Here is a 115,343-nt window from a genome sequence, read left to right as displayed (position 1 = left end):
AGATCGCCTCTATGTAGTTGTTTTGAGTAATATCTCTGTTATTGAGCAGCTGTCGCATCGACGATATGTAAAACATCGATAGCACGTCTGTGCTGTCTGCCGCTTTGCTGGTATTGATGTCTATCTCGTTTCCAATGAAGGAGAATTCCCTGAAGGTTAATGTATCAATGGCGGTGTAAAGTGAAGCAACTGAAGAGATGTTCTTGTTGAAACCAGCTTCAATTTGCGTCCCTTTAGCTATGTAAAAGTCTTTGACGAAAAGGTCAGTCAGCGGGTTTATATCCCTGAGTGTCGCATTAACACGTATTTTGTATGGAGATATTTCTTTTGTGGGCTTGCTGGCGTAGTAGCTTTCAATGTCGTCGCTATTATTCCTGAATGCCAGCTCATATTCATTAAATGTTTCCGATAAATCCGCAAACAGGGTTGTGTAATCAAAGTTGCCTTCAGCGCTTAAACTCAGATGCTCTGACAGAATATTAAACGAACGTTGTGTTTGGCTTCTTTGTGAAGTGGCGAGGATACTGTCCGCCTTGAACTGTTTTCCGTCAACTTCAAGTAGTAGGTTGTGTATAGCGGCACTGCCCGTAATACTATCAATTTCAAGTCCCTGAAAGTCAAGGTCGACTTGCCCCCTGAGAAACACATCGTTGGAAGTAAGCTGCAGAGGGTAGAGAAAGAGTGTGTCAAGCGATGCGTTCGCTTTAAACATATTGATCTGATTTCTGAAGTCAAACGAGCCTTCGACTTGAAGCTTTACGTTGGGGTCGTCGATACTGAGCTTTCCTTCAAAAAAGCTTGCGGCTAGTCGTGCATCAGTTTTGATGTTCACGTAGTCGTAGCCCTTGAGTCCGAGCTTTTGTACGTTGCCTTTCAGGTAAAAATCCGCAGACGAGGGTGTGAGGCCTTTGCCAGAGATACTTCCGGAAAAACTTACTTTCTGGAGAAGTTCGGAGTCACCTGCCAAAGTGCCCAGGTTGAGGTTTCTGACTGTAAGAGAGCCACTGTAAACTGCCTCTTCCGGCGTGCTCGGGAGCTTCAGGTTGACATCGGATTTGGCACTTCCGAGCCTGGAATCAAAATTTCCGTTGGCCACAAAGTCGGTGGAAAAACCAATGAACCTGCCATCGAACCTAATGAAACCGAGGCGATTCAATATGTAATAGTCTTCACTATCCATGTAGATGCCAAGGTCGTTGGCCAGTAGCGTCGATTTATCAAGTCGGAGGTCAATAAAGGTTTCCATAAAGTTGGGCAAGCCGTTGAAGCTTGCATTGCCAAAGAGCTGACTATTATCTCCGAAAAACAGACTAAAGTTCTTCAAGCTAAAATTGGTAACTCCTCCGCTGAAGTCGCCTGATATGGAATAGGTATCATCGTACTTTTCGAGGTAGGGCGAAAAGTGTCGCAGGTCCCGGTTGCTTATTGTCGTGCTGTCGAAATGAGCAACGATGTTGACGCTATCAACAAAATAGGTGAGATTGGAAGGGTTGGAAAACTCAAACTTGACATAGTCCCGTAAATGGCTGTGTTGGGTATGCAGGTCTAAGTCAGAGAGCTCCATTGTTTGATAGGTGAGCAGAAAGTTGGTTTGTAGGCTATTAACTTTAAGCTTTTTACTTCTCTCACCGGCAGCCAGCTTGTCTACCCTGAATTTGACAGTATCCAGCCGTTGGTAGAAGTTGCTAAGGTCGCTGAATATGCTGTCGATGGTAAACTGGTAGTAGTTGAAGCCTACCTCAATGCTATCCTTTCTCATGTCATTGAGAGAGAACCGGCTTTTCTCCAGTTTGATCCGGCTCACACTTATCGGACGTGGCAGCGAAGTTCGGGCAGTAGTGTCTTTGGGCCGTAATTGGCTGATGAGAAAGGAGATGTTGTCGAGTTGGTTGTCGGCGAACTTTACCAGCCGTACATCGGCTCCCGTTATTCGGGCGGCGTCAAAATGTAGCTGACTGGGACGTAGTAAATCAAGAAGGCTAAAATCGACCAACAACCTATTTATGGTAATCATGCTGGTATCCTGGAGATCCTTTACTTCCAGGCTATCAAGGGTAATTTCATCAAACCAGTTGACATCCACTTTTGCAATGGTAACTTTGTGCCCTGTTTGTTCATAGAAGGATTTGGAGGCGTAGGAAACCAGCCATGTTTGAACAGCCGATGATTGCAGCGTGATAAACAAGCCAATCAGCAAAAGTAAAATGGTAAGTGAAAACCAGTAGAAGGCTTTCCCAATACCATAGAAAATGACAGATGTTTTAGTTTTATAGTTCAAATCAACTGTATGTCCCCGACCATCTTAGCGATCGAATCTTCGTGCGATGAGACTTCTGCCGCTGTGATCAGGAACGGTAAAATTCTTAATAATATTATTGCTACGCAATCTGTTCACCAACGATATGGTGGTGTGGTACCAGAACTGGCCTCCAGAGCACACCAGAAGCATATTGTGCCTGTAGTAGATCAGGCTTTGAAAGAAGCAGGTATTGATAAACACCAACTTGATGCCGTTGCGTTCACGCAAGGGCCTGGATTATTGGGTGCTTTGCTTGTGGGTAGCTCCTTTGCTAAAGCAATGGCTTGGGGGTTAGGGGTGCCTCTGATAGCCGTTAATCATATGCAGGCACATATCCTGGCGCATTTTATTGAAGACCCAAAACCTGCGTTTCCGTTTCTGTGCCTTACAGTAAGCGGCGGGCACACACAGATAGTGCTGGTGGAGTCACCCTTGAGCATGCAGGTGATAGGCGAAACGCAGGACGATGCAGTAGGGGAGGCGTTTGACAAAGCGGCCAAAATGCTGGAGCTGCCCTATCCCGGTGGCCCGTTTATCGATAAGTTGGCGCAAAAAGGCAATCCGGAGGCCTTTCAATTTCCGCTCTCAGAAATGCAAGGCTTGAACTACTCCTTCAGTGGGATAAAAACGGCTATCCTCTACTTCCTGAGAGACCAAACAAAGACCGACCCGACATTTGTCGAAAAGAATATCAATGATATTTGCGCAAGCATACAACATACTTTGATCCACATGCTTTTGCAGAAACTGAAGAAGGCCGCAAAGCAAACAGGGATAAGCCAAATTGCCATTGCCGGAGGTGTGGCAGCTAACTCAGGACTTCGACAAGCACTTGAAAATCAACGTGCTGAGCTGGGTTGGGAGGTGTATATTCCCAAGTTTGAGTATTGTACCGACAATGCTGCAATGATTGCCATGACAGCCCATTTCAAATACCTTGAAAAGGACTTTTCATCGATGGATGTTGCCCCAATGCCTAGGATGAAATTTTAATTTTATGCTATTTTAGTTTTTATAAAAACGCTCAGTTAAATATTGAATGGCAAAGGACGATAAGCGATTTTCAAACTCTGTAAACATCAAAAACAAGAAGGCCCGTTTCGAGTTTGAGTTTATTGATACGCTTGTAGCAGGCATTGTGCTCAAGGGGACTGAGATCAAGTCCATTCGGGAAGGGAAAGCCAGTTTGCAGGAAGCGTATTGTTATTTCAATAGGGGAGAGATCTTTATCAAGGCGATGAATATTACCCCATACGCCGAGGCCACCCATTTCAACCATGATCCTGTGAGAGAGCGAAAGCTCCTGATAAAAAAGAGGGACATTGAGAAGTGGCAATCAAAAATGGAAGAAAAGGGCCTGACCATAGTGCCGGTGAGACTTTTTATGACGGACAAAGGACTAGCTAAAATGGAAATAGCCCTTGCAAAGGGTAAAAAAATTCATGACAAAAGAGAAAGTATCAAAGAGAGGGATAGCAAGCGAGAGCTAGACCGACTTAGACTGTAAACCTTATGACTGAGACCGAAAAGGGAATTTGTAGATTATGCCTTGTGCCGGTTATGTGCGAACCATCCTTTCACTCGCTTCAGCTAAGCGAGCTTCTTTTTGGGGAGCACTATGAGGTTTTGGAAGCAAGTGATGACAAAAAGTGGATAAAGGTGAAAATCCATTTTGATGGAGTGGTTGGGTGGATTTTGAAGGTGCATTTCTATGGAATCACACAGGAGTATTTTGAGCAGATCAATCACTCTGACTACAAAGTTTGCACGGATTTGACAGCGAATATCTTCTTCAAGAAACACTACCTGAACATCCTTATAGGAAGTGTGCTGCCGATTTCCACCAATGAGCTATTCAAAATAGAAGAGCAGTTGGCTTTCAACGGAAACTCGAAAAGCCTCGGTCAGCGTCGTGATTATGGTTTTCTCCGTGAAATCCTACAGAAGTATATGTACTCCCCTTACAGAGCTGGTGCTAGGTCTCCTTATGGCATCGATGATATTGGACTTGTGCAGCAGGTCTACCGCATGGTGGGCTATCCGGTACCCAGGAGTTTAAAGCAACTTGCCACTACCGGCGATCAGGTCGATTCGTGGAGTGAGTCTAAGCCCGGGGATTTGCTTGTTTGGAGTGTTAAAGACGAAGTAAAGGCGGGCATCAACATTGGAGAAGAACAGGCAGTGATAGTGACTGATTCGGTGAAGATTGTTAATATTGATGACAAGGGTCTAACCAGTGAAATGAGAGATGGGCAGCTATTGGCGGTGAGGAGGATCCTCAAAATGTAGAAGAGGCATGAGCTTAAAGAGGAACGTGTTGGTTCTTAATCAGGACTATTCTCCCTTAACTGTTTGTTCGGTGGAGAGAGCATTTCTTCTTGTCTTTTTGAATAAGGCTGAAATGATTTCGCCCGTGCCTAATGTTTATTTGCACACTGTGGACACTTCATATCAGGCCCCATCGGTCATCAAAGTATCCAGGTATATCAGTGTCCCCTACAAAGGAGTTATACTGTCTCGCCAAAACGTTTTCCGGCGTGACAACCACGAATGCCAGTATTGCGGTACCAACAGAGACCTTACCCTTGATCACCTTGTTCCACGCTCAAAAGGCGGAACCTCCAGCTGGAAAAACCTTGTTACTGCCTGCAGACATTGCAATGCCAAGAAAGGCGATTATGCGCCCGGTGAAGTCGGGATGAAACTTAGAAAAGAGCCTTTCAAGCCGTCTTACATTATGTTTTTAAAGACCTCCAATGGCAGTGTGTTCGACGAGTGGCGACCTTTTTTGCAACTCAAGTCGGAGGCGCTATAATCCTCCCCATTTCCCTCTTTACACCTTCCCAACTAGCTAGCCATCTTTTGTGGCTGTCCCTTTGTTACCTCCATTTTTAGGGTCCTGCCGAAGAAGACAAAGGCTTTTGGTGACCCGACAACTATGGGATTAAGCGGAAAATCTGGGGAATTACCCTTTAAACCCAATATCCCGAGTGGTCATAAAAAAGCAAAAGGTCCAAGCCTATCCCGGCCGGGCGAGACGCATTGAACCAGTTTTGCTTTTTTATCTAGCCACAAACGAAACATTCAATCCCCAGAAATACAGATTGATCCCAACTATTTCTCAAAGGCTGGCCGATGTGACCGGAAAAATAAATTCATGATTTTTTAAGTGGGCTGACCCGATTTCACTCCTTTTCCTGTAGTAGGGGGTGAAGGGAATTTGATCACATAAAAAGACCATGTAAGATGAAAGTAAAACAGTTAGTCGGAATGCTCACCTGTTTGGTGATGTTAGTGTTTGCAATAAGTTGTGGGGACGATGAACCAGCACCCTCGAAGTTCAAGCTGGAAGCAGATATTGATTTTAGTCCGGAAAACCCGGCTGTGAATGAAGAAATTACCCTAGATGCAAGTGGTTCCGTAGATGCGGATGCGATTGGCTTCACTGCCGAGTGGACGCTGCTGTCGCAGCCTGGTGGCAGCACCACCAAAATAACCAACGCCGGTGCCATTATTGCTTCTTTGATCCCTGACGTGGAGGGGGACTATGAAGTTCAGTTGAAAATTTCGAATGCTGATGAAGGCGTAAGCGATACCAAGACGGTGACTATAAATGCTCTGGCACCTGGTTATGTGGAGCTTAGCGGATTTATAGACAGCGACATGACGCTTGAAAACATCAATCTTGACCCTGCACTTATTGATTATTTGGTAACAGGAGATGTGTCAGTGCTTGCTGTTCTCACCGTAGAGCCAGGGGTCGTTATTCATTTCCAGGAAGATAAAATGATGAAGATCGAGCAAGGTGGCACTTTGCTGGCAGCAGGTACCGAAGCCGACTCCATCATTTTTACAACAGCCAACGAAGAGGCTGATCTGTTTTGGAAGGGGCTTTATATACAGTCAGCCAGTGCGCAAAACATACTTAAGTACGCCGAAGTTTCATACGCTGGCAACACAGCAATGGATTTTAACGGAGCTGACTATAAGGCTGGTGTAGGTGTAAATGGAGGCGGAAATATCAAGATTGAAAATAGCAGATTTGCCAGCAATAAAGGATATGGAGTTTATCTCGACGACGATGGAGGGAAACTGAATACCTTCAAGGACAACCTCTTTATTGATAATGAAAACGGCATGGCCGTGTGGGCTGAGACGGCAGCTAGTGTCGACAATACCACCACGTTTACCAATTCAACCAATGCTTATGTTGAAATTTTTTCCTCCTCAATTGCCGAAGCAACAGAAATAACCTGGAAAGCATTGAGCGATGACGCTCGTTATACTGTTTCGGGAGATATCGATGTGAACGGGGTGCTTACTATTGCTCCGGGAGCTAAATTCGGTTTGGATGAGGATGTGATGATCAGAGTAGACGGCGCATTCATTGCTGCCGGCACAGCAGAGAGTCCGATTGAGTTCACAACCTCCGATGCGGCCTCCGCACTTCGCTGGAAAGGTATTTATGTGAACTCGGCAGATGGCAGAAATATATTGAACCATGTCACGCTTTCATATGCTGGAAATTCAGTGATGAATTTCTCTGGAGAAGACTTCTCCGCCGGTGTTGGTATTGAGCTCGGTGCAAAAATGGCTTTTAAGAACAGCACTTTCTCCAACAATAAAGGCTATGGTGTATATGCCGACGATGCCGGTGGCCAGATTGGTGCGTTTGAAAGCAACACATTCCTTTTGAACGACAGGGCGGTTGGCTTGCCGGCTGACCAGGCTGAAATGATAGACGGTGCTTCTGTTTTTACAGACAATACCAATGCTGATGTTGAAATTTTTGAGTCGGATTTTTCGGAATCCAAAACGTCGACATGGAAAAAACTTAGTGGAGGTGCTGCCTACAGATTGTCGGGCGACATGGATGTAAACGGTAAGCTCACTATTGCCGCCGGAGCTATTGTGAACTTTGATGAAAATGCCCTTGTAAGGGTATTTGGATCACTAACTGCCGTGGGTACTGCCACTGACCGCATTGTATTTACGACATCAAATCCTGGCGGTGAACTTTACTGGAAGGGCATATACATCAGCTCTGCCAGTAGCCTCAATAATTTTGATTTTACCGATTTTTCGTTCGCAGGTAATTCTCCCATCGATTTCTCAGGAGCCGATTTTGCAGCTGCCATTGGCGTGGACATCACCGGCAAGGTATCGGTGACCAACTCTACGTTTACGAACAATAAAGACTATGGAATCTACGCCGATGAGTCGGGCGGGCAGATAGGTAGTTTTGGAACCAACAGCTTTTCTGACAACAAAAGGGGTGTAGGTATACCAGCCGATGAACTCGATGCCATGGATGGAGCAAGCACCTTCACCAACAACTCATTTGCTGACGTGGAAGTGTTTGGAAGCGACTTGGCCCAGGACAAAGTTGTTACCTGGAAGTCGCTGGCCACCGGTGCTTCATACAGAATTACCGGAAATATCAGGGTGTACGGAGCGGTTACAGTGGAAGCAGGTGCTTCTTTCAAAATAGACGAAGACGTCCAGATTCTGGTTGATGGCGCATTTACGGCAAAAGGAACTTCCACCAACATGATCACTTTCACGTCGTCAAATATCGATGGCGGATTACACTGGAAAGGATTTTATTTTTCATCGACGGATGCTAGTAACGAGTTTGATTTTTGCAATGTCGCTTACGGCGGAAACTCACCTCACGACTTTAATGGCGCTGATTTCCCTGCCAATATTGCCGTGAATTCAGACGGAAAAGTGACGGTAACGAACTCCACCATTTCCAACAGCAGTGGCTACGGCATCTATTCTAAAGGTGTAACCAATGACTTTGCCGGAGCCGCAGCCAGCAACACTTTCACTGGCAATGCAAATGGAAATAATCAGGAATAGGTAAAAACCTATCGATAAACACAGGCAGCTGAATTTCTTGTAAAGGCCCGATCCAAAAGGATCGGGTTTTTTATGCTTCCGCCCGTAGATTAAATACGGAATATTCTATTTATTCTTTATAGCTTTATACTTTCAAAGAGTTAATAGGCATCTAATTTATTATATCAAACGATGGGTGAAGCGGAGCTGGTGAAACTGATAGACAGGATCAATAAAGGTGACCAAAAAGCCCTTGATGAACTCTTTCCCGTTGTTTACGATGAGCTTCGGAAAAATGCCCACCATTTGAGGTTTAAGTTTCGGCAACAAGAAACCCTGAACACCACTGCACTTGTGCACGAAGCATATTTGAAACTCTCGAAAGCTGACCTGAGCAAGCTTCAAAGCAAAGAGCATTTCTACAATCTGGCGGCCAAAGCCATTCGGCAAATTTTGGTGAACGCTTGCCTGAAAAAGCAAACTGACAAGCGAGGAAATCAGCCCAGTCATTTGAAAATTGATGACCTCGAAGAACACCTAAATTTTACTGAAGAAACAGGAACGGCTATTTTGAAAATACATGAAGCTTTGGAAGTGCTTGAGAAAAGGGAGCCTACCTATGGGAAAATTGTCGAATGCCGTTTTTTTGCTGGACTTTCCATCGATGAAACAGCAAAAATATTGGGTACTAGCCCTTCCACAGTCAAGCGGTCGTGGAGCATGGCCAAGACCTGGCTTCACATGCAGCTTTCACCATCAGCAGCCTAATCTCTAAGTCTACGCTATGGAGCAATATTCCCAGGAGGAATGGATTGATTTTTTAACAAAAATGAACCTCACAGCCGAGGCATTGCCTGGTTTACTGGGGCATCAGGGTGACGCTGAGTCATTTTTTGAAGTGTTGCAAGATAACCTTTCAAAAGAGCTTTCCGACAGCCTGGAAATAAGGCTGCCAGCAGGTTACGCCATTGGCAAGTACCAGGTGGTGGAAGAGGCCGGTGTGGGTGGCATGGCCGTGGTTTACAAGGCGAAAAGAGCTGACAACCTGTTCGACCAACAAGTGGCTATAAAGGTGCTCTCGCCACTGCTCAATACCGATAAATACGAACAATATTTTAAGGCGGAACGGCAACTGCTGGCTTCGCTGAGTCATCCCAACATTGCAAGTATTATCGATGGTGGTCTCACCAATGACCAGTCGCCCTATCTTGCGATGGAGTATGTGGATGGCTCGCCGATCAATGACTACTGTAAACAGCATCGGCTAAGCATTTCTAATACGCTTAATCGGATTGTAATCCCTGTGTGTCGTGCGGTGATTCACGCCCACAACAACTTCATCCTCCACAGAGATATCAAGCCTTCCAATGTTCTCATTACTGATGATGGACAGGTCAAACTGCTTGATTTTGGTATCAGCAAGCTCTTTGATGAACAGTTGGAAGAAGATACTTCTTTTGGAGGTACATTGAAATACGCATCTCCCGAACAACTCTCGCACAAGCCGTTGTCCGTTCAGTCCGATATCTATCAGTTGGGAGTCCTTTTGTACGAGCTCCTCACCGGATGCATGCCGTTTGACGGCGACGAGAGAGACAAGGTAATAGCAATGATATGCAATGGGCAGTTTCAGGCCCCAATGACCTTGAACCCAGCCATTAAGACAGACTTGAATGCAATTATTGTAAAGTGCATGGCGGTCGATGCCGGGCAGAGGTACCAAACAGTGACGGATTTGGTTACTGATCTTCAGAATTATCTTGGCCATTTCCCGGTGGCCGCCAGAGAGATGAGCTGGGGCTATTCTTCCCGGCTGTTTTTGAAACGAAATACCATCACATCTTCGCTTGTGGCAGTTATAGTGATGGTCTCTATTGGTGCTGCTGTTGTGACTCAAATTCAAAAGAGAGCTCTTGAAAGGGAGCAGCAAAAAGTGATGGCTTCCAATGAGTTTCTGACTAAGATATTCGAGGCAAATGATCCAGGGCTGGTGCAGGGAGAAGAGGTGACTGCCGCTGCCTTGCTGCGAAATAGCGAGAAGGAAATCAGTAATATCAACGATCCTCAGATCAAGGCTTCAGCTCAGGTGCAGCTAGGCAGCTTGTACAAAAAGCTGGGCTTTTGGAAGGAGTCGGGGCCGTTTTTTTTTGATGCGCTCGAATTCTACCAGGAAAATAATGGCGGACATATTGAAATAGGGAGGCTCTATAATGAGATTTCCGGTTACTATCGTGATATGTCGGAGTACGACAAAGCTGACTCAACTATTCAGTTAGCAATAAGTCATCTTGAGCAGGAAAAAACTGACAATCCTTTGGCATTGGCAATATCTTACAAAGACTACGGGTATGTTTTGTTTCTGAAAGGCGAATATGAGCAAGGGGAAAATAAGGTGAGGAGGGCAGTTACTCTCATTGAAGATGCCATTGCCTCGGAGCATAGTGAGGAGGAATACAAACTGAATAACGAGATTCAACTTGGGTTTGCATACAACTACCTTAGCGCCAATCTTAGGGAACAGTCAAAGTATGACGAGGCGCTTGAAGCAAGTTTAATGGCCGTTGAATTGGGGAGCAAATTCGCCGATGAAGACATTAGCTTGAAGCTTATTGGTTTGAATAATCTGTCAATAGTATATGAGCGGCTCGATAACTTTGAAAAGCAAGCGGAGATACTTCAAGCGCTGTTAGAAGAAAATATGAGGATTTATGGGCCCGAAAATCCCAATACTATTACTTCATATGCTAACCTCGGTTCTGCCTATTATAAACTGAAAGACTACCGGAGATCAGATTCTTTGCAGATGTTGGCCTACGATGCCTGGATGCTAAAATTCGGTCCCTATCACAACTATACGGTGAGCGTTCTGTACAACCTGGCTAACTCCAAATATAGCCAGCGAGCCTTCGAAATGGCGCTTGGTTACTATGAAAAAGTGCTGGAGGCTGATATCAAAAACTTCGGCAACGATCATCCCTACGTGGCGGGCGACTATGTGAGCATGGGAATGACTTTGCAGGCAATGCAGAAGTTTAACGAGGCAGAAAAAAGCTACAAAAGAGCGTTCAAGATTTATCTCGACAGGCTGGGTGAGAAAAGCAGAAAGGTTGTCAACGTTTATGAGAACCTTGGTGACCTATATGGAGAGTTAAACGACATGGAGAAGGCGCAATTCAATTATACAAAAGCCATTGAAATATGCAGGGAGGTATTAGGTGAAGATCACCCGTACTATCAGAAGTTGGTGGACGAATGGGCGGAGCTTCAGTCTCAATAGCAACCAGATGTTGTCGCTTCCTTATAGCTCTATTTTGAAAACGGTTTTTTTCCCGACCTCGGATTCCACGCCCAGGGTGCCTCCGTGCATGTGAATGATTTGCCTGGATAAGCTGAGACCGATACCCGATCCGGTTGGCTTAGTGGTGTAAAACGGAATGAAAATATTGTCGATGGCTTCCGGAATAATGCCAGGCCCATTGTCTTCCACTTCTATAACGGGGCGCAGCTGGTCCCCAACATAAGCCCTCACGGTGACCTTTGCTTTATTTTGGTCTTTTAATACTTCAATAGCATTTTTCACAAGGTTGATAAGTACCATTTCCAGCAGCTCTTCGTCCACAATGATGGTCATTTCATCGTCTTCGAGTTCTGTGGCAAGGGTCACTTGGCTTGCCTTTGTTTCTGCCAAATACAGGTTTTCGATCCTGGCCAGCAGTGTCGCTGCTTTCACGGGCTTCAGTGCCGGTTTTGGAATCTGGGTGAAGTCCCGGTAGGCATGGACAAACTTTTTGAGAGCGTGACTTCTGTTTTCTATTGCCTGTAGGGCCTCATTAATGTCGCTAATTGTTTCCTTCGACATTTGCTCCTCGTTGTCGGCATGAGTTTCCTCTTCAAACATCTCTTTTAGCGTGGAAACCAAAGAAGAAATTGGCGTCACCGAATTCATGATTTCATGCCTGAGCACTTTGGTTAGGTTTTGCCAGGCTTCCAGCTCATTTTGTTGCAACTCCGACCGAATATTTTGCAGAGAAACAAGTGTTAGTTCCCTCCCTCTTATCCTCAATCGGGAGGTGTGGATGGCCAGGTGAACAAGTTCATTTTTTCGGTAGAGGGTATTACCCCCCGTTGGAATTGACTTTAGTAGGGTGTAAAGCTCCGGGTCGGTTGCGGAAAGGTCTTTCAGCGCTGTCAGGTTGTCAAGTGCCAGCAGCTTTTTTGCCATTTGATTGATGAGCCCCACTTCGCCGGTATCGTCGTAACTTAAAATGCCCACTTGCACGTTCTTTACCAGGGTGTCCAGAAATTGAAGGTTTTCCTCATTTTCCTTTCTGGTAAGTCTGAAAGCATCGAGCACCTCTTTCATTGCCTGGTTCAGTTGTTTGAAAGACCTCCCAACCCGGTTGTCAGCATCAAAGCCAATAATGAAGTCGTCGTATTTTATGGATTCAATGAAACGGGTCAACTTGCGGTTGGTGCTTTCGACATAGTAAAACAGACTGAACAGAGAGAAAACGCCCACTGAAAAAATAATGGTAGCACTCACATATTTACTGCTTTCGATCAGCCAAATGAAGGCCATTGTCAATAGCCCAATAAAAGCTACCCGCAGAAATATCTGAAACCGGAAGCTGTTAAAAATCATACTTCTCCATTCGTCGGTAAAGCGAAGAGCGGGTCAGCCCCAGCTCCTGAGCAGCCTGGGTAATGTTGCCATTGTGGCGTTTGAGTGCTTTGCGAATGAGGATCCGCTCCATCTCTTCTATGTTGTAGGCGTCCAGGTTTACTGCTGCCTCGTCAGTCTCTTTCCCACCCTGGTTCAAAAAGAAGTCGTCTGCCTCAAGTACCATGCTTCGGCTCATAATCACAGCCCGCTCCACGGCATGCTGCAATTCCCTCACATTTCCCGGCCAGCTGTACTTTTGCATTCTTTTCAGCACCGAAGGACTAAGCGACCTGATGGGCTTGTTGTATTTTTTGGTAAACTGCCCGAGGTAGTGTTCTGCAAGCAAAGGAATATCGTCAAGGCGATCTCTCAATGGCGGGATGTTGATTTCGATGGTGTTGATCCGGTAGAGTAAGTCCTGACGGAATTCGCTCTTTTTCACCATGTCGTACAAGTGCATGTTGGTGGCGCAAATGAGGCGGATGTCAATAGGCCTGGCTTTGTTGGAGCCAACCCTGGTAACCTGCCTCGACTGTAGCACTGAGAGTAGCTTGGCCTGGAGTGGTGTCGACAGGTTGCCAATTTCGTCGAGAAACAAAGTGCCACCAGAAGCTGTTTCGAAGCGTCCTGCACGGTCTTCTTTCGCATCGGTAAACGAACCTTTTGTATGTCCAAATAGCTCGCTTTCGAATAGTGTTTCGCTCACCGCCCCCAAGTCGACGCTGAGAAACACTTCAGAAGTTCGTTTCGAATGGCGGTGGATAGCCCGTGCCACCAGCTCCTTGCCTGTGCCATTTTCACCAAGTATCAGCACATTGGCGTCTGTTCCCGCCACCATCTCAATGGTGTCGAACACTTTCATAATGGCATCGCTTCTGCCAATAATCTCCTGGTACTTGGTATCCAGGTCCTCGTTGATCTGTTTTTGTCTGTCTTTGAGTTTGTTGGTCTCCAGCCTCGACTCACGCAGCCTCATGCAGGAAGAAACTGTGGCCAGCAACTTTTCGTTTTCCCAGGGCTTCAGCACAAAGTCCGTGGCACCTTCCTTGATGGCCTTTACTGCTACTTCCACATCACCGTAGGCCGTAATCAGTATCACAACGGCCGATGGATCCATTTCGAGGATTTTGTCGAGCCAGAAAAAGCCTTCGTGTCCCGAGCTAACATCTTTCGTGAAATTCATGTCCAGGAGAATGACATCAAATGTTTCATTCATCAGAATATTAGGGAGAGACTCGGGGTTTTTCTCTGTCACCACCTCCAGGAAATGCCTTTTCAGAAATATTTTAGCGGCACTCAACACGTCGGGGTTGTCGTCAACAATCAGAATTCTTCCTGCCTGGTTACTCTTTTTCATTTATACACAGCTTTTGCCCGCTTCATTTTAAACAATAATAATACCTTTTGTCAAGAGAAGTAAAGCCAATCTCAATTGCTTGAATATCAATCCTTAAAGAAAGTGATGGAATACTGATATAGAAAATAGTTGTGCGCTGGCGGACGGTTGAGGTCGCTGATGCACGCCGACTCTTCAAAGTGTTGCCAGAAGCCTCTCGATATACTTTTTTTCCGGCAGGCTGGTGGTTAGCTCGATGGCCTGGCGAAAGCAGCTAGCCGCCAGCGTAGTATCGTCCATAGCCATGTATATTTTACCCAGCAGAGAGAAATAGTATTGGTTTTGCACCAGGCTGCCTTTGGCATCCAACTCATGGAGCTTTTCATAAGCAAACAATGGGCCCTGGCTATAGAAGATGGCGATCAGCCAATTCAGTTGGATAGTTGCGCTGGGATCGCTGCGCAAAAGGTATTCGTATAGTTCGCAAATGCTTGCCCAATCGGTCTCTTCAAAGGAGGGAGCCTGCGCATGTTCGTAGGCTATGGCAGCTTCCACCTGGTATTTGCTGTAGTTTTTTTCCTGAATAGATTCCCTGAAATACTGCTGGCCCAGGGCTATCATCTCTTGATCCCAAAGTCGCCGATCCTGACTTTCAAGATCAATTAGTTTCTTTTCAATATCCTCTCTGGCTGGAAACCTGGCGGCATGGAGAAGGAACAAGGAGAACAAAGCCGACGAATCTGCTGTTTTTAGTTTTTTGTTGTCTGTCACCAGTTTGATCAGTCTAATCGCTTCAAAGCACAACTCCTCTCTGATAATAGAATCGTTATCGGTAGAGGAGTAGCCCTCATTGAATAGCAAGTAGATAATGAGATGTACCTCATCCAGTTTTTCTTTCACCTTTAAATAATCCGGATCGGGAAACGAGAGGTTCTTTTCACGAATGAGCTGTTTGGACCGCACAACCGACTTAGCAACCGATTCTTCGGTCATCAACAAGCCACGGGCAATTTGCCTGACGGTCAAGCCAGCCACATGTCGCAGGACAAAAATGAGCTGATTTTTAACAGAGAATGCCGGATGGCAGCAAGCCACGATCATCCGCAGCTGACTGTCTTCAATTTCATTGTCGAGGAAAAGCGTTGCAAGCTTGATTTCTTCCCGAGTATTAAGAAAAAATTCCGCTGGCAGTGGCTCGAAACGCTTTTTTCGCAGAGCGTTAATCGCTTTGTTTTTACATACTTTAAAGAGCCAGTTCACAGGCTGATCAGGCATGCCCTTTTGTTCCCAATGCCTGATGGCCGACTCGAAGGCCTCCTGCACGATGTCTTCGGCCAGCTCGAGCTGCTGAAGCCCAAAGTACCGGGCCAGGGAGGTCACCATCTTACCGTACCACTGACGATAAAGATGGCTGACCAGCTTTTGTGTTTCAAAATGATAAGGGGCCTGTTCTTGTTGCATCAAAAGTCCATGATGGGCCTTAGCTCCACGAGTCCTTCGTGTTTGAAAATAGGGCAGGTCTTGGCAATACTGATCGCTTCGTCTATGTCCTTTGCGAGGAAAACGAAAAAGCCACTGATGGCTTCCTTCGATTCAATGAAGGGCCCATCGGTTTCAACTTTATTTTTATAGACCATAGCTCCAGAGCCTTCCAGAGGGTCACTCATCACATGACGGTTCTCTTTCTCGAGACCTTCTTTCCATTTAACATATTCAGAAATATCAGCTTCCATCTGTGCTGGAGTCATTTCGTTCATTGCAGCAAGGTCTTCCCTAATCAGGATCAAAAACTTTTTCATAAGGTAAAATTTAAGTGTTTTTCTCCTGTAGACAAGGTGGTCATGCTTTTTTGGACAACTATCTCACGAATTTTCTTTTTGAGACTAGGACATTACGCCGACCAGCTCCTTCAAAAATTTGGCAGCTACAAATGCCGTCATGTCGTTCATATCCCTGACAGGATTGTATTCTACAATGTCGGCGGCTACGATGTTCAGGTGCTTGTGGCGCTGGATGAAATCAATTACCTGTCGGGTGGTGGCACCGCCCGGCTCATAATGAGAAATGCCCAGAGCAAAGGCTGGGTCAAGCACGTCAATATCCAGGCTCAGGTACACAGGCCCTTCTATGTTGACCGTTAGGTCATCTGTCCATTTATTCATTGGAATGATGTCGACAATGAATTTTTCTGCCTGCTCTTTTTGGTGCTTGTTAAGCGTCCGGATGCCAACCTGTGTGAGACTTTGTGCCAGGCCATCCTCCATGATTCTTGCAAATGGGCAGGCATGGGAAAGACGGTTGCCATCGAGCTCATCGTAAAGATCGGAATGGGCATCGAGGTGCAGGATGGATAATTTCGGAAAGTGGGGGCCCACTGCTTGCAAAATAGGGTAGGTGATCGAATGATCGCCACCGAGGAAGATCCACTTGTCACCAGGGGTGTATACTTTTGCCAGCTCTTTTTGCAGGCCTTGATAAGGTACTACTGCCGGAATATCTCCACGGTCGTTGATTAGATCTGATACATTCTGACCTCCTTCATTGTAATAGTTGGATGAGTCCGAATGCAGCGCCTTGCGAATGAGGGGAGGTGCTTGTGCCGGCCCTCGCATGAAGGATGAGTTGGCGTCGAAGGGGATGCCGAGTAGGTTGATAGGGTTCATTTGCATGGTGGCTGATCTGGCTACTTTGCGGCCAATCTGCCGTTTTTTAGGTTAAAATTAGTTAGTATATTTACAAACTACCGGAAACAAATGATAGCAGTAGCTGAAAAATTCACTTATTCTAAATATCTCCAGTTGGATGATGACAAGCGATATGAAATCATCGATGGAGAACTTTTTGATATGTCACCAGCGCCCTCTTTAAAGCATCAGGCCTTTTCACGGAATCTGCAAAGGCTTATCATGGACTATGTATATGGTAACAAATTGGGGCATGTATTTGATGCGCCAGCTGATGTGAGATTTGATGAGCACAACGTCGTGCAGCCCGATTTGATTTTTATCAGCCATGCCAATGAGGGTATTTTGACAGAAAGAAATATCAGTGGCTCGCCCGACCTTCTTGTCGAAATTCTATCACCCTCCACCTTTCATCACGATCAGGAGAGAAAAAAAGCACTTTACGAGAAGTTTGCGGTAAAGGAGTTTTGGGTCGTTGATCCTGCCAATGAGGTGATAGAGATTTTCTCGTTGAATGGGAAGAAGTACGAGTTGCTTGCATTTGCCTCGCAAAAAGGAACGGTTGATTCATCGGTACTTAAGGGGTTTTCAGTAACGATAGAGCAAATCAGAGCGAAAGAATTTGATAAAAAATAGCAGGCCACAGCGGCTACTGCGGCCTGGTTATTACGCTAATCTTGTAGCTTCATTCCATTCTCACAAAACTCGTACATCGCCTTTTTCATGTATTCAGCCAATCCAATGGCAAACTTGTCATAGTTGACCTTGAATCGCTCGTCCGCTACATACATGTCGGCCAGGCCTCGGTACTTTTCTTCTGTTACTTCGAAAAACTGGCCTACCCATGCATGATGCTTAGCGATCAGCTGTTGCACTTCCCGATGAGAGACCGGCTGGCTCATCAAGGCTACCATTTGGCGGCAAAAGTCGTCCGACTGCTTTTTTGTATCAGCCCATTCCTCTTTTGTCTTGTTTCGAATCACATTTTCAGAATGATCCAGGGCCTCCTTACCCCATCTGTCCACTACTTCCTGACGGTAGGTCTTCACCTGCTCTTCGGTGAAGCCCTCGTACATTTCTTTATCTGTTACCATTGTTTTTCTGTTTTTTATTTCATCAATTGTTTTCTCCAAAGTGCCTAACAACACCTTGTTTCTGGCAATCTGCTTATGAATTTCCGACTTCTGGAACTCCAGCGATTCCAGCAAGTCAAAATCCTTTTCGTCCATGATCTTTTTGATTTCTTTAAGAGCAAAGCCCAATTCACGGTAGAACAGGATCTGTTGCAAGCGTAGCATTTCCTGCCTGCCATAGTACCTGTACCCTGAATCAAACCCTCGTTCTTCGGGAGTCAAAAGACCAATCTGGTCGTAGTGGTGAAGTGTGCGCACACTTACTCCAGCTAGTTTTGCCAGCTTTTTTACTGTATAGCCTGCCATACATTTTCATTAATGATGATGCAAAGAAAAGCTATGACGTAACGTTAGAGTCAAGTGTTTTTTAAACTTTTTTAAAAGCTAAGCTGGAGGGGGTAAAATAAAGTTTGCATTTTGGCAACTTTTGCCGACTTTTAGCTGGTTATCAAACAATGAAGATTGAGAGTAATCGCAAAAAGGACGTTAAAGGAATTCTGGAGTTTGTACCATGATAGTGAACTTCCTTTAATAGAATGGCATATGATCGTTTCTAAATCGAGTTGGCAAAATCCGAATGAGGTGAAAGAGGTGTTTCCGTCAGTTGATTTTGTGGGTAACAACAGGGCTGTTTTCAATATTTACCACAATAAATACAGGTTGGTTGTAGTTTTTAGATACCAGATTCAAATGGTATACATAAGGTTTATCGGAACTCATAAAGATTACGATAGCATTAGTAATATAAAGGAGATTTGAAATGGAAATAAGTGTAATAAAAAATGAGAAAGATTATAATAACGCACTAAAGCGGATTGACGAATTAATCGATTGCGAAGCGAACTCCAATGAGGAGGACGAATTGCAGATTATATCTTTGTTAGTGTGGGATTACGAAGAAAGAAATTACTCAATGGGATCATTGAAGCCTATCCAGGCGATCAGGGTAAGAATGGAAGAGCTGGGCCTAAAGCCAAAAGACTTAACATCGCTTATTGGAGATAAGAGCAGAGTATCTGACGTGCTTTCGATGAAGAGAAAACTTACTTTGCCTATGATAAGGAACTTAAGCAAACACTTGAATATCCCTATCGAAACATTGGCAAGTGAGTACTGAAAGGACATAAATGCACCTTTCTTGTTAGTCTTTTTTATCTTCTAACAATTTTGCCGTATTCTCAATAGCCCCCGGCTCCAGTCCGCCATGGCCCGGAATGACCATCTTTGGTTTGGGGAAACGTTTCTTCATTTTTTCGAGACTCACAGGCCAGGCGGTAACGTCTGCATCTCCCAGGTTGCCAAGGGAAGTGGTTGAGGCATCCTTCAAAAAACAGCCACCATACAGGAGTTTTTCTGAAGGGAAGTAAACGACCACGTTGTCGGGGCTGTGACCGGGTCCCGGATAGAAAACCTCAATTTTGCCTCCCCCCAGGGTGATGGTGGTGTCTTTTTTAAAAAGGACATCAGGCATGGCAATGCCATTTTCTACAGCCAGTTTGGCGGTTAGCTCGGAGCTAACCGCTGGAATACCTCTTTCTTTCAGGACGGCAATGCCACCTATCCGGTCATCGTGGAAGTGCGTAATCACAAAGCTGGCCACGGGTTTTTTGATCTCACTGTCAATCCAGTCAAGCAGTTGAACGGTTTGGTCGTTGCCCCAGGGCGTGTCAATGACAACTACGCTGTCTTTGCCCACAAAAATGACAGCATTGGCACCCACTTTTCCTCCCTGGTAGGCACCGTATGACTCGTAAATATATATCGAGTTACTGTGCTTTTTAACCTCAATCTGGAACTGCGCATTGGCAGTTCCGATACAAATCAATATTGCAATGAAAGGAAGAAGTTTCCTGATACCGGCAACGAACCAATCTTTAATCATAAGTCTCAAATTAGCAATCCGTTAAAGCCCGTACTTGTCGATCAAATAGGTTAAAGCCGCCATAGTAGCAGCGCCCAATTCCAGTTCTCTCCGGCTTACCTTATCGAACGTGTCAATCGCCGTATGGTGGTAGTCGAAGTACCGCTGTGGATCCGGGTAGAAGCCAATCATGGGCACACCTTGTGTTGCCAGTGGGCTGATGTCGGCCCCACCACCTCCGGTGTCAAACTTGTAAATCTGATAAGGCACAAACAATGGCGCCCAGCCTTTGATGCGCTCTACCTGCTTGTCTTCAGCAGTAAAAGTAAACCCAAGCGGTTTGAAGCCACCACGATCCGATTCCATGGCGGCAATGTGTTTCTCTTTATTTTCGGCAGCCAATTCGGCATATTTCCGCCCTCCCCTAAGGCCATTTTCTTCGTTCATGAACATCACCGCTCTCAGGGTTCTTTTTGGCTCGTAGCCAATGGCCTTCAGAATCCGCAGTACCTCGATAGATTGCACACAGCCTGTGCCATCGTCGTGGGCTCCCTGCGCCAGGTCCCATGAATCGAGGTGGCCACCAACAACGATGTACTCGTCGGCTTTGCTGCTACCCTTGAGTTCGCCCACTACGTTGTGTGATAGCTTGTCGGGTAGCATTTGAGAGTGTGTCTCATAGTAAAACTCCAGCTCAGGGTCGTTTTTCAGCATCCTGCTCAGCTTGTCGGCATCGTTGGTGCTGATGGCCACCGCTGGCAGCTTGTAAAGGTTGGGTGTGTAGTTTGTGCTGCCAGTGTGCGGGTTGTCGTCCAGTGCATTGGTGAGTGAGCGAACAACCACACCTATTGCTCCATATTTAGCCGCTTCTGATGGCCCGGCTCCCCTTTGGTTGCCTGCGCCGCCATAAGCTTCAAACGTTTCGATCAAAGTAGGATCCATGCGGCGGTTGAAAAAGACGATTTTGCCTTTCACACCAGCTTCGCCGAGAGCGGCCAACTCCTCAAAGTTTTGCACTTCTACTATTTTTCCAGCGACACCATTAGGCCCTGAGCCCACTGAGTTACCCAGCGCCACAACGTTTACGTCAACTGAACCCATTTTAGAGTTGACAATCTTGCCAATTTCCTTTTGACCTCTTACCCAATGAGGCACCATTACTTCCTGAAGAAATACGTTGTCAAACTCAAAAGCTTCCATCGTTTCTTTGCTCCAGTCTACTGCGGCGGCGGCTCCGGGTGAGCCAGCCAGCCTTGCCCCGATTTGGCCGGTAAGAAAGTCCAGCATTTGATAAGACTCGCCTCTGGCAAGTGCTTCGTCGTAGATTTTGCGAAGCATTTCGGCATCCTGTTCGTCAGTTTTTACTTTTTGGGCCTGCAAACTGCTAATGAACAGACAGGAGAAAAGTAGGAGAGCAACGTGTTTCATATTCGGTATTTTGTTTTCAATGTTTTCGGATTTGCCCGATCAGTGAGGGTATTGCTGTGGCCGACGGTTAGTCGCAACCTGACAAGAGATCGCAATATAGTGGTGAGACTGAAAAAAATACAGACCAATACTGTAATTCATTGGCAGGAAAGTAAACAAATAGGGTAGTGTTCGTCGTTAAGGTTTAACGTGAGTATGAAACCATTGGTAAATTAAAAAGTATCGACTAAAAGATTCGTTGTGTATTTTCCAATCGTTCGAGGTATTATTGTATATTAAAATTTCCTAACCCCTTTTGTTCATGAGTGCAGTCATTCAAACCAAAGAAGTTGCCAAAAAGTATGTAATGGGCAGCGAAACTATCCACGCTCTTAAGTCCATTACCATCGACATCAATAGGGGTGAATATGTGGCATTTATGGGGCCGTCAGGTTCCGGAAAATCTACATTGATGAACATAGTGGGGTGTCTTGATACGCCATCCGGTGGCCAATACATCCTCAATAATCATGACGTTAGCGACCTTACGGAAAATGAACTGGCGGAAATCAGGAACAAAGAGATCGGGTTCGTTTTCCAGACTTTCAACCTGCTTCCGAGGCAGTCGTCTCTTGAGAATGTGGCCCTTCCACTTATTTATGCAGGTATGAATCGTGAAGACAGGGAAGAGCAAGCCATGGCAGCGCTGGCGGGTGTGGGACTTGCTGAAAGGGCCAAGCACAAGCCCAACGAGCTATCTGGTGGGCAGCGCCAGAGAGTCGCTATTGCGAGAGCGCTTGTTAATAACCCTTCGATTATTCTGGCGGATGAGCCGACCGGTAACCTCGACACGAAGACCTCTTACAGCATCATGGAGCTTTTTCAGGAGCTGCACGACAAAGGCAATACCATTATTATGGTGACACACGAAGAAGATATTGCAACGTATGCGCACCGGGTCATCAGGCTAAGGGATGGTTTGATTGAATCTGATACTCAAAATAAGAATATTACCCGCCATGTGTCAGAGCCGGTCTGATATCGGATGAAAATTTACACAAAAACAGGAGACAAGGGAACCACCTCCCTTCTTGGTGGCACCAGGGTATCGAAGGCACACGTTCGTATAGAAACCTATGGCACTGTCGACGAACTCAATTCCTATATCGGGTTACTGAGGGATCAAGAGGTAAACAAAACCAGAATACCATTTTTTATTGAGATACAGGAGCAACTTTTTACCATTGGTTCTCACCTGGCTATGGAGCCGGGAAGTACCAAATTTCCTATTCCACAGGTTGATGAAACATTGATAAGCAGGCTCGAGGTCGCCATGGATGAAATGGATGCCTTGCTGCCTCCAATGAAAAACTTCATTCTCCCAGGTGGTCATCCTTCGGTTTCGCATGGTCACATCGCTCGCTGTGTTTGCCGCAGGGCTGAACGCCTGGTGATTGGCCTACAGGAGCAGGAGCCCGTCGAAGAAAGTATTGTTCAGTTTCTTAACCGCCTTTCCGACTATCTTTTTGTGCTGTGCCGCATCATGGCGCAGGAGCTAGGCGTGGAAGAAACTCCGTGGAAGCCCAGAAGTCCAAAATAGCCTTTTTTTGAACCTCTCCGGAAGGAAAAAGTTTGTACCGGGACAAGCCTGGTGAAAAATTTAGTATCTTCATTGATCTCAACCCCCGATACTGAATTTAGGATGACGCTGAAGAAGACTCTTCTGTTACTTGCTGCTTTATTTGGCCTTTTTGCATGCGCTGAGGCACAGAAAGTAAGCATAAAAGAGACGACCACAGGTATTGATTTTCTGTTAAGGGGAAAGGAGGTGCTTACCTACCAAACCGCCACGCTCACTGTGCCGGAAGGAGTGAAGAAGGAGTTTCGCAAATCTGGCTTTATCCACCCGCTCAAGTCACCTTCAGGAGAGGTGCTTACCCGCATTCAACCACCCGACCATTACCATCACCTGGGCATTTGGGGCCCATGGACGAAGACCAAGGTAGAAGGCAGGGAAGTGGACTTCTGGAACCTGGGCGATGGAAAAGGTAGGGTTGATTTTGATCATATAATCTCACAGACATCTAAAGGGAATATTGCTGAAGTAGTTGTTCGACAGAACCATACTGACCTGCTGGCACCGAATGGCCCACAGGTGGCTATTGAGGAGGACTTAGGCATCCGGGTGCAAAGCGCAGACAAAGGAAGGTACCTGGTCGACTACACAACGACCATTTCCACACCACTGTCAACGCCTATTATGTTGGAGGCCTACCGCTATGGCGGAGGTATTGGCTATCGTGCCACCGAAGCCTGGAATCAGGGTAACAGTACGATTCTTACGTCAGAAGGGTACAATAGAACCAACGCTGATGGAACAGGGGGGAAGTGGGTAATGGTACATGGAGTTTCTGGAGCAAAGGAAGGAAAAAGTGGTATACTATTTCTTAGCTACCCGGAAAACAGGGCTCACCCCGAACCAATGCGGGTGTGGCCAGTGGATGCTAACGGAGGAAAAGAAAATGTCTATATAGAATTTTGCCCCATCAGGTATGAACCCTGGGAGATTGAGCCTGGAAAGAAATACACTTTGAAATACAGAATGGTGGTGTTTGACGGTACGCTGACTGATGAGGAGGCAGAGCAGTACTGGGAGGCATTCGCTAAGAAACTATAAATACTTACCCTTAGACTACTTATACACCTATGAAAAGAAGAGAATTTGTCCGAAACACAGCCTTGGCAACGAGCGTGCTGGGTTTCCCAACCATAGTGCCTTCTTCCGTTTTCGGAAAAGATGCACCAAGCAACAAAATCAATATTGGCCAGATTGGCTGCGGTCGTATTGCCCGGGGCCACGATATGCCAGGTACATGGCAGCACGACGTGGCCCAGTTTGTGGCCGTCTCCGATTTGGACAGCAAGCGGATGAAGGAAGGAAAAGAACACGTTGAAAAGTACTATACTGAGAAAATGGGCAAACCGTATGTCGATGTGAAACAGTATGGCGACTATAAAGAAATGCTGTTGAACAAAGACATTGATGCAGTCATCATAAGTACACCTGACCACTGGCACTCTCAGCCTGCCATGGAGGCCGTATTGGCTGGCAAGCATGTTTATCTCCAAAAGCCGACTTCGCTCACAATCCAGGAGGGCCGCCAACTGGCTGATTTGGTGAAAAAATCCAATGTGACCTTTCAAATGGGCACTCAACAGCGCTCTATGAAGCAGTTCAAAGTGGCTGCGGAGCTTGTTCGCAACGGGAGAATAGGCAAGCTGCACACCGTAAGAATTGGCCTTCCTGGTGACCCCGCAGGTCCTGAAGCGCCAGCGATGCCCGTGCCAAAGCAGCTGAACTACGATGCTTGGCTTGGATCTACGCCTGAGGTTCCATATACTGAAATAGGTGTGCACCCTGTTGAGGGCTACGACCGTCCGGGCTGGTTGCGTTGTGAGCAGTATGGAGCCGGCATGATCACTGGCTGGGGTCAGCACCATTACGATTCAGCTGCCTGGGGTATGGATACAGAATACACAGGGCCAAGATTCATTGAGGCCGTGGCCGAGTTCCCAAGGTCTGGTCTTTGGAATGTGCATGGCGACTTCATGGTGAAGCAGGAGTACGACAATGGCATCAACGTATTTACATCAGGTGGCTACCCGAATGGCATCCGCTACGAGGGAACGGATGGCTGGATTTGGGTGTCGAGGGGTGACTATGTGGCTTCTGCTTCGGATCCGGTTGCTGCTGAGAATAGCGCTAAGGCGTTAGATGCTTCTGACCCTAAGATTCTGCAATCCGTGATTGAACCGGGTGAGATTCATTTGTATGAAAGCGAGGAGCATCATGGCAACTGGTTGGAATGCATCAAGTCTGGCAAGGAGCCCATATCTCCCGTAGAAATGGGGCATAAGGCCTGTTCCGTGTGTCTGACAAGTCACATAGCCATGAAAATTGGCAGAAGGCTGGAGTGGGATTCCAAAACAGAGCGCTTTGTCAATGACGACGAAGCAAATACATATTTAAGCAGGCCGCAAAGAGCGCCTTACGGAACCGATAACATTAAAATGAAAGGATAAAAATTAAATGAAACTCAACCAACTATTTTCAGGGGCTCTCGCAGCCCTTTTTCTTGCAGGCTGCCAATCTGGAATCATGAAAGAAACCACGGAAGAATCTACCGACGACGGAAAAATCAGGATTATGACACTGGAGCCAGGGCATTTTCATGCCGGTCTTATCCACAAGTCGATGTATCCGGTGGTGGACTCCACTATTTACGTATTTGCGCCAGACGGCCCGGAGCTGACCGACTACCTTGCCCGTATCAATGGCTACAATACCCGGGCGGAGAGTCCTACGGGATGGAAGCTTGAAGTGACTAAAGGGCCTGATTTTCTTCAGCAAATGATCACGAAGAAGCCAGGTAACGTGATGGTGGTGGCGGGTAAGAATGACCACAAAGTGGACTATGTGCTGAAGGCCATTGAAAACGACATTAACGTGTATGCCGACAAGCCACTGGTGGTTGACAAGGCTGGTTATGCCAAGTTACTCAAGGCTTTCCAGGTGGCAGAAGAAAAGAACCTGCTGCTGTATGATATCATGACAGAGAGGTTTGAAATCACTACCATTTTACAGCGTCAGCTTTCGATGCTGCCTGAAGTATTTGGGGAGCTGGAAGATGGCACGCCGGACAACCCAGCCATTACCAAAGAAAGTGTGCACCACTTTTTCAAATATGTATCTGGCAAGCCTTTAGTGCGGCCCGACTGGTTTTTTGATGTGAGAGTAGAAGGAACTGGCATTGTGGACGTAACGACTCACCTGGTAGACCTGGTGCAGTGGGAAACCTTCCCTGAGCAAAGGCTCGACACCACCGATGTCAACATGATGTCAGCGAAGCTTTGGCCTACTGTGCTGACGCTCGACGACTTCAAAGGTGTGACGGGTGCTACAGAATTTCCAGCGTTCCTTGGCGAATACATCAAAGACGGCAAGCTGGAAGTGCTGAGCAATGGTGAAATGAACTACACCCTACGTGGCAAACACGCCAAAGTAAGTGTGATTTGGAACTATCAGGCACCAGAGGGAGCAGCCGATACACACTACAGCATGATGCGGGGCACCAGGGCCAACCTGATGATCCGTCAGGGAGCGGACGAAAACTACCGGGCCACGTTGTATGTGAAACTGCTCAACGGCCAGGATGAGGCATTGGCCAAGGCTATCAACGAAACGTTGCAGGCGAAATACCCGGGCATCGGATTGACAAAGCAGGAGGGAGGCGAGTACATTGTCGATATCCCCGATTCTTACCACAATGGTCATGAGGCACACTTTGGCCAGGTAACTGAGAAATTTTTGGAATACTACGAGGCTGGCTCCATGCCCGAATGGGAAAAGGCCTTCATGAAGGTGAAGTACTTCACTAATATCAAAGCATTGGAAATGGCTACGGCTAAGTGATGTTATAGCCTTGTTGAATTACGGGCTTGAGCGTGGTGCCTACAGCGATAGCTGGTGGCACCACATTCGGGCTTTTTTTTAAGTGGAGATTGTAGGCAATCAGTTAATCAGACTTAGAGTGATTCCTACTCAATCTTCCTACTCAGAGCCCCTTAACAGGAGACTTTGAGAGAAGAATAACGATATAGTCAGGCCTACCTCCCCATCCAGCCTCCATCAACGGTCACAATAGTCCCATTCATATAGGCCGAAGCTTCGCTGGCCAAAAACACTATCGGCCCTTTGAAGTCAGCTGGGTTTCCCCACCTGTTTTGGGGAATACGTGCCAGTATCGATTGGCTGCGGTCAGCATCGTCCTGTAGCGCCTGGGTGATATCGGTAGCGATGTATCCCGGGGCAATAGCATTTACGTTGACTCCTTTCGAAGCCCACTCGTTGGATAGTGCCATGGTCAGCTGACCAATCGCTCCCTTGCTTGCAGCATAGCCCGGAACGGTGACGCCGCCCTGAAAAGTAAGCAGAGAAGCTGTGAAGATGATTTTGCCGCTGCCCCGGCTGATCATCGTTTTACCTATCTCTCGGGAAAGGATGAATTGGGCATTCAAATTGATCTCCATCACTTCGTCCCAGTACTCGTCAGAATGTTCGGCAGCGGGCTTTCGCAATATGGTGCCTGCATTGTTGACAAGGATGTCGATAACGGGGTGGTTGGCTTTCACTTTGTCCAGAAATGCATACAAGGATGGTCTGTCCGAAAAATCGCATTGGTAAGCCGTAAACGACCGACCTACCGCTTGAACAGACTTTTCTACCTTACTTCCGGTTAGCTCCAGTGAGGCCGACACGCCGATAATATCTGCACCGGCCTCGGCCAGCCCTTCCGCCATCGCTTTGCCTATACCACGCTTGCAGCCAGTGACCAGTGCCGTTTTCCCTTTCAGACTAAATGAATCGAGTACCATAGGTTAGCGAATTGATTTTAGCGAATGGCCGTCCATGTCTGTGAATGCTTTGTTTTCGCCCGCCATTGACCAGATGAATGTATAATTTGAAGTGCCTGCTCCCGCATGAATAGACCACTCGGGAGAGATCACTGCCTGCTTATTGCTCATGGCCAGGTGTCTTGTCTCCTGAGGTTCCCCCATAAAGTGCATCACAATCTGATCTTCGGGCAAGTCAAAATAGAAGTACACCTCCATTCTTCTGTTATGTGTATGCGGAGGAAAGGTATTCCAAATACTTCCTGGTGCCAAAATGGTGAGGCCCATCACCAGCTGACAGCTTTGTATGCCAGCCTCGTGAATATATTGACAAATCGTGCGTTCGTTGCAGTTCTCTTTCGAACCAAGCTTCACCTGATTGGCGTCGGCAAAGGTGGCTTTTTGAGTGGCGTACTCCTTATGTGCAGGGCATGAATTTACATAAAACTCGGCGGGTACACTGGTATGGTCGCTGCTGAACAAAACCTCCTTTTTTCCTTTGCCTATATACAAGCATTCTTTGTTGTCGAGGTCAAATGATTCACCGTCGACAGACACAGTTCCTTTGGCGCCAATATTAATAATCCCAAGCTCTCTGCGTTCAAGGAAGTAGTCCGCTTTCGTTACTTCCCAGAAAGCAGGCAGTGCAAGCGTTTTTGTGGTTGGCACCACGCCAATGACCATCATACGGTCATGTATGGAGTATACATCTGTGACCTGACCTGGCTTCATCACTTCTGGAATCAAAAAGCGTTCTCTGAGTGCCGAGGTAATCAGCTGTTTAACGTCTTCAGGGTGTGATGCGTAGCGTAAGTCTGTCATTTTGTTAACTAAGTGTAAAAAAATTGTTCTAGTTACCTCTGAAAGATATAAAATTCAGGTTATCTGGGAAAATATTACTCCTCTGATTCTTTTCTCTCAGAGTCTCTCAGAGAGGACTCTGAAGGGTGGGAGTTTTTTTGATTTTCAGTACCTAATCAGGAGACTTTGAGGGAAGATAAAAGTAAACTCTGCCTAACACGAAAAAAATAAATATGCGAACGGAGCATTTAGATGCGTATTTGCTTAATTTAGGCTGTAGTGGAGTTAGCCCGTTGGGCGCTTGCTCATTTTAGCTGCCTACAGCATACTCTGTTAGTTTAGATTACCCATCATAATAAACTGGATTGAACTCACAAAATTGTCAATCTGGAACACATGTACTTAAGAATAGTAAAAACTTAGATGTGACTAAATTTATCCCTTTTTCAAATCAATCCAAAAAACAAATTGAAGACACTATTCCTGATTTAAAACAAGCCCAAGAATGCTTTGAGAAAATAAGAAAAATAGATCTTGAGAAAATGTCAGATATCGATCTGGAAAAAACCTTTCTCACTTATTTTAATACAATTCCATACAACAATCAGTCATTTTTCCCAAAAGGAGAGGAATTGTATAGGGCAAGAATAGACGACGGTGAAAAGCCCTTCAGTAAGATAAAAGATATTTTTGTGCGAGAAGAAAATGAGATTATTGGTTATGGGCGAGCCAATAGGCCTAGGGAGCAAATTTTCTACTGTTCAGACAACATGGATGTTAGTCTTTTTGAGACGCTACAATACCTTTCAAAGGAAAATTTTTGGTATAAGAGACAGAAAGGCAAAATGGTTCAAGTTACAGTGGGAGTGTGGAGGATAAATGAACCAATACGATTAGCATCTATTTTTCATGGAGGTGACTTGTGGAGTAGACGCCCTGACTTGAAAGATTTTCACACTCATCACAGGAAGGTATTTAGTAAATATAAGGCAACAAAAAAAATGCTGGATTATGAAGAGGCTCTCTGCGAGTTTTTCTCTAGTCAATTTACAAAGCAAGTTGATTTTGACTGGGAGTATAAGCTTTCGGCCTTGTATTCTTATCTAGTGAAGCATGCTAAAGTATCAAATGATCGATATGTGTTTGATGGAATTATTTATCCTAGCAATGCCACTCATTTATTTGGTGATAATTTGGCAATTTATAAGAGAGCCTTTAATGAGAAAAAAATTGAGCTAGTAAGAGTTGAAAGTGTAATGTGTGTCACTTTCCCTGATCAAATTAATTTTTATAAAATGAATGCTAGCGAAAACATTAAAGAAGGTGAAATCTATTGGGATCCTAACTATTCGGTATTCTAAAATGTGCGATCATGTATGATTAATGTGGCTCATGATTTTTAGCACTATTTTACAGGAAGTCCCACAACGTATTTATGAGACATAGCGATAAATTTCAGTGTGCATTGTTGTTTTCTTTTGTTAATTCAGTTGGGGCACGGTGCTGGGAAGCAGCAACCGGAGTTACATTTTACCCTGACGTTAGCGAGGTCTATCAGAACCAAGGATCAACAGTCCGATATCTTCCGAATAGCATATCGAATCTCAGATGACCGGAAACCTCTGATTTCGCAGCGGTGTCAACTCAAATTGGCTTTGGTGATGCGATCAAGCACATCCCTTTAACTGCCTGCTCAAGAAAGCTACATCAGCGATAGCTATGAATAATTCATTTCGGTTGTTTCCAAATTTAGAAACTTTTTATTTTGACCGTAAACCAATAATGTTTTTCAAGAGATGAAAACCTATTCCCTCAACGATCTTAAGGATAAATACATTGGTGAGCCGGGAACACCGGAAAGAGATGAGTATGAATATGAATTAAGTATGGAAGTTTTGGGGAAAATGATCAAGGCTGCCAGACAGCAGCGGCATTTAACGCAGGAACAGTTGGGGGAATTGGTTGGGGTTAAAAAGGCTCAAATATCCAAACTTGAGGGTAGTGCCAACAGTGCAACAATTGATACGGTAATGAAGGTTTTCAAGGCATTAAAGGCTGAAATCAACTTTAATGTAAAGCTCGAAAATAACTTCGTTAAACTGTCGTAAGGTGTGCTTCTGAAGCTTAAACCAATAACGGAGATCCGGCTGTCCGGCATTTTCCTTTCCCATCCAAACGTTGTCCGACGCCCATTGCGTTTAGAGCCGACATTCCCTAATTGCACCCTGCCCCAAATTTTTTGAAAAAACCAAAGATTCTTCCCGCCCGTTATACAAGCGTTTAGAGATTAAATTTCTAATTTTACTTTTTCAATAATAGGTTGAGGCCATGATAGATACCCTTCAATTCCCCATCACGCAAGTGGCGAAGTCCAGAATCAAGGAACTGGACATGGATAATGTTCAATTTGGTAAGAGCTACTCTGACCACATGTTTATGGCAGATTATGTCGATGGGCAGTGGACAGACCTGAGAATTGTGCCTTACGGCAACCTCTCTATGAGCCCAGCGAACACCACACTGCACTATGGCCAGTCTATTTTTGAGGGCATGAAGGCGTATAAGGCAGAAAACGGCGACGTACTTGTTTTCCGCCCTGATAAGAATGCCGACCGCTTAAACAAGAGTGCCGTGCGGATGTGCATCCCGGAGATTCCCGAGGAGATGTTCATGAGTGCGCTTACTGAACTGCTCAAGCTGGATAGAGACTGGGTGCCTAACAAGCCGGGCACTTCGTTGTACATCCGTCCGTTTGTGTTTGGCAACGATCCTTTTGTCGGCATCAGGTCATCACTGACATATCAATTCATCATTTTCACCAGCCCGGCAGGTGCTTATTATTCCAGGCCGGTGAAGGTGAAAGTGGAAACAAAATACACAAGAGCTGCTCCCGGAGGTACCGGTAGCGCCAAAACAGCTGGCAACTATGCCGCTGCTTTGTATCCAATGGTGCAGGGCCAGAAAGCAGGTTACGACCAGTTGCTATGGACTAACGCAGGTACGCACGAATACTTTGAGGAGTCTGGTACCATGAACGTGTTCTTCCTGATCGACGGAGTGCTTTGTACTGCACCTGCTGGAGAAACAATCCTCGACGGCGTTACCAGGGACAGCGTGATTACCCTGGCCAAAGAGTGGGGCTACCCTGTGGAAGAGCGCAAAGTATATGTGAAAGAGTTGAAGCAGGCGCTGCTGGACGGCAAGGTGAACGAAGCTTTTGGAGTCGGTACGGCGGCAACTATTGCCAAGATCAGCCACATCGGTTTTGAAGACGGAGACCTTGAGCTGCCAGGAGAGGAATCAAGAACGCTGTCGAACAGGCTTTTGAAAACGCTGGATGATATCAAGTACGGCAGGATAGAAGACACACACGGCTGGATTTACAGAATCTGACCATAGTAACATATCACAAAATCCATCTGCTTTTCGAAGGGGTGGATTTTTTGTTGGGGGAGAGTTAATGGTTACAAGTTATTAGTTAATAGGGGCGCTCACCTCAACAATCGGTTGCCAATTTCTTATCAGAAGCCGGGGCATTGTCCGCCAGATAGCCATTAACTAATAACCCAATAACCACTAACAAATAACCATTAACGAATAACTTAAAACCATGACAATAGAACAGTTGAAAGACGTGAAAGCCAGGGTAGCGGCTTTGAGGGGGTATCTTTGACTACGATAACCGCAAACGTGAAGTAGAAGACAACGAGGCGCTGACAGTGTTGCCTGGTTTTTGGGATAAACCCAGCGAAGCCGAGAAACTGTTGAAAGAAATCAGGCTACAGAAAGTGTGGACCGACGCCTACGAAGAAGTGAAAACTTCTCTGGAGGATGTAGAAACTCTCTACGAATTCTATAATGCCGGTGAGGCAGAGATGGAGGATGTAGATGCCGAGTACAAGAAAGTATCAGCCCAGCTAGAGGAGGTTGAGTTGAAGAAGATGCTCAGCGGAGAAGAAGACCAGCTGAGCGCCATGCTGGAAATCAACCCGGGTGCTGGCGGGACGGAAAGCAACGACTGGGCGGAAATCCTTATGCGGATGTACATCATGTGGGGAGAGAAGCACGGCTATAAAGTAAGGCAGGTGGACTACACCCCTGGTGAAACGGCCGGTTTGAAGTCAGCCACGCTGGAGTTTGAAGGCCAGTTTGCCTATGGCTACCTGAAAGCGGAAACGGGTGTGCACCGTTTGGTGCGAATTTCACCGTTTGACTCTGGTGGAAGAAGACATACGTCTTTTGCATCCATTTATGTGTATCCGGTGGCTGATGACAGTATTCAGATCGAAATCAATCCGGCCGATGTGGAGCTTCATACCTCAAGGTCAGGTGGTGCTGGTGGCCAGAACGTGAACAAGGTAGAAACCAAGGTGCAACTCACCCACAAGCCCACGGGCATTGTGGTGGTGTGCCAGGTGGAACGCTCGCAGTTGGCCAACCGTGAGCTGGCCATGCAAATGCTGAAATCAAGGCTTTACCAAATGGAGGTAGAGAAACGCAATGCGGTGAGAGACAAGGTGGAAGCCGGCAAGATGCGGGTCGACTTTGGTTCGCAAATCCGCAATTACGTGCTGCACCCTTACAAACTGATCAAAGATGCCCGCACTGGCGTGGAACGCACCGACGTACAAAACGTACTCGACGGCGACCTCGACGATTATATCAAGGCGTTTTTGATGGGGCAGGAGGCTTAATTTTCATCGGATGCTTCGTGGGTGGAGACACCCACGAGAACGCTCACTTGCGATGGGATTCGTTGTTCTGGCATGTGTGACACACGTCGGAACAATGGTTTTATTAGACCACCCAACGCCACTCATCGGTAATTGCGAAGCTGCCTCCGCACTTATTGATGATGACTTCAATCTTGTGGCAGATGTGGCAATCTGTCCATTTCATAGCGTAATTTTAATAAACAGATTGTTTCGGTCGTAGGCTAATTATCGACATAGGTAGACTCCTTGCGACTTCCTCGCAATGACCGGCGGGTGATGTTTTGTGCTTCTATAGTGTTGCATGCAATCTAACCGGCGGTGAAGACACCCGCCAGAACGGGCAGTGAAGAGGCTACTGGTTTGTACAGAGCGACCTCTTTACTCAACCAAAACCTCTCCAATTTTTTGAATTACCTTCCCGAAGGTTCTACCTTTACCCGTCGATTTTTTCTATGACCCAGCAAAAGATATACACATGGCAGTTTATGCTATTGTGTTTCAGTAGTCTCCTTTTCTTCAGCAGCTTCAATATGATCATCCCGGAGCTACCGGCTTTCCTGACCTCCATTGGCGGTGGCGATTACAAGGGTCTCATCATTTCGGTTTTTACTCTCACAGCCGGACTCAGCCGTCCATTCAGTGGCAAGCTGGCCGATAAGGTAGGACGAGTACCCGTGATGGTATTTGGCGCTACGGTCAGCGGATTGGCGGCGCTGGTATATCCCCATGTCACCGTGGTATGGGCCTTCCTATTGCTTCGTTTCTTTCATGGTTTTTCAACCGGTTTTAAACCTACCGGCACGGCAGCCTATGTGGGCGACATTGCGCCACTGCTGAAAAGGGGCGAAGCCATGGGCATTTTTGGCCTTTTTGGGAGCATGGGAATGGCCATTGGGCCTGCCATCGGTTCCTACATTGCCTCAGCTGCTTCGCTGAATACTATGTTCTATACCTCTTCATTGATGGCGCTGTTGTCAGTGGTTATACTGGCTGGCATGAGAGAGACGCTGGTCAATAAAGAGAAGTTTCGCCCCGATCACCTGAAAATCAACTGGGCTGATGTGTATGAACCACGAGTGCTGTACCCGTCGGTTACCTTATTGCTCACCATGCTGCCTTTTGGGGCTGTGCTTACCCTGGCCCCCGACTTTAGCGATTACCTGGGAATGGGCAACAGGGGTCTTTACTTCACCACCTTTACCATAGCTTCCCTGGGCATCCGTTTTATTGCGGGAAAAGCATCGGATAAGTATGGAAGGGTGGCTGTGCTGCGCTTCTCCATCTTTTTTCTGGTGGCGGCAATGATCATGACCGGCTTTTCTACAAGCGTATGGCAGTTCCTTATGGGTGCTGTGCTGTTTGGTATAGGCACAGGAATGAACTCGCCTACCATTTACGCCTGGACCATTGACCTGAGTGATGAGCATCACAGAGGGAGGGGCATTGCCACCATGTACATAGCCCTCGAAGTGGGTATAGGTTTGGGGGCACTGCTGGCAGGGTGGCTGTACGGCAACCACTTTTCACATATGCCCTATGTGTTCTCATTCGTAGGCTTTGTAGCCTTTCTGGGCTGGGTGTTTGTAGAATTCATCGGTAAGAAAAAAGACGTGATCCCTTCCCAACTGCGCCCATAGTTTTATTTACTTTGTTGCAAAACACAGACAATGAATACCCGAAACCTGATCTCTGTTCTTTTCCTCCTTTCGATAGGTGTGCACCTGTGGGCGGTAGGTGTTGATAATGCTGAACTGATCCACTGGAGCAAGCCATTATTGATGCCTTTGCTTGCCTTTTATTTTTGGCTCAGCAGCAAGACAGTTGACAGGTCGGTGAGGATCGGAATTCTGGCTGCGCTGGTTTTTAGCTGGCTGGGCGATTCGCTGCTCATTTATCAGAGCAAGGCAGAATTGTATTTTCTGGCCGGCTTGGGCGCATTTCTTGTTGCACAGATTATGTACGCATTCAATTTTGCTCAGCTGAAAAATCCTTCAAAAGAAAAGATGGAATGGCGCACAAAATTTAGTGTGGGTCTACTTGTGATCTTTTACTTTTTCATGCTTTATACACTCTGGAATTTCCTTGGCAACCTCAGGGTTCCGGTTATTCTTTACGGCGCTTGCCTGGTGGGCATGCTTTTGATGGCAGTGATCAGGAAAAACAGAACCAATGAAACGAGCTTCTCTTTGCTCTTTTTTGGTGCCATAGCGTTTCTCGTCTCCGATTCAATGCTGGCGGTTAGTAAGTTCGTTGGTGCTTTCCCTATGGCCGGATTTTGGGTAATGGTGAGCTATATAGCCGCTCAGGCACTTATTGTTCAGGGAGTGCTGGCACATTACGACGGTGTGCCTAGTCCGGCGAAGAAGTCAGCGCCGAAGAGGCGTCGATGAGGTACTCGTGCACGGCATTTTCAACGGTCTTCAGCTCTGCTACCTTTTTCTTGTAGCCGGGCAATTCTACATACAGCCAGTAAGGACTGTCACATATTTCGTTGGTGAGCGTCAGAGCGAGGTCATCGTCGGGGCACTTGTTTTGATAGGTGATAATTTTGCTGAAATAATTCCATTTGATCTGCCGCTGTTTTGACCAGTCCCGGTTCAGGTCTTGTACCCGTTTGGTATCTGTAGTCAGCGAGTCGACCAGGTAGGCAGCCACGTCTTCCGACAGCTTGTACCTGATTTTCACTGCATAGCGATCGATGAAGTAGGCCGTAATTTCATCCACCTTGGCAGAACCAATCATCATTCCAGGGTTCTTTTTGGTGTAAAAATGAAGACGGCGAAAATGAAAGCTGCCAAGGTCTTCGTAACCCGAAAGATCGATGACATCCCGGTAGGCATTTAGGGTAAGGGCCGTCTTGCGATTGGCGACAGGAAGTGATGAGGCCGTACCATTTACAGATGAACCAGTTTTATCACTTGGGTCGGTGGCAGATCGTTTTTGTCCGCAACCCAGCATCGCTGTTAGAATAAGGAAAGGGAGAAGTGGCCTCATTGGAACTAAGTTAACTATTTATTGTCTTGGGAGGCTCTTTTCTGTCAAAATAGTAACTGGCCGTTGTAAGATTTATTGAAAATGAAATTGAATTAAGTCATTTTCAAAAGTTATTATTGCAGCCACGTTAATACGCCCCAAGGAATGGATAAAAAACCGGAGATTACTTATTCACTAGGACGATTTGAACCCCAGGTATTTGTTAAGGTTTTTAGTTTGCTAATAGTTATCCTGGCAGGATTGTCACTTTTGGCGAGTTACTTAATGGATCAGTCGCTTGAAGGAATCATTGTGGGCCAGGGGCTTTACCGGTTTATTCTTCTTCCCTTTTTTCTTGCCGGTGGGATTGCTTACATCACCAGACACTCCACGCTGAAAGTTACGCATGTCACCAAGAAAAAACTTGGCAAGCTAGTCACTGAAGCGATGCGAAAAGAAGGATACGAGTTGAGAAAAGATAAAGACCAGGTGATGGTTTTCGATCCTGAGATCAGTGGGATTGTGTCGCTGAATCAATGGATGGAGAATGTTACCATTACTGTAAAGTTCAAAAATCACAATATGATTATTGTGGGGCCCAGGAGAATTATGAGGAATATGCACGACAGGGTGAAATTTGGGCTCGATTTCAAGGAAGCCCTGCGCCTAGAGCCTGCTCAATAAAATTTAGCCACTTCCTCCAGCGGCTTTCGTGCCAGCTTAGGCACATATACCTCGTCAGCGGCATAACCAACTGGCAACAATAAATAGGGTCTTTCATTGTCGGGCCTGTCGAGTATTTTCGAAAGAAAATTCATAGGACTTGGTGTGTGTGTCAGTGTCACCAAACCAGCCATGTGCACCGCAGTAATGAACATCCCGCAGGCAATTCCCACCGATTCGTTTACGTAGTAGTTATTAATCTTTTCGCCGTCTTCATCCTTGTCATACACTTTTTTGAAGACCACAATTATCCATGGAGCTGTTTCAAGAAAGGGTTTGTCCCAGTTGGTGCCTATAGGTGCGAGGTCTTTCAGCCAGCGTTCACTCATGCGGCCATGGTAGCTATCGTATTCTTCTTGTTCGGCTGCTTTTCTAATTTCCTTTTTGATACTCGTATCTGAAATGGCACAAAATGTCCACGGCTGCTTATGTGCTCCCGAAGGTGCTGTAGAGGCGGTTTTTATGATATTTTCGATCACTGCCCGATCAACTGGTTTGTCGGAGAAATCCCTAACGGTTCGCCGAAAGTCCATGTCCTGATAAAAGTGCAGGCTCTTTTGCAAGGTGATTTCCGGGGTAAATGCCCTCGGATGATGGCGCACATGCTCGTATCCGTCTATAACTTTTATTGTCTCCTCAGTCATCTTTTTGGCCTTTATAAAAAAATACAGCCTCTTGTCGGGCTTAATTTTTATACCTTCTCAAATCTATACAACCCATCGTAAACCTCAGAATTGATGTTAAAAAAAATAGCAGCACCGTCCTTCTTATTGCTTTTCAGCTTTTTTACATCGCATGCTCAACAACTAACAGTTGCCGGGCTGCAGGATAAAGTAGAGGTATACCGTGACCCCTGGGGCATTAATCATATTTATGCTGAGAATGAGCACGACCTCTTTTTCACCCAGGGCTACATGGCTGCCAAAGATCGCCTTTTTCAGTTTGAAATTTGGCGAAGGCAGGCCACTGGTACAGTAGCTGAACTGCTGGGAGAAAGGGAAATAAAAAGGGACATAGGCACGAGGTTGTTCAAGTTTCGGGGAAACATGAAAGCAGAAATGAACCATTATCATGAAAGAGGTGAGGAAATCATCACCGCTTTTGTAGATGGGGTAAATGCCTATATCGCCGAAGCCAATGCAGCTCCAGAGAAGCTGCCCATCGAGTTTCAACTGTTGAAGACAAAACCGCAGCCGTGGACGCCAGAAGTGGTTATTTCAAGGCATCAGGGGTTGTTGGGTAATATTGGCAACGAACTGAAGGCAGCCAGGGCCGTGGCAGCGATTGGAGCCGAAAAGTTTAAGGAAATAGAGTACTATCACCCGTTCGATCCGGATCTGAACATGGATCCGGTTATCGACCAGTCGCTGCTGACCGAAGATATCCTTGAGCTTTACAATGCTTACCGGAAATCTGTCAAATTTCAACCCTCAGATGTGCAAGCCAGCGCCAGGGAGGGTATGGAGAAGTACAGCGAGTTGGCAGCTAAATGGGAAGACGACTTTGCGCTTGACAGGCAGGAACTCAGAAACGCTGTTGGCAGTAACAACTGGGTAGTAAGCGGCGAACGTACTCAGAGTGGCTACCCAATGCTGGCCAACGATCCGCATCGAAGCCTCGCTGCACCATCGCTTCGCTACTGGTCGCACCTGGTAGCGCCTGGCTGGAATGTGATAGGGGCGGGAGAACCCGAAATTCCCGGCATTTCCATTGGTCACAACGAGTATGGCGCCTGGGGGCTGACGGTATTTACCAACGATAGCGAAGATTTGTATGTGTATGAAACAAATCCGGAAAACCCTAACCAGTACAAATACAACGGCGGCTGGGAAGATATGAAAATCATCACTGAGACGATAAAAGTGAAAGACCGGCCCGATGTCACTGTTGAATTGAAATACACCCGCCATGGCCCTGTAGTGTTTGAAAAAGCGGATAAACATGTCGCTTATGCCGTTCGTTGTGGGTGGCAGGAGGTGGGCGGCGCACCCTACCTGGCTAGTTTAAGAATGGACCAGGCTGAGACCTGGGAAGAGTTTCGGGAGGCTTGCAACTACAGCCATATTCCAGGAGAAAATATGATATGGGCCGACCGGAAGGGAAATATTGGCTGGCAGGCTGTGGGCATTGCACCCATCCGTAAGAACTTCAGCGGCATGGTGCCCGTGCCCGGCGACGGACGCTACGAATGGGATGGTTATTTGCCAATCAAAGCCAAGCCTCATAGCTACAATCCGGTGGAAGGATACGTGATTACCGCCAATGAGAACCTTACGAAAACCGATTATGAGTTTCCTGAGATCATTACGTTTGATTGGGGTGATGGGTACAGGGGCGACAGGCTGAAGGAGATCATAGCTTCGGGTAGGGTGCTGAGCCTGGGGGATATGGCCGCCATGCAAACTGACTACCTGGCACTTCCTGCCAGAGAGATAGTGCCTATGTTGAAGAATTTGTCTATTGCTGACACAAAAACAAATGCTGCCAGAGGCAAATTGCTAGCCTGGGACTTTGTGCTCGATAAGAATTCAACAACGGCTGCCATTTACGCAGCCTGGGAAAAAGAGATCAACACAAGAATGAAGGATCTGATGATTCCGGCAGAGGCGAGGGCACACATTTCAGGGCTTTCCATGTTTAAGGTGATCGGCTGGCTGCAGGCACCACCGCCCGTTTTTGGCAGTGATCCCGTCAAAGGAAGAGATGACCTGCTGACTTCTTCTCTTTCCACCGCCATCGCTCAGCTGGAACAAAAGCTGGGGAAGGATCAAAACAAGTGGCAGTATGGGCAGGAGAAGAACCATCACGTTGTCATTAAACACCCCATGAGCGAAGCGGTGTCAGCTGAAGTAAGGAAAAAACTTGATGTTGGCCCCGCACCACGGGGAGGCTACCACCTAACGCCCGGTGTGACGGGGTCAGGCGACAATCAAACACATGGTGCCACCTTTCGTATCATCATGGACACCCAAAGCTGGGACCGGTCGATGGGCATCAATTCGCCCGGGCAGTCGGGTGATCCGGATAGCAAATACTACAAGAACCTCTTCGACCTTTGGGCGAATGACAAATATTTCCCTGTTTATTACTCGAAAGAGATGATCATGAAAGTGGCCGAAGAAAGCTACAAGATAAGCCCCAGGTAAAGCTATCTCCCCAGTTTGTACTCCAGCCCGCTTTTCACTGTAGGCCATTCAGTGTCGATAATACTATAAACGGCGGTATCCCTCATGGTGCCGTTGGGCATAATATAGTGGTTTCGGAAGATGCCGTCAAGTTGAGCGCCAAGCCGCTCGATGGCTGCCCTCGATGCTGCATTCATTCTGTGGGTTCGAAACTCCACAGCAATGCATTTCAGGCTTTCAAAAGCGTGTGTAAGGAGCAAATGCTTGCACTCGGTGTTAATCGCAGTGCGCTGAACAGCCTTTGCATACCAGGTGGAACCTATTTCCAATCGATGTACGGCTTTCTCGATTCTCAGGAAACGGGTAGCTCCAACTATCTTTTGATGCGCCTTGCTATAGATCACAAAAGGCAGGCAGGTTTGGCTGGCCTGCTCCTTAAAAGCATTTTGCATCCAGGCTTCCATTGTTTCTGGTGAGGGTACCAGCGTGTACCAAAGCTTCCACAGTTCACCGTCTTTGACAACTTCGCAAAGGCTGGCGAGGTGCTCAGGAAGCATCGGTTGAACGATTACATGCTCACCCTCTAACGTTACTGGGAGCGGCGGGTATTCGGAAGGGACTGAGTTCATCAATTCGATTGACTATATTAAAAAATCAAACGAGCCAAATGTAAGCCTTTTGCTAATTTTCATAAAAGCTATTCATGCGAAAGTTTGCTATCATATTTTTCCAACCAACCGTTTCGGAGTTAATTGAAAGCGTTTGTGGTCGTATAGGGTGTCTGAAAAATGTCGAAAAGCTATAAAATATTACAGCACTATCGGTGCGCCACTATAAATACATAAATTGCAGCGTATTTTCGAGCGATGCGGAGCCTGGTCAAATTCTTTTGTTTGTTTGTTGGACTTTCTTTTGGGGCACAGGCCCGGGAAGCGGAGAGGGGTATTATTGACCTTAGGGAATTCGATTTTTCCCAGGGGAAAGCACAACTTGAGGGCGAGTGGGAGTTTTATTGGGAAAGATTGATAACCCCAGAGCAGTTCAAATACGCTGCTCCAGCACCTGATTACTTCATGTTCCCCAAGCTCTGGAATGATTCAAAAACTGCTGGTGGTGTAGAACTGTCGAGTCAGGGCTTTGCCACCTACAGGGTCAAGTTACTTTTACCCAAGCAAACTCCCCCGTTGTCAATTGCCATCAGTCACTTCTACAGTGACTACGATCTGTATGTCGATGGTCAACTGCTGGGGGAAAATGGCGTGGTGGGCAACACCAAAGAAACTTCGGAGCCTCATTGGATTCCCAAAACCCTGAGAATCCTTCCCAGCTCTGATACCCTGGAGTTAGTGCTCCATATCTCCAATTTTCATCACTCGAAAGGAGGAGCCCGGGAATCCATTCTATTGGGAGCACGGGATAGAATTATGCATGACAGCCTCTTCAATATCAGCTACGACCTGTTGCTCTCCGGTTGCCTGATTATGGCTGGTCTTTTCTTCCTGGGGCTTTACCTGTTTGGGCAAAAAGAAAACTACATCATCGCTTTCGGTCTTTTTTGCCTGGTATTCAGCTACAGGTTTTTCGGTGCCGATAATTATGCGCTGCACATTCTGTATCCTGATATTCCCTGGACTGTGACCTTGCATTTTGAGTACCTGGCCCTATTTTTGGCGCCTTCATTGTTTGCTATCTACTCCTACACCCTTTTTCCAAAAGACGGCAGCCTGATTATTTTGGGTGGGTTTGCAGGTATTTCCGGCTTACTGAGCCTGCTGACCCTTGTTTTGCCCAGCACCATTTTCACACTTTTTGTGGAGCCCTATTTATTCGTAATGGTCGCTGTGATTGCCTACGTTTCCTACGTGTATGCTGCTGCTGCCAGGTTTAATCGGGACGGAGCCAATTATGCCTTGGCTAGCACCATGGTAGTGCTGCTGGTGTTTATCTACAAAATATATGTTTACCTGGCACTAGAGCCCGAAAACAGACTCCTTACGTTCATTGGGTTTATTTCATTCTTTTTCTTTCAGTCGTTGAACATGTTCTTCAGAGTGACAAGGTCTTTGCGGGTGGCCAAGGAAGAGGCGGAGGAGGCGTCGAGAACCAAGTCTGACTTCCTCTCGATGATGTCGCATGAAATCAGAACGCCAATGAATGCCGTAATAGGATTAACCAACTATATGATTGGTGACAAACCAAAAAAGGAACACAAAGAAGCACTCAATACACTCAAATTTTCTGCTGAGAACCTGCTAGTGATCCTCAACGATATCCTCGATCTCAATAAAATTGAAGCCAACAGGATTGAGTTCGAGAAAATGCCTGTCAACATCAGGCAGCTAACGGCTCGCTTGAAGCAGGTTTTCGAAAGGATAGCCGATGAACGAGGGCTTTATATTAAGGTATCGGTTGACGAAGCGATAACTCAATCTATTCTCTGTGATTCGACACGGACAAGTCAGGTGTTAAGCAATTTGATCAGCAACGCCCTGAAATTCACCAAAGAAGGTGGTATTGAATTAATAGTGAATGAATTGGACAGAGATGAAGACCATATAACACTCCGGTTTGCGATAAAGGATACGGGCATAGGCATTTCCATGGCCGACCAGCAGAAAATATTTGACAGCTTCACTCAGGCAAGCACCTCAGTGACCAGAGAATATGGGGGCACTGGGCTCGGTTTAACAATTACCAGAAGGTTGCTTAACCTTCAGGGCGTACAACTCGGTCTCAACAGCGAGAAAGGAAAGGGCTCGGAGTTTTACTTTATTCAGAGGTTCGAAACTGTGGATCACGCTGTGGAAGAAGATGAAGCGCTGGCGGATGCAGGTGAACCAGGGAATAAAGGAGCGAATATTCTTCTGGTTGAAGACAACAAAGTCAATGTGCTGGTAGCACAGAAGTTTTTGAAGAAATGGGAATTTGGCATCGAAATAGCGGCCAACGGCGCTGAGGCTGTTGACAAAGTCAAGAACAAAAAGTACGATCTGATTTTGATGGACTTGCAAATGCCTGTCATGGATGGCTACGAAGCCTCGAGACAAATAAGGGCACTCGGAATTAACACACCCATTATTGCCCTCACAGCCTCTACCATGATGGAAGACCGGGATAAGGTAAAGCGATTCGGTATGAACGACCATATCATAAAACCATTTGATCCAGAAGATTTAAAAAAGAAGGTGAACAAATACATAACGAACAGCGTCATAGACCAATAATTTTTTTTCACTCCATAGCTAACCATTTAGGCGAAAAACTGGTTATGATGCTATGGAAAAAGAAGCTAAGGTTCCCAAAGCAAAAGCTGGAGCCAAAACACCTCAAAGCGCCGACATCAGAGCCAAATACAAAGAGCACGTATTGGAAAATGGCTCAGCACCATCTTCCTTTTTTTTGTTTGCCAAGTCGCTCAAGCTGAAGGAAGAAGATTTGTATGAGTTTTACAATTCATTTGAGTCTATTGAAAAGGGTATCTGGCATGACTTTGTCAGTGCCACCATCCAGGCTATTGAATCAGAAAAGGTTTACGAAGAGTACTCTGTCAGGGAGAAGCTTTTGGCATTCTACTATACACTGATTGAGGAGCTGAAGCGAAACAGGAGCTATATCCTGTGGCAGATGCAGGCTGTGAAGCACCCCACCACAACGCCTTATTTCCTCAAGGCATTTAAATCCGAATTTCTTTCCTGGGCCAATAATCTTGTGATTGAAGGGAAAGACACAGACGAAATAGCGAACCGGCCTTTTATCAGCGACAGGTATGGCGAGGCCATGTGGGTACAAACTTTGTTTATTCTCAATTTTTGGCACAAAGACGAAAGCAAAGGCTTTGAAAAAACGGACGCTGCGATAGAAAAAGCCGTCAACCTAGCTTTTGACCTCATGGGACGGGGAGCTGTGGATTCACTGCTAGACCTGGCCAAGTTTATTTATCAATCGAAGAAAGAAGCCTGATCAAAATGAAAGAACAATCCAGCATCCCCACATCAAAAGTAGAAAGAGCGTCGAAGTTTGTGAGAACGGGTGCCAAAGTGGGAGGCAACTATGTAAAGCACTATGCCAAGCGCTTCATCACCGGAGATGCTTCTCGTGAGGATCTTGATCAAGCCAATGCCGAAGATATTTATGGTTCGTTGAGCGAGCTCAAGGGAAGTGCGCTGAAAGTGGCGCAGATGCTGGCCATGGATAAGAATATCCTGCCCACAGCCTACCAGAACCAGTTCTCCATGGCGCAGTACAGTGCGCCTCCGTTGTCTTATCCATTGGTAGTAAAGACTTTTAAAGAACAGCTTGGAAAGTTGCCAACTGAGGCTTTTGAATCGTTTACCAAAAGTGCGGTGAACGCAGCATCTATTGGGCAGGTGCATAAGGGCACTATCGGTGACAGGGAATTTGCTGTGAAGGTGCAGTATCCTGGAGTGGCTGGCAGCGTTAGGTCGGACCTGAAGCTGGTGAAGCCTTTTGCCCTGAGACTTGTAAAGCTCAACGAGCAGGAGCTTGATCACTATATGGAAGAAGTGGAGGAGCGCCTGCTGGAAGAAACCGACTACAAGCTGGAGTTGTTGCGCTCAAAGCAAATTTCGGAAGCCTGCGCCCATATTCCGAATCTGACCTTTCCTAAATACTATGCTGAATTGTCTTCAGAAAGGATTTTGACCATGGATTGGCTGCAGGGTTTGCACCTGAAAGAATTTTTGAAAACCAATCCTTCACAGAACCTGCGAAACCAGATGGGTCAGGCGATGTGGGACTTCTACAACCATCAGGTGCACAATCTCCTGCAGGTGCATGCGGATCCTCATCCGGGTAACTTCCTCATGATGGAAAATGGCAGCCTGGGAGTGATAGACTTCGGCTGTGTGAAAGTAATTCCCGAAGATTTTTACAGAACCTATTTTCAACTGATGAGGGAAGACTTGCTGTGGAAAGAAGAGGAGCTGGTGGCGGCATTTCACGACTTGTGCTTTCTGTATGAAGACGATCCAGCCGACTATAAAGTGCTATATGTCGACGTGTTCAAGCAAATGATGCAGCTATTGGGCGCTCCTTTTCACAAAGAATCATTTGATTTTGCCAACGAAGAGTATTTTAAGAAAATCTTCGACCTGGGCGAAGGAATCTCCAAGCGCAAGGAGTTCAAGAATTCCAAACACCCGAGAGGTTCCAGGCATGGGTTGTACATCAACAGGACTTACTTTGGACTCTACAACCTGCTCCATGACCTTGGAGCGGAGGTGAGAACGACCAAACCGGAGTGGTTGGGGGAAGTGGTAGTGCCGGGCTAATTTGTGGCGGTGCTATACCAGCATCCCAAACAGCTCAGGCTTGTTGTTGAGTAGCTGGTAGTTGATGTTATAGGCCTTCATTCTATCGAGCAGGCCTTGGAAGTCGTTCCGATCCTTTAACTCTATGCCGATCATGGCCGGGCCGTTTTCACGAGCCGTCTTTTTGGTGTACTCGAAAAGGATGATGTCATCATTCGGCCCCAACACATTCACAAGAAACTCTTTGAGGGCACCGGCTCGTTGCGGAAACTTAACGATGAAATAGTGCCTCAACCCTTCGTACAGCATCGACCGCTCTTTGATCTCTGCCATCCGAATGATATCGTTGTTGCCGCCACTGACTATGGCTACAACCGTTTTTCCTTTGATTTGATGAGCTACCAAGTCGAGTGCTGCGGTGGTAAGGGCTCCCGCTGGTTCGACGATGATGCCTTCGTTGTTGTAAAGCTCCAGTAAGGTAGTACATACCTTTCCTTCTGGCACAAGTACTACCTCGTTGAGCACCTCTTTGCAGATTTCCAGATTAAGCTTGCCAACGCTTTGCACGGCGGCGCCATCCACAAACTTGTCGATCTGTTCCAATGTAACCACATGACCTGCTTCCAGCGATTTTTTCATGGCCGGGGCACCCAGGGGCTCTACACCAATGATTTTTGTCTTTGGGCTCAATGCTTTAAAGTAGCTCCCAACACCGGCAGAGAGCCCGCCGCCGCCAATAGGAACGAGCAGGTAGTCGATGGGCTCGGAAATTTCGTCCAGTATTTCCACTGCCACTGTGCCCTGGCCTTCTATTACTTTCTCGTCATCAAAGGGAGGAACAAAGGTGCCGCCAGCGGCTTCACAGTCTTTAACGGCCTGGGAATTGGCATCGTCGAACGTGTCGCCGATCAAAATTACTTCAACGAATTCTTTTCCGAACATCCGCACCCTGTCGATCTTCTGACTGGTCGTGGGAGTGGGCATGTAAATCTTGCCATGGATTTTCTGATGGAAGCACGCATAAGCAACACCTTGTGCATGATTACCAGCGCTGGCACAGAAGATACCGTTGGCTCTTTGCTGATCCGACAGCGAAGCAATTTTGTTGAAGGCTCCTCTTATCTTGTAAGAACGAACAATGTTAAGGTCTTCTCGCTTCAGGTAAATCCTGGCGTCATATTTCTCAGAAAGCTGCTGATTGAATTGCAGCGGAGTGGGGGGGACAACGTCTTTGAGCGTGATTTTGGCCTGCAGGATTTTGTCTGCGGCAACGAGGGGAGATTGTGTGGAGGACATTGGGGGAGGTAAATGCATCAAGTAATCGGTAATCAGTAATCGGTGTCACCTGATTACTGATTACCATTTACCATTTACTGTTTCGGACGAAGCTTGCGCACCTGAGCGCCTGCCTGCCACATTTCTGAATTATGAAGTTCAGCCAGCTCAACTTCAAGTTTCGCACGGTAGTCCGGCTGACGGTTTGCTTCGATAGTGATGCGAGCCTCGTTGCCAGTTGCTACGCTTTCATACAAATCGTCGAACACAGGAGCTACGGCATCACGGAACCTGTTTTTCCAGTCAAGTGCACCACGTTGGGCAGTCGTTGAGCAGTTGGCATACATCCAGTCCATGCCGTTTTCAGCTACCAGCTTGATAAGAGACTCGGTCAGTTCTTCCACCGTCTCATTGAATGATTCTGATGGTGAGTGTCCTTTTTTGCGAAGCAGCGTGTATTGTGCTTCCAAAATACCAGCTAAAGCACCCATCAATGTGCCTCTTTCGCCAGTAAGGTCAGAGAACACTTCTTTTTTAAAGTTGGTTTCGAACAGGTAGCCTGATCCTACACCAATGCCAAGGGCAATTGCATTTTCTCTTGCTTTGCCGGAGGCGTTCTGATGAACTGCGAAGCTGGAGTTCAAGCCTTTTCCTTCAAGGAACAGACGGCGGAGGCTGGTGCCCGATCCTTTGGGTGCTACAAGGATCACATCAATGTCAGCGTCGGGCACAATGCCAGTCTGGTCTTTGTAAGTGATGCCGAAGCCGTGAGAGAAATAAAGTGTCTTGCCCTTGCTTAGGTGCTTCTTTACTGTTGGCCAAAGCGCAATTTGTCCGGCATCAGAAAGGAGAAACTGAAGGATAGTGCCTTTTTCGCAGGCTTCTTCCAATTCAAATAGCGTCTTGCCAGGAACCCAGCCGTCTTTCACTGCTTTGTCCCATGTTTTCGAATCTTTACGCTGGCCAACGATAACGTTGAAACCATTGTCTCTCAGGTTGAGTGCCTGTCCAGGACCTTGTACTCCATATCCCAGTACGGCTATGGTTTCGTTTTTAAGGACTTCTCTGGCTTTTTCTAAAGGAAATTCTTCTCTGGTTACTACTTCCTCTTCTACGCCTCCAAAGTTGATCTTTGCCATTTTCTTGTGTTTTCTTATTAAAATTAGGATTTACATTATGACCGCTATTGAAACAATAGGTTGGTTTTTACTTCTTCCAATTCCTTGATAAAGGTTTCGGTTTTTCTTTTGCTCATCGAGATGGCTACACGGCCCGATCTGACAAACTCCAGGACACCATAGGGTTCCAGTTTTTTGAAAAGATCAGATGTTTCGTCTTTGTGGCCCGTTTTTTCGAGCACAATATAGTCTTCTTCTATGACAAGTATTCGTGCTCCGTTGTCTCTGACAAGTTTTTCAATCTTGTTACCCCCCATGAAAATCTTGGTGGGTACTTTGTACAGGGCAATCTCCTGATAATGCACCTGGTCTTCTTCGTAAAGAAATGCTCCAAGTACATCCACCAGCTTTCTGATCTGTTTTACTACCTTCTCTGCCTGCTCCCGTGTGCTATGCACCACTATGGTGAAGCGGCTCACACCAGCTACCTCTGTCGTTGAGACGTTCAGACTGCTGATATTGATCTTCCGGCGGGAAAATATGATGGTAATATGGTTCAGGAGTCCCGATTTGTCTTCTGTCAGGACTGACATGGTGAAGAGTCTTTCAGGATCCTGCCCGTTTTGTTCGTTATATAATGACTGTGACATAATACTGCTCTTTTACTCTAAACGAATGTTTGATACTGAATCACCGGAGGGAACCATAGGGAACACGTTTTCTTCCTGCTCTACTACTACCTCCAGAAAGTAAGGGCCATCAGTGCTCAGCATCTTGTCGATAGCAGCCGAAAGGTCGTCTCTTTCTACCACCTTTTGACATGGAATGCCATAGCCCTCAGCGATCAACTGAAAATTAGGGTTGACCATTTCAGTAGATGAATACCGCTTGCCGTGAAACAACTGCTGCCACTGGCGCACCATGCCAAGGAAGTTGTTGTTGAGCACCACGATCTTCACACCAATATTGTACTGGAAGATGGTGCCCAGTTCCTGGATGGTCATCTGGAAGCCGCCGTCACCTATCACGGCAATCACAGGTCTGTCTGGTTTGCCAAGCTTGGCGCCAATAGCCGCCGGAAGACAAAAGCCCATGGTGCCAAGTCCGCCCGACGTCACGTTGCTGTCGGTTTCGTTGAAGCCATAGTACCTGGTGGCCACCATTTGATGCTGCCCAACGTCAGTAACCAAAATCGCTTTCCCTTGCGTTTTTTCGTTGAAAAGCCTGATTACTTCACCCATTTTCACTTCGCCGCTTGTTGGATAAAGATCTTTTTGGATGACTTTTTCATGCTCCAACTTGTCGCACTCTTTGAATTCCGCCATCCAGCTTTTGTGCTCTGCCTTTTTGATCTTCGGAATCAATGATTTGATCGCTGCTTTCGCATCTGCATTGATCGCCACGGTGGTCTTCACATTTTTATCAATCTCTGAAGGATCGATTTCAATATGAATCACTTTGGCTTGCCGTGCATATTTTTTCAAGTCACCCGTTACCCGGTCATCGAACCGCATGCCTATCGCAATCAGCACATCACACTCATTGGTTTTGATGTTGGGGCCATAATTGCCATGCATGCCCAGGTACCCAACGTACTGCGGGTGATCCGTAGAAAGTGCCGAAAGTCCCAGAAGAGTTGATGCTGCCGGGATGTCACCTTTGATCAGGAATTCGCTAAGGGCTTCCTGTGCGTGTGAAATCAAAACGCCGTGGCCTACGAGGCAGAATGGCTTCTTCGCACTGTTGATGATTTCAGCGGCTTCTTCCACCTTGCTTTCATCCAATACAGGGTAGGGATGATAGCTGCGGATTTTGGTGCACTTTTCATAAGAGAAGTCCACCATCGCAAACTGTGCATCTTTGGTAATATCGATCAACACAGGGCCGGGCCTGCCAGTATTGGCAATGTAAAATGCCCGGGCAATAGCTCCTGGTATTTCCTCGGCTTTGGTTACCTGATAGTTCCATTTTGTTACGGGCATAGAAATGCCAATCACATCAGTTTCCTGAAAAGCATCAGTTCCCAGTAAATGAGAAGGAACCTGACCGGTGATACAGACCATAGGGGTTGAGTCAATCTGAGCATCGGCAATGCCGGTAATCAGATTGGTAGCTCCGGGCCCGGAAGTAGCGAAACAGACACCCGTTCTGCCAGTTACCCTGGCATAACCCTGAGCGGCGTGGGCAGCTCCCTGCTCATGGCGGGTCAGGTAATGGGTGAGTTTGTCTTGGTAGCCATACAAAGCATCGTAGATCGGCATAATGGCTCCTCCGGGATATCCGAAAATGGAGTCAACGCCCTCTTCGAGCAGGCACATAAGCAATGCTTCTGAACCTGATACTCTGATGGTCTTTTTGGGTTGTTTTTTTTCAACCGCTAATGTCGAGGTGTTCATACTACGTTCATTAAAGGTCTGTAACACAGCCTTGCGAGGCCGAGCTTACTGAGTTAATATATTTCTTTAATATTCCTTTCGTGGCTTTGTAAGCAGGCTTTACCCATGCTTTTCTTCTCGCTGCCAGCTCTTCGTCTGAAAGTTTCACTTCCAGCAGATTATTCGTTGCGTCAATGCGGATAATATCTCCGTTTTTAACCAGCGCCAAGGGCCCGCCTTCCTGCGATTCAGGGGTGATATGCCCCACTACGAATCCGTGCGACCCACCTGAGAACCTTCCGTCGGTGATCAGCGCCACGTCTTTTCCCAGCCCGGCGCCCATTACTGCCCCTGTGGGCTTGAGCATCTCTGGCATGCCCGGTGCGCCTTTCGGGCCCGACTGACGAATAACAATCACTTCTCCTTTTTTTACTTCTTTGCCGATTCCATCTATAGCAGCAAACTCATCTTCATAAATTCTTGCAGGGCCTTCGAACACTTCTCCCTCTTTGCCGGTGATTTTCGCCACAGCGCCTTCGGGGGCCAGGTTGCCATACAAAATCTGCAGGTGCCCGGTCTTTTTAATAGGCTTGTCAAAAGAATAGATAAGATCCTGTCCCGATTGAAGATCAGCAATTTCTTCCAGGTTCTCGGCTAGCGTCTTTCCGGTTACAGTCATGCAGTCGCCATGGAGGTAACCTTCTCTCAAGAGGATTTTCAACACACCTGGCACGCCACCTATCTTGTGAAGGTCTTCCATCAGGTATTTTCCGCTCGGCTTCAGGTCGGCCAGGAACGGTGTCTTGTCGCTGATCCTTTGGAAGTCATCGAGTGAGAGCTCCACGTCTGCCGCTTTGGCCATGGCCAGAAGGTGAAGCACTGCGTTGGTAGATCCACCCAGCACCATCACGGTGGTGATAGCATTTTCGAATGCCTTCTTCGTCATGATATCTGACGGAAGAATGTTCTTTTCCATCAGGTTGCGAATAGCCGCACCCACTTTTTGGATTTCGCTTACCTTTGGATTACCCTCGGCAGGGTTTGATGAACTATAAGGTAAGCTCATCCCCATTGCCTCAATAGCCGATGCCATAGTGTTGGCCGTATACATACCGCCACAAGCACCGGGGCCGGGAATAGAGTTTTGGATAATGCCTTTGTAGTCCTCATCGGACATGTTGCCGCCGAGGCGCTGACCATAAGCCTCAAATGCAGAGACGATGTTCAAGTCTTCGCCCTTCCATTTCCCAGGGCGAACCGAGCCTCCGTAAACCATGATGCTTGGTCTGTTCAGTCGGGACATGCCCATAATGGCACCTGGCATATTTTTGTCACAGCCTACCACTGCTACCAGGGCGTCGTAAAACTGCGCCTGGCTAACTACTTCTATAGAATCTGCTATAACATCCCGGGAGATCAACGAGTACTTCATGCCAGTTGTTCCATTGGACATGCCGTCACTCACACCTATTGTATTGAAGATCAATCCAACCAGATCAGCCTCTTTTACGCTTTTCTTTACCTGGTGGGCCAGAATATTGAGGTGCATGTTGCAGGGGTTGCCCTCAAAGCCAGTGCTCACAATACCCACCTGCGCTTTTTTCAGATCTTCCTCCGTAAGTCCAAGGGCGTAAAGCTGCGCCTGAGAGCCCGGCTGACTCGGATCCTGGGTGATTGTCTTGCTGTGTTTGTTTAATTCTTTTGACATGAGCTGAAACAATTAAAAAAGGGCCATTCTCTGTAATGAGAATGGCCCTTTTTGTGCTTAGTTTTAACGCTCCATTCTCACGACCGACATCCAACGATGACGACAATGACACGGACGTTAATGATAAGCGAGGATAACATAAATCTTTTCTTTCTGTTACTTATGGCACAAACCTATGGCAGAAAATTTTATCTGGCAACAAAAAAGAAGAATTTTGTTTTTCGGCAACGGGCTTAGCCCATTGTTAGTTTGGTTTTTTTCACAATGTATTTCAAAAAAAGAGGTGCTAAAAAGAATGAACATTATAAAATTTACATTTTTAAGAAGTTTTTTTGCTGAATTATTAAAATTCAGCATTCTCATTGCCGTGATCGCTTTTGTCACGTCGTGTGGTGCCGAAAGAAGGAAAAACGACAGAGACAGGTTCTTTCTGTTGGGCAATGAGGCACTGAAAGGGAACGATAATAAGGAGGCCATCCGGCTTTACACTGAAGCGCTGGCACTGGACAACGACTATGCTGATGCGTTCAATAACAGAGGCATTGCGCACATGAAGAGGGGAGATGCTGCTTCCGCCTTGCTCGATTTCAATCAGGCTATTCTCATTGATGCCGAAAACCTCTCCTATGTATGGAACAGGGCTGAGGCCTATGCCGGTGCCAACCGGTACGACAAGGCCATCAACGACATCACTGTAGTAAGAAAGGCCTTCCCTGATTCGGCCAGGGTTTATTTCTCGGAAGGAGTCATTCATTTTCAGTTCAAAGAGTACCAGCAGGCGGAGGCCGCCTTCACGGAATCGCTGATGAGGGACAACAGCAATGGTGAGGCATATATTAACAGGGGCACGGTCAGGTATTATTTGAATAAGTTCGATTCGGCTCAATCAGATTTGGAACAAGGGCTCCTTTCTCACTCGGAGGAGGGCAATGCGTGGAATACCCTGGCGATGGTAGCGTCGGCGAAAGGCAACAACAGCAGAGGCCTTGACCTGATTAATAAAGCTATTGACATAGCTCCCAACGAGGCCTACTTTCTGAACAACCGAGGGTATGTTTATTTACAGCTCGATAGTTTGGAAAAGGCCGTGGAGGATATTGATGCCAGCTTGCTGCGGGATCCGCAGAACGCCTGGGCTTACAGGAACAAGGGGATATACTACTACAAGGTGGGCAACTTTGAGGAGGCCCTTCGGTTGCTGACAAGGGCAGAGTCCATGGACAGCCAAATGACTGAAATTCACCTGTGGCTGGGAAAAGCTTATTTGGCAGTAGGCAACAAAGTCAAGGCTTGCGAGGCGCTAAGTGAGGCCGAGCCAACGCCCGAAGCCTTGAACCTGATAACTGACAACTGCTAACCAATAACTATTTCTTCAACTTCCTCACCAATTTATTCATGGCAATGAGGTGGCTGAACAATACCGCAGGCACAATGAAAACAGGCAGCCAGATAAAGGGAAACTGAAGCAATCCAATATTGGGCTGGTCGAAAGAGAAAACCTGTGTAATGTATGGTGCTGATAATATTCCTCTGATCACCACATTGAACAGGAGTCCTAAGGCTGCGAGGTTCCAAATAAAGATGACAAACCGGTGCCTGCCGACAGTGGGATTGAGGAAGTGAGCTACGAAGGGAGCGGTGATGCCGGATAAAATATCCCAGTTACCACCCTCAAATGTCACCATTTCAGGCACCAACCCCTGCTTGTACAGCCACCAAAGCACGATCTCAACCGGGATTCGGATGATATGGAGGTAGGTGAGGGTGAATAGTGGAATTCGGAAGAGAAAACGCCTGGAAGCGCCGAATGCCACCAGCCCGATCACGGTGATTAAGGGAGGTAGCACGCCAAAAATCATTCGGGGAGGCACTTCCTCGTAAGCCTGGAAAAAACCGGAGTAGGCCAGGTAGCCGGTAATCCCCAGCCACATGCTTATCACAAAGCCGGTGAGCCATTGGAGTCTTACTCTTTTGGAATGACCGCTAAACCCAATAGCAAAAAGGAGGAACAGAAAAAGGGAAAAAGTAGTTAGAAAAAATACGATATAAATCCTTAGCGGGAGGTCGGGGTCCATTTCATCGTTTGACGTTGACAAACGAATTTAGCAAATTCCTTGTAAAGCAAAATTCTATGATCGATTATCTTTGGGTATGTGGGAGTTGAATGAAGAGTTTCAGGCAAGGTTGTCGGACAGGCTGAAGGCGCCGTTGCCAGGGGTTGACGCACAGATTCGCATGTCGCCCACGCCTATCAACCAGGAGCGATTTGCATTCAAAGAAAGGCTGGATGCGAAGGCGGGAGCAGTGCTGATCCTGTTTCATCCGGGAGTGGATGGCATTCACTTTCCCCTGATTCAGCGGCCTGAGTACCCCGGTGCGCACAGCGGTCAGGTGAGCTTTCCGGGGGGCAAGTATGAGAAAAGTGACAGAGACCTGCTACATACCGCACTGAGAGAGGCTGAGGAAGAAGTGGGAGCCAACCCGAGTGAAATTACAGTACTGGGCACCATGTCCGAACTTTATATCCCCGCCAGCAACTTCAAAGTGCTGCCTGTCATTGGGATCAGTTTTTCAACGCCCCGGTTTGTGCCAGAGGAAAAAGAAGTAGCTCAAATATTATCCGCCGACGTAGGCAACTTGATGAAGCAGGAAATTGCGGTGAAGGACATGATCGTTGGCCCTAACATAAAAATCAGGTCGCCGTTCTTTACCGTCGAAGACAGGGTAGTGTGGGGTGCTACCGCCATGATGCTGGGTGAGTTGCTTCAAATTTTGGAGGATATTAGGTAATTGGGCATATTGGGAGTTGATTAAAAGGCTCCCATGGAAGAAACTACCGCACCTCTTATCACCAACGACGCAGTTGTATTCGGTATACTCATTGTGATACTGGCGGCCGTATTTGGTACGGCCGCCAGCAAACGATCTGGCTGGCAAAAGTTCTATTCCATTGTGCCTACCGTACTCCTTTGTTACTTCATTCCATCTATACTCAATTCCATGGGCATTATATCGGGTGCTCACAGCAAGCTGTACTTTGTGGCTTCCCGTTACCTGCTGCCTGCTAGTTTAGTGTTGCTCACCGTGTCGGTGGACCTCAAAGAGATCATGAAGCTGGGGCCAAAGGCGTTGATCATGTTTTTTGCCGGTACGGTCGGTATTATGCTGGGCGGCCCACTGGCTATTCTGCTATTCTCGGTTGTTGCACCTGATGTGGTGACGGGCACACCCGGGCAGGAAGTGTGGAGAGGCATGACGGCCATAGCCGGTAGCTGGATTGGCGGTGGGGCTAACCAAACAGCTATGAGGGAAGTTTTTGGGGTGGGGGGAGAGATGTTCTCTACCATGGTGACTGTCGATATATTGATTGGCAACCTGTGGTTGGCTTTTCTGCTGTATGGCACAGGAAGAGCTGAAAAGATCGACAAGTTTCTTAAATCAGACACCTCAGCCATTGAAGAGGTGAAAAGGAAAATTGAGACCTACCGCCTCAGCATCATGCGGGTGCCGAATATGGCCGATACGCTGATGATACTGGCAGTAGGTTTTGGGGTGACCGGTGTGTCTCACTTCGGTGCCGACATCATAGCTCCATGGATAGGGGAGAACTTCCCCGGACTGGAAGAGTACAGCCTCACCTCGGGCTTTTTCTGGATAGTGGTGATTGCTACCACGCTTGGTTTGTTGCTGTCGTTTACCAAAGCCCGTGACCTGGAGGGAGCGGGTGCTTCCAGGTTGGGCAGCGTCTTCCTTTACATCCTGGTAGCCACTATTGGCATGGAAATGAACCTGCTGGCCATTTTCGAAAATCCGGGACTTTTTCTCGTAGGTTTTGTTTGGATATTGTTCCACATCACCATCATGCTGGTAGTCGCCAAGCTGATCAAAGCGCCGTTCTTCTTTGTGGCGGTGGGCAGTCAGGCTAATGTGGGCGGAGCGGCTTCAGCGCCAATTGTGGCCTCAGCGTTTAATCCTTCGCTGGCACCGGTAGGCGTGCTGCTGGCCGTGCTGGGCTATGCGGCGGGCACTTACGGGGCTTACTTGTGTGGGCTGATGATGCAGGCGGTGGCGCCTTGAGGGCAATGTGGCGATCTTGCTTAGCGTTGGTACTCAAGCAGAGATTTGGCACTTCGGCGAAATTGAAATAAAGGTAGTATTTTTGAATACAAACGACTGCAATGAAAAACATAACCATACCAGTAGATATCCCTTCCGATGTGATGGTGGCTTTGAATGAATCGGAGGAGGAATTGAAGGACCATCTTCAAATCGCAGTGGCGATGATGCTTTTTCATGAGGGCAAACTAACCATCGGAAAGGCCATACAGATGTCAGGTCTGACCCGCTATGAGTTTGAAAAATCGCTCGCCAAGAACAATCTCCCGATTTCGAACCCCGACATGGATCAGGTATTGGCAGATATTGAAACGGCGAAAAAACTATAGAAGGTGAAAGTAGTAGTGGCAGATACAGGGGCCATAATTTCCCTTGTGCACGTCGGGCAGCTTGCCATTATCGAACGTGTGTTAGGAGATTACTTTATAGCCGAAGCCGTATGGAAGGAATTGAATGCGTACGATAATCCTGGCTTTGATCGTGGCGCATTAAAAGACATTGAAACGAAGGTCGTTAAAATAAAATCAGGAAATCACCTGTCGATGATGATGGATTTCGGCGAATCGGAGTCTGTTGTTCTGTATGACGAACTTCATGCAGACTTTTTGCTGATTGACGATAGGAGAGCCCGAGCTATCGCTGAGTCTTTGGGCGTAAAGTGTTTAGGGTCTATTGGGTTGATGACAATGGCTAAGCGAACGGGTGCCATTGTTGAATTGCGACCAATTTTTCAGCAATGGATTTCGACCAGAAGATTTTTTTCAAAAAAGCTTTTGAACAAGGTGCTGTCGGAGGTGGGAGAAGAGACCTTTGGCGAAGAGTGATCGAACGACATCTAAAATCAACTTCTGTTCGTTGACGCCGCAGGTAATATTTGGGGACAAGTTCCAGCTATTTTGCCCTACTCATACCATGAGCCCAGCCATCCTTAAAGGCCTGTTTGGTTCCCTCCCAGTCGTAGATTGTCTCGATGACCAACATGGCTAGCAAGCCGAGAAGGAAAAATTTGACATCCCTTTTGGTGATTTTCATATCCGGGTTGGTTTTAAGTGGGTGTCTATTTTCACTTGGTAGCGGGCGCCTCCACTCTTGGCTGCCCCATAAAGCCCCTTTTGAACTCCTGCCAGTCGTAAACCAGCACAATCAAAAACACAAAGAGCATCCCGAAAAGAAAGACCCTGACATCCCTGGTGGTTACCTTCATAAGCATAGCGTTGATTGGTTAAATTTAAATATATTTCCAAAATTTGATAAATTCAACGGATGGTATGTGTCTCTCACTCATTTTTTATGCCGTGTGGCGTCGGGGAGTAGGCATATTTGAGCATATTGTAGAAGTAAAATGCATAATGTTGTTTATTCTAGTCTTATGAAGATTTTTAACGTGACAGCATGAGTTTCTTGAAAATACTATTTGCTAGAAGGCAGACAAAGCCGAAATCAAAACAGGAAGCACGTCAACCGACACAGGCAGAGGGAACCCTGGGCAACAGACAGTCAACCTCGGCGTCGAAGAAAGATGGAATACCGCAAATTATTTCTCTCTATCGAGAGAGTTACAAGGATCAGTCATTAAAGAACCTTAATGATATGTACTTTACTATAATTGGACAAATAGCAGCGGCAGAAAAAGAGGGTAAGATCGATGAACTCCTTATGCATTGCCAAGCAAGTTTGGCCTTGCTTGAATCCCTAATCAAGTATTGTAAAAAAGAATACGGCAGATTCGATATCAAGACAATTCCGGCACTTGACAAAGGGCTAATCTACTTTGCGATTAATGGCAATACTCGGCAACTGAAGAACATTCAGGACGTGGTCAATTATTTCGACGAACTTCATACATACGCAGACGATGTTGAAACAGCATTTGCTAGACGAGAACTCGCAGCAAAAATCTTCCGATATGTAAAAGCTAACTCTAATTGCCGCCAGACTGACTTGAAGAGGAATCTTAACTTAGAAGATGGGTGTCTCATCTCAACAACCGTGCACTACATGGAGAAGGCGGGTAAGTTGAAAAGAATTAGGGAAGGAGGTAAAATACTTTTATCTGTTCATAAATAGTTGTGATGATAAAAATCGACCCAGAAGCGCTAAAGTCAATTTCTGAGACTATTCAAAGAGGCTTGGCTCATATTCAAAAAGGTCTTGAGCCTCTAAAGGACGGCATTCTAAATTTTGCCTTGTCGTTAGAGCGAGTACCTGAATCAGTTAAAGTGTTAGCTGAAAAAGGGTGGTATTTACCATTCAATTTTCACCCACCCACAATAAATCATTATGCCAGTGAATTGAGAAATGGAAACCATGAATTCGTTGATGAGGAAATGGTCTTGTTGATTGATAGCGAAATAGCCAGGATTGAAAATGAACTCATTGAAAAGTTTCCGAAACGTAAAGCACCAATTCAGGCTGCAATAAAGGCACACAAAAATCGAGACTATTATTTATCAGTTCCTGTATTCTTTTCACAAGCTGAAGGTATTTGTCAAGAACTAACTAAGAACCGGTTTTTCTCCGTTAGAAATGGGCAACCTCTTACAAACCAATGGCTAAACAACTTTGAGAGCGACTCTATCATGCTTCTTGTACTAGAACCATTAAAGCACAACGGAGTTGCTAGAAAAATTCAAGAAAAAGGAAACCCTCTCGGAACAAATAGACACGATGTACTGCACGGCACTTCAGTTGATTATGGAGAGGATAAAACAAATAGCTACAAGGCATTGTCACTACTAAACTACATCGGAGAGACCATCTATATGGCAAGACAACAAATCAACGAAACAGAAAAATGACCACACCATATAAAGTGTATGCCCTGAACCCTTCTCAGACACATATTCGACTCTCACAACGTCACAGCCATGAATCCCAACCTAACCAATGGTTAAACCCTAAGCAGACATTTTCCGAGTTAGTGACAAACAGCGACCAACAGGTACTTTTTTTATGGCCCATTTAGATCACGGGCCTTAGTTTGGGGCTGGACATGGGCTACTTAGACGATAAGGGAGGGCAGCAACGACGACACGTACCCCTCACGGATGCGCACTTACCCATTCCTCTCCCCCTTCAAAAATCTCCTTTTTCCAGATGGGAACGGTTTGTTTCAGGGTGTCAATAATGAATTCGCAGGCTTGGAAGGAGGCCTTGCGGTGGGGAGTTGAAACGGCTATCACTACCGCTGCCTCACCGATTTCTAAATGCCCTTTGCGATGTACTACCACCGCTTTGATCACCGGCCATTTGGCTTTGGCCTGGTCCACAATCTTCTGGATTTCTTTTTCAGCCATCGGGTCGTAGGCCTCGAAGTCGAGGGACAGCACCTGTTTTTCCTGGGTTTTGTTGCGCACCGTGCCAATGAATACGTTCACTGCACCGGCGCCTTCTGCCTGGGCTGCCTCAATGACGGAATGAATATCTATTGTATGCTCTGTTATTGTGATCATAGACTTTTTGTCCTCAAGCCGGACAGGCTGTTACTTTTCCTTGCCGTTCCCGGATGGGATGAAAAGTAACCAAAAATCATCGAAAAATTAACGCACTGGCCAATAGCCCGCACCCTGCCACCATTTTTCGCCCACCCTCCAAAGAGGGCGTTGCTTCAATCCCAATGTTAGGTTTCAGCAACAGCATTAAATGTCTCTTTTAGAGAAAATGGGTGTGTGGATGAAGTAAAGTACTTGGATTTAGCCATTCTTAAATCTTCAAATCAACAAATCCCCCAATCATAAAATACTCAGCCTCCGCTTACCGGTGGCACGAGTACTATCGTATCAGCCGGGCTAAGTACTGCTTCCTTTTCTGCATACTCTTCATTCAGCGCTACCGCAAGCGAAGTCAGCTTTTGGAACGCCGGGTACTCTTTGTTGAGCAGGGCCAGCAAATCCGCTACCGTAGCTCCATCATTCATGCTCAGCATGGTGTTCCTGTCGCCAAGTATATCCTTCGCTATGCCAAATGCCTGAATCGTTAACTCCATACAGTAAAGTAAATCAATTTGTGATCTCTTCTCAACAGAACAACCAATTATGGGGAATAATCCCCTCTTTCCACCAAACAATTTCTAAATCAGCTTAAACTTTACCAACTTGAATTCGTGTTGTAACACTAACTATGCAAGGAAAGCAGTTTTTTGATAATCACGGAAGGCCCATAGAATATGTGCGGCTGGCTGTTACCGACAGGTGTAACCTGCGCTGCTTCTATTGCATGCCAGAGGAAGGCATCAGGTACCTTCCCAAGAAGGAGCTGCTTACTTATGAGGAAATGCTCCGGCTAGTAGAAATAATGGCCGGGTTTGGGGTGAAGAAGGTGAGGCTTACCGGTGGAGAACCTTTTGTACGGAAAGACTTGATGTACTTTATCAAAAAGCTTAACGAAATTCCAGGCATTGAAGGCATTCATATCACTACCAACGGCGTTCTGACACTGCCTCACATAGAAGAGTTCAAAGCTGCAGGTATCAAGTCGGTTAATTTGAGCCTGGATACATTGGATCGTGAGCGCTTTCACTCCATTACCCGCCGGGACGAGCTGCCAGCTGTGATGGATACTTTTCATGCGCTGCTTGGTCAGGGAATTGAAACTAAGATCAATGCGGTGGTGATGGACGGACAGAATACGGACGACATTGTGCCGCTGGCCATGCTGGCAAAGGCCCACAAAGTGGACGTGAGATTTATAGAGGAAATGCCGTTCAATGGCGAGGGTTCGCATTATCCCGTCCTGGTGTGGACACATGCGAAGATTCATCAAGAGCTGGTCAGGGCTTTCCCATCGCTTAGCCGAAGAGTAGACGAAGCCGCTTCAACATCGGCAACATATAGCATAGATGGGTTCAAAGGGTCGGTGGGGATCATTGCAGCCTTTACGAGGAGCTTTTGCGGCACCTGCAACCGGATCAGGATGACCGCCCAGGGCACGCTGAAGACCTGCCTGTACGACGACGGTGTGCTTGATTTGAGAGCTTTGCTAAGAAGTGGTGCCAATGATGCAGAAATCAGTGCCGCTTTGCTGAAGGCATTTGGGCAAAGAGCAAAAGACGGTTTTGAAGCTGAGGCCAGAAGAGCAAAAGGACATACCGTGTCGGAAAGCATGTCGACAATAGGCGGGTAGGCTGCTTTTTTTGGTGTCTATCCTGCTACCCCCGAGGGGGTTGGCGAAACTAATTGGAAATAGAGTTTGGTAGTAGGTTTTTGCAGGAAGAATTGAGTTGGGAGATGGTAAATAGATATATAGCTACAAGAATTCATATCACAATTTTTTTGATGCTACTGTGCTGCTCAGTGATGGCGCAGTCAATAAAAGTCGCTGTGGCCTCCAACCTTCTGCTCCCGATGCAGGCCATTGAAAAGAAATTTGAAGGCAGATACCCCTACGAGGTGGAACTCATTCCCGGGGCTTCCGGTACCCTCACCTCGCAGATTATTAATGGCGCTCCGTATGAGATTTTTGTATCCGCTGACGATAAGTACATTGACGAGGTAATCAACAAAGACAAGGCACATGGAGGCCCCCAAACCATTTGCTTCGGAACCGTGTATCTGTGGGTGAAAAGCGGTATTGCCGGAGACGACCCGGAGAATATCCTCAAGCAGGAAAAGGTGAAATCCATTGGTCTGGCACACCCCGACCTGGCCCCATACGGCAAGCTGTCCAGAGATTGGCTGGAAGTGAAGCAGCTGGGGGTATTGGTGCACGATAAGATCGTGTATGGCACCAGTATTGGTCAGGTAAACCAGTACATTGCCGCCGGTTCTGTCGATGCGGCCTTTACCTCTAACTCTCTTAAATTCAGTCAGAAGAAAGGCGAGGGCAAGTTTATTAAAATTGAGGAGATTTGGATGGATCCCATACCACAAACGATGCTCATTTTAAAGACTGATGGCCCCGGGCTTTTTGTTGCTATGCTTTTCAAGGACTTCCTGCTGGGCAAAGAATCCCGCCGTGTATTTCAAGATTTTGGTTACGAACTCCCTGTGGCAGAATAACCATGGAGCAGTTCATGGCCCCCTTGTGGTTGAGCCTGAAATTGGCCGTGTTTACCACGCTAATCCTTGCGTTGGTCGGGGTCGTTTCCGGCTACGTGCTCCACATGTTTTCTTTCAGGGGAAAAAGCCTTATCAGGGCCATTGTTGCCCTTCCTTTGGTGTTGCCCCCAACAGTTTTGGGCTACTATCTGTTGGTGGCCATGCAGCCCGATAGCTTTGCTGGCGGCGTTTTTGAAAAGCTGTTTGGCGTTCGGATGGTATTTTCTTTCTACGGCATTTTGCTTGGTAGCATTGTTTTTAGTCTTCCCTTCATGGTAAGCCCCATTTTATCGGGGTTAGATGCACTGCCAAAGTCGTTAAGGGAGGCGTCGTTTACCCTCGGGAAAACAAGGCTTCAGACCTTTTTTAAGGTGCTTATCCCCAATATCAAATCGTCGTTGTTCGCAGCGTTCATCATGACCTTTGCCCATACGATAGGGGAGTTCGGCGTGGTGCTGATGATCGGCGGCAACATACCTGGCCAAACAAGAGTGGCATCCATTGCTATCTTTCACGAAATGGAGGCCATGAACTACGACGTCGCCAACCAGTACGCCATGGTGCTGCTGGTTTTTTCACTTGTTATCATTTTCCTTGTTCAGTGGCTTCAAAAGCGGATAGCACTATGGTAGAAGCAGCTTATTCACTGGATTGCACAAAGAAATACGCCGACAGAGGCAGGTCTTTTGCCCTCGAAGCAGAATTGACATTAAGCAAAGGCTCTTTCACAGCACTGATGGGCCCGAGTGGTGCTGGCAAAACTACCCTGCTGCGGCTGCTGGCCGGTTTAGAAAAGCCTGATAATGGAGTCATAAGAGCGTCGGAGGCAGTCTGGTCATCGCCTTCGGCTTTTGTCGCTCCCCATCGCAGGCATATAGGCTATGTTTTTCAGGACTATGCGCTATTCCCTCACCTGAATGTGAAAGCGAACATCCAATACGGATTCCGAGAAGAAGTGGATAATGCATGGTTGGAGCAACTGCTCACGGTGTTCAAAATACAAGACCTTGTCAACGACCGGCCCGCTTCACTCTCCGGCGGACAACAGCAGCGGGTGGCATTGGCCAGGGCGTTGGCAGCGAAGCCTGCGCTGATATTGCTTGACGAGCCCATGGCGGCACTCGACTTCAGCCTTCGAAACGAAATAAGGGGTGAGCTCAAACAAATGCTTGGCCTGCTCAACACTACCGCAGTAATGGCTACGCACGACCTGCTGGAGGCGACTATTTTGGCCGATCATGTGGTATGGCTGGAAGATGGAAAAGTACTGAGGGAGGGGACGCCCAGAGAGGTGCTGAAAGCTGAGCTGCTCAGGTTAAAAGAACAAACCAGGGATATCTGATACTTTATCCGCCAATCGACACCGGTTTCATTTTATTTCTGATTTCGTAAGGTTAACTTTCTGGTGTTATCTTAGAAAAATCAGACTATGAACACCCGCCGCAGTTTCCTCAAAAAATCATTTCTAGGCAGTCAGGCATTGGTTTGGGGCGTGCCGGTAGTCTACGGCAGCGTGGTGCCGGAAAAGTACCCGTTTGTCGGCAAATGGCTGGCTGATCCGGAGATGCTTCCGGGTAAAAACGCTGGTTTGAAGGTGCTTGGCGAAAGGCCCTGGAATATTGAAACGCCACCACACCTGCTCGACGACAAGGTGACACCTGCCGATAAAATGTTTGTCCGCAACAATGGCCTGATGCCTGAGACTATCGACGTGGCTAACTGGTCGCTGACGATTAACGGAGAGTCTGCTAAAACGACCAAGTCCTACTCTATCACAGAGCTCAAAAACAAATTCAAAGCTTATACCTACCAACTCACCATTGAGTGCGGCGGCAACGGCCGGGCTGAGTTCAATCCGCCTGCAAAAGGCAATCAGTGGGAGGTTGGCGCTGTTTCCTGTGCGAAATGGACCGGCGTCAGATTGAAAGACATTTTGATGGATGTAGGGATAAAGGACGATGCGGTGTATATCGGCTACTATGGCAAGGATGTGCACCTGAGCAAAGATCCCGAGAAAGTAGTGATATCGAGAGGGGTGCCCATTGCCAAGGCCCTTGAGAACGAAACCCTTGTCGCCTGGGCGATGAATGGAGAGGATATTCCGTTGGCCAACGGGCATCCTTTAAGACTTGTGATGGGTGGCTGGCCCGGTTCGGTTTCGGGCAAGTGGCTTAGCACTATTGCCGTGAGAAACGTGGTGCATGATGGCGAGAAGATGGGGGGCGATAGCTATCGTGTTCCTTGCGAAGCAGTAGCCCCCGGCGAGGTGGTACCCGATGAAAACATGTGCATCATAGAAGGCATGCCTGTGAAGTCGATCATTAGCTATCCGAAGACAGGGGCTCTGATAAAAGTCGGCCAAACGCTGCCCGTGCGGGGTCACGCCTGGGCAGGTGACAAGAGCGTGAAGGAAGTGCACGTATCTGCTGATTTTGGAGCTACCTGGCAAAAAGCAGACCTTGAAGGCCCGGCGAACAGACTGGCCTGGCAGCATTTTAGCGCTGAGTTAAAGCTACCTGCAACGGGCTATTACGAAATATGGGCCAAGGCAACAGATAGTGGCGGAAAGAGCCAGCCCATGGTGGTGCCCGGGTGGAACCCCAAGGGCTACCTGAACAATGCATGCCATAGAATAGCCGTGAAGGTAAGATGATGGAGAAGAAAAACGATTTGCTGGAAGTGTTGCAAAAAGCAACAGGGGTCTTGATTGGGGTTTTGAGTCTGTCCTTGGTTTTGGCTATAGGTGCTGCTTACCTTTTCTTTTTCTACAAGCCATCTCCGAAGCCAGTACTTGCTAAACAGGAAACAGCAACGCCTGTAGCCAAAGCTGAGGCCGTTGCTCTAAAGGCCGAAAACGGCACCATAGATGAAGAGACAGGCTTTATCATCGACACGGGCTGGGAGCTGGCCAAAACCAACTGTACCAATTGCCACGCTGCCACTCTGGTGACCCAAAACAGGGCGACAAGAGAGGGTTGGGAGGGCATGATACGCTGGATGCAGCGGACACAGAAACTGTGGGACCTGGGCGAGAATGAAGCTGCCATTCTTGACTACCTGGCTAAAAACTATGCGCCTGAGAACAAAGGCAGAAGACCCAACCTGACTGATGTGGAATGGTATGAGTTGGAAGGGACTAAATAGCAGACTACAAAAGTTGCGGAGCGGACGTTGCTATGCGACGTCAGAGGTGGTCGGAATGTGTACACGTCCTTCTTCCCGCAGCTAAACTTTTGTAGTCTGGCCTATCAACTATGCATTCAGTGTGTGTTCAACGGAAATAGCTGCAGTCAGTGACTTAGAGATGGGGCAGTTTTTCTCCGCATCTTTTACGCATTCCGCAAATTTTGAGTCGCTTATTCCTTTTACTTTTGCTTTGAGAGTCAGGTGGGATTTGGTTATGGCTCCATCTTCTAGTGTTACCTGGCATTTAACATCCAACGTGTCTGGCACAAAACCTGCCTCAGTCAAACTGAAACTCAGCTTCATAGCGAAGCAACCCGAATGAGCCGCAGCTATCAGTTCTTCTGGATTGGTGCCTACTCCCTCTTCAAACCTCGACGAAAAGGAGTACTGCGTTTTGTTGAGTACGGTACTTTGGGTAGTCAGGTGTCCCTTGCCTTCTTTTCCACTTCCCTGCCATACGGCAGTTGCTGATCTTTTCATAGAATTGAATTTTGATTGAAAGATGATATTTGTGAGCTAAAACAGCTATTTTATACTGACAACCAAGTTAGTATTTATTAGATTGAGTAATAAACAAGCAACGCATTAAGTTAATGAAAAAGCACTTTTTATTATTTGGGGGTGGTTTGATGTTGATATTTTCAGTTCTTTCCGGCGCATGCGACAAAGAGCAGGAAACGGTCTACAGTGTTCCCGACGAGTTGCAGTCTTTTGTTGACACGCTAGTGTCGGAAGCGGCCCAGCGGGGCGTTAAGCTTGACCTGTCGAACAACCTGATCATCGAGTATGGCCTTAACACAGAGGGCATTCTATGTGGCTCCTGCGTATTCGTTGGCAAACAGTTGAAGATAGAGATTAACCAGGAAAACAAATGCTGGAGCGACAGAATTACCCAGGAAGCTTTGATGTTGCATATGCTGGGCCACTGCGCTTTGCGAAGGATTGACCATGATGATGCGCTACTGCCTAATGGGGATGCAAAAAGCCTGATGAATGGGGAAGTGATTGACCAGTATGCCTGTATTTTTGACCTGAGTGGTGAGAATAATTGCAACAATCTTTACAAGAGAGATTATTATTTGGATGAGTTGTTCAACCCGGATACGCCAGCGCCAGATTGGGGGAAATAGCCTGAATTGAAATACAGGGAGCAATGAGGCAGCCGCTAGTTACTCATCACCGCTTATTCGAACTGATAAACCCGCACATAATCCACCTCCATCGTCGAAGGGAAAATAGTGTCATCCACACCTTGCAGGCCTCCCCAGTTGCCACCAACGGCAATGTTCAGCAAAAAGAAAAACGGCTTGTCAAACGGCCAGTTGTCCTGGGTGGGTACGGTAGGTTTGTTAAATGTCAGCTTCACATTATCGATGTCGTCGAGATAGAATTTGACGTACTGTTCCGTCCAAAGAATGCCATAATTATGAAATTCTTCTTCTATGGTTTCCAGCTTCATAGGGCCTGTTGTTATCTGAGTTCCCTGCACATGGTTGTTGGCTTTGCTATGGATACTGAAATGAACCTCGTTGGGTGCATAACTTACGTATTCCATGATGTCGATTTCACCGCAGTCGGGCCAACCGACTTGACTGATATTGTCGCCCAGCATCCAGATCGCAGGCCAAACGCCTTTGCCTTTCCATTCTGGTATTCTTGCCCTCACCTCCATACGACCGTAGGTGAACGTCTCCTTGCTCAACATTCGTGAAGACGTATAGTCCCCCACTCTTTGACCAGCCCCTTCTTTCTTGGCGGTGATCTTCAGCAACCCATCTGAGACGGTAGAGTTTGGGCCGCTGGTGTAGTTTTGCCATTCATTGTTGCCCCAGCCATTGGCACCGGTTTCGAACTTCCATTTCTCTTTATCTACCTCTTCACCGTCAAATTCGTCAGACCAGGCCAGGGTGGCGTCGTCCCAGTCGACTTCGGCTACCGGTTCGCCGGGCTCAGGTACCTCTGGTTTTTGCTGCTCATCTTTTCCTTGTTCCTTGCAGGACAGCAGTAAGCAGAGCGAAAAAAATATTGATAGAAAAGTCTTCATCGGTTTTTCAGGTTTGGCTGGAAAGAATGTTGTTCACCTTACATAAAGTTAGGCAACTTTGCGGCAAAAATGACATCAAATACAGCCTTTGTAAAACACCGTGGCCGGTTGCACCTCCAGCTTGTAGGTTTTCTCGTCCACCGACACATCGGGTGCGAACAATTTTTTTGCTTCCTCAAGGCTTTTGGCCTTGAACAGAATGATACTTTTGTCGCCGATCTTGATGCCGGCGGTAATCACCCCCGACTGTTTCAATCGAAACAAGAAAGCAGAATGATCCATAAAGTAGGGCTGCTCCGCCGGAGATTTGTCAGCCTCCCATTTTTCACCGTTGGAATAAACGGCCGCAAACTCCAAAAGCGGCTCCGGGTCTGAGCTGTTTTGTGCTAACAGACTTTGCGACAGCGCCAGGAATAGAATGGCAACGAGGAAGCTTGATGTTTTTATCATAAAGAGGGTTTTATAGACTGCGTTTTTTTCCGAATAGTTTTCAGTGGATCATTTTGTCAAATGTAGGAAATTTACCATTTCATTCGTGCGTTGCTACTCACGTAAAGCTGGTCAAGTATAATTTGTCCGGTGCTTTTACAGCACGCACTTTCACTTTACCTTCACGTCTCAAAAAAATCAGGTTTTGCAGCGACACGTCTCCTTTTCTTTTTCAGCTCCTTATTACACACTCAATAATGTAACACCTGCCACCAAATATATATGGGTCGTATGCCACGGTTATGCGCAATTGGCAGAGTTCTTCGTTCAAAAGTTCGATTTTTTGGATTCTAGTAAACATTTTGTTATTGCGCCGCAAGGACTTAGTCGCCTGTACCTCGATCAGACCTATGGCAGGGTGGGGGCCAGCTGGATGACAAAGGAGGACAGGGAAACCGAATTAACTAATCAAAGAGCCTACTTCGATGCGGTTTTTGATCCTATTTTTGAAGACATCGACTTTGATCACTACAAATTGATTTTGTTCGGCTTTTCTCAGGGCGTATCAGCAGTCACCAGGTTGGCAGCTCACAAAAAATGGCCATTTCACAAGATGGTGCTGTGGGCGGGAGGTTTTCCAAAAGAACTGACTCCAGCAGATTTTGCATTTGTGTCGCCAAAGGCTGAGGTGATTGGCTGCATTGGCCGACAAGATATTTACTATAGCGAACAGCTACTGGCTCAGGAAAAGGTAAGGCTCAGGGAGCTATTTGGGAAGAATACCAGAAGCCTGGTGTTTGAGGGGAAACATGAAGTGAACAGAGAGGAATTGATGCGGCTGGCATCAAAATTTTAAAGGGTGGGTGCCGGGGACACCCACCCTTAATTTTTATTGAAAGGCAAATCGCAACGACAGAGCGAATTCATCGCCCCAGAAGCCGCTATAACCTACAAGATTAAAACCGGGTTTCCAGTCCAAACTAAGGTTGACTGGCGAGCCGGGGATGGTATATTCCATGCCCAGAATAAGGTCAACACCAATTACACTGTGATTGTCATTATCGTCAAACCAGGGGTTCTTGTTGCCATCCCAAAAGCCGACGTGTCCACCTGCGCCATAGTACCAGCGAAGACCTGGCTCGTCAAAAGCAATGTCGTGTACTTCGTATAAACCTGTGATGTTAACACCGCCCCAGCGGGATGAAACGAGGCCTTCCAGAGCGCCTTTTTGACTAAGGAAATGCTTTACCGTGAGACCGGCCGATAATCCAGCCCTGAGACCTACGGCTGTTTTGTAATCTGTGTTCTGTGCGTTGGCTGCTGATGCGAATAATAAGCTGGCTGTAACTAATAAAAGCAGTTTTCTCATAAAATGTTTTGTTGTTTAAATGTATTGTAACGAAGAAATATTCAATTAGTTATTCGATTAATTATATTTTACGTATCCATTTAGCTTTTGATGCTTCATTTGCCCAAATGTCAGAGAAGCAGCAATCTGAGTGCAAAAATGAAAACAGTTGCGCACAAAATCACTATTGCGTGGCTAATTATCTTCGCTGCTTGCTGACGGTGCTACCTGCTGAAGTTAGGTTCCGGTAAAAGTGTTGCCAGCCAGCGAAAATTAGTTCTGTTGCATTAGGCTGTCAATGGCATCGCTAACCTCCTTTGAGGCTTCCTCCTGAACGAAATGGCCGACATCAAAAGTTCGGATAGTTGCCCCGGGTAGTGCTTCTTTCCATCTCTCCAGAAACGCCGGTTTAATAAATTGATCTTTTGTGCCCCAAAGGATCAAAACGGATTTACTCTCCAATTTATGCAGCTGCTCGAACTGCTCTTCGTACCAATCGGAAGACCCCAGAAGGGATTGTGCCAGCCGTAAAAGCCCCCAACGGGACGCCTTGTTGGGAAACGGTCTGGTATAGTGAAGGTGTATAGCCTTTGATAGTTTCGATTTGTCGTAGAAAGCTTTTTTCATCAGAACGGACGGGGAAAAATTTGTGTACAGATAAATGAACTTGCCCAACCTGCTATTCACGGCCTTGTCTACCTTTTGCACGTCGGGGTTGTGGGCGTTATTCCAGAGCCAGGTGTTGAGTATCACCAGCTTCTTCACTTTTTGGGGATGTGCCAGGGCGAATGAAAGGCCAATCGGCCCGCCAAAGTCATGCACGACAAGGGTGATGTTGGCTAGGTCGAGTTTCTCTGCAAACAAGGAAAGGTTAGCTGAATGGGCTTGAGGAGTGCCGTCAAATTTTCCTGGCTTGTCCGACAGCCCGAAGCCAATATGATCTACGGCGATGCACCTGTACTTTGTACGCAGTGTTTTTATTTGCTCCCTGTAAAGGAATGACCATGCAGGCGTGCCGTGCACAAACAGAAGGATTTCGCCCTGACCTTCATCCACGTAATGCATTCTGCCCGAGGGCAGGTCGATGTAACGGTGCGAAAAAGGGTAAAGGCTTTCGTTGAGCCAAAGAGGGGTTTGCTGATTCATTGCTGTTTTATTTTTTAGCAAAGGAATCGAGCAATAGGCAGGCGGCTCTTGGTCTATACCAAGATTTCAGATTTTCACCCGTGCCAGTAGCTTACTGAAGTTGGTGGCATTAATGCCGAGGTAGGAGGCCAGGTCTTTGTGGGGGATGAGGTTGAGCAATTTTGGACTTCGTTTGACGAAAGCCGTAAACCTTTCTTCAATGTCAAAGGCCAGCAGCTCATGGTGGCGCTGGATCAGCCCTGCCAGCACGGCTTCCGTTGCTTTCTGCATCATCCGCTCTAGGTGGCGGTCTTCGCTTAACAGTGACTGTAGTTGATCGTGCGAAAGCCGGAGTAGTTTGCTGGGTGTGATGGTATCCAGAAAATATTTTGAGGGAGTTTGTGTAAGAAACGATTCAGGGATACCCGAAAAAGAAGGGGCATAGGTGAATGCGATGACGTGCTCATTTCCATCCTTGATATAGTACGACTTCTGGATGCCCTCCTGGACAAAATAAAGGTACTTTTCTACGTGACCTTCCCAGGTAATTACCTCTTTTCTTTTGAACTCCACCGGCTTCAGGCAATCCTCAAGCTTTTGCATGCTCGCCGAAGGGAGGTCATAGATGGATTTGAGGAATTTCTGCACCTCACTCATATTCAAAGCAGATTAGTCTTAAGAAAGAGGCTTTATGTCCTAACTTCGTTTTCGAAAAAGGATTGATGGGTGTTAAAAGCTTGCGTAAATGAAGGTAACGGTAATTAGAAGCGTTTACAAATCACTGCAAATAATTGTTTTGACCGGGGCATTCAGCAGGCTGGCAGGAGCCGATTTGTGTGCGCAGGGCATTTCTTTCTCTTACCTGGTACCAAAAAATGGTTACGTGTCAGCTCCGGTTAGCCCGTTTTCCGTTAGGGGGCTGGGCTACTATTTTGGCCCTGTGGGAATTGAGACGGGGGGCTCCATCTATTCCATGTCAGGCCTGACGATGGACAAGCTCCCTTTTGAGGCCGACAAGCCGCTGACTGGGCCGCACTTTTCCATGCTGGTGCCTGTGGAGCTGGCTTTCAAGATAGATACCAAAATTGTGACCTGGCGGATCAGAGGAGGAGCTGTTGGCATCTGGCATATCAACCCCAGGCTGAATGAGGGCAACCTGGATAGAGCTTTGAGAGATTATGAAGGCTGGGATGTTGCCAATACTGACGCCACAATTAAAACTAAAATTGGCTTGGGCTGGATAGCTGGAACCTCTTTTGAATGGCACATAGCCAAAGAATTTTCGGTATCAACCGAGGTCAGCTATTTGTCTGTGGCATCGGCTGCGACGCTCACTGGCGACTATATTGGCGGTGTGCAGGGAGGGAGCCTGGAAACCAAAGCCATCAATTTTCCTGATGCGAGAGTGAATCTTGAGGGATTTGAAATTTCCCTTGGGGTTACTTTGAGAAGGTAGCTCAAGCCGGCTTCTGATTTCGCTCCGGCCATTAAAGAACCTTCCAGCCAAACTTCCATGCTTTTTCATGCTCATTTGCCTAATATTGTTGGTGAAGGAGTACGATATAAGATGAAGCGAATAAAATGGGTGATTGGGGTTGGTGCCATTATTTCTGTGGCTGGCCTGCTTGATGGATGTGTTGGAAATATTGACAAGCCTGCGGCTACCTACAAAACTTATTGCGGCGGCTGCCATAACCTGCCCGACCCCGCTCAACTAACCAAAGGTGTATGGGAAAGGCTTGTGCTTCCGGAAATGGGAGCAAGGCTTGGGATGAGGATAAACGGATATGACCCATACAAAAGGGTGGACATGAACGAGAAAATGCTCCTTCAATCCAATAATGTCTATCTGGAAAAACCGATGATTTCTGAAAGCGACTGGGAGTCGGTAACGAAATATATTTTAGAAAATGCGCCGGATTCTATGCCTGCCGACCTCGCCAGGGTTGAGAGAAGTACTGCGCTGACCCAATTTTCCCCGACTTTTATTAAAACCGAGGACTTCAAGGGGTCGTTGGTTACACATTTCAGACAATTTGACAACCAAAAAGGAGTGTATGGAGCCAATGCCAACGGGCAAATATGGAAGTGGGCACCAGGGGACTCCGCACGAATAGAAGAAACATTTAAAACCTCAGTTGTTTCGTTTAATAAGAGCAAGGGACGGGAATTCGCCGTTGAAATGGGGCAGATGCACCCGACGGAGCAGTCGTTGGGGACTTTGTGGGAAGTAACTCCGGATCAACCCCAAAGAAAGGTAGCTGAGTTTTTGCAACGGCCGGTGTTTAGCCTGGTGGAGGACTTTGATGGTGATGGCACCGACGAGATTCTTGTCTGTGAGTTTGGCAACCTGATTGGCCAGCTGACTTTGATTTCCGACATAGATGGTCGGAGGGAAAAAACGCAGTTGTTGCCGTATGCCGGTTGCATTAAGGTGGAGGTACACGACATGGACAACGATGGACTGAAGGACCTCGTGGTGCTTGTTTCGCAGGGCAATGAAGGCGCCTACATTTTGTATCAGGGCAAAGGACTGACGTTCGCCGCAAGGCAGATTCTGCGCCTCAATCCGCTATACGGCTCCAGCGACCTTGAGCTTTTTGACTACGATGGCGATGGCGACATGGACATCGCCGTGGCTCATGGCGACAACGCCGACTACTCACCCATTTTGAAGCCTTACCATGGCATGAGGCTCTTCCTCAATGATGGCAAGAATAATTTCGAAGAGTCGTTCTTCTTCCCGGCCTACGGCGCTACTCAGGTAGAAGCGGCCGATTTTGACGGGGATGGAGATATGGATTTTGCCATTTCCTGCTTCTTTCCTGATTTCGAGAACAACCCCAAAGAATCGTTTATCTACCTTGAGAATACCTCTTCGGCCGACTTTGTTTTCCAACCACATACGCTCGCCAATGCCGACGACGGACGATGGATCGTGATGGAATCAGGTGACATTGACCTCGACGGTGACATAGATCTTATATTGGGTTCATTTACCTATTCCCCGGCGTTTACACCCAAGGCATTTATCGACAAATGGAATGCGTCATCAACTGACGTGCTGTACCTTGAGAATAAATTAAGGTAGGCGAGATGGTAGCTAGGAATTCTCAACAGACCTGGAAAAATTTAAGCATTTTTTAGCATATTGATCAGGCTAACCAACACCTGATCAATTGAAAATAAGTGGTAAGAGAATTGGCCTTATCGTAGGTCTCCTCATTTTCTCTGCGTTAATCTTTTTACCAACACCGGAGGGCCTTTCTCACCAGGCCATGAGGGCGGCGGCAGTAGCGCTGCTCATGACATCACTCTGGGTTTCTGAGGCAATACCCATTGCAGCTACGGCGCTGCTCCCATTAGCCTTGTTTCCCCTGCTGGGTATTCTCGATGCTGAAACTACGGCCGCCAACTACGGTCACAACTATGTGCTGATGCTGCTGGCTGGTTTCATTATTTCTAAGGCCATCGAGGTTCATCATTTGCACCGGCGCATTGCGCTTTCCATTATGAACCTGATTGGAAGTAGCCGCCGGATGCTGCTGCTCAGCTTTATGGTGGCTTCGGCGCTCCTGTCGATGTGGATTGCCAACGTGGCAGTGGCGCTGCTTATGCTGCCTATTGCTATGGCTATTATCAGCAGGGAAAATGAAGCCTCGGGACACAACAAAGACTTCGGAATTGCCCTGATGCTGGCAATTGCCTACGCCTGTAGTATTGGCGGAACAGGCACCCTTATCGGCACCCCGCCCAATATGGTCTTTGCAGGCATGGTTCAAAAACTTTACCCGGATGCTCCTGAGATTCCATTCTTCCAGTGGATGCTGCTGGGTGTGCCGCTAATTATCATCTTCCTTCCGCTGATTTGGGTTTATCTGGTGAAGTATTTTAAGATCGAAGGGAAGTTTGAAGGGGGTAAGGAGATTGTGGAGAAAGAACTTAAAGGGCTCGGCACCATGAAACCGGCTGAAAAGATGGTGCTTTGGATATTCATTTTCACGGCACTCGCCTGGGTTTTTCGCAGAGACATTGTCGTCGAAGACTTTGTTTTACCAGGCTGGGCCAGCCTGCTGGGTGTGTCCGACTGGGTGCATGATTCTACTGTAGCCGTTTTTTCGTGTCTGCTGCTGTTCTTTCTGCCCGACAAAAGCGAATCCGGAAAGCGACTCATAACGTGGAAACAGGCGGAGGCCATTCCCTGGGGCACAGTGATGATAGTGGGCGGAGGCTATGCTATTGCCGAAAGCTTTGGCAGTACTGGTCTGGCAGCCTGGCTGGGCATGGAGTTGCAGTTTATTGCTAGCTGGCCGCCGCTACTGGTGCTGCTGAGTGTGATCACGCTGATGACTTTTCTGACGGAGATCAACTCCAATACCGCCACAGCCAATATCTTCCTGCCAGTGCTGGCCACCATGGCTGTGAGCAGTGGCACACATCCCTATATGCTGATGATCCCAGCCACCATTGCCTGTTCATTTGCCTTTATGCTGCCGTCGGGTACGGGTACCAACACGGTCATTTTTGGCAGTGAGCTGGTGACCATTCCGCAAATGGCCCGGGCGGGGTTCTGGCTGAACCTGATCAGTATTCTGTTGTTGACGATTGTTCTTTACCTCGTGGCGGTGCCGGTGTTTGATATGGGGGGAGCAGTGCCGGCTTGGGCGAAGTGAGGTGGCTTGTGAAGACACAAGGCCACAACAACAATCGAGGTGACAAAAGGCAATAAAAACCACGAATGAAAAAGTGGCTCGTGAAGACACAAGGCCACAACAAATGTCACGAGTGAAGAAGTGGCTTGTGAGGACACAAGGCCACGACAACAACAACAAGCGAAGCAATGCCTGGTTGGGCGAAATAAAGTGGTTTTTGAGAATACTATCCCTTCTTTCTCGAGAGCAGGCTTACTCCAAACAACACAATGGCCGTGCCAGCCCATTGCCAGAAGCCGATGATTTCGTGGAGGAATATCATGGACAGAATGATGGTGGAGATGGGGCCGATGTTTCCGGTAATGGCTACTTCGGAAGAGCCTATGCGCTTGATGGCTTCAGATATCAGGAATGAGGGAATCACCGTTGAGATGAGGGCAATCATCAATGCCAGGGTGTAGATCTGCCAGGGGAAGTCAAGCAAGGCCAATTGCCCATTGGCGATGAGGTTGTGGAAGATCACTGCGATGCAAGCCACTATCATCGACAATGAGGTGAAGCGAACCGTACCAAACTTGGGAATCAACCTTCCGCTGCCGATCAGGTAGATGGCATAGGTAAGTGCACTGACAAAGATGAGACTGCCTCCGATGAGCGTTTCGTGCACTCCACCTATTTTGATTTTGTCAAAAAAGGTAAGCAGCATGCCGGAGTAGGTAATGCCAATGGCCAGTACTTCCCACTTCGTTACTTTCTTTTTGGTGAAAATGGCAGACAATATCACCACCAGCGTTGGGTAAATGAACAGGATAAGCCGCTCCATGCTGGCGCTCACATATTCCAGTCCCCAGAAGTCGAAATAGCTGGCTATGTAGTAACCCATGATACCATAGAGAACAATGCGCCATACGTCCTTGCGGGTAATGACCATCGGTTCTTTCTTTCTATTGGTCCACCACAAAATGCCTGCGTAGAAAGGCAGGGCCATGAGCATTCGCAGCGACATAAGGTCGATGGATGAAATATCGAACTGATAGGCCAGCTTAATGAACACAGCTTTGGCACTGAACATGGTAGCGCCAAGTGCTGCCAGGCCGAGAGCGACCCATTTTTCTTTTCCTGTTAAAGTAACGGCTTGCATAGAGGGACGAAGGTAGATGAAAAAGTAAAAGAGAGTTGGTTAAGAGAGCTATGAACTAGTTGAGGTAGGAATAAGCCAGGCCTGCAAGTATAGCCAGACCAAAGCTCAAAAGTGTGCCAATGAGAATGTATTCGGTTAATTTCCTGTCATGAGCGTCTTTCAAATCACCAAACCTGAACACCGATTTGGCAGCCAGCAGAAAGCCAATGGCCTCCCAGTGATTGGTGACAATGAAACCGAAAACGAAAAGCCGTTCCAAAATGCCAATAAACCGGCCGGCTTTCTCTAAAGATGAATGAGTGTCATTTTCAGTAACTGGTGCCCATTTTGAAATAATCACTTTGATCAGTACTGCCGAAACATAGGTGACAAACACCAGGGAGGTCAGAAGAATGAGCAGTGTTTCATTCATCAGTATACTCATGTCCATATCGAAGGGCTGATAGAAATGAGCTACTGCGAGCAGTATGGCTATATGTAAGGCTTGGTCGGTGAAAAACAGGACCTGCTTGTTGTTGTCGTTCTGTGCGTAAATTTTAAAAACGTCAATAATGAAATGGGTAAACACAATAGTTACGATGCCCAACCAATAATGGGAGTCGAAGCCCAGCACGGCAAGCAGGGCGGCCAGGTGAATGACCAGGTGAATGTATAATCTGGTGGATTTGAGTTTGTGCTGCTCTTTGTCTTTTACCCAGGAGCCTGGCTGGAAACAGAAGTCGCCAATGAAGTGGGCTAGTAAAAATTTAAGAAAAAGTGCCATCGTCTGCCTGTTTATTGCTTTTTATTAACTCCCTGAAACGTTGATCAACATTGACAACCTGATCCCAGGCCGCTCTCTTGAGCCGTTCACTTACTCGCCCTTGCGTAATTTTTAGTTTTGCGGCAATATCCTGTTGCGTAGCGTCAGGCATTTCCAGTGACAACATAACTATTTCGGCCGAATGTGCTGTCCATTGATCCATTATTTGAGAAATCAGTGAAAAAAGCAAATTCATTTGCCGGTCAAACTCAGCCCATGGTGACTTGAGCATCAGCGTTTCTTTTTTAAGCTTCTCAAACGTTTTGCCTGAGTTAATGAAAGCCGAGCCATTGGATTGAGTGATTTTTGGCGACTCGTACGTTTTTTCACCAATTCCTATCGCCATCCGCACATCAAGGTCTTCGAATTGCTTTATGATTGCTTTGATGCGAATGCAGGTTAGAAAAGCGTCTTCAATATTTCTGACTTCAAGTTGAAAACTATCACCCCGATAGATTTCCCAGTCCTTGTGCTCCTTGCCCCCTTTATTTAGTGTTTTTGTTAAAGCACTCATCCATTTAGCAGTACTTGTGTTCTTGCTTGAGTTGATAATGTCGCCCGTGATGACGCTTGTCAGGTTCTTCTTCATTACTACAAATATATCTGCCTGAAAGCAGATAATCAAATTTATCTGTTATAGAGCAGATAAAGTGTATTATCTGTCTATGAGCAGATAGTAGCTAATCATAGGATGCGGAACTCGAATAGCACCCCAACAGCTACTTTTGAGCAATCAGGTAGCTCATTCTGTTGTGGACACCCTCGCTCACCACATTCAATCCGCTCTTCTCGATCATTGCGCTGACCATGTCGGAGGTTAGGCGAAGCTTGGTGTACGAACTCACTTGCTGCTGCCAAATATCGCCTTGTTTCTCGTGTAGCAGGTCAGTCACCCGCACCGTATTGTCGAAGTATTCCAGCAGGCACGTGTGTATTCTGTTACTATCACTTTTAACAGGGATGAACCGCTGCGTGTCTTCAAGCGCCTGGCTATAGTCACGAAAGGAATAGATAAGCTTTCCTTCTCTGGTCAGCAGATTAGCCATTGTTAGGGTAAGGGATTCCAACTGTTCAAAGCTTTCCAAATGGCTGATGGTGTCGCCCATGCAAATAACAAGCTCTGGTTTGAGGGATCCGTGCCAGTGTGTGTCAGTTATATCGGCTTCGATAGTCGTAATATCCAGGCGGCCTTTGCGCTCCTCAAGTTCTTTCAGTAGCGTAGCACTGAAGTCGATAGCAGTGACACTGAAGCCCTGTCTCGCCAGCGGAATTGCCTGAAGCCCGTGGCCGGCACCAAGGTCAATGGCCAGACCGAACGACTCGGGAATGATGCCGTTTTTCTCAAAGAATGTTTGCTGCTCTGCCGCCTTCTGCTCGAAGTCGCCAACCATCCAGCTGTAAAAATGTGACAGGTGTTGGTCGTAGTGATTTTTCGTGTTCACAAGCAAGCAACACGTAGAAACCTGAGAGAATGTTCCGGCTTTTATTTCTTTGCAACGAAATTATAGTTTCCACTTCCCACCTCAAAAATAGCGTAGCCTTCTTCCATGCCTTTAAAATTGACGCTGGCAGAATTTTCGGCTTCTTCACCGCCTTCGGTCACCGCCTCTTTTTCACTCGCAGGAATATAGACGGTTGCGGTGCTTCCTACAGGAACGGTAACGTCCATTTGAAAGTCATTTGGTTGGTTTTTCCAGGTAATTCCAGCTTGCCCATATATGGTGTTGTTGGAATAAGTGACAAAGTCAAGCTCATCAACAGGCTGTGGTCTGAAGATGATGTGCTTATAGCCAGGGTTGGCAATATCGGTTTGCATGCCAGCCAGGTTTTTGTAGAGCCACACCAGCCCACCGCCAAACATAGGGTGGTTGAAAGAGCCGTCTTCACTCCAGTGCTCCCGGGTAGTGGTGGAGCCCAGCTCCAGCCAATGCCCAAAGCTTGGTTCATCGGTTTTGTTCAATGCCTCATAGGCCAGGTTATTGAGGCCATTGTTGGCCAACACCTCAAAGAAGAACCTGGTGCCGAAAATGCCTGTGTCGAGATGTCCGTTATCCGCTTTTATGTCTGCTATCAGGGCAGCTTTCACCTGGTCGTATTGTCCGGGCGGAACGCCCATTCTCAAGGCAAGGACATTGCCACCTCCTTTTCCATAGGAGCTTGTTTCTGAATTGTAGAACTTTTTGTAAAATGCTTGCGTGGTCGTTTGCGCTAAAGACTCATAAGCCTCCGCTTCTCCTTTTTTACCCAATATCCTGGCAGTTTTGGAGGCAATTTCAACGCACCGCCAGAAGTAAAAGGTATGTACCATATCATCAGGTATCAATTCGCCGGGCGACACCCATTCGCCCAGGTTGAACCACTTGAGGATTTCGCCAGAGCCATTTCTGCGTTGGGAGAACATGATGCCGTCCTCATCTACCCACGTCTGCATGTAACGGATATACCCTTGCATGCCATCATAGTTATCTTCCAGCATATCCAGCGCTCCATATTGCGTGTAAAACTCCCATGGCATGATGCAGATAGCTGCCCCCCAGGCCACACCGCCGCCGCAACCGGGCTGCCAGGGCGCACCGTTGGGTACGTAGCCCGTTTCTACGTTTTGGGCTTCATACATGTCTTGTATCCACTTGTAATAGAAGTTCTTTGCATCGAAGTTATGCATGACCATGGAGCAGGCAACCTGGCCATCGCCGGTGTATCCTGAGCGCTCCCGGTGTGGGCAGTCGCTGGCAATACCGCCGTGCATATTGTCGGTCTGGCTGCGCCTCCATATTTTGTTGATATCGTTGAAAAGCTGGTTGGAGGTTTCGAAAGTAGCTGACTCTTCTACGTAGGTGTTGACGGCTTCGGCCGTTAGATTTTCTTTCGTTAGTTCGCCAGGCCAATTTTTGATCTCGATACCGCTGAAAACAAACCAGTTGAACCTTGGGGCATATGACGTGGGGCCTTTTCCGTTAAAAATATAGGTATTGTCGCCAGAGTAGAGGTTACCATTAAAGGAAACGTCGATCTGATGCCCGTCAGGCCCTTCTATATTATTGAAACGTACCCACCCCGATATCTCTATCCCAAAGTCGACTTTATAGTTGCCGTTGTCCAGCTTCTCGATGGAAACAGGCTCCAGCCTTTCAGTCACCTTGTCAGGATAGGCAGTGTGTGCCACCAGCTCGCCCTCTGGCGCTTTTCTCTTTACTACAGGCTCCCAGGAAGAGTGATCAAAGTCAGCAGTACTCCAACCCGGTTGCTCTTTTCTGGCATCGTAGACTTCTCCATAGTAAACCATGTCCATGAGAATAGGACTTTGCGATGCTTTCCAGCTTTCATCGCTTATGATCACATCCTCCGTTCCGTCTGTGTAAGTAATATGGATCTGGCCCAGGAAGCGAGGTGAACCGTAGCCTTCAGTCCAGAACTTGGCTGGGTTGTAAAAGCCGTTGCCCAACACGCTGCCGATGGCATTCTTGCCTTGCTTCAAGTAATCTTTGACGTTGTACGCCAGGTACATCACTTTGTACCTTCTGAAATTGTCCTGCACATTGATATAGGAGGTGTTCAATCCGGGACGCTTGCCGTAGTTGGTTTGGTTAGGCACCAGCACATCGTCGCCTACTTTTTCGCCATTGGCATAGAATTCAAAGTAGCCAAGGCCAGTCACGTAAGCCACGGCCTTGTCAATTTCTTTTGTGATCTCAAACTCTTTCCGAAGCATAGGAGCCGGGCCAGCGAATTTCTTGGGTCTGCCATCCGGCCCTCCATCGGGTTTAGGCAGCGCCTCTTCGCCCTGCCAGGGTGCTCCGATCCACTGCGCTTTCCAGTCGGATTCAGCCAGCAAGCCCATTCTCCATTGCCCCGGCTCACTCCAGCCGGACGGGTTGCCGTCTTTGTCCCACACCCGCACCTGCCACCAACATTCGGTTCTGCTGGCCAGAGTCGTTCCCTGATATTCGACCCTGTCCGTTTGTTCAGAGTCAACTTTCTTACTGTCCCATAAATCGGGGTTTTCAAGGCCTGCTTTTGAGCTGGCTACCCGCACCTGCCAGGCGGTTTGTTTTTGCCCTCTTTCATCGCCGGTGGCAGTATTGATCCAGGCCAGACGGGGACGGCCTATGTCAACCACCGGTGGGTTTTCGAGGTACTCGCAGGTGAGGTTGCTGGGAGATATTTTACCAGGTTCGTTGCCATTCGTAGTGCAGCTCGCCAGAATAGCCAGCGAAAGTAGGAGTAGTAGTCTCATAGGTATCGGTTAAGCATTGATGCTAAGGTAAATATGTTAACAGGCAAAGTCATTTCCATACTGTGGTGTCCTGTTAGTCGATCGTTTTGCTTCCCCACCAGTCAGCATTGGGCGACCAGCCAGGGGTAAGCATGGCCTTTCTCTGTTGTTCGAGTCTTGGCCATAGGTTATTCAAAATGTCTCCGTGACGTTGACTTGTTTTTGCAGTATCATACTCAGGGTCAGGCACCGGAAGTTTGGCGTTGACTTCTTTCAGCCAGCCCAGCAATTGCTTGCTGAGTTCTTCTCTTGTCTCAATTTCCTGTAAAGCTACGTTGTTTCTCTCCACCTCATCATTTTTCAGGTTGTAGAGTTCCTCTCTGCCGTCTTCCCAGTAGTGGATGAGTTTCCAGTCGCCCAGCCTGATCACAGAAGACGGTTCGCCTCCCTGATTGCCGTAGTGAGGGTAGTGCCAGTAAAGAGGTCTTTCGGCGATTGATTTTCCTTCCAACAGTGGAACCAGGCTAACGCCGTCGATATGCTCGCTGGGCTTCAGCGGTATTTTGGCCAGCTCCAGCAGGGTGGGGTAGAAGTCGGTATTGATGACAGGCACATTGCTTTTGGCACCATTACTTTTCAGCCATGGCACTTTGATGAAAAAGGGCTCTCTCGTGCCGCCTTCCCATTGATAACCTTTGCCACCCCGCAGCGGAAGATTGGAAGTGGAAAAATTATCGCCGGAAGAAACCCCGCCGTTGTCGGACGTGAATACGACTATCGTGTTTTCGTCCAGACCAAGTGCCTGGAGCTTGTCGAGTACAATGCCGACGGCCTCATCCATGGTTTCTACTAGTCCGGCATACACAGGATTGTCCTGTGTTACCCGAATAGGAAGCACGCTTTCCATTTCAAAGCCGTTTTCAGCGAGCCCCATTTGCTCAGCTTTGCTGCGGTACTTTGCCCATTTTTCTTCTTCCGTTTGAATGGGGGCATGGACGGCGTAGAAGGACAGAAAGGCAAAGAAGGTGGAGTCCTTGTGGCTTTCAATGAAACGGGCGGTTTCCTGTGCCAGGCGGATCGACAGGTTCTCACCGTTAGGGCCATCTGAAACCTTCGGGTTTTCGTAAGGAGAGAAGTAGCCGCCCATTGGGCTGCCTTTGTCCCAGCCTGCTATGTTGATGTCGAAACCGTGGTTTTCAGGATACGATCCCCTGTCGCCCAGGTGCCACTTGCCAGCAAAGAAGGTCTTATATTCATTTTCCTTCAGGGTTTCGGGCAGCGTCACGTATTCGTGCGGAAGGTAGTGCGTGTAGTCGGCAGGCAGCAGTTTGTCGAACCTGTTGAGTGTACGCCAGTCTTCGCCGAATTTGGCTCCAATCCAGTCGGTGATACCATGGCGTGCTGTAAACCGACCCGAAATGATGCTGGCTCTTGACGGACTACACACCCGGCTGGCTGCGTATCCCTGAGTAAACATCATGCCCTCAGCAGCAATCTTGTCGATATTGGGCGTTTCGTAAAATTGGCTGCCCGTGGAGCTCAGGTCACTGTGGCCAAGGTCATCGACGAGAATGAATAATATATTGGGTTTCCTTGCCGCTTTTTGCTCGCAGCTCATGGACAGGATGCATAGTACTAGGGAGGTAGTCAAATACTTTCTCATCTTATTTTGATATGGGGTTGCCCTGCTCGTCAAAATTCTCCTTTAGATGTAATTCAACAACAGGAATGGTGGCCAATAGTAGGACGACTAACACACCGCTGGACCAGCCGACGTAGGCCACGAAGGCCATGCCTGTAGCGTAGAAAATGCCCTGAGCCAGGCAAGTTGCAAAACCAACACCTACCATCAGGTTGGCGCTTAGCGTATTAGCTGCGTGCCATGCTGTGTCTGATTTCATCGACCGCCTGGTGCGGTAGCCGTAGAGGTAATTGATGGTTTTGGGAGGGAATACTTTGAAAAGAAAAGCGATGACTAAAAAGAGGGGGCCAAGAATAAAATGCATCCAAAAGAGATTCTGCATAGGTAGCGTTTTGTAAGTCAGTTTACAAAATTCCCTAAAGACAAACCAGCATTTGCAAAGGTTTAAAAGTAGGTTGGCCTATGAATTTTATCGGCGATCATTTCCATGTGATAAAGGTCGAAACCTTTGGCCCAAAAATCTTTTTCTACCCGATGTACATTGAAGCCAAACTTGGCATAGAACTGATAAGATTGCTGAGAAGTCCACACTTCCAGTCGCTTTACATGTTTTTTGCTTCGGATTTCGTCGAGTGAATGGTTGATCAGTTTGCGGCCCCAGCCTTTGCCTTGCACTTCCGGCCGGAAGAAGTCCCACGACAGCCGACCGACGCCAGGTAGTGGATAGTGATGGCCACCGGCCCCAATTATTTCTCCTTTAACTTCAATCACATAGTAGCTCTCACCGTGCTCTTTCAGGTAGTCCGTTAGGTCAGCTTCTTCTTCACTGGCAAAAAACTGAGGCACATTTAGCCTGAACACTTCAATTACTTTGGCGTAGTCGTCGGGTAGGTAGTTTCTTATCATCTAAAAAATGTCTGCTGCTTACGTTTAAACAATCGACTCCTATTGTCCCATTAATTTACTTTAAAATGTGATATAAAAAACATCAATGAATGCGTTTCCGTGACACACAACGGCCTTGTCTAAATCAGTTTGCCTCTTGTCAGGAAGTCCATAGCAGCTTTCAGGTCATTGAAGAGCTTATCGGCATGTTGCAGCCGGTGATGCTCCCGCACATCGTGCTGCACGGCAAAGCACGTAAGACCAGCATTTTTAGCTGACAGCGCACCGTTTGGCGTATCTTCGAAGACGAGGTAATCTGACTTCGGAAAACCGAGGAAGTCAACACACTTTTGGTAGCTTTCCGGGTCGGGTTTGCTGATTTTTACATCGTCCCGGGTGATGGTGATTTTGAAATACTTCGCCAAATCCATTCGTTCCATCAGCAAGTCGATATCGGGTCGGGGACTGCCAGTAGCAAGGGCTATTGGATAGCCTTTGTTGAAAAAGAAATCCAGTGTTTCTCTGGCGTGGGGCATCATTTTGAAGGAGCCAGTTTTCATTCGCTCCAACGCCAGGTTCTCCCGTTGCTCAAGCAGTCCCTGTTTGGAAATTGGCAAGCTGTGCTTTGTTACGAGCATTTCGGCGTTTACTGGTGTTGGAACACCAGCAAATACTTCCATGTATTCTTCATAACAGACTACGATGTCGTATTCAGCAAGAATTTCGTTCCAGATATGAAAATGAAAGGTTTCGGTGTCTAATAATGTCCCGTCGAAATCGAAGATAATGGCTTTGTATGTGGGCATTAAAGTTTTGTTGGTGAATAGTTGGCAAGGTAAAAAGAAATGTCAGTCTGAGCTTGTCGAAGACGTCTTCGACAAGCTCAGACTGACAATGGAACTTAAGTTATTAATCCTTAAATGGAGAGAAGTTAATAGCTCCAGCTTTTTCTTTATAGGCTTTCCAATCAGTGTTAAAGAAAGCCTCGGTGTTGGCCACTCCATCGTCCGTTGCCTTTTCTGCCTGGGCAATTGCCCATTCCTGATTGGTGTTGGCACTGTTGTAGGGATTACCCACCTGGTACATGGCCATAAAAAGACGACTGGAAGCGACAGTGGGGTCATCGTAAATCCCTTGAACATCTTCTTTTGACTTCAGCCGCTCTTTCAGTTCAGTGATTTTCTTTTCCAGTTCAGCACCTTGCTTCTTGAGTGCCTCTTTACCTTCTATGCTGCTGTCGTCCATTGCTGCATTCACTTTGGCAATGGCGGCCTTGGCATCGTTGAGCTTATCCACTGCAGCAGTTGCCTTTTCCATGATCGCATTGACACGATCAAACCGCTGGCTCATTTGTGCAGCAGCCGACTGGTTGAATGTAAACCGTGGGTCGGCTTTTACTTCTACTTTGGTCGTAGCTTCTTTACCTGCATAAGTATACTTTACTGTGTAGGTGCCGGGCAATACGCTAAAGCCACTTGGCTCGGCGGCGCCTGCTTTAGGCTTGGGGCTCTCAGGGCTGCGAACGCCTTTTTTTTCAAGACCCCAAACGATGCGTTGCAGACCGGGCTTTTCCACCACCTGAAACAGGTTGCGAATGACGGTGCCGCTGGCGTCTGATATCTGCAGTTTCACAGTGTCCGACTTGATGGTAGTGTCTTGCTTCGAAGTAGCTTTCACTGAGTAGGAGAGCAGTGCTCCGGCCTCCCTGTCGTCGCCTTTGAAAATAGCGTCCGCCATGAAACGGGTACCCGCAGCTTCTTTGTAGGCAAAGAGGTAAGCGTCAGGCGCAGGGTAAGCATACAGAGGCTGCGCAATTACCTGAGCGCCTTTGCTGGCCATTTCTCTCAATGGCCTGATATCATCCATCACCCAAAGTGCACGACCGAAAGTGCCGATCACAAGGTCGTGCTCTCTGGGATGAATCTTCAGGTCGTAGGTAGAGACCGTTGGGTAATCATTCGTCCATTTTGTCCAGGTTTGCCCGGCATCAATAGAAACGTAAAGACCGAATTCTGTGCCTACGAATATGAGCTTTGGTTCGATGGGATCTTGCACCATGGAAAGTACATACCCATATACCTTCTGCTCGCTGACCAGGTTCACCCAGGTTTTGCCGAAGTCTTTGGTTTGGTAGAGCATCGGTGCCCAGTTGCCCCGGCGGTAATCGTTTACTACCACAAAAGCTTCCCCTGCATTATAAGTGGAAGCATTGATTTGTGGTATCCAGGCACCTTTGGGCAGGCCTTTGATGTTGGCTGAGAGATTTGCCCATGTTTTGCCGCCGTCTCTGGTTAGCTGCACATTGCCATCGTCGGTACCAGCCCAGATAACGTTTTTGTCCAGAGGGCTTGGCGAAATAGCCAAAATGGTACAGTGATTTTCGGCACCCGTGGCATCAAACGTAAGCCCGCCGGTTTCCAGCTTGGTCTTTTCCGGGTCGTTGGTGGTGAGGTCGCCGGAGATCAGGCTCCAGTTTTGTCCCCTGTCGGTGCTTTTGTGAATAAACTGGCTGCCGTAGTAAATGGTGTTGGCGTCGAATGGATCCTGCGCAATGCCGGCATTCCAGTTGAAGCGAAGAAACACGTTGTCGGGGTGATTAGGTTTGATGAACTGGCTGAAGCCGGTTTCAAAGTCGAGGTAAGAAAGGAAACCGCCCTGCGACATGCCGTAGCCATAGCGCAGATCGCCGGGAACGGGCACCACGTCAAAACCATCACCAAAGGCGATCTCGTCCCAGTAGCCATTGCGGATGCCGCCGTTGTGCAGCGACTGGCTTGGGCCTCTCCAACTGCCATTGTCTTGCATGCCACCCATCACGTTGTAGGGCGTATCCATGTCCACATTCACATGGTAGAACTGGCCCACGGGAAGGTTCTCCACAAAACGCCAGGTCTTGCCTCTGTCACGGGAGATGTAGGCACCACCGTCGTTGCCATCAAGCATCAGGGAGGCATCGGTAGGCAGTACATAAAACATGTGGTGATCCACATGCACCTTATCGCCACCGGCCAGTGTCTCGAAGGTTTTTCCGCCGTCGATACTCACCTTTACAATGCCATATACGTTGTAAAGCGTATTTTCATTCTTAGGGTCTACACAAAGATCCCAGTAATAAAAAGGCCTGTCGCCCACATCCTGGTCCTGCACTTTGCTCCATTTCTTTCCTCCATCTACCGACTTGTAGAGGGCGTTTTTCTTAGTTTCAACAAGTGCGTACACCACATCAGGGTTGGATGGGGCAATAGCGATAGCGGTTTTTCCTATTTCACCTTCCGGCAAACCATCGTCGGAGGTTCTCTTTGCCCAGTTTTCACCGCCGTCAACAGACACATAAATGCCTGAGCCTTCGCCGCCTGACTTAAAGAACCATGGCCAGCGGCGGTATTCCCACATACCAGCGATCAGCTTGTTAGGGTTGGTTGGATCAATCGTCATATCGGCGATGCCTGTGCGGTTATTCACAAACAATACTTTTTTCCATGTTTTGCCGCCGTCGGTGGTTTTGAACACACCTCTGTCGGGGCTATCGGCCCAGGCGTTGCCCTGTGCACCTACCCACACTGTGTTGGGGTCGTCGGGATGCACGAAAATGCGGTGGATGGTGCGGGTGTTTTCCAGCCCCATGTGCTGCCAGGTTTGGCCGGCATCGAGGCTGCGGTACACACCATTGCCCATGCTTTGGCTGTTACGGGGGTTGCCCTCGCCGGTTCCCACCCAAATGATGTCGGGTGATTTTTGATAGATAGCAATGGAGCCAATGGAGGCTGCTTTTTCTTTGGTGAAAATGGGCGTCCAGCTAGTGCCACCACCGGTCGACTTCCACAAGCCTCCGGATGCAGTGCCCAGATAGATGATATCGGGGTTGCTTTGCACCACGTCGGCAGCAGTGACCCTGCCGCTCATGCCTGCCGGGCCGATATTGCGTGGTTTGATGCCTTTGAGCAGCTCCATGTCGAGCACCTGGCCCATGGAAAGAAAGCTCGTGAAAAGGAGCAAGAAAGCCATGCTCCACAGTCTGTTGGGTAAATGTTGCATTGTCCTGATTAGTTTTTTTGGGAAGCTACACAGGCGGCCAATTATATCAAACTGATATATCACCTGCGAATAGAATTATCCTGCAAACAGGGGGATAGAGATGACGACTGCTTTTTTGAAATTGAAGATGGACGTTTTGAGGTATTCTGCTACACCATTGAAGATAGTCCTGAGCGTATTGTGATCCGGCATCGAGACAGGTGTGTCTCGCCGCTTTGTGCTTTGCCTGAATCCGCCTTCAGGCTTAACCATTTCTACTATTAAACTAATGAAATTGTGGAAGCCTCTCCAAGACCTGCCTGTTGTGCGTTTTTTGTTGCACTTTTTTTGACCTTACATGCCTGCACACCTGAGCCAGAGGGTGATCGGCCACCGATGCCGGACGGCTATCAGGATACTTCGCTACGATCAGATGCTTTTATGACAACTGTGCCAGAGCTGATAGGCCAGGTGATTGATGCTGCGATGAGGTGGGCCGTTGATGGATCGGAATCGGAGGAACCATGGCTACAGGGTGCTGTGGTGGCCCATGACAAAAAGCTCCAAACCATCAGTGTTGATTTTGGGGCTGGAGGAGCCTGGGCCGGAGATGTGTGGCGAGGTGGGTTGCTCCTTATTTCTTACACCGACCTACGACTAGTTGATGAAGCCACTTTTGAGGTTTCTTTTGTCAACTTTAAGGTAGATCATGTATCGGTTGAAGGCGATTTTTCTTTGGTGTATCGATCAAAGGGATCGCCTACGGAAAGAAAGTATGAGGTGAGATGGGAAGAGGGAAGATTTACCTGGCCTGATGGCACCTATGCCACCCGTCAATTGAACCAGATTAGAACCGTTCATCTTGGTCACCTCCCGATGCACAACACATATAGCTGGAAAGGAGTCGCTTCTGGTGTTAACCGGCATGGCTATGAGTATACCAGCATCGTAACGGCGCAGCTGAGCTTCAGGCGAACCTGCCTGGTGGTAGGCAAGGTTTTTCCTTCCTCAGGAAAGGTCGAAAGCACGATGAAAGGGGTTAGCTTCATTGTTGATTTTGGTGAAGGAGAATGCGATGACGACGTAAAGGCGACGATAAATGGCGAGATTTCGACAATGCAGCTTGATGATAATTTTTAACCTATTTCAATATTTTCTATAATTTTTTTAATCCCACATTAAACCTTTTCCTCCCGGCCTCATCAAAGCAGCAAACAAACTTCTATTAGATATGAATTTGCTAAAGAGATTGATGATGATGACAATGGTGGGAGGAACCATGGTGTGGTTGGCTTCCTGCAACAACGAAGAGGATGGTTTGAATGATGATGCTACTGCGTCGGCCTTCGAAGACGTGGCAGTAGACACTGAAGCATCGATGGATGTTGCTTTTGAGGATGTTGACAACGTGGTAGAAGCTGGCATTAATTATGACGAGGCCAGTGGTGGCAAGGTATTGCGTGATCCGCTGATAGAGTGTGCAGTAGTGACGCACGACCATGAAAACAACAAAGTGATTATTGACTACGGCGACGGCTGCGAGGGAGACGGTGGCAGAACAAGAAGTGGGAAGATTATTGTAACCTATAGTGATATCAGGTGGTTTGCCCCCGGAGCAACCAGAAGTGTCACTTTCGAAGATTTTTATATTGACAGTGTAAAGGTGGAAGGAGTTCGAACCATTACCAATATCACCGCCGATGAATCCAGCACACCTCAGTTCAAGACGCAACTGGCAGGAGGTAAACTGATCTGGAACGACGGCACTTTCGCTACCCGGGATTCAGAGCACACCCGTACCTGGGCCAGGGCAGAAAATCCGGCCCAGGACGAGTCATTTGTGGAAGGTTCAGCCGAGGGCCAGAACAGAGACGGCGAAGCATACAGCAGCACCATCACCGAGCGACTTGTTTTCAAAAGACGTTGCGGTGCTCAGGGTTATTTCTTCCCGGTATCTGGTGTGATTGAGACTATTGCTCCAGGCGCAACGATTGTCATCGACTATGGCGATGGTGAGTGCGACAACCTCGCAGAGGTTACTATCAACGGAGAAACAAAGACAATAGAACTGGATGTGAGAGCGAGAAGGGAAGTAGTCAGAAGAAGATTGAGAGGCTAAGTGAGTGCGGACTTCAGTTTGAAGGGACTGGCCAATTGGTCAGTCCTTTTTTGCTCTAGAATATATAAACTACAATACAGGTAAATATTTTTAACCACCTCTTGCTCGCATGAAAAGTATTAACTACGTTTAAGGTAAATATAAATACAATGGGAAAATATCAACTAGGAGAATTCGAAGAAGTAGTGCTGCTTACTGTGGCCATACTCTACGGAGAGGCCTATGGCATAGCCATTATTGAAGAGATGGAGAAAAGGCTTAACCGGTCGGTAAGCATAGGATCTTTGCAGACAGTGCTCCGTCGCCTTGAGAAGAAAGGCTTTTTGACGTCTGAGTTTGGTGAAGCCACTCAGGTGAGGGGAGGGAAGCGCAAGAGGTATTTCACTGTGACTCAATATGGGCGAAAGGTGATGGAGGAGATCAAAGAGCAGCGGCTTGGTATGTGGAGTGCAATACCGGAGGTGGCTTTTAAGTAGTCGGGAAGTATTATCTACGATGATTTCAAATCATAGCTCAGGCTAAATTCATTCAAATGATAGTGTTAGACAACAGAAGTGAATAACCATACTCCACCATCGCTGTTTCTCCGCTTCTTCCGCTGGTTCTGCCACCCGGATTACCGGGAGGATATTGAAGGTGATTTGCTGGAGAGGTTTGAAGGTAAAGTGAAAGAAAGAGGAGCAAAAGGAGCCAGATGGTTCTTTGCCATTCAGGTGATGAAGCTTTCCAGACCTTCGCTGATGAAGAATTTTATAGGTCAAACTCAAATAAACAATTACGCTATGTTTCGCAATTATCTGAAGATTGCTGTGAGGGTTTTCAGGAAGGAAAAGTCTTACAGTCTGATTAATACTTTTGGTCTCGTGCTGGGTTTCGTCTGCTGCCTGATGATTTACCTGTTCATAAGTGATGAGCTAAGCTATGACAAGTTTCACGCCGATGGCGACCGCATTTACAGGGTGGCATCAGCTTATATGCGGGAGGGCCGATGGGAACCCTATGCCTCCAATTCGTGGCGAACCGCAGAACTAATCGAAGCCAATTTTGGTGAAGTAGAAGAGCTGGTGCGGATCATGACGTCGGAGGATATTGTTGAATATGGCGAAAAAAGGATTTACGAAGAGAAAATGGCCGTCGTTGACGAGAATTTCTTCGATGTCTTTTCTTTTCCAGTGGTTGCAGGAAACAAAACTTCGGCCTTGCAAGGTGCCAACAAGGTTGTCATTTCCCAAACAACAGCCCATAGATACTTCGGAAACGAGGAAGCAGTAGGAAAGGTGTTTGAAGTTGATGACCGTGCTTATCAGCTTCAGGTGTCGGCTGTGATGGAAGACATGCCCTCCAATTCGCATTTCCATTTCGATTTTCTCGTGTCGGCCGAGACAGCCAAACAAATAGCACCAGCCCAGCTATTCACCAATATTGGTTGGGATTCTCAGCGGGTATATGTGAAGCTCGCAGAAGGCTCCGACCCGCAGGTGATGGAATCCCGGTTTCCGCAGTTCATCGACGCCAACCTGGGCTTTTTTAACAAAGAGAATTTCAAGCTTTTCCTGCAACCGCTCCCGGACATCCACCTGACCTCCAACCTCGGACTGGAATTGGAAGACAACGGCAATATGACCCACATATACATATTCTCGGTGGTGGCCATATTCATTCTGCTGATTGCTTGCGTGAATTACATGAACCTGACCACGGCCCGGTCGTTGCGACGGGCCCGGGAGGTGGGCATGCGAAAGGTGCTGGGCGCCCGACGGGGCAATTTGATCAGCCAGTTTTTGTTCGAGTCGTTTACGATGACGCTGCTCGCACTGCTGCTTGCTTACGGGTTTGCCCACCTCTTGCTTTCGCCTTTCAATGAATTTGCTGGCAAAGAGATAAGTCGCAACGTATTGCTTGAGGGCCGGGTGCTATTCACGCTTTTCATCTCGTTTCTGTTCATCGGTTTACTAGCTGGTGCCTATCCGTCATTTGTGCTGTCGGCTTTCCGGCCCATCAATACCATCAAATCGGGGCGATCTGCAGGTGGCAGGAGTCACTTGTTGCGCAGAGGGCTGGTAGTGGTGCAGTTCGTTATTTCTATCGGCCTTATTGCAGCCACTGCGGTCGTATTCAAACAGCTGAAGTTCATGCAGAACAAGGAGCTTGGTATCAACGAGGACCTGGTAGTGACGGTACGACTGCAAACGATGGATCGCAGTCAGCTGGGGGCGTATAAAAATGAACTATTGAGTGACGCCTCGGTAAAAGGCGTTGGTTATGCCAATATGAAAATGCCTGGCTGGATTTCGAACAGCGCACCTTATAAAGCGCAGGATGCAGAGGCTGATGAGGAAGAGGGAAAGACCATGAAGATCATTCGGGTTGATGCCGATTTCCTCGATCTGGTGGAGGCTGAAATGGTGGAAGGGAGAGAGTTTTCAAAAGATTTTCCTTCGGATGTCACCTCATCTGTAGTGTTGAATGAGGCTGCTGCTGTTCAGCTGGGCTGGGGAGATCCTGTAGGGAAATGGATCGAAGTGAATGGCAATAGGTATACCTGCATTGGCTTGGTGAAGGACTTTCATTTTGAATCACTCCACCGGAAAATACCGCCCACTATTTTCCTGATGTCACCCGTTTACTATGCCTGGTCCTACGTCAAGATTGACGGAAACAATATTCCCTCTACACTGGCTCATTTGGAGAATGTGTATGGCAAATTCGTCACCAACCGTGAGTTCAGCTATTCCTTTGTGGAGGACGACATCCAGCAACAATACGAAGGAGAGGCAAAGTTTACGCAGATCTTCGAAATGTTCACCCTGCTGGCCATAGTGATTGCGGGGCTGGGCACTTTTGGGCTCATCTCTTTCACTGCCGAGCGAAAATCAAAAGAGATTGGGATCAGAAAAGTGTTGGGAGCTTCTATTGGCAATGTCACCTTCCTGCTGACGAAGGAATTCATCATACTGCTGCTGATTGCCAGCTTCATCGCCTGGCCGGTGACCTATTACTTTATCAGCGGCTGGATTGACGGCTTCATTTACCGGACATCTATTGGGGCAGGGCCGTTTGCGTTGGCTACTGTTCTTGCTATTGTGATTGCCATGCTTACGACCATTTTCCGGTCGATGAAAGCGGCGATGGTCAACCCTGTAGAATCACTGCGGGATGAGTAGCCAGCCACCGAAACTCCCTCTTAAGTTCTTCCGATGGTTCTGCCATCCGGATTACAGGGAAGATATTGAGGGGGATTTAGTGGAGCGGTTTGAGAAGAGGGTAGAGGAAAACGGAGATAAGAAAGCGAAATGGCTTTTTGCATTGGAGGTGGTCAGGCTTTTCAGGCCAGGAATTGTAAAGTCAATAGAGGGAAGCAGCCGCATGAATCAATATGGAATGTTTAAGAACTATTTCAAGGTAAGCTGGAGAAACATGCTTCGGCAAAAGTTGTACGCAGGCATCAATATCGGGGGACTCACTATCGGGCTCCTTTGCTTCCTGTTGATATTTACTTATGTGCAGCATGAGCTTTTTTACGACAAATTTTTCCCGAACGCCGACAATATTTATCGAATTTACCAGCGCCAGTCTGGCAACAGTTCGCTGGGCACTGATCTTTATGCCGTAACGCCTGCCGCTTTGCCATCTGCTATGGTACGGGAGTATCCTGAAGTTGTGAACGCAACTTCCCTGACTGATTACTCGGTGTTGCTTGAAGCTGAGGATAACGAAAATTACCTGGAAAGCTGTCTTTTGGTGGACGAGCAATATTTCAATGTTTTTCAATATGAGTTTATAGGTGGAAATCCACACACAGCTCTGAGGAATGCCGAGAGCATTGTCCTTACCGAGTCGCTGGCAAAAAAGATGTTTGATGACGTGGAAGCTATGGGTCAACCGATCACCTATTGGGGCCACCATGCGATTGTGACTGGTGTAATAAAGGATCCACCGAAGAATGCCTCCATCAGGTTTTCAGTGCTTGTCAGCTTACACGCAAGTAGTTATTATCTGGAGGAAGTGAAGAAGGAAAAGTGGAATGGCAATTCCTATCAAACGTTTTTCTCGCTCACGCCTGGGGCAAATCCGGTCTTGCTTCAGGAGAAATTAATAAAGCTTGTCAACGAGCGCTGGCTACACCAGGCGACGATACCCAACGAATACATCGTCCAATCTCTTTCTGATATTCACCTTGGCCCCAACATGAACGAAGAGCTTGCTTTGAAGGGCAATGCAGCGCAGCTTATGCTTTTCTCGGTAGTATCCCTTCTGGTACTCATATTGGCCTGTTTTAACTACATGAACCTGGCCATTGCACGATCTGTCAACAGGGCAAAGGAAGTTGGCTTAAGAAAGGTAATAGGCGCAAATAAAAACCAACTTATACTTCAGTTTCTATCTGAGTCGGTGATGATGGCCTTGCTAGCGCTGGTGCTCGCAGTGGGACTGGCCGTATTCCTTGTACCTCTGTTTGGAAACATGGTCGAAAGGCCACTGGAACTGATAACGAACGAAAACTGGCGAGTGATACCTGTCATGGTTGGTTTGGTAATGTTGGTAGGCGTTTTTTCCGGCAGCTACCCAGCTTTGTTTGTGTCGTCGCTGAGGCCGGTGCAGGCCCTAAAGGGAAAGCCAGGAAGCCTGAGTTCCGGAAGACGTTTTCAGACGGCTATGGTTGTAGCACAGTATGCGGTTTCCATAGCGATGATTATTTGCAGCGTGGTGATCTATAATCAGTTTCGATTCATTGTCCAGAAGGACATGGGGTTTGAAAAGGAACACGTCATTACGTTTCGTGCCCCAGGTAACAATTTCAATAAGGTAATGCCCCTCCTTAAAAGTGAGTTACTGCAGCGGCCAGATATGTTGGGGATCACTGGCTCTAACCACCTGCCTGACGACATAGGGTCAAGCACGTTTCTGTTTAACGACAGAACAGGAGGGCCGATTTACCGCCTTCGAACTGATTACGATTTTCTTGATCTGTACGGCATCGAGCTGGTGGCTGGGCGCAGCTTTTCACCAGAATATGCCATGGATAGTGAAACCAACTATATCATCAATGAAACTGCGGCCAGTGCGCTGGGTTGGAGTCCAGCTGAAGCTATTGGGAATCAGTTCACCAACGAGGACGGTGATACCAAAACGGTGATTGGTGTGGTGAAAGACTTTCACACGCAGTCATTGCATCTGCCCATTGCCCCACTCATGATCAAGGTGAGTGATCAGGTTAACTACGTTTCTGTGAAAGTGAGACCTGATAATCTCCAGAAGACTATTTCGGAGTTGGAAAAAGTGGTAAGCCAGTACACAGATTACCCGTTCAGCTATCAGTTCTTTGACGACCATTTTGATCAGCTATACAAAGATGATAAGCGCCAGGGTGAACTTTTTGGCTTTTTCACCATTCTGGCAATATTAATATCCAGCATTGGCCTTTTTGGGCTGGCTGCTTTTAGCGCAGGGCAGCGGATGAAGGAGATTGGCATCAGGAAGATACTCGGTGCTTCCATCAGGAACATTATGGTGACCTTCAGTATCAGTTTTCTTGGCTTTGTGCTGATGGGATTTTTTATAGCGATCCCAATTGCATGGTTCCTCGCCGACCGTTGGTTGCAAGGTTTTGCTTATAGAACAGGGCTTGAATGGTGGGTTTTTGCTGCCACAGGCCTTGCCGCCATGCTGCTTGCGTTTGTTACCGTGAGCGCTCAATCGGTGCAGGCTGCCCTCGCCAATCCCGTTAACTGCCTTCGTGATGAATAGAACCCCACCTAAATATGCCCTCCGCTTCTTCCGCTGGTTCTGCCATCCAGAATACCGGGAAGATATTGAGGGAGATTTGGCAGAACGATTTGAGAAAAGGATAGAAGAAAAAGGAGTATTTGCTGCTAAAGTTTTCTTTGGGCTGGAGGTTTTGAAACTGCTGAGACCGGACATCATAAGGCCTTTGGAAGGAGCACACCAACTAAACCATTACGGAATGCTAAAGAACCATATCAAAATTACGCTGAGGTACCTGAAAAGCCACAAGGCATTTACTTTTATCAACCTCGTGGGGTTAACAACGGGTATTCTGGTCTGCTTTTTTGCGCTGCTATTTGTAGAGTTCGAACGAAGCTATGATAAGTACCACGAAAACGGCGAGCACATCTACAGGCTCGTTACCGATGTGCAAACGCCAAACGGCCCCAGACTTGAAAGCTCATCGCTCCCCATGGCAGCGGCTGTAGCGGCCAATTTCCCCGATGTGGCTGACTATGCCAGGGTATTTCTGGACTACATGATTGTGCAATCCGACCCGGAGACTTTTATGCGGGAAGACCTGGCTTATGCCGATGCATCTGTTCTTTCTGTGTTCACACTGCCCCTGATAGCTAGCAATACGGCAACGGCCCTGGATGCCCCATACGATGCTGTGCTTTCGGAAACAGCCGCCCTCAAGTACTTCGGCACCACGGACTGTCTGGGCAAACAGCTGACGCTTGACGGGGGTACCCATGTATATGTAGTGGGTGTGATGAAAGACATGCCTTATAATTCCCACTTTCGGACGGACATCTTTCTCTCCATGAAGCTGCTGACTGAAGTGTGGAACCCAAGTATCAAAAGTAACTGGCATGGCTTCGGGACTTATACCTACCTTCTTCTTCAAGACAAGCCTGATATCAAAAGCTTCAACGAAAAGCTCACCAGCTTTGTCGCTCAGCATGTCGATGCTGAGCAGGCCAACTATGAAATGTCAATTGAGCCGCTGACCGACCTTTATTTACACGCCGAGGCACGTGGCTTCCGGACAGGCTCGTCGGTCACAGGAAGTATCAGCAACGTTTATATCCTGGCGATTGTGGCCTTTCTGGTGCTGGCCATCGCTGGCTTCAATTTCGTGAACCTGTCCACGGCACTTTCGCTTAACAGGGCCAAAGAAATCAGCGTCCGAAAAGTGCTTGGTGCAGCCAAACGTCAGCTGCTGGTGCAATTTCTGCTGGACGCTGTTTTTCTGTCGCTAGTGGCATTCGTATTAGCCCTTGCGCTGTTTGTACTGCTTTCCCCTTTCTTCAACCAACTGGTGGGCAAGCCGATCAGTACCAATATTCTTAACCATATGGGTTTTATCGGAAGCCTGCTGGTGCTCACCGTTGGCGTTGGCCTTCTCGCAGGGGTTTATCCGGCGTTTTTCCTGTCAGGGTTCGATCCGGTCAGTGGACTCAAGGGAAAGGTGAAGTCTGGTACCCGGGGATACTCGACCAGGAAGTCACTGGTAGTTGCTCAATTCTTCTTTTCTGTCATGCTGATAGCTTCTACACTCGGCGTGTACCGACAGCTTCACTTTATGCAAAACAAGGAGCTTGGCTATTCAAAGGAACAGAAATTAGTACTTGATTTCTACTTTGATAAAAACATAAGAGACAACGAGAAAACGGTCAAGCAGGAGCTGCTGGCCGTCCCGGGTGTTACTGCCGTCAGCATGTCGTCGTGCGTGCCGGGCAATATTGATCGCCGGTACAACCTGCTTATTCCTGGAGCTGATGGTAACATCACCAGCTTTGTCTCCGATTTGTATCGTGTCGACTTTGATTTTATTGACCAGTACAAAATGGAAATAGTGGCCGGCAGGGCATTTCGTGAGGAGCTCCAGTCGGACGTGACGGGTGCCGTTATTCTCAATGAAACCGCCGTCAGAACGCTTGGCTATGCTGACCCAGCCGAAGTCATCGGAAAACCTTATGAGCAGCAGAACGCCTGGAAAGGAACCGTGATCGGCGTAGTGACGGACTTTCACTTCAAATCGTTAAAGGAAAAGATAACGCCATTGGCCCTGCAGGTTGACCCCGCCCGATACACCATACTGACGCTGGACGTCTCTGGCAATAATATGCACGATGTGGTCGACAGGTTGGAGGACAAGTGGGTGGACTTTGGCCCTCAGCGACCCTTCAGCTACTACTTTGCCGACCAGGCGTATCAGTCTCAGTATGAATCCGAGGACCGTTTCGGAAAGCTTATCCTGATTTTTGCGTCCATTGCTTTGCTGCTGTCTGTACTTGGGCTGCTGGGTTTGTCAGCGCTCGATACCAAGCAACGTGCCAAGGAAATCGGTATCAGAAAGATTCTGGGCGCCTCACCATCCAATTTGTTGGGACTGTTGTCAAGGGATTTTCTCCTGCTCGTGTTGATCGCTTCGGTCATGGCAGTGCCGGTCACTTTCTTTGGGCTGAGCAGCTGGCTGGAAGGGTTCGCCTACCGGATTGATGTGGCCTGGTGGCTTTTCGCTATTGCTATCTCTGTGGTGGTGGTTTTATCTATTGTGATCATCGCCAGTCAGGTGCTGAAAGCGGCACTTGCCAATCCTATCCATGCTTTGAGAGATGAATAAGCACAACCCACCGAAACTCCCCCTCCGTTTCTTCCGCTGGTTCTGCCATCAGGACTACCGGGAGGATATTGAGGGTGATTTGGTGGAAAGGTTTGAGAGGAGGATAGAGGAGAAAGGTGCTAGTAAAGCCAAATGGCTTTTTGTATGGGATGTTTTTCAATTATTAAAACCAACGCTCATGAAACCATTTTCAGGAGTACAGCAGATGTATGATGGAATGTTCTCTAACCATTGGAAACTTGCCTTTAGAGGCATGAAAAAGAACAAAGCATTCTCCACATTGAGCGTATTGGGGCTCGGACTGGGCCTTGCCTGCACGGTCGGTATTTTTCTGTGGGTGGCCAATGAGTTGAGCTTCGATAGGTTTCATTCCAAAGCCGACAGAATATTCCAGGTGGAGCTTATCCTTCGGCAGTATGAGAAAAGTGTGGTAACGCCTGGGCCGCTGGCTGAAGCATTGAAGCGAGAATATCCGGAAGTGTCAAACTCCTCCCGGTATACCTTCAGTAGCGAGCCGCAAGCTGTAAAAACGGGAGGCAAACAGATCAACGGAAGGGGGGCAAAAACGGACGCCACTTTTTTCAGCATGTTTGACTTCCCATTTGCTTCAGGCAATAGTTCAGGGTTTTCTGGTAATTCTGTGATTTTGACGCAAGCCCTGGCGGACAAATTATTCGATGGTGATGAAGCCATCGGAGAGTTGGTGACGGTTGGAAACTCCGATACCTACCAGGTGTCTGCAGTTTTGGCGGATTTGCCACAAAATTCTTCTTTTCAATTTGACTTTATCATCCCGTTTGAACAAGCCTCCAATCAGGACAAAGGCAGGGCGTGGGGTGCCTGGTTTTGTGCGACTCTTATTGAGCTAGACGGCCAGGCCACTGCATCGTCGTTACTTTCGAAATCAAACGGCCTCAAAACACTCTACGACAAGATTGAAAAGCCGCATTGGTCAAGTGAGCTTATCGCACTAACCGATATCTACTTTCACGACAGGATGACTCCCTTTTTTCCAAGGAGCGGCGACATCCGGTATGTGTGGATATTTTCAATAGCGGGCGTGCTCATCTTTGTTCTTACCTGTGTGAACTACATAAGCCTCACCACTTCCCGGTTTATCTCGCAGTTTCGACAAGCAGGGCTGGAAAGAATACTCGGCGCCAATCCGTGGCACACCATGCACAGGTATTTTGTAGAAGGGCTTTTGAACATGGTGTTTGGAAGCTTTGTGGCCGTCATTTTACTGATCTTGTTGGGAAGCTATTTTGGGATACCAATAACAATTGTTGGTTCGGTCATGGGCCGCCAGGAGGTGGTCGTCTTTATATTAGCATTCATCGTAATCATCCTCCTTATTATCTCTGTTGTTCCTGCATTGTTGATCAACTCAGCAAAGCCACTGGCAATGATCAAGAAAAAAGGGAGTGAAGCGCCGGGTGGATTTTCGCTGAGGAGGCCGCTTGTGGTGTTTCAGTTCTGCGTCAGCATTGCCATGGTTACCGGTACACTGATCTTTCAAAACCAGCTAACTTTTATTCGTGACAGGGATCCCGGCTACACAAAGGAAAACCTGGTGGCTGTAAAGATCGACGATGAGGCCAGGAACAATATTGAAGCCCTGAAAAATGCACTGGATCAGTCTCCCGACATCACCGCAATTTCCCGCTCTACCTTTGAATATATCTACTTTGATATGCAGATAGGTGACTGGGAGGGGAAAGAGGTGGAAGGTACCCTAACGGTCAGACCAATGACTGCTGATAGTGAGTTTGTTGAGACGTTTGGCATAACAATGGCCGAAGGGAGGTTTTATGAAGAGGGTTATGCCGATGAGCAGTCGGTAGTGATCAATGAGGAGGCGGCTGACAAAATGGGACTGACTTCCCCAATCGGTAAAACTGTGAAGTTGCCGAGAGGTGAGGAAGGGAAGATCATTGGTGTGGTGAAGAACTTCAATTACTGGGGCCTTACCAAAGCCATTGAGCCTCTCTTCATCTTTGGCGGAAACTCAGGCGACCTCTACATCAGACTAACTGGTAACGATAATACCCGGGCTTTGGCTTTCATTGAAGAATCATTCGAGCAAATAAACCCAGCCAGTTTGTTTAACTACGAGTTTTTAACCGATAGGTACGCAACGCAACATGCTGCTCATGCCAGGACGGGGGAGGTTTTTGCCGGCTTTGGGGTGATAGCTCTCGTGATGTCGTGCTTTGGTCTGCTGGCCATTATAACATTCACTATTGAGCGAAAAACGAAGGAAATTGGTATCAGAAAAGTGCACGGTGCGGCGCCCAGGCATATTGTTGGCTTGCTGATGAAAGACCTCGCTGTTTATGTCTCTGTTGCTTTTTTGGTGGCTGCTCCGTTGACCTGGCTGGGCATGGATCAATGGCTTCAGATCTTTTCCTACAGAATTACCCTTTCTGTTTGGCAGCTCCTGCCCGGAGGTGTGCTGGTGGCGGTGATAGCGGCACTTGTCATTACTTACCAGGCGGTGGCAGCAGCGCTGAGGAATCCTATTCATGCACTGAGAGATGAATAAGCGCAACCCACCTAAACTCCCTCTCCGTTTCTTCCGCTGGTTCTGCCACCCGGAGTATCGGGAGGATATTGAGGGTGATTTGGTGGAAAGGTTTGAGAGGAGGGCGGAGGAGCTCGGGAAAACCAAAGCGAATTGGATTTTCACATTAGAGGTGCTCAGGCTGTGCAGGCCGGGTATTTTCAAACCATTCAAGTCGATTAACAACATAAGTAAACAAGCTATGCTTTATCATTACTCGAAGGTCACCTACCGGCATTTTCTCCGAAGCAAGGCTTTTTCGGCCATTAACCTGTCAGGTCTCATCATTGGAATGGTGGCGGCTTTGATACTTGCTAAGTTTGTAGGCTTCAACCTCAGGTATGATCAGTTTCATCAACGAAAGGATAGTATAGTTGAGATTGATCAGGAAGAGACGAGAAATGGGGTTCCGACAAGCTATCAGCACCGCACCTATTGGGAAACAGCGGCAATGGTAAAAGAACACTATCCTGAGGTGCGGATGGCGAGCCTTTACAGCAGAGACGTTGAGAAACAGGTAACTGTGACTAACGAGAACGGGTCACTTGTGAAGTTCAACGAGCGGAACATATTCTCGGCCGATCCTGACTTTACACAAATGTTCTCTTTTCAATTTATTGAAGGAGATCCCACTATCGCTTTATCACAACCCAACTCCGTCGTTATTACCAGATCCGTGGCAAAAAGATACTTTGGTGATACTAGGGCATTTGGGAAGACGATGAAGACAACCACAGCCTGGGGTGAGGAGAACACACTTCATGTTACTGGTGTTATTGAAGATGTGCCTGTCTACTCCAGGTTTAGGTTCGACTTTCTGAAATCTACAATTGGCTTTAGTAATTACGGCCAATGGGATTTTGCAGTTTACTCCACGTATCTTCTCCTCGCTGAGGAGGCCAATCCAGCGGTGTTGGCCTCCAAAATAGCAACGGACATAAATAGTGTAGAACAGCTAAAGGCCGATGGAAGGGAGATCAAACTCGCCCTGGTTCCCCTGAGTGAGGTTCGGCTTTCCGAAACAGAGATAATGCTTTCGCTGGTAGGGATTTTTATTCTGTTGATTACCTGGATCAACTTCATTAACCTCACAAGTGCTCAGTCTATGAGTCGGTATAAAGAAACGGGCATTAGAAAGGTGCTGGGGTCGGAAAAGGGAGAGATTGTTCGGCAGTTTATTTTTGAGGGGATGACGATCAACGTGCTGGCGCTTGGTGTAGCAGTTCTGATAGTTTGGTTGCTGTATCCATTCATTCAGACGTATACTGATGGAAGGCTGTTGCCAATTTTCGGCGACCCGACGCCCATCAACTGGATGTTCCTATTATTATTCCTTTTGGGAGCGCTGGTTGCTTCTTCCTATCCGGCACTTGTTTTATCCAGCCTCGATCCGATTCGGTCTATCAAAGGACGGGTGCTTGATAACACAAAGGGCGTTGGTTTTCGGAAAGTGCTGGTCGTGGTGCAGTTCAGTATTTCGATTATTCTCATCACGGGAATTTTTGTGATTTCAGATCAGATGCGTTTCCTGAAGAGCCAACCTCTTGGAATCACCCTGGATCAAACGCTGATTGTGAAGTCGGCAAAAGGAGGATCAAATGAAGAACGGAAAGGGCATCAGGCATTCAAAGAAGGGGTGGCTAACCTTTCCTTTACCCGAGGCGTAACGTCTTCTACACAAGCGCCAGGAGAAGGCAATGGGCAGGATATCTACTTCAACATAGAAGGAAAGAACATTACTGTTAGCGCTCACCTGATTGGCATTGACGCAAGCTATATGGCTTATTATGGAGCGAAAATTATCGCTGGAGAAGACTTTTCAGAAGATAAGTTTTGGGCCAACAGACGAGGTATAATTATCAACCGGTCAACGGCCCTGGCAATGGGATGCTCGAGTCCTGAGGAGGCTATCGGACAAACGATCATTATACCCGAAAACGAGGACAGGACACTCAAAGTACTCGGTGTGGTAGAAGACTTTCATCAAAACTCGCTCAAGGAGAAGATTAAGCCTATGACCTTTGAATTCAACCCATTCCGGGGGCATGCTTCTATCAGAATTGACTCGGTAGCCTATTCAAATTATCCGGAATTGGCAGCCTGCGTGGCACAAATCGAACGCATTTGGGACGAGGTGCACCCCGACCAGGTGTTCGAATACTATTTTCTTGACGAACAATTTAATAGCGACTATCAAGCGGATATTAAGTTCAGTCAGCTATTTAGTGTTTTTACCGGCATCTCTGTTTTCATAGCTTCCCTCGGCCTTTTCGGTATGTCTATGTTCGTTGCGAGGAAAAAGAAAAGAGAAGTGGGCATCAGAAAGGTATTTGGAGCACCTGTGGCCAGCATTATCAACCTCTTTTGCAGGGGCTATGTTGGGCAACTTTCCATTGCCGTTCTTGTAGGATCGCCAGTGGCCTATCTGCTCATGCACACGTGGCTTGAAGGCTATATTTTGAGAACGTCAGTCAGTCTCACGGCTATCGTAGCACCTGTCGCTTTGCTATTGGTTATCACCTTTGTGAGTATCAGTACGCAGGTAATAAAGGCAGCCACCGCCAATCCAATCAACGCTTTAAGAGATGAATAAGCACAATCCACCGAGACTCCCCCTCCGTTTCTTCCGCTGGTTCTGTCACCCGGAGTATCGGGAGGATATTGAAGGCGATTTGCTGGAGCGGTTTGACAGTAGGGTTGTCGCCAAAGGCCCTGCAAAAGCCAGCTGGCTGTTTTCGCTGGACGTAGTCAGGCTTTTCAGGCCGACAATTATTAAACCAATGGGAGGGACTAATCGCATGAGCCATTTAGGAATGCTTAACAATTACATGAAGGTTGGCTGGAGAAGCATGCTTCGTCACAAACTTTACACCATTATTAATGTGGGTGGTCTGACACTCGGCCTCACGGCTTTCATTCTCATTTTCCTGTACATCAGGTACGAACTGTCGTACGACCGCTTCTATCCAAATGCTGATAAAATATACCGGGCTTACGAACAGGAGCCATTCAACCCTTACATGGGCAGCGACTACTTTGCCGTGACGCCAGCGGGGCTTGCAGTGGCGCTGGAGAATGAATACCCCGAGGTACAGGCAGCTACCTCCTTTCAAACGCCTACTACTCTCGTGGGGCATGGAGAAGATCACTATTTGGAAAAAGGCTTGTCAGCCAGTCCCTCTTTTTTTAACGTGTTTCATTACGAATTTCTACAGGGCAATCCTTCCACAGCATTGCAAAACCCTGAAAGCATCGTGCTGACCGAGTCTCTGGCGTACAAAATTTTTGGCCGGAAAGAAGCCATGGGAGAAAGACTGTCGTTTGGAGACCGGGACGTCATCGTTACGGGCGTCATCAAAGACCCGCCAACCAATGCGTCCATTAAATTCAGCCACGTTACCAGTCTAGCGGCTGATACATTCTACGTGGAGGAAATAACGGCGGGCAAATGGAGAGGAAGTTCATTCCACACGTTTTTGACGTTGACTGACGAGGGAGAGGCTGTCGCTTTGGAGAGCAAAATGCCTGCTCTCGTGAAGAAATATTGGGCTTTTGACGACTACCCTAACTATTTTATCCAACCTATCGCTGACGTACACTTGCAAACCAACGTCAATTTCGACATTGGTGCCGGAGGCAGTCCGAACCAGCTTTTGCTATTTTCACTAGTGGCCGGGTTCATCCTCGTGTTGGCCTGTATCAACTATATGAATCTTGCCATTGCCAGGTCAATACGACGGGCAAAAGAGGTGGGATTGAGAAAGGTGATAGGTGCCCACAAATGGCAGCTGATCGTGCAGTTTCTGGCAGAATCGGTCTTTGTGACACTCATGGCGCTTGTGTTGGCCGTAGTGCTACTGCCTATGCTACTGCCCTATTTTGGAGATATGGTCGACCGCCAGATAACCATTCAACCAGACGACTTGCTGCTGCTGGCACCCGGCTTGTTACTGTTGGTGATTTTTGTGGGGGCTTTGGCCGGAAGCTACCCAGCATTTTTTATGTCCTCGTTGATGCCCGTTGCTGCCCTTAAAGGCAGCCAGATTGGTAAACCGACCGGCGCTGTGCTCCAAAGGTGGCTGATCATTGGGCAATACGCCGTGTCCATCGCTATGATTATATGCAGTGTGGTGGTCTACTCACAATTCCGCTTTATCAGTGGAAAGGGGCTTGGGTTTGACAAGGAGCACGTGTTGACAATTCGGTTATATCCTGGCCCTGATCGGAAAGCACTTGATGCGATTGAAAACGAATGGCGGGCCAATCCGAATGTATTGGGCATTACAAAAGGCCAGAACCTGCCTACCAATATCGACCAAAGCGAGCCGGTTACGACGCTACAGCGAGAGCAAAGTGATCCTGATACGTATTCCATCATTTACCAGCTCAGAACGGATGCTAATTTCTTGGATGTATTTGGTATGCAGCTAGTGACTGGTCGCACACTATCAGAGGAATATGCGTTGGACAAATCGTCTGAAAACTGTCTGCTGAACGAGGCTGCCTGCAAGGCTTTCGGCCTGAGTACCGACTCAGCAGTGGGTAAAACAATTCTTCTTGGCTGGGGTGGAAAATCAACCGTGGTTGGCGTCTTGCAGGACTTTCACATGCACTCTATGCACCTGGCCATTGAGCCGCTAATGGTACAGCTAAGGCAAAATTATCGGTACATATCTGTCAAGATTCGTCCGGATGATTTACCGGAAACGGTGGCGGAGTTGGAAGCAACGTTCAATAAGTATTCCGACTATCCATTTGATTATCAATTTCTTGACGAAAAATTCGACGAGCTTTACAAGGCGGACGTTCGGCAAGGTAAACTCTTTGGTCTCTTCACTGCCATATCCCTAATCATTGCCTGCCTTGGGCTGTTTGGCTTGGCGGCCTTTAGTACACAGCAAAGAGCCAAGGAAGTAGGCGTTCGAAAAGTGCTCGGCGCTTCTATCAGCCACATAGTGGCTTTGTTTGCCTCCAGGTTTGTCAAAATGGTAATGATCGGCTACGTCATTGCTCTGCCTGTCGGCTGGTGGCTGATAGATCATTGGTTGCAGGAATTTGCTTACCGGGTGACTGTGGAATGGTGGATGCTGGCGCTCCCTGGTTTGGCAGCCGTGGCAGTAGCTTTTTTAACGATCAGCTCTCAGTCCGCCAGAGCGGCTATGGCCAATCCGGTCGATAGCCTCAGAACAGAATAAATAGGAGAGTGATCAGATAAAGCTAACACCCTCTTTAGACAGCTTCTCATATTTCTCCTGATCGAACACAAAAAAGAAGGCACCCCTTCTGGAGCTGCTTTTTTCCTTTTCGTTCAGTTTTTTCAGTATACCCAGTGAAAGCATCTTCCTGCTGAAGTTGCGCTTGTCAATGGGCGCATCATAAATCGCTTCGTAGAGGCTCAGGAGTTGTGGCAGCGTGAATTTCTCTGGTAGCAAAGCAAAACCAATCGGGTGGTTAGCTACTTTTTGCCGCAGACGCTCGTGGGCATCCTGCACCATTTGGCTATGGTCAAAAATCAGGTCGGGCAATTTGTTGAGAGGCACCCAGCGGGCATCATGTTCATCAAGCACTTGCTCCTCATAGTCTTCAATATTGATGAGAGCAAAATAGGCGACAGAAATCACTCTGCCGCCTATATCCCTGTGCACTGCTCCGTAACTGTGGAGCTGCTCCATGTAAATATTATCAAGTCCGGTAAGAGAGTGCAGAATCCTTACGGCTGCCTCGTCCAGACTTTCATCAATTTTGACAAAGCCACCCATCAGTGACCAGACTCCGAGACCCGGATCCATCTTCCTGTGGATCAAGAGGGCTTTTAACTCCAGTCCATCGAAGCCAAAAATAATACAATCTACGGCAACATGAATCCGGTCTTCGGTGCTATATCTAATGCGCTTCAACTGTTCTCAAACTATTCAGCGAAGCTAATCATTACAAACGCTACAATAGCTATTACAAGAAGAGAAAAAACAATATCCCAAACATTATAGCTGGCACGGTTGGCTGTTTTCTGCTCTTCCGATAACGTAGAGAAGGTCAGCCCCTGAAGTTGTGCCTCCGATGGAGCCGGGCTCAGCAAGCTGGCTCCAATACACAACAGGATTGAAAACAGAAAAAACCAGGAGGAGAATGTCAGGAAGTTCATTGTTCCAAAAGTATGCAGCAGGCTGCCCGGATCCAGCGAGTCTCTGCCTAGCTCCAGGCCAAGCCGCAAAAATACCACGCCCAGGCCTACTACCAGTGTGGTCATGGCTCCCCGGCTGTTGATGCGCTTGTAAGAAATGCCCAACAGGAACACAGCGGCGATAGGTGGCGCTATGTACGACTGCACCGATTGCAGGTATTCATACAGTACACCCGAGATATTTTGCATAATGGGAATCCACACAATGCCAAGCAGAACCACAAAACCCGTGGCGATACGGCCGGTTCTCAGCAGTTTTTTCTCGGAAGCTTCCGGTCTTAATTTCTTATAAATATCAACGGTGAAAAGCGTGGAACAAGAGTTGAAAACTGATGCCAGTGAGCTCATGAGCGCTGCCAGCAGTCCAGCTGCGACAAGTCCTTTCAGACCGGTCGGCATTCTGTTCATTAGCAGGGCTGCAAAAGCCTGGTCGGGTGTGTCCCACGAAAGCTCGCCTCTGTTTTTCAGTGCCAAAGCCACCACGCCCGGAATAAGGAAAAGGAAAACGGGAAGCAACTTCAGCAGACCGCCGAAGATTGTTCCTCTACGTCCTTCTTTGATATTTTTAGCTGCCAAAACCCTCTGCACGATGTACTGATCAGTACACCAGTACCAGATGCCAACAATTGTGCTGGCAATGACCAAACTAGGCCATGGGAAATCCGGGTCAGACGGTGGGCGCCACATGTTAAGGTAGCCCGGCTCCAGTGACTCACGCATGCCACTCCATCCCCCAACGGCGTCGAGTCCGATGAAGGTGAGTGTACCTGCCCCAACGATTAGCACAATGGTCTGTAGTGCCTCTGTATACACAACAGCCTTCATACCACCCAAAATAGTATAAATGCCCGTAAGGATGACGGTAGCCAAAGCACCAAACCAAAAGTCGATTTGCAGAATAGAAGAGATAACGATGCCGCCGGCATAAACGGTTACCGACACTTTGGTGAGCACGTAGGCCAAAAGTGAGAAGACGCTGAGAAACCAGCGGGTGCTGGAGTTAAAGCGCCGCTCCAGAAACTCTGGCATGGTGAAGACCCCACTTCGGATGTAAAACGGCAGGAAGACCCAACCCATGGTAATCACCAACCAGGCATGCAGCTCATAGATGAGCATGGGCATTTTGCCACCTGCGCCAGCGCCTGCCAGACCCACCACGTGCTCTGAGCCTATATTGGAGGCAAATATGGAAGCACCCACGATGAACCAGCCAATATTCCGGCCTGCCAGGAAGTAGTCTTCGGTATTGTTCTGTTTTTGTAAAATCACCCAGATGGCGAGGCCGGCGATCACTAAAAAGTAGCCGATGATGACTACCCAGTCCAGTGTGGCAAAACTATTCATAAGCAAGTAGGTAAAGGTTTAAGTATAATGAATATTCAAATGTAAAATCTATTAAAAACTCTGTTCATTCCAGCGCAACTCATTTCGGAATTGCCTGAGGTTTGTGTCTTTATCGATCAGGGCAAATTCTATCCCCGCTATATCCGCAAAATCGCTCAATTGTTCAGAGCTTAGGTTCTGACTGTAGCAGGTATGGTGAGCACCTCCGGCATAAATCCATGCAGCGCAAGCCGTATTCATATCGGGGAGGGGCTTCCACAACACCCTTGCGACCGGTAGTTTTGGTAGCGCCTCTTTTGGAGCCACTGCTTCCACTTCGTTCACCAGTAATCTGAAACGGTTGCCCATGTCAACCATGGACGCATTCAGTGCTTGACCACCTGCCGAGTTGAACACCAGGCGAACCGGGTCGGCTTTGCCGCCTATGCCCAGCGGGTGTACTTCGCACGAAGGCTTGCCATCTGCAATCGACGGGCAGATCTCAAGCATATGAGAACCAAGCACCAGCGGATTGGACGGATCGAAGTGGTAAGTATAGTCCTCCATAAAGGAGTTTCCGCCGGTCAACCCGCTGCCCATCACCTTCATGGCACGCACCAGAGCAGCCGTTTTCCAATCGCCCTCGGCACCAAAACCGTAGTCATCGGCCATCAGTCGTTGTGCCGCAATACCGGGAAGCTGCACCAGTCCATGCAGGTCTTCGAAGGTATCCGTAAAGCCTTTGAAAGAGCCGGCTTCCAGAAACTGGCGCAGACCAATTTCTATTCTGGCAGCTTCTCTTAGTGAGTTGTGCCCGGCACCTCCCTTTTTCAAACCTGCCGTCAGCACGTATTGCTGGTCATAGTCAGCACACAGTTTGTCAATTTCGCTATCCAACACCTGATTGATCACAGCCACCACATCACCCACGCCGTAGCCATTGACGGAGTAGCCGAACTTGATTTCGGCTTCCACCTTATCTCCTTCGGTGACCGCTACCTGGCGCATATTGTCGCCAATGCGGGCGAATTTGGAGCCCTGCCAGTCGTGCCAACCACAGGCTACCCGCAGCCAGTCGCCCAGCTGCTTCACCACTTTAGGGTCTTGCCAGTGGCCTACCACTACCTTACGGTTCAGGCGCATGCGGCTCATGATGAACCCAAATTCACGGTCGCCATGAGCGCTCTGATTAAGGTTCATGAAGTCCATATCGATGGTAGACCATGGAATGTCCCTGTTGAACTGGGTATGCAGATGCAGCATGGGCTTCTTCAGCGCTTTCAGACCGTTGATCCACATTTTGGCAGGAGAGAAGGTGTGCATCCAGGCCACCACGGCCACGCAATTGTCGGCTTCATTGGCTTCCTTACATACTTTATAAATCTCTTCCGGTGTAGTGGCTACCGATTTGTACACAATACGGACAGGCATACCATTAGCGGCGTCCAGTGCTCCTGCGATTTCTTTGGAGTGGGCGGCCACTGTTTTGAGGGTTTCTTCACCGTACAGGTGTTGACTGCCGGTAACGAACCATGCTTCGAATGTTTTCAGGTTAATCATCAATTGGTTTCTTATTGTCCGTAATAGGAGTTGGGGCCGTGTTTTCTCTCAAAATGCTTTTTGATCAGTGCGTCTTTTAAGCGAGGCGCTTTGGGGTTGATTTGCTCGGTCAGTAGTGCCATTTGGGCAACCGATTCGAGTACGGCACTGTTATATACCGCTTTTGCGGCATCTTTTCCCCAGGTAAAAGGAGCGTGGTTGCCCACCAGCACCATTTCTACTTCTTCGTAATCCAATTTCTTCTCTTTGAAACAATTGAGGATTTGAAAGCCAGTTTGGTATTCATAGTCTCCCCGGATCATCTCATCGCTCATGGGCGGTGCACACGGGACATCAACTGTGTTGTGGTCGGCATGGGTAGTGCCAAAAATCGGAATATCACGCTGTGACTGCGCCCACGAAGTGGCGTAAGTAGAGTGCGTGTGGGTAATGCCGCCGATCTTCTCCCAATGCTTGTAGAGAACGGCGTGTGTCAGCGTGTCGGAAGAGGGGCGGAGGGAGCCATCAACGGTTTTTCCGTCAAAATCTACTATCACCATCTTCTCCGGGCTGAGCTGCTCGTAGGGTACGCCACTGGGTTTGATAGCAAACACCCCCAGTGAACGATCGGCCGCACTCACATTGCCGAAGGTAAACAACACCAGTCCCAATTTGGGAAGCTGCATATTGGCCTCGTAGGCTTCGTTTCTTATGTGGTCGTACTTGCTCATGCGTTTGTTGCCGTCAATTTTGTTTCTATGAAGTGGCCCAATGCTTTGAACTTCTCGTAGCGTTGCAAATGGACGGCATGTTTTTTACTGTCAGGATGATATTCGGCATCAAATCCCTGGCCCATGGCTTCCATGGCTTCTTCTACCATCGGGTAAAGCCCTGCCGCCGTAGCGGCAAACATGGCGGCCCCTCTGGCACAGGTTTGCTCCGATTTATGAATTTTAATAGGCATACCCATCACATCAGCCATGGTTTGCATGATATAAGGTGATTTTTTGGCCACACCGCCCAATCCTATTAAGCCCTTTACCGGCACACCTTGCGCCACAAACCGATCTACAATGACTTTCGCTCCAAAGCAGGTAGCCTCCACCAGGCTCTTGAAAATGCGGGGAGCGTCCGATGCCAGATTAAGCCCCGTTATCCCAGCCTTCAGCAACTGATTAGCATCCGGCGTCCGTCGGCCATTCAGCCAATCGATGGCTATTTCGTCTGTTGAATGCAGCGGCAATATGGCTGCTTCCCGGCTCAGGCTTTCGATTATTTGCCCTTCCATTTCTTCTTTCAACTGATCAGCAGTCGCCTTATCGATAAGCTTTGACTGACCGAGCAGGTTTTCTAGGGGCCAGCTTAGCAGGTCCCGGAACCAGGCGTAGGTATCGCCAAAGGCCGATTGCCCTGCTTCCAATCCATACATACCCGGAATGATTGATCCATCCACTTGCCCGCAGATGCCTGCCACCAGTTTGCCATCCATTTGCGTTTTGGGAGCCACCAGCATGTCGCAGGTAGAAGTGCCCATCACCTTGCTGAGGTAGTAGGGCTCTATTTCGCCACCCACAGCGCCCATGTGAGCGTCGAAAGCGCCTACGGCTACAAGCACGTCCGTGGAAAGGCCCAGCTTGTTTGCCCATTCAGCCGAAAGCTTTCCAGCGGCTTTGTCGGAAGTGTAAGTATCGGTAAAAAGTCTGTCCCTGAATCCAGACAGGAGTGGGTCTAGTTCAGCAAAGAACTCTTCCGGGGGTAAGCCGCCAAACTCTCTGGCCCAAAGCGCTTTGTGCCCGGCCGAGCACACCCCCCGCTTCATTTGGTGCACGTCGGTGCCACCAGTCAGAAGAAAGGGAATCCAGTCGCAGTGCTCCACCCAGGAGAAGCAGGCTGAACGTACTTTTTCGTCGATACGTAGCGTACGCAGCAGTTTCGCCCAAAACCATTCGGAGGAGTAGATGCCGCCAACGTATTGAAGATAGTTGGTGCTGTAATTCAAGGCATGGGCATTGATCTCAGCCGCTTCGCCTGTGGCCGTGTGATCCTTCCAAAGCACAAACATGGCATGGGGGTTTTCTTCAAATCCCGGCAGTAAGGCAAGGGGAGTTCCTGAGGCATCAACAGCTACTGGCGACGACCCGGTCGTGTCTATGGCAATTCCCTTTACCTGTGCTGCTACGCCAACCCCGACTTGCTTCAGGCAGTCTTTCACGGTCGCTTCCAGCCCTTCCATGTAGTCCAGCGGATGCTGGCGGAATTGATTCTTCGAAGGATTGCAATAGAGACCCTTTTTCCAGCGTGGGTAATGAAAGACCGAGGTAGCGATTTCATTTCCATTGCGGGCGTTCATAAGCAAGGCCCTGACAGAGTCGGTGCCGTAGTCAATACCAATAACCAAAGGAGCGTCGGTGCTCATTATTTTAGGGCGGTTAGTCAGAAAGTCTGGTAATATACAATCAATTAATTGTCACTTTGCCATGTACTACTTCAGTTCCAGCATCACTACCGAGTGCGCAGGCAACTTCACGGTCAATGTGCCGTTTGAAAGTTTCGCACCGCTGAAGTTGACAGGTTTAATGGCTTCTGGTTTTTCAAAGCTGTTATAATCCTGCAGTTTGGCAGAGGTAAGTATTCTTCCTCCAACAGACTTATAACTCTTAGAACCACCTACTTTAACAGTAATTTCTTGTTCTTTGGATGCGTCAATGTTTACCAAAGAAAGGTGAGTCGCACCATTTTTGTCAACAGAGGCAGAAGCATAAACAGCCGCCAGCTTTTTGTCGCCGGACATATAGTCACCGCTGATTACACTCACGGGAATCAACGTAGCATCCTGATGTACTTTGTACATTTCCATCACGTGGTAGGTCGGGGTGAGGATCATCTTCTCTTCGTCGGTGAGTATCACTGCCTGCAGCACGTTGATGGTTTGGGCCAGGTTGGCCATTTTTACCCGGTCGGCGTGGTTGTTGAAGATATTGAGCGTGACACCGGCAATCATCGCATCACGAATAGTGTTTTGCTGGAAAAGGAAGCCTGGGTTGGTGCCGGGCTCCACATCGTACCAGCCACCCCACTCGTCTACCACCAGGGCAATTTTGTTTTCTGGATCATACTTGTCCATGATCGCCACATGCTTCTGGATCAGCTCTTCCATTTGCGTGGCCCTTTGCATGGTGGTAAAGTATTCTTCTTCGGTGAAACCAGTAGCCGAGCTTTTCTTGCTCCAGTTAATCACTGAATAATGGTGAAGAGCTACAGCATCAACCAGGTTGCTTGGTACGTTTTTCATCAGGGTTTCGGTCCAATTGTAGTCGGCGTCGCTGGCACCGGAAGCTATTCTCCAGATACCGTCTTCATTGGACCAGCCACTCATGTAAGTGGCAAACTGGCGATACACATTGGCATAGTACTCTGCTGTCATGTTGCCTCCGCAGCCCCAGGCTTCGTTGCCCACGCCCCAATATTTCACATTCCATGGAGTTTTGCGGCCATTTTCCTCTCTCAGCTTGGCCATAGGGCTCACGCCGTCGTGGTTCACGTATTGCATCCAGTCAGCAAACTCTTTCACAGTGCCGCTGCCCACATTGCCCGACAAATAGGGTTCAGTTTCCAATAATTCACACATGTTTAAGAAGTCGTGCGTACCAAAGCTGTTGTCTTCAGTAACGCCACCCCACCAGCGGTTAACGATGGTTGGACGCAAGTCCTTGGGGCCAATGCCATCCATCCAGTGGTAGGTGTCGGCAAAGCAGCCACCTGGCCAACGGAGGTTAGGAATTTGTAGGTTTTTGAGGGCAGCTACCACATCGTTGCGAACGCCGTTGGTATTGGGGATAGGGCTACCATTTTCGCCCACGTAAAAGCCGCCGTAGATACAGCGCCCGAGGTGTTCGGCAAAATGGCCATAGATGTGCTTGCTGATTACAGGGCCTGGCTGGTCAGCGTTGAGCACCACTATGTTCGGGCTTTGGGCCGATACAAGGTGGAAAGATAGCAGGCTGAGAAAAAGTAGTTTAGCTCTCATAGTGTTTGTAGTAGGTAAATGATAGAATCAGAATACAACCCGAAGATAATGGAATCTTTATTTATAAGTGTAAGTATGACAATTAAAGTAGTCTGGGAAATTATTTTAACAATCTTTTACTTGTTTCATCATACCCCCTTTATCAATTGCCTGTCCAGATAAGCAGGTTCCTGCATTTGAGGATTTTTGAAAAAGGTGAGGAGGATGTGTCGAAGCAGGTCGGTGCCGAAGCTGACGAGCTCAATTTTCTTTTTGGGGTAAAAGCTGATCTTCTTCTCTTTGCCGTTGAGGTGGCTGTCGCCTTTCAGAATGTTCAGCTTGTATTTGTACAGTGCTTCTACCACTTTGAAGATGTCTGCCCCTTCTTTTCTGGCGAAGGGAGCTATTTGCAACAAAGACCCCAGTCGCATCGAAAGCTTGTAGACCGGATCGCCATGCACTTCATCAAGTAGCAGGGCCTCCAGGCCTGTCAGGATGTCAATCATGCTTTCGGGTGCCTGATCATTGAGGTAGATGCTGTTCAGCTTCTGCACACCCACTTCCAGGCTTTTTCGTCCACCTTTCGAAAGTAACTTGTAAATGTCCGCTATGTCCTGGATGTCTTTTTCTTTCATCTTGGGCGGTGCCTGCTTCCATTTCTGGTTGAGGAAAGAAGCTGGAAAGTTGTGTTGTTCTATCGGGAGGCAGGGAACCAGGTCGGCCGCCCATTGATCGACCCAACCCGCAGGGAACACCAATAGCTGCCCATAGCCAGTTTCTTCTCCCGCTACCATCCGCAGTGAGCCCATGAGGTAATCAAGGTGGTCAAGGATGTCAGAGAAAGCATTGGGGTCATTGAGGAAGTCGTTTCTGGCATCAAGCGAGGTGTTGTCAACCACCCAATCGTTAAATACCAGCGCATGGGTGGCTGAGGCAAATACCTGCTGTAGCTTGGAGTTGAGATGCCTGCCAAAATAAGCCTTGCTTAGCTGACGTGCATCGTCGATTTGTTGTAGCTGTAGGCCCGGGCCCAGCTCTACCTCGCCAACGGGAAAGTGAAGAAACAGGATGGGCACCCACACATCTACTTTCAGCTCGTTTTTTGACCAGGCGCTGTACCACGACTGAAATATGAGTTCAAACGCTTTTTCATGGAGTTCCAACTTTCCATGTATATGTGCATAATGATCGATCAGGTCTGCAATGAAAAAGTAGGTGTGATAATTTCTGGCTACTTCTTCGTCACCGGTCAAGCCATAAAAGGCCACATAGTCTTTGTTGCTGAGCAGGGCCTGCTGTAGCACTTTCCACGACTGGATATCATTGTATCGATTGCCTCTCAGAAAAAGATTGCTGTATTTGATTTTGGCAACAGATGAATAGCTGAAGTCGGGCAGGCCATTTTTTGACCATTGCAAAAACGGAAACTGTTCGTAGAAAGAGAACGGATCGGCAATCTCCTCCTGCTCTACCCGCTCCTCCTGATAGCGGAGAATGGACAGCCCATCTTCAACGGCTTTCTTCACCAGCTCTTTGATCTCTTTCTCGCTCATGGTCCCACACTCATTTCTTTTCGCATCGGCTCGTACTTCCTACTGTTTGCGAGCCAGATTCGAACATATGATAAATTTAGGCTTGCCAGAAGACAAAACCAATGCGGACGGTGCTGATGTTGAAAATTAATGAATTATTGACAGGCCACAGATGTTTATTGCGTGTGGAATATCTAACTTTTCGCATTAATTTTTTTGATCATGATAAAGGAGCTGCTTTTACCATTCGATTTTTCTGATAACTCAAAAACAGCGTTGCATTTTGCCCTTTCACTTCAGCAAAAATTGAAAGCGCATATGAA

At 47.6% G+C, this 115,343-nt stretch carries 102 protein-coding genes (2 of these 102 cut by a window edge); 54 read left to right on the top strand and 48 right to left on the bottom strand.

The annotated features are described in order from the left end of the window. On the bottom strand, window positions 1–2,278 hold the beginning of the coding sequence (locus RIG68_RS24420; protein ID WP_350128617.1) for a translocation/assembly module TamB domain-containing protein. The gene continues 2,336 nt to the left of window position 1, outside the view; the window shows 2,278 of its 4,614 coding nt (coding positions 1–2,278); it begins with the start codon at window positions 2,276–2,278; its stop codon lies beyond the left edge, outside the window. A 9-nt stretch (window positions 2,279–2,287) separates the two neighbouring features. Here RIG68_RS24420 and tsaD point away from each other — a divergent pair, with 9 nt between their 5' ends. From tsaD to RIG68_RS24385, 7 genes are all read left to right on the top strand, one after another. Beyond that, on the top strand, window positions 2,288–3,292 hold the full coding sequence (tsaD, locus tag RIG68_RS24415) for a tRNA (adenosine(37)-N6)-threonylcarbamoyltransferase complex transferase subunit TsaD (RefSeq protein ID WP_350128614.1): 1,005 nt from the start codon (window positions 2,288–2,290) through the stop codon (window positions 3,290–3,292). Between the two features lie 46 nt (window positions 3,293–3,338). Continuing rightward, window positions 3,339–3,806 carry an SsrA-binding protein SmpB gene (gene smpB / locus RIG68_RS24410; protein WP_317487401.1) on the top strand — a complete coding sequence of 156 codons (468 nt, stop codon included), beginning with the start codon at window positions 3,339–3,341 and terminating at the stop codon, window positions 3,804–3,806. A gap of 5 nt (window positions 3,807–3,811) precedes the next feature. Further along, complete coding sequence (locus RIG68_RS24405; protein ID WP_350128611.1) at window positions 3,812–4,588, top strand: C40 family peptidase; 777 nt, start codon at window positions 3,812–3,814, stop codon at window positions 4,586–4,588. A 7-nt stretch (window positions 4,589–4,595) separates the two neighbouring features. Beyond that, entirely contained in the window at window positions 4,596–5,114 is a 519-nt protein-coding gene (locus RIG68_RS24400; RefSeq protein WP_350128609.1) for an HNH endonuclease, read from the top strand. A gap of 431 nt (window positions 5,115–5,545) precedes the next feature. Further along, on the top strand, window positions 5,546–8,164 hold the full coding sequence (locus tag RIG68_RS24395; RefSeq protein ID WP_350128606.1) for a right-handed parallel beta-helix repeat-containing protein: 2,619 nt from the start codon (window positions 5,546–5,548) through the stop codon (window positions 8,162–8,164). A 171-nt stretch (window positions 8,165–8,335) separates the two neighbouring features. Further along, the gene (locus RIG68_RS24390; protein ID WP_151998373.1) at window positions 8,336–8,911 is read left to right on the top strand and encodes an ECF-type sigma factor; all 576 of its coding nucleotides are present in this window, start codon (window positions 8,336–8,338) and stop codon (window positions 8,909–8,911) included. 16 nt (window positions 8,912–8,927) lie between these two features. Then, window positions 8,928–11,420, top strand: a complete 2,493-nt coding sequence (locus tag RIG68_RS24385) for a protein kinase domain-containing protein (RefSeq protein WP_350128603.1) — start codon at window positions 8,928–8,930, stop codon at window positions 11,418–11,420. Between the two features lie 21 nt (window positions 11,421–11,441). Here RIG68_RS24385 and RIG68_RS24380 read toward each other — a convergent pair whose 3' ends face one another. The 5 genes from RIG68_RS24380 to speB form a co-directional block, all read right to left on the bottom strand. Next, window positions 11,442–12,785: a sensor histidine kinase gene (locus RIG68_RS24380; RefSeq protein WP_350128600.1), complete on the bottom strand. Its 1,344-nt coding sequence runs from the start codon at window positions 12,783–12,785 to the stop codon at window positions 11,442–11,444. After that, window positions 12,775–14,163, bottom strand: coding sequence for a sigma-54-dependent transcriptional regulator (locus RIG68_RS24375; RefSeq protein ID WP_350128597.1), 1,389 nt, complete (start codon window positions 14,161–14,163; stop codon window positions 12,775–12,777). Before RIG68_RS24375 ends, RIG68_RS24380 begins: the two co-directional genes overlap by 11 nt. A gap of 174 nt (window positions 14,164–14,337) precedes the next feature. Further along, entirely contained in the window at window positions 14,338–15,603 is a 1,266-nt protein-coding gene (locus RIG68_RS24370) for an RNA polymerase sigma factor (RefSeq protein ID WP_350128594.1), read from the bottom strand. Continuing rightward, window positions 15,603–15,941: a YciI family protein gene (locus tag RIG68_RS24365; RefSeq protein WP_350128591.1), complete on the bottom strand. Its 339-nt coding sequence runs from the start codon at window positions 15,939–15,941 to the stop codon at window positions 15,603–15,605. Before RIG68_RS24365 ends, RIG68_RS24370 begins: the two co-directional genes overlap by 1 nt. Window positions 15,942–16,025: 84 nt before the next feature. Then, a complete protein-coding gene (gene speB, locus RIG68_RS24360) occupies window positions 16,026–16,805 on the bottom strand; it encodes an agmatinase (protein WP_350128588.1) in 780 nt (259 codons plus the stop codon). A gap of 90 nt (window positions 16,806–16,895) precedes the next feature. Between speB and RIG68_RS24355 the strand changes: the two genes are divergently transcribed. Further along, window positions 16,896–17,462, top strand: a complete 567-nt coding sequence (locus RIG68_RS24355; RefSeq protein ID WP_350128584.1) for a Uma2 family endonuclease — start codon at window positions 16,896–16,898, stop codon at window positions 17,460–17,462. Window positions 17,463–17,497: 35 nt separating this feature from the next. On the opposite strand, the gene RIG68_RS24350 is transcribed toward RIG68_RS24355, so the two are convergent. After that, window positions 17,498–18,265, bottom strand: a complete 768-nt coding sequence (locus tag RIG68_RS24350) for a MerR family transcriptional regulator (protein ID WP_350128581.1) — start codon at window positions 18,263–18,265, stop codon at window positions 17,498–17,500. 156 nt (window positions 18,266–18,421) lie between these two features. On the opposite strand from RIG68_RS24350, the gene RIG68_RS24345 reads away from it, so the two are divergent. Beyond that, window positions 18,422–18,718, top strand: coding sequence for a type II toxin-antitoxin system HigB family toxin (locus tag RIG68_RS24345; protein ID WP_350128578.1), 297 nt, complete (start codon window positions 18,422–18,424; stop codon window positions 18,716–18,718). A 1-nt stretch (window position 18,719) separates the two neighbouring features. Continuing rightward, window positions 18,720–19,076, top strand: coding sequence for a helix-turn-helix domain-containing protein (locus RIG68_RS24340; protein ID WP_350128575.1), 357 nt, complete (start codon window positions 18,720–18,722; stop codon window positions 19,074–19,076). A gap of 24 nt (window positions 19,077–19,100) precedes the next feature. On the opposite strand, the gene bla is transcribed toward RIG68_RS24340, so the two are convergent. Continuing rightward, a complete protein-coding gene (gene bla / locus RIG68_RS24335) occupies window positions 19,101–19,841 on the bottom strand; it encodes a subclass B1 metallo-beta-lactamase (protein ID WP_350128572.1) in 741 nt (246 codons plus the stop codon). Window positions 19,842–19,862: 21 nt separating this feature from the next. Next, window positions 19,863–21,248 carry a M28 family peptidase gene (locus RIG68_RS24330; protein WP_350128569.1) on the bottom strand — a complete coding sequence of 462 codons (1,386 nt, stop codon included), beginning with the start codon at window positions 21,246–21,248 and terminating at the stop codon, window positions 19,863–19,865. A gap of 301 nt (window positions 21,249–21,549) precedes the next feature. Here RIG68_RS24330 and RIG68_RS24325 point away from each other — a divergent pair, with 301 nt between their 5' ends. From RIG68_RS24325 to RIG68_RS24305, 5 genes are all read left to right on the top strand, one after another. After that, the gene (locus tag RIG68_RS24325; RefSeq protein ID WP_350076648.1) at window positions 21,550–22,266 is read left to right on the top strand and encodes an ABC transporter ATP-binding protein; all 717 of its coding nucleotides are present in this window, start codon (window positions 21,550–21,552) and stop codon (window positions 22,264–22,266) included. A gap of 6 nt (window positions 22,267–22,272) precedes the next feature. Then, a complete protein-coding gene (locus RIG68_RS24320) occupies window positions 22,273–22,827 on the top strand; it encodes a cob(I)yrinic acid a,c-diamide adenosyltransferase (protein ID WP_350128566.1) in 555 nt (184 codons plus the stop codon). Window positions 22,828–22,929: 102 nt separating this feature from the next. Further along, window positions 22,930–23,904, top strand: a complete 975-nt coding sequence (locus RIG68_RS24315; RefSeq protein ID WP_350128563.1) for a DUF6807 domain-containing protein — start codon at window positions 22,930–22,932, stop codon at window positions 23,902–23,904. Window positions 23,905–23,933: 29 nt separating this feature from the next. Then, window positions 23,934–25,310: a Gfo/Idh/MocA family protein gene (locus tag RIG68_RS24310; protein WP_350128560.1), complete on the top strand. Its 1,377-nt coding sequence runs from the start codon at window positions 23,934–23,936 to the stop codon at window positions 25,308–25,310. A gap of 76 nt (window positions 25,311–25,386) precedes the next feature. After that, complete coding sequence (locus tag RIG68_RS24305) at window positions 25,387–26,700, top strand: putative oxidoreductase C-terminal domain-containing protein (protein WP_350128557.1); 1,314 nt, start codon at window positions 25,387–25,389, stop codon at window positions 26,698–26,700. Window positions 26,701–26,894: 194 nt separating this feature from the next. On the opposite strand, the gene RIG68_RS24300 is transcribed toward RIG68_RS24305, so the two are convergent. Next, entirely contained in the window at window positions 26,895–27,662 is a 768-nt protein-coding gene (locus tag RIG68_RS24300) for an SDR family NAD(P)-dependent oxidoreductase (protein ID WP_350128554.1), read from the bottom strand. A gap of 3 nt (window positions 27,663–27,665) precedes the next feature. After that, a complete protein-coding gene (kduI, locus tag RIG68_RS24295) occupies window positions 27,666–28,502 on the bottom strand; it encodes a 5-dehydro-4-deoxy-D-glucuronate isomerase (RefSeq protein WP_350128551.1) in 837 nt (278 codons plus the stop codon). 404 nt (window positions 28,503–28,906) lie between these two features. Between kduI and RIG68_RS24290 the strand changes: the two genes are divergently transcribed. The 6 genes from RIG68_RS24290 (at window position 28,907) to RIG68_RS24265 (ending at window position 35,586) form a co-directional block, all read left to right on the top strand. Beyond that, window positions 28,907–29,842 (top strand): RES family NAD+ phosphorylase, encoded by a 936-nt coding sequence (locus RIG68_RS24290; RefSeq protein ID WP_350128548.1) that lies wholly within the window; start codon window positions 28,907–28,909, stop codon window positions 29,840–29,842. A 435-nt stretch (window positions 29,843–30,277) separates the two neighbouring features. Next, entirely contained in the window at window positions 30,278–30,589 is a 312-nt protein-coding gene (locus tag RIG68_RS24285; protein WP_350128545.1) for a helix-turn-helix domain-containing protein, read from the top strand. A gap of 220 nt (window positions 30,590–30,809) precedes the next feature. Next, complete coding sequence (locus tag RIG68_RS24280; protein ID WP_350128542.1) at window positions 30,810–31,874, top strand: branched-chain amino acid aminotransferase; 1,065 nt, start codon at window positions 30,810–30,812, stop codon at window positions 31,872–31,874. A gap of 217 nt (window positions 31,875–32,091) precedes the next feature. Continuing rightward, window positions 32,092–33,175 (top strand): peptide chain release factor 2 gene (gene prfB, locus RIG68_RS24275; protein ID WP_350096329.1). Its coding sequence is split into 2 segments (ribosomal slippage): window positions 32,092–32,151 and window positions 32,153–33,175, totalling 1,083 coding nucleotides; the frame shifts between segments, so codons are not numbered across the junction. 473 nt (window positions 33,176–33,648) lie between these two features. After that, on the top strand, window positions 33,649–34,833 hold the full coding sequence (locus tag RIG68_RS24270) for an MFS transporter (protein ID WP_350128539.1): 1,185 nt from the start codon (window positions 33,649–33,651) through the stop codon (window positions 34,831–34,833). A gap of 30 nt (window positions 34,834–34,863) precedes the next feature. After that, the gene (locus RIG68_RS24265; RefSeq protein WP_350128536.1) at window positions 34,864–35,586 is read left to right on the top strand and encodes a lysoplasmalogenase; all 723 of its coding nucleotides are present in this window, start codon (window positions 34,864–34,866) and stop codon (window positions 35,584–35,586) included. Here RIG68_RS24265 and RIG68_RS24260 read toward each other — a convergent pair. After that, on the bottom strand, window positions 35,546–36,190 hold the full coding sequence (locus tag RIG68_RS24260; RefSeq protein ID WP_350128533.1) for a hypothetical protein: 645 nt from the start codon (window positions 36,188–36,190) through the stop codon (window positions 35,546–35,548). The two genes, RIG68_RS24265 and RIG68_RS24260, sit on opposite strands and share 41 nt — an antisense overlap. A gap of 144 nt (window positions 36,191–36,334) precedes the next feature. Between RIG68_RS24260 and RIG68_RS24255 the strand changes: the two genes are divergently transcribed. Beyond that, window positions 36,335–36,853, top strand: coding sequence for a hypothetical protein (locus RIG68_RS24255; RefSeq protein ID WP_350128530.1), 519 nt, complete (start codon window positions 36,335–36,337; stop codon window positions 36,851–36,853). Here the strand turns inward: RIG68_RS24255 and RIG68_RS24250 are convergent. Beyond that, the gene (locus tag RIG68_RS24250; protein ID WP_350128527.1) at window positions 36,847–37,536 is read right to left on the bottom strand and encodes a nitroreductase family protein; all 690 of its coding nucleotides are present in this window, start codon (window positions 37,534–37,536) and stop codon (window positions 36,847–36,849) included. The two genes, RIG68_RS24255 and RIG68_RS24250, sit on opposite strands and share 7 nt — an antisense overlap. 93 nt (window positions 37,537–37,629) lie before the next feature. On the opposite strand from RIG68_RS24250, the gene RIG68_RS24245 reads away from it, so the two are divergent. Then, window positions 37,630–40,038, top strand: a complete 2,409-nt coding sequence (locus RIG68_RS24245; RefSeq protein ID WP_350128524.1) for a penicillin acylase family protein — start codon at window positions 37,630–37,632, stop codon at window positions 40,036–40,038. Window positions 40,039–40,040: 2 nt separating this feature from the next. On the opposite strand, the gene RIG68_RS24240 is transcribed toward RIG68_RS24245, so the two are convergent. Then, the gene (locus RIG68_RS24240) at window positions 40,041–40,646 is read right to left on the bottom strand and encodes a GNAT family N-acetyltransferase (protein WP_350128521.1); all 606 of its coding nucleotides are present in this window, start codon (window positions 40,644–40,646) and stop codon (window positions 40,041–40,043) included. Window positions 40,647–40,910: 264 nt separating this feature from the next. On the opposite strand from RIG68_RS24240, the gene RIG68_RS24235 reads away from it, so the two are divergent. Genes RIG68_RS24235 through RIG68_RS24225 form a run of 3 tightly spaced genes read left to right on the top strand, consistent with a single transcriptional unit; the run spans window position 40,911 to window position 45,308 of the window. Further along, window positions 40,911–43,241, top strand: a complete 2,331-nt coding sequence (locus RIG68_RS24235; RefSeq protein ID WP_350128518.1) for a response regulator — start codon at window positions 40,911–40,913, stop codon at window positions 43,239–43,241. Between the two features lie 52 nt (window positions 43,242–43,293). Continuing rightward, window positions 43,294–43,977, top strand: coding sequence for a TetR family transcriptional regulator C-terminal domain-containing protein (locus RIG68_RS24230; RefSeq protein WP_350128515.1), 684 nt, complete (start codon window positions 43,294–43,296; stop codon window positions 43,975–43,977). A gap of 5 nt (window positions 43,978–43,982) precedes the next feature. Further along, the gene (locus tag RIG68_RS24225) at window positions 43,983–45,308 is read left to right on the top strand and encodes an ABC1 kinase family protein (RefSeq protein WP_350128512.1); all 1,326 of its coding nucleotides are present in this window, start codon (window positions 43,983–43,985) and stop codon (window positions 45,306–45,308) included. 12 nt (window positions 45,309–45,320) lie between these two features. On the opposite strand, the gene ilvA is transcribed toward RIG68_RS24225, so the two are convergent. The 5 genes from ilvA to ilvD all read right to left on the bottom strand — a co-directional run bounded on the left by ilvA (window position 45,321) and on the right by ilvD (window position 51,763). Next, complete coding sequence (ilvA, locus tag RIG68_RS24220) at window positions 45,321–46,583, bottom strand: threonine ammonia-lyase (protein ID WP_350128509.1); 1,263 nt, start codon at window positions 46,581–46,583, stop codon at window positions 45,321–45,323. A 74-nt stretch (window positions 46,584–46,657) separates the two neighbouring features. Next, complete coding sequence (ilvC, locus tag RIG68_RS24215; RefSeq protein ID WP_350128506.1) at window positions 46,658–47,701, bottom strand: ketol-acid reductoisomerase; 1,044 nt, start codon at window positions 47,699–47,701, stop codon at window positions 46,658–46,660. A gap of 44 nt (window positions 47,702–47,745) precedes the next feature. Next, window positions 47,746–48,330, bottom strand: a complete 585-nt coding sequence (gene ilvN / locus RIG68_RS24210) for an acetolactate synthase small subunit (protein ID WP_350076694.1) — start codon at window positions 48,328–48,330, stop codon at window positions 47,746–47,748. A gap of 12 nt (window positions 48,331–48,342) precedes the next feature. Next, window positions 48,343–50,076 (bottom strand): biosynthetic-type acetolactate synthase large subunit, encoded by a 1,734-nt coding sequence (gene ilvB / locus RIG68_RS24205; protein ID WP_350128504.1) that lies wholly within the window; start codon window positions 50,074–50,076, stop codon window positions 48,343–48,345. A gap of 10 nt (window positions 50,077–50,086) precedes the next feature. Further along, window positions 50,087–51,763 carry a dihydroxy-acid dehydratase gene (gene ilvD, locus RIG68_RS24200; protein ID WP_350128502.1) on the bottom strand — a complete coding sequence of 559 codons (1,677 nt, stop codon included), beginning with the start codon at window positions 51,761–51,763 and terminating at the stop codon, window positions 50,087–50,089. A 295-nt stretch (window positions 51,764–52,058) separates the two neighbouring features. Between ilvD and RIG68_RS24195 the strand changes: the two genes are divergently transcribed. After that, the gene (locus tag RIG68_RS24195; protein ID WP_350128499.1) at window positions 52,059–53,120 is read left to right on the top strand and encodes a tetratricopeptide repeat protein; all 1,062 of its coding nucleotides are present in this window, start codon (window positions 52,059–52,061) and stop codon (window positions 53,118–53,120) included. A gap of 7 nt (window positions 53,121–53,127) precedes the next feature. Here the strand turns inward: RIG68_RS24195 and RIG68_RS24190 are convergent, their stop codons facing one another. Then, window positions 53,128–53,838 carry a DUF8737 domain-containing protein gene (locus RIG68_RS24190; protein ID WP_350128497.1) on the bottom strand — a complete coding sequence of 237 codons (711 nt, stop codon included), beginning with the start codon at window positions 53,836–53,838 and terminating at the stop codon, window positions 53,128–53,130. Window positions 53,839–53,914: 76 nt separating this feature from the next. Here RIG68_RS24190 and RIG68_RS24185 point away from each other — a divergent pair, with 76 nt between their 5' ends. The 4 genes from RIG68_RS24185 to RIG68_RS24170 all read left to right on the top strand — a co-directional run bounded on the left by RIG68_RS24185 (window position 53,915) and on the right by RIG68_RS24170 (window position 56,703). Then, complete coding sequence (locus RIG68_RS24185) at window positions 53,915–54,553, top strand: NUDIX hydrolase (protein ID WP_350128495.1); 639 nt, start codon at window positions 53,915–53,917, stop codon at window positions 54,551–54,553. Window positions 54,554–54,586: 33 nt separating this feature from the next. Then, a complete protein-coding gene (locus RIG68_RS24180; RefSeq protein WP_350128493.1) occupies window positions 54,587–55,840 on the top strand; it encodes a DUF819 family protein in 1,254 nt (417 codons plus the stop codon). Window positions 55,841–55,941: 101 nt separating this feature from the next. Beyond that, window positions 55,942–56,208, top strand: a complete 267-nt coding sequence (locus RIG68_RS24175; RefSeq protein ID WP_350128491.1) for a UPF0175 family protein — start codon at window positions 55,942–55,944, stop codon at window positions 56,206–56,208. Between the two features lie 3 nt (window positions 56,209–56,211). Beyond that, the gene (locus tag RIG68_RS24170; protein WP_350128488.1) at window positions 56,212–56,703 is read left to right on the top strand and encodes a PIN domain-containing protein; all 492 of its coding nucleotides are present in this window, start codon (window positions 56,212–56,214) and stop codon (window positions 56,701–56,703) included. 67 nt (window positions 56,704–56,770) lie between these two features. On the opposite strand, the gene RIG68_RS24165 is transcribed toward RIG68_RS24170, so the two are convergent. Continuing rightward, complete coding sequence (locus RIG68_RS24165; RefSeq protein WP_350128486.1) at window positions 56,771–56,911, bottom strand: hypothetical protein; 141 nt, start codon at window positions 56,909–56,911, stop codon at window positions 56,771–56,773. Between the two features lie 31 nt (window positions 56,912–56,942). Continuing rightward, window positions 56,943–57,089: a hypothetical protein gene (locus RIG68_RS24160; RefSeq protein WP_350128484.1), complete on the bottom strand. Its 147-nt coding sequence runs from the start codon at window positions 57,087–57,089 to the stop codon at window positions 56,943–56,945. Between the two features lie 182 nt (window positions 57,090–57,271). On the opposite strand from RIG68_RS24160, the gene RIG68_RS24155 reads away from it, so the two are divergent. Together RIG68_RS24155 and RIG68_RS24150 are read left to right on the top strand one after the other, a co-directional pair. Further along, window positions 57,272–57,946, top strand: coding sequence for a hypothetical protein (locus tag RIG68_RS24155; RefSeq protein WP_350128482.1), 675 nt, complete (start codon window positions 57,272–57,274; stop codon window positions 57,944–57,946). 5 nt (window positions 57,947–57,951) lie between these two features. Continuing rightward, a complete protein-coding gene (locus RIG68_RS24150) occupies window positions 57,952–58,677 on the top strand; it encodes a hypothetical protein (RefSeq protein WP_350128479.1) in 726 nt (241 codons plus the stop codon). A 243-nt stretch (window positions 58,678–58,920) separates the two neighbouring features. Here the strand turns inward: RIG68_RS24150 and RIG68_RS24145 are convergent, their stop codons facing one another. Beyond that, window positions 58,921–59,331 carry a molybdenum cofactor biosynthesis protein MoaE gene (locus RIG68_RS24145; RefSeq protein ID WP_350126763.1) on the bottom strand — a complete coding sequence of 137 codons (411 nt, stop codon included), beginning with the start codon at window positions 59,329–59,331 and terminating at the stop codon, window positions 58,921–58,923. Window positions 59,332–59,621: 290 nt separating this feature from the next. After that, window positions 59,622–59,864 (bottom strand): MoaD/ThiS family protein, encoded by a 243-nt coding sequence (locus RIG68_RS24140; RefSeq protein ID WP_350128477.1) that lies wholly within the window; start codon window positions 59,862–59,864, stop codon window positions 59,622–59,624. A 134-nt stretch (window positions 59,865–59,998) separates the two neighbouring features. On the opposite strand from RIG68_RS24140, the gene moaA reads away from it, so the two are divergent. From moaA to RIG68_RS24110, 6 genes are all read left to right on the top strand, one after another. Further along, complete coding sequence (moaA, locus tag RIG68_RS24135) at window positions 59,999–61,000, top strand: GTP 3',8-cyclase MoaA (RefSeq protein WP_350128475.1); 1,002 nt, start codon at window positions 59,999–60,001, stop codon at window positions 60,998–61,000. 173 nt (window positions 61,001–61,173) lie between these two features. After that, window positions 61,174–61,875 (top strand): molybdate ABC transporter substrate-binding protein, encoded by a 702-nt coding sequence (gene modA, locus RIG68_RS24130; protein WP_350128473.1) that lies wholly within the window; start codon window positions 61,174–61,176, stop codon window positions 61,873–61,875. Window positions 61,876–61,877: 2 nt separating this feature from the next. After that, window positions 61,878–62,546 (top strand): molybdate ABC transporter permease subunit, encoded by a 669-nt coding sequence (modB, locus tag RIG68_RS24125; protein WP_350128471.1) that lies wholly within the window; start codon window positions 61,878–61,880, stop codon window positions 62,544–62,546. Further along, window positions 62,540–63,256 (top strand): ABC transporter ATP-binding protein, encoded by a 717-nt coding sequence (locus tag RIG68_RS24120; RefSeq protein ID WP_350128469.1) that lies wholly within the window; start codon window positions 62,540–62,542, stop codon window positions 63,254–63,256. Before modB ends, RIG68_RS24120 begins: the two co-directional genes overlap by 7 nt. Window positions 63,257–63,343: 87 nt before the next feature. Beyond that, the gene (locus tag RIG68_RS24115) at window positions 63,344–64,567 is read left to right on the top strand and encodes a sulfite oxidase (protein ID WP_350128467.1); all 1,224 of its coding nucleotides are present in this window, start codon (window positions 63,344–63,346) and stop codon (window positions 64,565–64,567) included. Next, window positions 64,564–65,058 carry a cytochrome C gene (locus tag RIG68_RS24110; protein WP_350128465.1) on the top strand — a complete coding sequence of 165 codons (495 nt, stop codon included), beginning with the start codon at window positions 64,564–64,566 and terminating at the stop codon, window positions 65,056–65,058. The genes RIG68_RS24115 and RIG68_RS24110 overlap by 4 nt, the downstream gene beginning before the upstream one ends. A gap of 108 nt (window positions 65,059–65,166) precedes the next feature. On the opposite strand, the gene RIG68_RS24105 is transcribed toward RIG68_RS24110, so the two are convergent. Next, entirely contained in the window at window positions 65,167–65,580 is a 414-nt protein-coding gene (locus tag RIG68_RS24105; protein WP_151999199.1) for an OsmC family protein, read from the bottom strand. Window positions 65,581–65,693: 113 nt separating this feature from the next. Here RIG68_RS24105 and RIG68_RS24100 point away from each other — a divergent pair, with 113 nt between their 5' ends. Then, window positions 65,694–66,230 carry a hypothetical protein gene (locus tag RIG68_RS24100; protein ID WP_350128463.1) on the top strand — a complete coding sequence of 179 codons (537 nt, stop codon included), beginning with the start codon at window positions 65,694–65,696 and terminating at the stop codon, window positions 66,228–66,230. A 53-nt stretch (window positions 66,231–66,283) separates the two neighbouring features. Here the strand turns inward: RIG68_RS24100 and RIG68_RS24095 are convergent, their stop codons facing one another. Then, on the bottom strand, window positions 66,284–67,144 hold the full coding sequence (locus RIG68_RS24095) for a glycoside hydrolase family 16 protein (RefSeq protein WP_350128460.1): 861 nt from the start codon (window positions 67,142–67,144) through the stop codon (window positions 66,284–66,286). Window positions 67,145–67,219: 75 nt separating this feature from the next. Further along, window positions 67,220–67,594, bottom strand: a complete 375-nt coding sequence (locus RIG68_RS24090; protein ID WP_350128458.1) for a YciI family protein — start codon at window positions 67,592–67,594, stop codon at window positions 67,220–67,222. Between the two features lie 184 nt (window positions 67,595–67,778). Here RIG68_RS24090 and RIG68_RS24085 point away from each other — a divergent pair, with 184 nt between their 5' ends. Next, complete coding sequence (locus RIG68_RS24085) at window positions 67,779–68,429, top strand: alpha/beta hydrolase (protein ID WP_350128455.1); 651 nt, start codon at window positions 67,779–67,781, stop codon at window positions 68,427–68,429. A 33-nt stretch (window positions 68,430–68,462) separates the two neighbouring features. Here the strand turns inward: RIG68_RS24085 and RIG68_RS24080 are convergent, their stop codons facing one another. The 3 genes from RIG68_RS24080 to RIG68_RS24070 all read right to left on the bottom strand — a co-directional run bounded on the left by RIG68_RS24080 (window position 68,463) and on the right by RIG68_RS24070 (window position 70,703). Then, complete coding sequence (locus RIG68_RS24080; RefSeq protein WP_350128453.1) at window positions 68,463–68,942, bottom strand: hypothetical protein; 480 nt, start codon at window positions 68,940–68,942, stop codon at window positions 68,463–68,465. Window positions 68,943–69,194: 252 nt separating this feature from the next. Further along, window positions 69,195–70,067: an alpha/beta fold hydrolase gene (locus tag RIG68_RS24075; protein ID WP_350128451.1), complete on the bottom strand. Its 873-nt coding sequence runs from the start codon at window positions 70,065–70,067 to the stop codon at window positions 69,195–69,197. Window positions 70,068–70,133: 66 nt separating this feature from the next. Continuing rightward, a complete protein-coding gene (locus RIG68_RS24070) occupies window positions 70,134–70,703 on the bottom strand; it encodes a Crp/Fnr family transcriptional regulator (protein WP_350128449.1) in 570 nt (189 codons plus the stop codon). Window positions 70,704–70,791: 88 nt separating this feature from the next. On the opposite strand from RIG68_RS24070, the gene RIG68_RS24065 reads away from it, so the two are divergent. The 3 genes from RIG68_RS24065 (at window position 70,792) to RIG68_RS24055 (ending at window position 74,719) form a co-directional block, all read left to right on the top strand. Next, on the top strand, window positions 70,792–71,502 hold the full coding sequence (locus tag RIG68_RS24065) for a hypothetical protein (protein ID WP_350128448.1): 711 nt from the start codon (window positions 70,792–70,794) through the stop codon (window positions 71,500–71,502). Window positions 71,503–71,613: 111 nt separating this feature from the next. Further along, window positions 71,614–73,137 carry an FG-GAP repeat domain-containing protein gene (locus RIG68_RS24060; RefSeq protein ID WP_350128446.1) on the top strand — a complete coding sequence of 508 codons (1,524 nt, stop codon included), beginning with the start codon at window positions 71,614–71,616 and terminating at the stop codon, window positions 73,135–73,137. 88 nt (window positions 73,138–73,225) lie between these two features. Continuing rightward, complete coding sequence (locus RIG68_RS24055) at window positions 73,226–74,719, top strand: SLC13 family permease (protein ID WP_350128443.1); 1,494 nt, start codon at window positions 73,226–73,228, stop codon at window positions 74,717–74,719. A 205-nt stretch (window positions 74,720–74,924) separates the two neighbouring features. Here RIG68_RS24055 and RIG68_RS24050 read toward each other — a convergent pair whose 3' ends face one another. The 11 genes from RIG68_RS24050 to RIG68_RS24000 all read right to left on the bottom strand — a co-directional run bounded on the left by RIG68_RS24050 (window position 74,925) and on the right by RIG68_RS24000 (window position 87,671). Continuing rightward, the gene (locus RIG68_RS24050) at window positions 74,925–75,839 is read right to left on the bottom strand and encodes a DMT family transporter (RefSeq protein WP_350128441.1); all 915 of its coding nucleotides are present in this window, start codon (window positions 75,837–75,839) and stop codon (window positions 74,925–74,927) included. Between the two features lie 55 nt (window positions 75,840–75,894). Further along, on the bottom strand, window positions 75,895–76,602 hold the full coding sequence (locus tag RIG68_RS24045; protein ID WP_350128438.1) for a DUF3307 domain-containing protein: 708 nt from the start codon (window positions 76,600–76,602) through the stop codon (window positions 75,895–75,897). Further along, on the bottom strand, window positions 76,586–77,230 hold the full coding sequence (locus tag RIG68_RS24040) for a SatD family protein (RefSeq protein WP_350128436.1): 645 nt from the start codon (window positions 77,228–77,230) through the stop codon (window positions 76,586–76,588). Before RIG68_RS24040 ends, RIG68_RS24045 begins: the two co-directional genes overlap by 17 nt. 130 nt (window positions 77,231–77,360) lie before the next feature. Further along, window positions 77,361–78,083, bottom strand: coding sequence for a class I SAM-dependent methyltransferase (locus RIG68_RS24035; protein ID WP_350128434.1), 723 nt, complete (start codon window positions 78,081–78,083; stop codon window positions 77,361–77,363). A 41-nt stretch (window positions 78,084–78,124) separates the two neighbouring features. Beyond that, window positions 78,125–80,878 (bottom strand): family 78 glycoside hydrolase catalytic domain, encoded by a 2,754-nt coding sequence (locus RIG68_RS24030; RefSeq protein WP_350128432.1) that lies wholly within the window; start codon window positions 80,876–80,878, stop codon window positions 78,125–78,127. A gap of 73 nt (window positions 80,879–80,951) precedes the next feature. After that, entirely contained in the window at window positions 80,952–82,520 is a 1,569-nt protein-coding gene (locus RIG68_RS24025) for a sulfatase (RefSeq protein ID WP_350128430.1), read from the bottom strand. Window position 82,521: 1 nt separating this feature from the next. After that, on the bottom strand, window positions 82,522–82,881 hold the full coding sequence (locus RIG68_RS24020) for an SdpI family protein (protein WP_350128427.1): 360 nt from the start codon (window positions 82,879–82,881) through the stop codon (window positions 82,522–82,524). Window positions 82,882–82,943: 62 nt separating this feature from the next. Further along, a complete protein-coding gene (locus RIG68_RS24015) occupies window positions 82,944–83,405 on the bottom strand; it encodes a GNAT family N-acetyltransferase (protein ID WP_350128424.1) in 462 nt (153 codons plus the stop codon). Between the two features lie 119 nt (window positions 83,406–83,524). After that, window positions 83,525–84,190 (bottom strand): HAD family hydrolase, encoded by a 666-nt coding sequence (locus RIG68_RS24010; protein WP_350128421.1) that lies wholly within the window; start codon window positions 84,188–84,190, stop codon window positions 83,525–83,527. Between the two features lie 103 nt (window positions 84,191–84,293). Then, window positions 84,294–87,419: a VPS10 domain-containing protein gene (locus RIG68_RS24005; protein WP_350128418.1), complete on the bottom strand. Its 3,126-nt coding sequence runs from the start codon at window positions 87,417–87,419 to the stop codon at window positions 84,294–84,296. A 75-nt stretch (window positions 87,420–87,494) separates the two neighbouring features. Then, window positions 87,495–87,671: a hypothetical protein gene (locus RIG68_RS24000; RefSeq protein ID WP_350128416.1), complete on the bottom strand. Its 177-nt coding sequence runs from the start codon at window positions 87,669–87,671 to the stop codon at window positions 87,495–87,497. Window positions 87,672–87,839: 168 nt separating this feature from the next. Between RIG68_RS24000 and RIG68_RS23995 the strand changes: the two genes are divergently transcribed. From RIG68_RS23995 to RIG68_RS23955, 9 genes are all read left to right on the top strand, one after another. Further along, window positions 87,840–88,538, top strand: a complete 699-nt coding sequence (locus RIG68_RS23995; RefSeq protein ID WP_350128413.1) for a hypothetical protein — start codon at window positions 87,840–87,842, stop codon at window positions 88,536–88,538. 91 nt (window positions 88,539–88,629) lie between these two features. Continuing rightward, window positions 88,630–89,517, top strand: a complete 888-nt coding sequence (locus tag RIG68_RS23990) for a hypothetical protein (RefSeq protein ID WP_350128410.1) — start codon at window positions 88,630–88,632, stop codon at window positions 89,515–89,517. A 149-nt stretch (window positions 89,518–89,666) separates the two neighbouring features. Further along, a complete protein-coding gene (locus RIG68_RS23985) occupies window positions 89,667–89,993 on the top strand; it encodes a PadR family transcriptional regulator (protein ID WP_350076773.1) in 327 nt (108 codons plus the stop codon). A gap of 78 nt (window positions 89,994–90,071) precedes the next feature. Further along, window positions 90,072–92,681 carry an ABC transporter permease gene (locus RIG68_RS23980; protein WP_350128407.1) on the top strand — a complete coding sequence of 870 codons (2,610 nt, stop codon included), beginning with the start codon at window positions 90,072–90,074 and terminating at the stop codon, window positions 92,679–92,681. Then, the gene (locus RIG68_RS23975; protein WP_350128405.1) at window positions 92,674–95,265 is read left to right on the top strand and encodes an ABC transporter permease; all 2,592 of its coding nucleotides are present in this window, start codon (window positions 92,674–92,676) and stop codon (window positions 95,263–95,265) included. The genes RIG68_RS23980 and RIG68_RS23975 overlap by 8 nt, the downstream gene beginning before the upstream one ends. Further along, window positions 95,258–97,876: an FtsX-like permease family protein gene (locus RIG68_RS23970; protein WP_350128402.1), complete on the top strand. Its 2,619-nt coding sequence runs from the start codon at window positions 95,258–95,260 to the stop codon at window positions 97,874–97,876. The genes RIG68_RS23975 and RIG68_RS23970 overlap by 8 nt, the downstream gene beginning before the upstream one ends. Next, complete coding sequence (locus tag RIG68_RS23965; RefSeq protein WP_350128399.1) at window positions 97,869–100,421, top strand: ABC transporter permease; 2,553 nt, start codon at window positions 97,869–97,871, stop codon at window positions 100,419–100,421. Before RIG68_RS23970 ends, RIG68_RS23965 begins: the two co-directional genes overlap by 8 nt. Further along, window positions 100,414–103,032, top strand: a complete 2,619-nt coding sequence (locus RIG68_RS23960; RefSeq protein ID WP_350128396.1) for an ABC transporter permease — start codon at window positions 100,414–100,416, stop codon at window positions 103,030–103,032. The genes RIG68_RS23965 and RIG68_RS23960 overlap by 8 nt, the downstream gene beginning before the upstream one ends. Continuing rightward, a complete protein-coding gene (locus RIG68_RS23955) occupies window positions 103,025–105,634 on the top strand; it encodes an ABC transporter permease (protein WP_350128393.1) in 2,610 nt (869 codons plus the stop codon). The genes RIG68_RS23960 and RIG68_RS23955 overlap by 8 nt, the downstream gene beginning before the upstream one ends. A 12-nt stretch (window positions 105,635–105,646) precedes the next feature. On the opposite strand, the gene RIG68_RS23950 is transcribed toward RIG68_RS23955, so the two are convergent. The 7 genes from RIG68_RS23950 to RIG68_RS23920 all read right to left on the bottom strand — a co-directional run bounded on the left by RIG68_RS23950 (window position 105,647) and on the right by RIG68_RS23920 (window position 115,041). Continuing rightward, the gene (locus RIG68_RS23950; protein WP_350128390.1) at window positions 105,647–106,336 is read right to left on the bottom strand and encodes an NUDIX hydrolase; all 690 of its coding nucleotides are present in this window, start codon (window positions 106,334–106,336) and stop codon (window positions 105,647–105,649) included. Window positions 106,337–106,347: 11 nt separating this feature from the next. Further along, on the bottom strand, window positions 106,348–107,964 hold the full coding sequence (locus RIG68_RS23945) for a sodium:solute symporter (protein ID WP_350128387.1): 1,617 nt from the start codon (window positions 107,962–107,964) through the stop codon (window positions 106,348–106,350). 51 nt (window positions 107,965–108,015) lie between these two features. Next, entirely contained in the window at window positions 108,016–109,503 is a 1,488-nt protein-coding gene (gene araA / locus RIG68_RS23940) for an L-arabinose isomerase (RefSeq protein ID WP_350128384.1), read from the bottom strand. An 11-nt stretch (window positions 109,504–109,514) separates the two neighbouring features. Beyond that, complete coding sequence (locus RIG68_RS23935) at window positions 109,515–110,213, bottom strand: L-ribulose-5-phosphate 4-epimerase (protein WP_350128381.1); 699 nt, start codon at window positions 110,211–110,213, stop codon at window positions 109,515–109,517. Continuing rightward, window positions 110,210–111,898 carry a ribulokinase gene (locus tag RIG68_RS23930; protein ID WP_350128378.1) on the bottom strand — a complete coding sequence of 563 codons (1,689 nt, stop codon included), beginning with the start codon at window positions 111,896–111,898 and terminating at the stop codon, window positions 110,210–110,212. The genes RIG68_RS23935 and RIG68_RS23930 overlap by 4 nt, the downstream gene beginning before the upstream one ends. 66 nt (window positions 111,899–111,964) lie before the next feature. Continuing rightward, window positions 111,965–113,509 (bottom strand): alpha-N-arabinofuranosidase, encoded by a 1,545-nt coding sequence (locus RIG68_RS23925; protein WP_350128375.1) that lies wholly within the window; start codon window positions 113,507–113,509, stop codon window positions 111,965–111,967. Window positions 113,510–113,637: 128 nt separating this feature from the next. Continuing rightward, window positions 113,638–115,041: a hypothetical protein gene (locus RIG68_RS23920; protein ID WP_350128372.1), complete on the bottom strand. Its 1,404-nt coding sequence runs from the start codon at window positions 115,039–115,041 to the stop codon at window positions 113,638–113,640. Window positions 115,042–115,242: 201 nt separating this feature from the next. Between RIG68_RS23920 and RIG68_RS23915 the strand changes: the two genes are divergently transcribed. Continuing rightward, window positions 115,243–115,343, top strand: partial view of a universal stress protein gene (locus RIG68_RS23915; RefSeq protein ID WP_350128369.1) — the beginning only. Its footprint extends 721 nt past the window's final position; the window shows 101 of its 822 coding nt (coding positions 1–101); it begins with the start codon at window positions 115,243–115,245; its stop codon lies beyond the right edge, outside the window.

The organism is Imperialibacter sp., from assembly GCF_040222385.1.
Lineage (GTDB): Bacteria > Bacteroidota > Bacteroidia > Cytophagales > Cyclobacteriaceae > Imperialibacter.
This window is presented reverse-complemented; position numbering and strand designations above follow the sequence as displayed.

What these genes read in the sequence shown, in the direction of transcription:
- tsaD (WP_350128614.1), top strand. Translation starts at nt 2,288, where the DNA reads ATGTCCCCGACCATCTTAGCGATCGAATCTTCGTGCGATGAGACTTCT.
- smpB (WP_317487401.1), top strand. Translation starts at nt 3,339, where the DNA reads ATGGCAAAGGACGATAAGCGATTTTCAAACTCTGTAAACATCAAAAAC.
- RIG68_RS24405 (WP_350128611.1), top strand. Translation starts at nt 3,812, where the DNA reads ATGACTGAGACCGAAAAGGGAATTTGTAGATTATGCCTTGTGCCGGTT.
- RIG68_RS24400 (WP_350128609.1), top strand. Translation starts at nt 4,596, where the DNA reads ATGAGCTTAAAGAGGAACGTGTTGGTTCTTAATCAGGACTATTCTCCC.
- RIG68_RS24395 (WP_350128606.1), top strand. Translation starts at nt 5,546, where the DNA reads ATGAAAGTAAAACAGTTAGTCGGAATGCTCACCTGTTTGGTGATGTTA.
- RIG68_RS24390 (WP_151998373.1), top strand. Translation starts at nt 8,336, where the DNA reads ATGGGTGAAGCGGAGCTGGTGAAACTGATAGACAGGATCAATAAAGGT.
- RIG68_RS24385 (WP_350128603.1), top strand. Translation starts at nt 8,928, where the DNA reads ATGGAGCAATATTCCCAGGAGGAATGGATTGATTTTTTAACAAAAATG.
- RIG68_RS24380 (WP_350128600.1), bottom strand. Translation starts at nt 12,785, where the DNA reads ATGATTTTTAACAGCTTCCGGTTTCAGATATTTCTGCGGGTAGCTTTT.
- RIG68_RS24375 (WP_350128597.1), bottom strand. Translation starts at nt 14,163, where the DNA reads ATGAAAAAGAGTAACCAGGCAGGAAGAATTCTGATTGTTGACGACAAC.
- RIG68_RS24370 (WP_350128594.1), bottom strand. Translation starts at nt 15,603, where the DNA reads ATGCAACAAGAACAGGCCCCTTATCATTTTGAAACACAAAAGCTGGTC.
- RIG68_RS24365 (WP_350128591.1), bottom strand. Translation starts at nt 15,941, where the DNA reads ATGAAAAAGTTTTTGATCCTGATTAGGGAAGACCTTGCTGCAATGAAC.
- speB (WP_350128588.1), bottom strand. Translation starts at nt 16,805, where the DNA reads ATGAACCCTATCAACCTACTCGGCATCCCCTTCGACGCCAACTCATCC.
- RIG68_RS24355 (WP_350128584.1), top strand. Translation starts at nt 16,896, where the DNA reads ATGATAGCAGTAGCTGAAAAATTCACTTATTCTAAATATCTCCAGTTG.
- RIG68_RS24350 (WP_350128581.1), bottom strand. Translation starts at nt 18,265, where the DNA reads ATGGCAGGCTATACAGTAAAAAAGCTGGCAAAACTAGCTGGAGTAAGT.
- RIG68_RS24340 (WP_350128575.1), top strand. Translation starts at nt 18,720, where the DNA reads ATGGAAATAAGTGTAATAAAAAATGAGAAAGATTATAATAACGCACTA.
- bla (WP_350128572.1), bottom strand. Translation starts at nt 19,841, where the DNA reads ATGATTAAAGATTGGTTCGTTGCCGGTATCAGGAAACTTCTTCCTTTC.
- RIG68_RS24330 (WP_350128569.1), bottom strand. Translation starts at nt 21,248, where the DNA reads ATGAAACACGTTGCTCTCCTACTTTTCTCCTGTCTGTTCATTAGCAGT.
- RIG68_RS24325 (WP_350076648.1), top strand. Translation starts at nt 21,550, where the DNA reads ATGAGTGCAGTCATTCAAACCAAAGAAGTTGCCAAAAAGTATGTAATG.
- RIG68_RS24320 (WP_350128566.1), top strand. Translation starts at nt 22,273, where the DNA reads ATGAAAATTTACACAAAAACAGGAGACAAGGGAACCACCTCCCTTCTT.
- RIG68_RS24315 (WP_350128563.1), top strand. Translation starts at nt 22,930, where the DNA reads ATGACGCTGAAGAAGACTCTTCTGTTACTTGCTGCTTTATTTGGCCTT.
- RIG68_RS24310 (WP_350128560.1), top strand. Translation starts at nt 23,934, where the DNA reads ATGAAAAGAAGAGAATTTGTCCGAAACACAGCCTTGGCAACGAGCGTG.
- RIG68_RS24305 (WP_350128557.1), top strand. Translation starts at nt 25,387, where the DNA reads ATGAAAGAAACCACGGAAGAATCTACCGACGACGGAAAAATCAGGATT.
- RIG68_RS24300 (WP_350128554.1), bottom strand. Translation starts at nt 27,662, where the DNA reads ATGGTACTCGATTCATTTAGTCTGAAAGGGAAAACGGCACTGGTCACT.
- kduI (WP_350128551.1), bottom strand. Translation starts at nt 28,502, where the DNA reads ATGACAGACTTACGCTACGCATCACACCCTGAAGACGTTAAACAGCTG.
- RIG68_RS24285 (WP_350128545.1), top strand. Translation starts at nt 30,278, where the DNA reads ATGAAAACCTATTCCCTCAACGATCTTAAGGATAAATACATTGGTGAG.
- RIG68_RS24280 (WP_350128542.1), top strand. Translation starts at nt 30,810, where the DNA reads ATGATAGATACCCTTCAATTCCCCATCACGCAAGTGGCGAAGTCCAGA.
- RIG68_RS24270 (WP_350128539.1), top strand. Translation starts at nt 33,649, where the DNA reads ATGACCCAGCAAAAGATATACACATGGCAGTTTATGCTATTGTGTTTC.
- RIG68_RS24265 (WP_350128536.1), top strand. Translation starts at nt 34,864, where the DNA reads ATGAATACCCGAAACCTGATCTCTGTTCTTTTCCTCCTTTCGATAGGT.
- RIG68_RS24260 (WP_350128533.1), bottom strand. Translation starts at nt 36,190, where the DNA reads ATGAGGCCACTTCTCCCTTTCCTTATTCTAACAGCGATGCTGGGTTGC.
- RIG68_RS24255 (WP_350128530.1), top strand. Translation starts at nt 36,335, where the DNA reads ATGGATAAAAAACCGGAGATTACTTATTCACTAGGACGATTTGAACCC.
- RIG68_RS24250 (WP_350128527.1), bottom strand. Translation starts at nt 37,536, where the DNA reads ATGACTGAGGAGACAATAAAAGTTATAGACGGATACGAGCATGTGCGC.
- RIG68_RS24245 (WP_350128524.1), top strand. Translation starts at nt 37,630, where the DNA reads ATGTTAAAAAAAATAGCAGCACCGTCCTTCTTATTGCTTTTCAGCTTT.
- RIG68_RS24240 (WP_350128521.1), bottom strand. Translation starts at nt 40,646, where the DNA reads ATGAACTCAGTCCCTTCCGAATACCCGCCGCTCCCAGTAACGTTAGAG.
- RIG68_RS24230 (WP_350128515.1), top strand. Translation starts at nt 43,294, where the DNA reads ATGGAAAAAGAAGCTAAGGTTCCCAAAGCAAAAGCTGGAGCCAAAACA.
- RIG68_RS24225 (WP_350128512.1), top strand. Translation starts at nt 43,983, where the DNA reads ATGAAAGAACAATCCAGCATCCCCACATCAAAAGTAGAAAGAGCGTCG.
- ilvA (WP_350128509.1), bottom strand. Translation starts at nt 46,583, where the DNA reads ATGTCCTCCACACAATCTCCCCTCGTTGCCGCAGACAAAATCCTGCAG.
- ilvC (WP_350128506.1), bottom strand. Translation starts at nt 47,701, where the DNA reads ATGGCAAAGATCAACTTTGGAGGCGTAGAAGAGGAAGTAGTAACCAGA.
- ilvN (WP_350076694.1), bottom strand. Translation starts at nt 48,330, where the DNA reads ATGTCACAGTCATTATATAACGAACAAAACGGGCAGGATCCTGAAAGA.
- ilvB (WP_350128504.1), bottom strand. Translation starts at nt 50,076, where the DNA reads ATGAACACCTCGACATTAGCGGTTGAAAAAAAACAACCCAAAAAGACC.
- ilvD (WP_350128502.1), bottom strand. Translation starts at nt 51,763, where the DNA reads ATGTCAAAAGAATTAAACAAACACAGCAAGACAATCACCCAGGATCCG.
- RIG68_RS24195 (WP_350128499.1), top strand. Translation starts at nt 52,059, where the DNA reads ATGAACATTATAAAATTTACATTTTTAAGAAGTTTTTTTGCTGAATTA.
- RIG68_RS24190 (WP_350128497.1), bottom strand. Translation starts at nt 53,838, where the DNA reads ATGGACCCCGACCTCCCGCTAAGGATTTATATCGTATTTTTTCTAACT.
- RIG68_RS24185 (WP_350128495.1), top strand. Translation starts at nt 53,915, where the DNA reads ATGTGGGAGTTGAATGAAGAGTTTCAGGCAAGGTTGTCGGACAGGCTG.
- RIG68_RS24180 (WP_350128493.1), top strand. Translation starts at nt 54,587, where the DNA reads ATGGAAGAAACTACCGCACCTCTTATCACCAACGACGCAGTTGTATTC.
- RIG68_RS24175 (WP_350128491.1), top strand. Translation starts at nt 55,942, where the DNA reads ATGAAAAACATAACCATACCAGTAGATATCCCTTCCGATGTGATGGTG.
- RIG68_RS24165 (WP_350128486.1), bottom strand. Translation starts at nt 56,911, where the DNA reads ATGAAAATCACCAAAAGGGATGTCAAATTTTTCCTTCTCGGCTTGCTA.
- RIG68_RS24160 (WP_350128484.1), bottom strand. Translation starts at nt 57,089, where the DNA reads ATGCTTATGAAGGTAACCACCAGGGATGTCAGGGTCTTTCTTTTCGGG.
- RIG68_RS24155 (WP_350128482.1), top strand. Translation starts at nt 57,272, where the DNA reads ATGAGTTTCTTGAAAATACTATTTGCTAGAAGGCAGACAAAGCCGAAA.
- RIG68_RS24150 (WP_350128479.1), top strand. Translation starts at nt 57,952, where the DNA reads ATGATAAAAATCGACCCAGAAGCGCTAAAGTCAATTTCTGAGACTATT.
- RIG68_RS24145 (WP_350126763.1), bottom strand. Translation starts at nt 59,331, where the DNA reads ATGATCACAATAACAGAGCATACAATAGATATTCATTCCGTCATTGAG.
- RIG68_RS24140 (WP_350128477.1), bottom strand. Translation starts at nt 59,864, where the DNA reads ATGGAGTTAACGATTCAGGCATTTGGCATAGCGAAGGATATACTTGGC.
- moaA (WP_350128475.1), top strand. Translation starts at nt 59,999, where the DNA reads ATGCAAGGAAAGCAGTTTTTTGATAATCACGGAAGGCCCATAGAATAT.
- modA (WP_350128473.1), top strand. Translation starts at nt 61,174, where the DNA reads ATGGCGCAGTCAATAAAAGTCGCTGTGGCCTCCAACCTTCTGCTCCCG.
- modB (WP_350128471.1), top strand. Translation starts at nt 61,878, where the DNA reads ATGGAGCAGTTCATGGCCCCCTTGTGGTTGAGCCTGAAATTGGCCGTG.
- RIG68_RS24120 (WP_350128469.1), top strand. Translation starts at nt 62,540, where the DNA reads ATGGTAGAAGCAGCTTATTCACTGGATTGCACAAAGAAATACGCCGAC.
- RIG68_RS24115 (WP_350128467.1), top strand. Translation starts at nt 63,344, where the DNA reads ATGAACACCCGCCGCAGTTTCCTCAAAAAATCATTTCTAGGCAGTCAG.
- RIG68_RS24110 (WP_350128465.1), top strand. Translation starts at nt 64,564, where the DNA reads ATGATGGAGAAGAAAAACGATTTGCTGGAAGTGTTGCAAAAAGCAACA.
- RIG68_RS24105 (WP_151999199.1), bottom strand. Translation starts at nt 65,580, where the DNA reads ATGAAAAGATCAGCAACTGCCGTATGGCAGGGAAGTGGAAAAGAAGGC.
- RIG68_RS24100 (WP_350128463.1), top strand. Translation starts at nt 65,694, where the DNA reads ATGAAAAAGCACTTTTTATTATTTGGGGGTGGTTTGATGTTGATATTT.
- RIG68_RS24095 (WP_350128460.1), bottom strand. Translation starts at nt 67,144, where the DNA reads ATGAAGACTTTTCTATCAATATTTTTTTCGCTCTGCTTACTGCTGTCC.
- RIG68_RS24090 (WP_350128458.1), bottom strand. Translation starts at nt 67,594, where the DNA reads ATGATAAAAACATCAAGCTTCCTCGTTGCCATTCTATTCCTGGCGCTG.
- RIG68_RS24080 (WP_350128453.1), bottom strand. Translation starts at nt 68,942, where the DNA reads ATGAGAAAACTGCTTTTATTAGTTACAGCCAGCTTATTATTCGCATCA.
- RIG68_RS24075 (WP_350128451.1), bottom strand. Translation starts at nt 70,067, where the DNA reads ATGAATCAGCAAACCCCTCTTTGGCTCAACGAAAGCCTTTACCCTTTT.
- RIG68_RS24070 (WP_350128449.1), bottom strand. Translation starts at nt 70,703, where the DNA reads ATGAGTGAGGTGCAGAAATTCCTCAAATCCATCTATGACCTCCCTTCG.
- RIG68_RS24065 (WP_350128448.1), top strand. Translation starts at nt 70,792, where the DNA reads ATGAAGGTAACGGTAATTAGAAGCGTTTACAAATCACTGCAAATAATT.
- RIG68_RS24060 (WP_350128446.1), top strand. Translation starts at nt 71,614, where the DNA reads ATGAAGCGAATAAAATGGGTGATTGGGGTTGGTGCCATTATTTCTGTG.
- RIG68_RS24050 (WP_350128441.1), bottom strand. Translation starts at nt 75,839, where the DNA reads ATGCAAGCCGTTACTTTAACAGGAAAAGAAAAATGGGTCGCTCTCGGC.
- RIG68_RS24045 (WP_350128438.1), bottom strand. Translation starts at nt 76,602, where the DNA reads ATGGCACTTTTTCTTAAATTTTTACTAGCCCACTTCATTGGCGACTTC.
- RIG68_RS24040 (WP_350128436.1), bottom strand. Translation starts at nt 77,230, where the DNA reads ATGAAGAAGAACCTGACAAGCGTCATCACGGGCGACATTATCAACTCA.
- RIG68_RS24030 (WP_350128432.1), bottom strand. Translation starts at nt 80,878, where the DNA reads ATGAGACTACTACTCCTACTTTCGCTGGCTATTCTGGCGAGCTGCACT.
- RIG68_RS24025 (WP_350128430.1), bottom strand. Translation starts at nt 82,520, where the DNA reads ATGAGAAAGTATTTGACTACCTCCCTAGTACTATGCATCCTGTCCATG.
- RIG68_RS24020 (WP_350128427.1), bottom strand. Translation starts at nt 82,881, where the DNA reads ATGCAGAATCTCTTTTGGATGCATTTTATTCTTGGCCCCCTCTTTTTA.
- RIG68_RS24015 (WP_350128424.1), bottom strand. Translation starts at nt 83,405, where the DNA reads ATGATAAGAAACTACCTACCCGACGACTACGCCAAAGTAATTGAAGTG.
- RIG68_RS24010 (WP_350128421.1), bottom strand. Translation starts at nt 84,190, where the DNA reads ATGCCCACATACAAAGCCATTATCTTCGATTTCGACGGGACATTATTA.
- RIG68_RS24005 (WP_350128418.1), bottom strand. Translation starts at nt 87,419, where the DNA reads ATGCAACATTTACCCAACAGACTGTGGAGCATGGCTTTCTTGCTCCTT.
- RIG68_RS24000 (WP_350128416.1), bottom strand. Translation starts at nt 87,671, where the DNA reads ATGGTTAAGCCTGAAGGCGGATTCAGGCAAAGCACAAAGCGGCGAGAC.
- RIG68_RS23995 (WP_350128413.1), top strand. Translation starts at nt 87,840, where the DNA reads ATGACAACTGTGCCAGAGCTGATAGGCCAGGTGATTGATGCTGCGATG.
- RIG68_RS23990 (WP_350128410.1), top strand. Translation starts at nt 88,630, where the DNA reads ATGAATTTGCTAAAGAGATTGATGATGATGACAATGGTGGGAGGAACC.
- RIG68_RS23985 (WP_350076773.1), top strand. Translation starts at nt 89,667, where the DNA reads ATGGGAAAATATCAACTAGGAGAATTCGAAGAAGTAGTGCTGCTTACT.
- RIG68_RS23975 (WP_350128405.1), top strand. Translation starts at nt 92,674, where the DNA reads ATGAGTAGCCAGCCACCGAAACTCCCTCTTAAGTTCTTCCGATGGTTC.
- RIG68_RS23970 (WP_350128402.1), top strand. Translation starts at nt 95,258, where the DNA reads ATGAATAGAACCCCACCTAAATATGCCCTCCGCTTCTTCCGCTGGTTC.
- RIG68_RS23965 (WP_350128399.1), top strand. Translation starts at nt 97,869, where the DNA reads ATGAATAAGCACAACCCACCGAAACTCCCCCTCCGTTTCTTCCGCTGG.
- RIG68_RS23960 (WP_350128396.1), top strand. Translation starts at nt 100,414, where the DNA reads ATGAATAAGCGCAACCCACCTAAACTCCCTCTCCGTTTCTTCCGCTGG.
- RIG68_RS23955 (WP_350128393.1), top strand. Translation starts at nt 103,025, where the DNA reads ATGAATAAGCACAATCCACCGAGACTCCCCCTCCGTTTCTTCCGCTGG.
- RIG68_RS23945 (WP_350128387.1), bottom strand. Translation starts at nt 107,964, where the DNA reads ATGAATAGTTTTGCCACACTGGACTGGGTAGTCATCATCGGCTACTTT.
- araA (WP_350128384.1), bottom strand. Translation starts at nt 109,503, where the DNA reads ATGATTAACCTGAAAACATTCGAAGCATGGTTCGTTACCGGCAGTCAA.
- RIG68_RS23935 (WP_350128381.1), bottom strand. Translation starts at nt 110,213, where the DNA reads ATGAGCAAGTACGACCACATAAGAAACGAAGCCTACGAGGCCAATATG.
- RIG68_RS23930 (WP_350128378.1), bottom strand. Translation starts at nt 111,898, where the DNA reads ATGAGCACCGACGCTCCTTTGGTTATTGGTATTGACTACGGCACCGAC.
- RIG68_RS23925 (WP_350128375.1), bottom strand. Translation starts at nt 113,509, where the DNA reads ATGAGAGCTAAACTACTTTTTCTCAGCCTGCTATCTTTCCACCTTGTA.
- RIG68_RS23920 (WP_350128372.1), bottom strand. Translation starts at nt 115,041, where the DNA reads ATGAGCGAGAAAGAGATCAAAGAGCTGGTGAAGAAAGCCGTTGAAGAT.